The sequence below is a fragment of the Enterobacter sp. 50588862 genome (assembly GCF_001462935.1).
In the GTDB taxonomy this organism is placed as follows: domain Bacteria; phylum Pseudomonadota; class Gammaproteobacteria; order Enterobacterales; family Enterobacteriaceae; genus Enterobacter; species Enterobacter bugandensis.
The window spans coordinates 115,344-230,686 of sequence record NZ_LNHM01000049.1 but is presented as its reverse complement, the minus strand read 5'-3'; the positions used below and the strand labels follow the sequence as shown (position 1 = coordinate 230,686).

At 57.7% G+C, this 115,343-nt stretch carries 108 protein-coding genes and 1 pseudogene (2 of these 109 cut by a window edge); 55 read left to right on the top strand and 54 right to left on the bottom strand.

From position 1 onward, the window contains the following. Both APT89_RS22875 and APT89_RS22870 read left to right on the top strand, forming a co-directional pair. Window positions 1–762: the 3' portion of a RomA family MBL fold metallo-hydrolase gene (locus APT89_RS22875; protein ID WP_060573741.1), read on the top strand. The gene continues 342 nt to the left of window position 1, outside the view; only the last 762 of its 1,104 coding nucleotides appear in the window; its start codon lies beyond the left edge, outside the window; it ends in the stop codon at window positions 760–762. Window positions 763–794: 32 nt separating this feature from the next. Further along, window positions 795–1,136: a RamA family antibiotic efflux transcriptional regulator gene (locus APT89_RS22870; protein WP_028012253.1), complete on the top strand. Its 342-nt coding sequence runs from the start codon at window positions 795–797 to the stop codon at window positions 1,134–1,136. A 56-nt stretch (window positions 1,137–1,192) separates the two neighbouring features. Here APT89_RS22870 and APT89_RS22865 read toward each other — a convergent pair whose 3' ends face one another. Continuing rightward, on the bottom strand, window positions 1,193–1,441 hold the full coding sequence (locus APT89_RS22865; RefSeq protein ID WP_041910998.1) for a DUF1158 domain-containing protein: 249 nt from the start codon (window positions 1,439–1,441) through the stop codon (window positions 1,193–1,195). Between the two features lie 488 nt (window positions 1,442–1,929). Between APT89_RS22865 and APT89_RS22860 the strand changes: the two genes are divergently transcribed. From APT89_RS22860 to APT89_RS22850, 3 genes are all read left to right on the top strand, one after another. Then, window positions 1,930–4,638 carry a cation-transporting P-type ATPase gene (locus APT89_RS22860; RefSeq protein ID WP_060573739.1) on the top strand — a complete coding sequence of 903 codons (2,709 nt, stop codon included), beginning with the start codon at window positions 1,930–1,932 and terminating at the stop codon, window positions 4,636–4,638. 83 nt (window positions 4,639–4,721) lie between these two features. Next, window positions 4,722–5,786, top strand: a complete 1,065-nt coding sequence (locus APT89_RS22855) for an efflux RND transporter periplasmic adaptor subunit (protein ID WP_060573736.1) — start codon at window positions 4,722–4,724, stop codon at window positions 5,784–5,786. A 9-nt stretch (window positions 5,787–5,795) separates the two neighbouring features. Continuing rightward, window positions 5,796–8,930, top strand: a complete 3,135-nt coding sequence (locus APT89_RS22850; protein WP_060573734.1) for an efflux RND transporter permease subunit — start codon at window positions 5,796–5,798, stop codon at window positions 8,928–8,930. On the opposite strand, the gene APT89_RS22845 is transcribed toward APT89_RS22850, so the two are convergent. Further along, window positions 8,881–10,002, bottom strand: coding sequence for a YbdK family carboxylate-amine ligase (locus APT89_RS22845; RefSeq protein ID WP_060573732.1), 1,122 nt, complete (start codon window positions 10,000–10,002; stop codon window positions 8,881–8,883). The genes APT89_RS22850 and APT89_RS22845 overlap by 50 nt on opposite strands. Window positions 10,003–10,106: 104 nt before the next feature. Here APT89_RS22845 and APT89_RS22840 point away from each other — a divergent pair, with 104 nt between their 5' ends. From APT89_RS22840 to APT89_RS22820, 5 genes are all read left to right on the top strand, one after another. Continuing rightward, window positions 10,107–10,997 carry an oxidoreductase gene (locus APT89_RS22840; protein ID WP_060573730.1) on the top strand — a complete coding sequence of 297 codons (891 nt, stop codon included), beginning with the start codon at window positions 10,107–10,109 and terminating at the stop codon, window positions 10,995–10,997. Window positions 10,998–11,114: 117 nt separating this feature from the next. Then, window positions 11,115–11,552, top strand: coding sequence for a DcrB-related protein (locus tag APT89_RS22835; RefSeq protein WP_060573728.1), 438 nt, complete (start codon window positions 11,115–11,117; stop codon window positions 11,550–11,552). Window positions 11,553–11,569: 17 nt separating this feature from the next. Further along, window positions 11,570–15,781, top strand: coding sequence for an RHS repeat-associated core domain-containing protein (locus APT89_RS22830; RefSeq protein WP_060573726.1), 4,212 nt, complete (start codon window positions 11,570–11,572; stop codon window positions 15,779–15,781). Next, complete coding sequence (locus APT89_RS22825; protein ID WP_041910990.1) at window positions 15,774–16,106, top strand: hypothetical protein; 333 nt, start codon at window positions 15,774–15,776, stop codon at window positions 16,104–16,106. Before APT89_RS22830 ends, APT89_RS22825 begins: the two co-directional genes overlap by 8 nt. Window positions 16,107–16,329: 223 nt before the next feature. Further along, on the top strand, window positions 16,330–16,716 hold the full coding sequence (locus APT89_RS22820; RefSeq protein WP_041910989.1) for a hypothetical protein: 387 nt from the start codon (window positions 16,330–16,332) through the stop codon (window positions 16,714–16,716). A 653-nt stretch (window positions 16,717–17,369) separates the two neighbouring features. Here the strand turns inward: APT89_RS22820 and APT89_RS22815 are convergent. After that, the gene (locus APT89_RS22815) at window positions 17,370–17,639 is read right to left on the bottom strand and encodes a hypothetical protein (protein WP_041910988.1); all 270 of its coding nucleotides are present in this window, start codon (window positions 17,637–17,639) and stop codon (window positions 17,370–17,372) included. Window positions 17,640–17,872: 233 nt separating this feature from the next. On the opposite strand from APT89_RS22815, the gene APT89_RS23735 reads away from it, so the two are divergent. Continuing rightward, complete coding sequence (locus APT89_RS23735; protein ID WP_072201822.1) at window positions 17,873–18,931, top strand: HNH endonuclease; 1,059 nt, start codon at window positions 17,873–17,875, stop codon at window positions 18,929–18,931. Between the two features lie 126 nt (window positions 18,932–19,057). On the opposite strand, the gene APT89_RS22810 is transcribed toward APT89_RS23735, so the two are convergent. The 4 genes from APT89_RS22810 to APT89_RS22800 all read right to left on the bottom strand — a co-directional run bounded on the left by APT89_RS22810 (window position 19,058) and on the right by APT89_RS22800 (window position 21,974). Next, on the bottom strand, window positions 19,058–20,035 hold the full coding sequence (locus APT89_RS22810) for an HNH endonuclease (protein ID WP_041910987.1): 978 nt from the start codon (window positions 20,033–20,035) through the stop codon (window positions 19,058–19,060). Window positions 20,036–20,259: 224 nt separating this feature from the next. Next, the gene (locus APT89_RS22805; protein ID WP_041910986.1) at window positions 20,260–20,715 is read right to left on the bottom strand and encodes a hypothetical protein; all 456 of its coding nucleotides are present in this window, start codon (window positions 20,713–20,715) and stop codon (window positions 20,260–20,262) included. Window positions 20,716–20,741: 26 nt separating this feature from the next. Next, window positions 20,742–20,849 carry an ash family protein gene (locus APT89_RS24845; protein WP_157843337.1) on the bottom strand — a complete coding sequence of 36 codons (108 nt, stop codon included), beginning with the start codon at window positions 20,847–20,849 and terminating at the stop codon, window positions 20,742–20,744. A gap of 243 nt (window positions 20,850–21,092) precedes the next feature. Next, window positions 21,093–21,974: a LysR family transcriptional regulator gene (locus APT89_RS22800; protein WP_060573724.1), complete on the bottom strand. Its 882-nt coding sequence runs from the start codon at window positions 21,972–21,974 to the stop codon at window positions 21,093–21,095. Between the two features lie 105 nt (window positions 21,975–22,079). Here APT89_RS22800 and budA point away from each other — a divergent pair, with 105 nt between their 5' ends. From budA to APT89_RS22780, 4 genes are all read left to right on the top strand, one after another. Then, window positions 22,080–22,859, top strand: a complete 780-nt coding sequence (gene budA, locus APT89_RS22795) for an acetolactate decarboxylase (RefSeq protein ID WP_120787311.1) — start codon at window positions 22,080–22,082, stop codon at window positions 22,857–22,859. Window positions 22,860–22,872: 13 nt separating this feature from the next. Further along, the gene (alsS, locus tag APT89_RS22790) at window positions 22,873–24,552 is read left to right on the top strand and encodes an acetolactate synthase AlsS (protein WP_045631531.1); all 1,680 of its coding nucleotides are present in this window, start codon (window positions 22,873–22,875) and stop codon (window positions 24,550–24,552) included. 20 nt (window positions 24,553–24,572) lie between these two features. Further along, a complete protein-coding gene (locus APT89_RS22785) occupies window positions 24,573–25,343 on the top strand; it encodes a (S)-acetoin forming diacetyl reductase (RefSeq protein WP_060573720.1) in 771 nt (256 codons plus the stop codon). Window positions 25,344–25,474: 131 nt separating this feature from the next. Next, window positions 25,475–25,948, top strand: coding sequence for a cold-shock protein (locus tag APT89_RS22780; protein ID WP_045909648.1), 474 nt, complete (start codon window positions 25,475–25,477; stop codon window positions 25,946–25,948). A gap of 43 nt (window positions 25,949–25,991) precedes the next feature. Here the strand turns inward: APT89_RS22780 and APT89_RS22775 are convergent, their stop codons facing one another. The 5 genes from APT89_RS22775 to APT89_RS22755 form a co-directional block, all read right to left on the bottom strand. Further along, entirely contained in the window at window positions 25,992–26,696 is a 705-nt protein-coding gene (locus APT89_RS22775; RefSeq protein WP_041910980.1) for an ABC transporter ATP-binding protein, read from the bottom strand. 13 nt (window positions 26,697–26,709) lie between these two features. Then, on the bottom strand, window positions 26,710–27,519 hold the full coding sequence (locus APT89_RS22770) for an ABC transporter ATP-binding protein (RefSeq protein WP_041910979.1): 810 nt from the start codon (window positions 27,517–27,519) through the stop codon (window positions 26,710–26,712). After that, the gene (locus APT89_RS22765) at window positions 27,512–28,345 is read right to left on the bottom strand and encodes an ABC transporter permease (protein ID WP_041910978.1); all 834 of its coding nucleotides are present in this window, start codon (window positions 28,343–28,345) and stop codon (window positions 27,512–27,514) included. The genes APT89_RS22770 and APT89_RS22765 overlap by 8 nt, the downstream gene beginning before the upstream one ends. Then, complete coding sequence (locus APT89_RS22760) at window positions 28,345–29,358, bottom strand: ABC transporter permease (RefSeq protein ID WP_060573718.1); 1,014 nt, start codon at window positions 29,356–29,358, stop codon at window positions 28,345–28,347. The genes APT89_RS22765 and APT89_RS22760 overlap by 1 nt, the downstream gene beginning before the upstream one ends. Before the next feature lie 98 nt (window positions 29,359–29,456). Beyond that, window positions 29,457–31,025: an ABC transporter substrate-binding protein gene (locus APT89_RS22755; RefSeq protein WP_060573716.1), complete on the bottom strand. Its 1,569-nt coding sequence runs from the start codon at window positions 31,023–31,025 to the stop codon at window positions 29,457–29,459. Window positions 31,026–31,183: 158 nt separating this feature from the next. On the opposite strand from APT89_RS22755, the gene APT89_RS22750 reads away from it, so the two are divergent. Continuing rightward, complete coding sequence (locus tag APT89_RS22750; protein ID WP_041910975.1) at window positions 31,184–31,882, top strand: GNAT family N-acetyltransferase; 699 nt, start codon at window positions 31,184–31,186, stop codon at window positions 31,880–31,882. 33 nt (window positions 31,883–31,915) lie between these two features. On the opposite strand, the gene APT89_RS22745 is transcribed toward APT89_RS22750, so the two are convergent. The 5 genes from APT89_RS22745 to APT89_RS22725 all read right to left on the bottom strand — a co-directional run bounded on the left by APT89_RS22745 (window position 31,916) and on the right by APT89_RS22725 (window position 36,464). Continuing rightward, window positions 31,916–33,610 (bottom strand): thiamine pyrophosphate-binding protein, encoded by a 1,695-nt coding sequence (locus APT89_RS22745; RefSeq protein WP_041910974.1) that lies wholly within the window; start codon window positions 33,608–33,610, stop codon window positions 31,916–31,918. 33 nt (window positions 33,611–33,643) lie between these two features. Then, entirely contained in the window at window positions 33,644–34,384 is a 741-nt protein-coding gene (locus APT89_RS22740) for an SDR family oxidoreductase (protein WP_045335447.1), read from the bottom strand. A gap of 274 nt (window positions 34,385–34,658) precedes the next feature. Then, window positions 34,659–35,306, bottom strand: a complete 648-nt coding sequence (locus APT89_RS22735) for an anti-sigma factor (protein WP_041910972.1) — start codon at window positions 35,304–35,306, stop codon at window positions 34,659–34,661. Continuing rightward, complete coding sequence (locus APT89_RS22730) at window positions 35,303–35,857, bottom strand: RNA polymerase sigma factor (RefSeq protein ID WP_060573714.1); 555 nt, start codon at window positions 35,855–35,857, stop codon at window positions 35,303–35,305. The genes APT89_RS22735 and APT89_RS22730 overlap by 4 nt, the downstream gene beginning before the upstream one ends. A gap of 43 nt (window positions 35,858–35,900) precedes the next feature. Then, entirely contained in the window at window positions 35,901–36,464 is a 564-nt protein-coding gene (locus tag APT89_RS22725) for a fasciclin domain-containing protein (protein WP_024906966.1), read from the bottom strand. Between the two features lie 198 nt (window positions 36,465–36,662). Between APT89_RS22725 and APT89_RS22720 the strand changes: the two genes are divergently transcribed. Beyond that, window positions 36,663–38,192: an esterase/lipase family protein gene (locus tag APT89_RS22720; protein WP_072201819.1), complete on the top strand. Its 1,530-nt coding sequence runs from the start codon at window positions 36,663–36,665 to the stop codon at window positions 38,190–38,192. Beyond that, complete coding sequence (locus APT89_RS22715; protein WP_060573710.1) at window positions 38,189–39,316, top strand: T6SS immunity protein Tli4 family protein; 1,128 nt, start codon at window positions 38,189–38,191, stop codon at window positions 39,314–39,316. The genes APT89_RS22720 and APT89_RS22715 overlap by 4 nt, the downstream gene beginning before the upstream one ends. 86 nt (window positions 39,317–39,402) lie before the next feature. Here APT89_RS22715 and betA read toward each other — a convergent pair whose 3' ends face one another. Genes betA through betI form a run of 3 tightly spaced genes read right to left on the bottom strand, consistent with a single transcriptional unit; the run spans window position 39,403 to window position 43,154 of the window. After that, entirely contained in the window at window positions 39,403–41,067 is a 1,665-nt protein-coding gene (gene betA, locus APT89_RS22710) for a choline dehydrogenase (RefSeq protein WP_060573708.1), read from the bottom strand. A gap of 13 nt (window positions 41,068–41,080) precedes the next feature. Then, a complete protein-coding gene (betB, locus tag APT89_RS22705; protein WP_045631292.1) occupies window positions 41,081–42,553 on the bottom strand; it encodes a betaine-aldehyde dehydrogenase in 1,473 nt (490 codons plus the stop codon). Between the two features lie 13 nt (window positions 42,554–42,566). Then, window positions 42,567–43,154, bottom strand: coding sequence for a transcriptional regulator BetI (betI, locus tag APT89_RS22700; RefSeq protein ID WP_041910966.1), 588 nt, complete (start codon window positions 43,152–43,154; stop codon window positions 42,567–42,569). A gap of 128 nt (window positions 43,155–43,282) precedes the next feature. Here betI and betT point away from each other — a divergent pair, with 128 nt between their 5' ends. From betT to APT89_RS22665, 7 genes are all read left to right on the top strand, one after another. Further along, window positions 43,283–45,316 (top strand): choline BCCT transporter BetT, encoded by a 2,034-nt coding sequence (gene betT / locus APT89_RS22695; RefSeq protein WP_060573706.1) that lies wholly within the window; start codon window positions 43,283–43,285, stop codon window positions 45,314–45,316. Window positions 45,317–45,502: 186 nt separating this feature from the next. Beyond that, a complete protein-coding gene (locus APT89_RS24685) occupies window positions 45,503–45,841 on the top strand; it encodes a type II toxin-antitoxin system RelE/ParE family toxin (RefSeq protein WP_319874959.1) in 339 nt (112 codons plus the stop codon). Between the two features lie 2 nt (window positions 45,842–45,843). After that, a complete protein-coding gene (nadS, locus tag APT89_RS22685) occupies window positions 45,844–46,128 on the top strand; it encodes a NadS family protein (RefSeq protein WP_041910964.1) in 285 nt (94 codons plus the stop codon). A gap of 203 nt (window positions 46,129–46,331) precedes the next feature. Continuing rightward, window positions 46,332–47,243 (top strand): metal ABC transporter substrate-binding protein, encoded by a 912-nt coding sequence (locus APT89_RS22680; RefSeq protein WP_045631294.1) that lies wholly within the window; start codon window positions 46,332–46,334, stop codon window positions 47,241–47,243. 2 nt (window positions 47,244–47,245) lie between these two features. Then, a complete protein-coding gene (locus APT89_RS22675; RefSeq protein WP_060573704.1) occupies window positions 47,246–48,052 on the top strand; it encodes a manganese/iron ABC transporter ATP-binding protein in 807 nt (268 codons plus the stop codon). Next, on the top strand, window positions 48,049–48,897 hold the full coding sequence (sitC, locus tag APT89_RS22670; RefSeq protein WP_060573702.1) for an iron/manganese ABC transporter permease subunit SitC: 849 nt from the start codon (window positions 48,049–48,051) through the stop codon (window positions 48,895–48,897). Before APT89_RS22675 ends, sitC begins: the two co-directional genes overlap by 4 nt. After that, entirely contained in the window at window positions 48,894–49,733 is an 840-nt protein-coding gene (locus APT89_RS22665) for a metal ABC transporter permease (RefSeq protein WP_060573701.1), read from the top strand. Before sitC ends, APT89_RS22665 begins: the two co-directional genes overlap by 4 nt. Here the strand turns inward: APT89_RS22665 and entD are convergent. Together entD and APT89_RS22655 are read right to left on the bottom strand one after the other, a co-directional pair. Further along, window positions 49,669–50,358, bottom strand: a complete 690-nt coding sequence (gene entD, locus APT89_RS22660; protein WP_060573698.1) for an enterobactin synthase subunit EntD — start codon at window positions 50,356–50,358, stop codon at window positions 49,669–49,671. The two genes, APT89_RS22665 and entD, sit on opposite strands and share 65 nt — an antisense overlap. Window positions 50,359–50,439: 81 nt before the next feature. After that, on the bottom strand, window positions 50,440–52,680 hold the full coding sequence (locus APT89_RS22655) for a TonB-dependent siderophore receptor (protein ID WP_060573696.1): 2,241 nt from the start codon (window positions 52,678–52,680) through the stop codon (window positions 50,440–50,442). Window positions 52,681–52,825: 145 nt separating this feature from the next. On the opposite strand from APT89_RS22655, the gene fes reads away from it, so the two are divergent. The 3 genes from fes to entF are packed head-to-tail and all read left to right on the top strand — an operon-like array spanning window position 52,826 to window position 58,102. Beyond that, window positions 52,826–54,025, top strand: a complete 1,200-nt coding sequence (gene fes, locus APT89_RS22650) for an enterochelin esterase (RefSeq protein WP_060573688.1) — start codon at window positions 52,826–52,828, stop codon at window positions 54,023–54,025. A 10-nt stretch (window positions 54,026–54,035) separates the two neighbouring features. After that, window positions 54,036–54,248: an MbtH family protein gene (locus APT89_RS22645; RefSeq protein WP_060573686.1), complete on the top strand. Its 213-nt coding sequence runs from the start codon at window positions 54,036–54,038 to the stop codon at window positions 54,246–54,248. Further along, the gene (gene entF / locus APT89_RS22640; RefSeq protein WP_060573684.1) at window positions 54,245–58,102 is read left to right on the top strand and encodes an enterobactin non-ribosomal peptide synthetase EntF; all 3,858 of its coding nucleotides are present in this window, start codon (window positions 54,245–54,247) and stop codon (window positions 58,100–58,102) included. Before APT89_RS22645 ends, entF begins: the two co-directional genes overlap by 4 nt. A gap of 80 nt (window positions 58,103–58,182) precedes the next feature. On the opposite strand, the gene fepC is transcribed toward entF, so the two are convergent. From fepC to fepD, 3 genes are read right to left on the bottom strand one after another with little or no spacing between them, the layout of a single operon-like run. Then, entirely contained in the window at window positions 58,183–58,977 is a 795-nt protein-coding gene (fepC, locus tag APT89_RS22635; RefSeq protein ID WP_060573682.1) for an iron-enterobactin ABC transporter ATP-binding protein, read from the bottom strand. Then, window positions 58,974–59,963, bottom strand: a complete 990-nt coding sequence (gene fepG, locus APT89_RS22630; protein ID WP_072201818.1) for an iron-enterobactin ABC transporter permease — start codon at window positions 59,961–59,963, stop codon at window positions 58,974–58,976. Before fepG ends, fepC begins: the two co-directional genes overlap by 4 nt. Continuing rightward, on the bottom strand, window positions 59,963–60,967 hold the full coding sequence (fepD, locus tag APT89_RS22625) for a Fe(3+)-siderophore ABC transporter permease (protein ID WP_060573678.1): 1,005 nt from the start codon (window positions 60,965–60,967) through the stop codon (window positions 59,963–59,965). The genes fepG and fepD overlap by 1 nt, the downstream gene beginning before the upstream one ends. Before the next feature lie 108 nt (window positions 60,968–61,075). On the opposite strand from fepD, the gene entS reads away from it, so the two are divergent. Beyond that, entirely contained in the window at window positions 61,076–62,323 is a 1,248-nt protein-coding gene (entS, locus tag APT89_RS22620) for an enterobactin transporter EntS (protein ID WP_047363687.1), read from the top strand. Between the two features lie 46 nt (window positions 62,324–62,369). Here entS and fepB read toward each other — a convergent pair whose 3' ends face one another. Then, complete coding sequence (fepB, locus tag APT89_RS22615) at window positions 62,370–63,329, bottom strand: Fe2+-enterobactin ABC transporter substrate-binding protein (protein ID WP_060573676.1); 960 nt, start codon at window positions 63,327–63,329, stop codon at window positions 62,370–62,372. A gap of 188 nt (window positions 63,330–63,517) precedes the next feature. On the opposite strand from fepB, the gene entC reads away from it, so the two are divergent. From entC to APT89_RS22580, 7 genes are all read left to right on the top strand, one after another. After that, window positions 63,518–64,693: an isochorismate synthase EntC gene (entC, locus tag APT89_RS22610; RefSeq protein ID WP_060573673.1), complete on the top strand. Its 1,176-nt coding sequence runs from the start codon at window positions 63,518–63,520 to the stop codon at window positions 64,691–64,693. Between the two features lie 9 nt (window positions 64,694–64,702). Next, complete coding sequence (gene entE, locus APT89_RS22605) at window positions 64,703–66,313, top strand: (2,3-dihydroxybenzoyl)adenylate synthase EntE (protein WP_060573671.1); 1,611 nt, start codon at window positions 64,703–64,705, stop codon at window positions 66,311–66,313. A 10-nt stretch (window positions 66,314–66,323) separates the two neighbouring features. Continuing rightward, complete coding sequence (locus APT89_RS22600; protein WP_041910945.1) at window positions 66,324–67,178, top strand: isochorismatase family protein; 855 nt, start codon at window positions 66,324–66,326, stop codon at window positions 67,176–67,178. Further along, a complete protein-coding gene (gene entA / locus APT89_RS22595; RefSeq protein WP_041910944.1) occupies window positions 67,178–67,933 on the top strand; it encodes a 2,3-dihydro-2,3-dihydroxybenzoate dehydrogenase EntA in 756 nt (251 codons plus the stop codon). The genes APT89_RS22600 and entA overlap by 1 nt, the downstream gene beginning before the upstream one ends. Continuing rightward, window positions 67,933–68,346, top strand: a complete 414-nt coding sequence (entH, locus tag APT89_RS22590) for a proofreading thioesterase EntH (protein ID WP_028012300.1) — start codon at window positions 67,933–67,935, stop codon at window positions 68,344–68,346. Before entA ends, entH begins: the two co-directional genes overlap by 1 nt. A gap of 149 nt (window positions 68,347–68,495) precedes the next feature. Continuing rightward, a complete protein-coding gene (gene cstA, locus APT89_RS22585) occupies window positions 68,496–70,601 on the top strand; it encodes a pyruvate/proton symporter CstA (protein ID WP_017694336.1) in 2,106 nt (701 codons plus the stop codon). A gap of 59 nt (window positions 70,602–70,660) precedes the next feature. Continuing rightward, window positions 70,661–70,858: a YbdD/YjiX family protein gene (locus APT89_RS22580; RefSeq protein WP_006809671.1), complete on the top strand. Its 198-nt coding sequence runs from the start codon at window positions 70,661–70,663 to the stop codon at window positions 70,856–70,858. Here APT89_RS22580 and APT89_RS22575 read toward each other — a convergent pair. The 4 genes from APT89_RS22575 to APT89_RS22560 form a co-directional block, all read right to left on the bottom strand. Next, window positions 70,855–71,259: a helix-turn-helix domain-containing protein gene (locus APT89_RS22575; RefSeq protein WP_041910943.1), complete on the bottom strand. Its 405-nt coding sequence runs from the start codon at window positions 71,257–71,259 to the stop codon at window positions 70,855–70,857. The genes APT89_RS22580 and APT89_RS22575 overlap by 4 nt on opposite strands. Further along, on the bottom strand, window positions 71,240–71,536 hold the full coding sequence (locus APT89_RS22570; protein ID WP_023303272.1) for a type II toxin-antitoxin system RelE family toxin: 297 nt from the start codon (window positions 71,534–71,536) through the stop codon (window positions 71,240–71,242). The genes APT89_RS22575 and APT89_RS22570 overlap by 20 nt, the downstream gene beginning before the upstream one ends. A 183-nt stretch (window positions 71,537–71,719) precedes the next feature. Beyond that, the gene (locus APT89_RS22565) at window positions 71,720–72,463 is read right to left on the bottom strand and encodes an SDR family NAD(P)-dependent oxidoreductase (protein WP_060573669.1); all 744 of its coding nucleotides are present in this window, start codon (window positions 72,461–72,463) and stop codon (window positions 71,720–71,722) included. A gap of 57 nt (window positions 72,464–72,520) precedes the next feature. Beyond that, on the bottom strand, window positions 72,521–73,609 hold the full coding sequence (locus APT89_RS22560) for an oxidoreductase (RefSeq protein WP_060573667.1): 1,089 nt from the start codon (window positions 73,607–73,609) through the stop codon (window positions 72,521–72,523). 159 nt (window positions 73,610–73,768) lie between these two features. On the opposite strand from APT89_RS22560, the gene APT89_RS22555 reads away from it, so the two are divergent. Genes APT89_RS22555 through APT89_RS22540 form a run of 4 tightly spaced genes read left to right on the top strand, consistent with a single transcriptional unit; the run spans window position 73,769 to window position 78,585 of the window. Then, window positions 73,769–75,271 carry a sugar ABC transporter ATP-binding protein gene (locus APT89_RS22555; RefSeq protein ID WP_060573665.1) on the top strand — a complete coding sequence of 501 codons (1,503 nt, stop codon included), beginning with the start codon at window positions 73,769–73,771 and terminating at the stop codon, window positions 75,269–75,271. Beyond that, entirely contained in the window at window positions 75,268–76,263 is a 996-nt protein-coding gene (locus APT89_RS22550) for an ABC transporter permease (RefSeq protein WP_060573663.1), read from the top strand. The genes APT89_RS22555 and APT89_RS22550 overlap by 4 nt, the downstream gene beginning before the upstream one ends. A gap of 19 nt (window positions 76,264–76,282) precedes the next feature. After that, entirely contained in the window at window positions 76,283–77,347 is a 1,065-nt protein-coding gene (locus tag APT89_RS22545) for a sugar ABC transporter substrate-binding protein (protein WP_060573661.1), read from the top strand. Continuing rightward, a complete protein-coding gene (locus APT89_RS22540) occupies window positions 77,344–78,585 on the top strand; it encodes an LVIVD repeat-containing protein (RefSeq protein WP_060573659.1) in 1,242 nt (413 codons plus the stop codon). Before APT89_RS22545 ends, APT89_RS22540 begins: the two co-directional genes overlap by 4 nt. Before the next feature lie 40 nt (window positions 78,586–78,625). Here the strand turns inward: APT89_RS22540 and mtnK are convergent, their stop codons facing one another. Beyond that, on the bottom strand, window positions 78,626–79,825 hold the full coding sequence (gene mtnK, locus APT89_RS22535) for an S-methyl-5-thioribose kinase (RefSeq protein ID WP_060573657.1): 1,200 nt from the start codon (window positions 79,823–79,825) through the stop codon (window positions 78,626–78,628). A 104-nt stretch (window positions 79,826–79,929) separates the two neighbouring features. Here mtnK and mtnA point away from each other — a divergent pair, with 104 nt between their 5' ends. Then, entirely contained in the window at window positions 79,930–80,946 is a 1,017-nt protein-coding gene (gene mtnA, locus APT89_RS22530) for an S-methyl-5-thioribose-1-phosphate isomerase (RefSeq protein ID WP_060573655.1), read from the top strand. Between the two features lie 42 nt (window positions 80,947–80,988). Continuing rightward, window positions 80,989–81,458 (top strand): annotated as a pseudogene (locus APT89_RS22525) (SRPBCC family protein). Between the two features lie 53 nt (window positions 81,459–81,511). Here the strand turns inward: APT89_RS22525 and APT89_RS22520 are convergent. The 3 genes from APT89_RS22520 to APT89_RS22510 are packed head-to-tail and all read right to left on the bottom strand — an operon-like array spanning window position 81,512 to window position 83,351. Next, window positions 81,512–82,054, bottom strand: coding sequence for a 1,2-dihydroxy-3-keto-5-methylthiopentene dioxygenase (locus tag APT89_RS22520; RefSeq protein ID WP_060573652.1), 543 nt, complete (start codon window positions 82,052–82,054; stop codon window positions 81,512–81,514). Continuing rightward, window positions 82,051–82,740: an acireductone synthase gene (mtnC, locus tag APT89_RS22515; protein ID WP_060573649.1), complete on the bottom strand. Its 690-nt coding sequence runs from the start codon at window positions 82,738–82,740 to the stop codon at window positions 82,051–82,053. The genes APT89_RS22520 and mtnC overlap by 4 nt, the downstream gene beginning before the upstream one ends. Continuing rightward, the gene (locus APT89_RS22510; RefSeq protein ID WP_060573647.1) at window positions 82,737–83,351 is read right to left on the bottom strand and encodes a methylthioribulose 1-phosphate dehydratase; all 615 of its coding nucleotides are present in this window, start codon (window positions 83,349–83,351) and stop codon (window positions 82,737–82,739) included. The genes mtnC and APT89_RS22510 overlap by 4 nt, the downstream gene beginning before the upstream one ends. Before the next feature lie 121 nt (window positions 83,352–83,472). Between APT89_RS22510 and APT89_RS22505 the strand changes: the two genes are divergently transcribed. Then, window positions 83,473–84,633 carry a pyridoxal phosphate-dependent aminotransferase gene (locus APT89_RS22505; RefSeq protein WP_060573645.1) on the top strand — a complete coding sequence of 387 codons (1,161 nt, stop codon included), beginning with the start codon at window positions 83,473–83,475 and terminating at the stop codon, window positions 84,631–84,633. Here APT89_RS22505 and APT89_RS22500 read toward each other — a convergent pair whose 3' ends face one another. The 3 genes from APT89_RS22500 to citR all read right to left on the bottom strand — a co-directional run bounded on the left by APT89_RS22500 (window position 84,634) and on the right by citR (window position 87,540). Continuing rightward, complete coding sequence (locus APT89_RS22500; protein ID WP_060573643.1) at window positions 84,634–85,260, bottom strand: IbrB-like domain-containing protein; 627 nt, start codon at window positions 85,258–85,260, stop codon at window positions 84,634–84,636. After that, a complete protein-coding gene (locus APT89_RS22495) occupies window positions 85,245–86,468 on the bottom strand; it encodes a phosphoadenosine phosphosulfate reductase (protein WP_060573641.1) in 1,224 nt (407 codons plus the stop codon). Before APT89_RS22495 ends, APT89_RS22500 begins: the two co-directional genes overlap by 16 nt. A gap of 172 nt (window positions 86,469–86,640) precedes the next feature. Continuing rightward, a complete protein-coding gene (gene citR / locus APT89_RS22490) occupies window positions 86,641–87,540 on the bottom strand; it encodes a DNA-binding transcriptional repressor CitR (protein WP_047363743.1) in 900 nt (299 codons plus the stop codon). Window positions 87,541–88,176: 636 nt separating this feature from the next. On the opposite strand from citR, the gene ahpC reads away from it, so the two are divergent. The 6 genes from ahpC to APT89_RS22460 all read left to right on the top strand — a co-directional run bounded on the left by ahpC (window position 88,177) and on the right by APT89_RS22460 (window position 94,791). After that, window positions 88,177–88,740 (top strand): alkyl hydroperoxide reductase subunit C, encoded by a 564-nt coding sequence (gene ahpC / locus APT89_RS22485; RefSeq protein ID WP_008501015.1) that lies wholly within the window; start codon window positions 88,177–88,179, stop codon window positions 88,738–88,740. Window positions 88,741–88,866: 126 nt separating this feature from the next. Then, window positions 88,867–90,432 carry an alkyl hydroperoxide reductase subunit F gene (ahpF, locus tag APT89_RS22480; RefSeq protein WP_047363741.1) on the top strand — a complete coding sequence of 522 codons (1,566 nt, stop codon included), beginning with the start codon at window positions 88,867–88,869 and terminating at the stop codon, window positions 90,430–90,432. Between the two features lie 258 nt (window positions 90,433–90,690). Then, entirely contained in the window at window positions 90,691–91,197 is a 507-nt protein-coding gene (locus APT89_RS22475) for a TorD/DmsD family molecular chaperone (RefSeq protein WP_048956871.1), read from the top strand. After that, window positions 91,194–93,470, top strand: a complete 2,277-nt coding sequence (locus tag APT89_RS22470) for a molybdopterin-dependent oxidoreductase (protein WP_047363737.1) — start codon at window positions 91,194–91,196, stop codon at window positions 93,468–93,470. Before APT89_RS22475 ends, APT89_RS22470 begins: the two co-directional genes overlap by 4 nt. After that, the gene (locus APT89_RS22465; protein ID WP_060573637.1) at window positions 93,467–94,024 is read left to right on the top strand and encodes a 4Fe-4S dicluster domain-containing protein; all 558 of its coding nucleotides are present in this window, start codon (window positions 93,467–93,469) and stop codon (window positions 94,022–94,024) included. The genes APT89_RS22470 and APT89_RS22465 overlap by 4 nt, the downstream gene beginning before the upstream one ends. Then, the gene (locus tag APT89_RS22460; protein WP_041910926.1) at window positions 94,024–94,791 is read left to right on the top strand and encodes a dimethyl sulfoxide reductase anchor subunit family protein; all 768 of its coding nucleotides are present in this window, start codon (window positions 94,024–94,026) and stop codon (window positions 94,789–94,791) included. Before APT89_RS22465 ends, APT89_RS22460 begins: the two co-directional genes overlap by 1 nt. Window positions 94,792–94,830: 39 nt before the next feature. Here the strand turns inward: APT89_RS22460 and uspG are convergent, their stop codons facing one another. After that, entirely contained in the window at window positions 94,831–95,259 is a 429-nt protein-coding gene (gene uspG, locus APT89_RS22455; protein WP_048956867.1) for a universal stress protein UspG, read from the bottom strand. 181 nt (window positions 95,260–95,440) lie between these two features. Here uspG and APT89_RS22450 point away from each other — a divergent pair, with 181 nt between their 5' ends. Continuing rightward, window positions 95,441–96,679, top strand: coding sequence for a zinc-dependent alcohol dehydrogenase (locus tag APT89_RS22450; protein ID WP_041910925.1), 1,239 nt, complete (start codon window positions 95,441–95,443; stop codon window positions 96,677–96,679). 123 nt (window positions 96,680–96,802) lie between these two features. Here APT89_RS22450 and rnk read toward each other — a convergent pair whose 3' ends face one another. Further along, entirely contained in the window at window positions 96,803–97,213 is a 411-nt protein-coding gene (gene rnk, locus APT89_RS22445; protein WP_028012325.1) for a nucleoside diphosphate kinase regulator, read from the bottom strand. Between the two features lie 270 nt (window positions 97,214–97,483). On the opposite strand from rnk, the gene APT89_RS22440 reads away from it, so the two are divergent. Next, window positions 97,484–98,104 carry a flavin reductase family protein gene (locus APT89_RS22440; protein ID WP_041910924.1) on the top strand — a complete coding sequence of 207 codons (621 nt, stop codon included), beginning with the start codon at window positions 97,484–97,486 and terminating at the stop codon, window positions 98,102–98,104. Here APT89_RS22440 and rna read toward each other — a convergent pair. Further along, the gene (gene rna, locus APT89_RS22435) at window positions 98,098–98,907 is read right to left on the bottom strand and encodes a ribonuclease I (RefSeq protein WP_060573635.1); all 810 of its coding nucleotides are present in this window, start codon (window positions 98,905–98,907) and stop codon (window positions 98,098–98,100) included. The genes APT89_RS22440 and rna overlap by 7 nt on opposite strands. Before the next feature lie 94 nt (window positions 98,908–99,001). Further along, entirely contained in the window at window positions 99,002–100,369 is a 1,368-nt protein-coding gene (dcuC, locus tag APT89_RS22430) for an anaerobic C4-dicarboxylate transporter DcuC (RefSeq protein ID WP_028012328.1), read from the bottom strand. Window positions 100,370–100,762: 393 nt separating this feature from the next. On the opposite strand from dcuC, the gene pagP reads away from it, so the two are divergent. Both pagP and cspE read left to right on the top strand, forming a co-directional pair. Next, window positions 100,763–101,380: a lipid IV(A) palmitoyltransferase PagP gene (gene pagP / locus APT89_RS22425; protein WP_080339189.1), complete on the top strand. Its 618-nt coding sequence runs from the start codon at window positions 100,763–100,765 to the stop codon at window positions 101,378–101,380. A gap of 190 nt (window positions 101,381–101,570) precedes the next feature. Then, the gene (gene cspE / locus APT89_RS22420) at window positions 101,571–101,780 is read left to right on the top strand and encodes a transcription antiterminator/RNA stability regulator CspE (protein ID WP_002439184.1); all 210 of its coding nucleotides are present in this window, start codon (window positions 101,571–101,573) and stop codon (window positions 101,778–101,780) included. 218 nt (window positions 101,781–101,998) lie between these two features. Here cspE and crcB read toward each other — a convergent pair whose 3' ends face one another. Further along, window positions 101,999–102,382 carry a fluoride efflux transporter CrcB gene (gene crcB / locus APT89_RS22415; RefSeq protein ID WP_041910922.1) on the bottom strand — a complete coding sequence of 128 codons (384 nt, stop codon included), beginning with the start codon at window positions 102,380–102,382 and terminating at the stop codon, window positions 101,999–102,001. 67 nt (window positions 102,383–102,449) lie between these two features. Between crcB and APT89_RS22410 the strand changes: the two genes are divergently transcribed. Beyond that, window positions 102,450–103,238 carry a deaminated glutathione amidase gene (locus APT89_RS22410; protein ID WP_041910921.1) on the top strand — a complete coding sequence of 263 codons (789 nt, stop codon included), beginning with the start codon at window positions 102,450–102,452 and terminating at the stop codon, window positions 103,236–103,238. 125 nt (window positions 103,239–103,363) lie between these two features. After that, a complete protein-coding gene (gene tatE, locus APT89_RS22405; RefSeq protein ID WP_028012332.1) occupies window positions 103,364–103,564 on the top strand; it encodes a twin-arginine translocase subunit TatE in 201 nt (66 codons plus the stop codon). 81 nt (window positions 103,565–103,645) lie between these two features. Here the strand turns inward: tatE and lipA are convergent, their stop codons facing one another. The 12 genes from lipA to holA all read right to left on the bottom strand — a co-directional run. Continuing rightward, window positions 103,646–104,611, bottom strand: a complete 966-nt coding sequence (lipA, locus tag APT89_RS22400; RefSeq protein ID WP_028012333.1) for a lipoyl synthase — start codon at window positions 104,609–104,611, stop codon at window positions 103,646–103,648. Between the two features lie 207 nt (window positions 104,612–104,818). Next, window positions 104,819–105,772, bottom strand: coding sequence for a YbeF family transcriptional regulator (locus APT89_RS22395; RefSeq protein ID WP_041910920.1), 954 nt, complete (start codon window positions 105,770–105,772; stop codon window positions 104,819–104,821). A gap of 291 nt (window positions 105,773–106,063) precedes the next feature. Next, window positions 106,064–106,705, bottom strand: a complete 642-nt coding sequence (lipB, locus tag APT89_RS22390) for a lipoyl(octanoyl) transferase LipB (RefSeq protein ID WP_028012335.1) — start codon at window positions 106,703–106,705, stop codon at window positions 106,064–106,066. A 94-nt stretch (window positions 106,706–106,799) separates the two neighbouring features. Next, complete coding sequence (gene ybeD / locus APT89_RS22385; RefSeq protein ID WP_003858718.1) at window positions 106,800–107,063, bottom strand: DUF493 family protein YbeD; 264 nt, start codon at window positions 107,061–107,063, stop codon at window positions 106,800–106,802. A gap of 105 nt (window positions 107,064–107,168) precedes the next feature. After that, complete coding sequence (gene dacA / locus APT89_RS22380) at window positions 107,169–108,380, bottom strand: D-alanyl-D-alanine carboxypeptidase DacA (RefSeq protein ID WP_028012336.1); 1,212 nt, start codon at window positions 108,378–108,380, stop codon at window positions 107,169–107,171. A gap of 139 nt (window positions 108,381–108,519) precedes the next feature. Beyond that, window positions 108,520–109,629: an endolytic peptidoglycan transglycosylase RlpA gene (gene rlpA / locus APT89_RS22375; RefSeq protein WP_041910800.1), complete on the bottom strand. Its 1,110-nt coding sequence runs from the start codon at window positions 109,627–109,629 to the stop codon at window positions 108,520–108,522. A gap of 16 nt (window positions 109,630–109,645) precedes the next feature. Further along, window positions 109,646–110,758, bottom strand: coding sequence for a peptidoglycan glycosyltransferase MrdB (gene mrdB / locus APT89_RS22370; protein WP_013097590.1), 1,113 nt, complete (start codon window positions 110,756–110,758; stop codon window positions 109,646–109,648). 2 nt (window positions 110,759–110,760) lie between these two features. After that, window positions 110,761–112,662 (bottom strand): peptidoglycan DD-transpeptidase MrdA, encoded by a 1,902-nt coding sequence (gene mrdA / locus APT89_RS22365; protein WP_060573633.1) that lies wholly within the window; start codon window positions 112,660–112,662, stop codon window positions 110,761–110,763. Window positions 112,663–112,690: 28 nt separating this feature from the next. Beyond that, complete coding sequence (gene rlmH, locus APT89_RS22360) at window positions 112,691–113,158, bottom strand: 23S rRNA (pseudouridine(1915)-N(3))-methyltransferase RlmH (RefSeq protein WP_003858701.1); 468 nt, start codon at window positions 113,156–113,158, stop codon at window positions 112,691–112,693. A 3-nt stretch (window positions 113,159–113,161) separates the two neighbouring features. Further along, the gene (rsfS, locus tag APT89_RS22355) at window positions 113,162–113,479 is read right to left on the bottom strand and encodes a ribosome silencing factor (RefSeq protein ID WP_003858696.1); all 318 of its coding nucleotides are present in this window, start codon (window positions 113,477–113,479) and stop codon (window positions 113,162–113,164) included. Between the two features lie 268 nt (window positions 113,480–113,747). Further along, window positions 113,748–114,413, bottom strand: a complete 666-nt coding sequence (nadD, locus tag APT89_RS22350; RefSeq protein ID WP_060573631.1) for a nicotinate-nucleotide adenylyltransferase — start codon at window positions 114,411–114,413, stop codon at window positions 113,748–113,750. Next, window positions 114,406–115,343: the 3' portion of a DNA polymerase III subunit delta gene (holA, locus tag APT89_RS22345; RefSeq protein ID WP_060573629.1), read on the bottom strand. Its footprint extends 94 nt past the window's final position; the window shows 938 of its 1,032 coding nt (coding positions 95–1,032); its start codon lies off the right edge, out of view; it ends in the stop codon at window positions 114,406–114,408. Before holA ends, nadD begins: the two co-directional genes overlap by 8 nt.

The following is a 115,343-nucleotide window of genomic DNA, read 5'->3' as shown; positions in this document are numbered from 1 at the left end:
ATGCAGCTGGCGGGAAAACGCATTCTGATCGACCCGGTCCTCGGCAACTACGCCGCGCCGTTCTCGTTCCTCAATAAAGCGTTTGCGGGAGAGTATCCGTGGCGCGCGGAGAGCATGCCGGAAATCGACCTGCTGATTATCTCGCACGATCACTACGACCATCTGGACTACGCCACCATCCGGGCGCTACTGCCGAAGGTGAAGCGCGTCGTCACGCCGCTCGGCGTGGGATCCCACCTGCGCTACTGGGGAATGAAGCCTGAGATTATCGACGAACGGGACTGGAACCAGTCGGTGCACATCAGCGATGCGCTGACGGTTCACGTCCTGCCCGCGCGCCACTTCTCGGGGCGCGGCATTAAGCGTGACCAGACCCTGTGGGGCAGCTTCATGTTTGTCACGCGAGAGCAGAAGGTCTACTACAGCGGCGATTCCGGTTATGGCCCGCACTTTAAGGCCATCGGCGAGCAGTTTGGCGAAGTGGATTTAGCCATCATGGAAAACGGCCAGTACGACCAGGACTGGAAGTACATCCACATGCTGCCGGTTGAAACGGCGCAGGCCTCGGCGGACCTCAATGCGAAAGCGGTGGTGCCGGGGCATAACGGACGCTTCGTGCTGGCGAAACACACCTGGAACGATCCGCTGATCCAGCTGGCGCGGGCCAGCAAGGACAAAAATTATCGGCTGCTGACGCCGGAGCTGGGTGAGCCGGTCCGGGTGAGCGATAGCACGCAACAATTTCGTGAGTGGTGGGAATAATGTTGAACCAAGAAACAGAGGGGGAGAGCAGCATGACGATTTCCGCTCAGGTCATTGATACGATTGTCGAATGGATCGATGACAACCTACACCAGCCGCTACGCATCGAAGAGATCGCCCGCCACGCGGGTTACTCCAAGTGGCATTTACAGCGGCTGTTTATGCAGTACAAAGGCGAAAGCCTGGGGCGCTACATCCGCGAGCGCAAGCTGCTGCTGGCGGCGCGGGATCTGCGTGAATCTGACGAGCGCGTGTACGAAATCTGCCTGCGCTACGGCTTTGAATCGCAGCAGACGTTTACGCGCATCTTTACCCGCACCTTCCATCAGCCGCCCGGGGCTTACCGCAAAGAGAACCATAGTCGGGCGCATTGAAATTGACGAAACATAGGCCGGGTAAGGCATCGCTGCTACCCGGCTTTTTTATTGGCCTACGACGCCAGTGAAAACCAGCGGCGCCAGACGAAACGCAGGATGAAGAATTCGATAGCGCCGAGCAGTAAAAACCACACGCAGAACAAAATGGTGTAGAGCTGGTTCAGGTCGACCATATGAAAGGTTTGAACCAGCTTCTGCGCCAGCACCAGACCCAGCGACGGCGCGGGTAGCAGTAAGCAAGAGATCAGGGCCATCAATAAAATGCCCCCCGCAGTCAGCAGCGATTCCAACGGGTGTTTCATCGTAATGTTAATCGTCAGTTAAAAATGTCATTGTCCGGCATCCTTTAACGTAAAGCAATATCAACCCGTCGGCCCTTTTTTAATTAAATAATTCCTTCCCCCGAAGAATAATGCGCGGAAGGAGAATAATTTAATCCTGATGATTAAATTAATATCGCGCTATGTAAATAAATGTCTGCATCACGAAAATAATTTTACAAACATATAGGTGCTATATCCAATTAACGTCGCAATAACAATGGCTGCGACAATGTATAACGCCAGGCGCCGTCCGCGATAAATACCAAACATGGTTCCCCCTCGTTTAGGATTGGTTTAGAAATATTTTGTAAAAATCAGCTCGTCGAAATAATTTTAATCAATTTTGAATAACCCAGTGGTAAATATATTGCGGTAGATCAATTTTACCCGCAAGACTTTAAAATCAATTTATTTAAGCCAGAAAGGAATTCAGGCTTCTGTTCACCGGATATTGAAGGAAAAATATGATGACCGAAAAAAAATACTCCCCAAACGTGCCGCCTTCCGGCGGGCTGGCATACCAGCAGACCGCAGAGCAGGTGCTTACCCACGTGCAGAGCCAGGCCAGCGGTCTGGATCGTGCAGAGGCGCAGGCGCGTCTGCAAAAAACAGGGCCGAACGCGCTGCCGGAGAAAAAAGGTAAACCCGCCTGGCTGCGTTTTTTGGCCCATTTTAACGATGTGCTGATTTACGTTCTGCTGGCCGCCGCGGTATTAACGGCGGTAATGGGTCACTGGGTCGATACGCTGGTAATTTTGGGCGTGGCGGTCATCAATGCGCTAATTGGCCATATTCAGGAAAGCAACGCAGAAAAATCGCTGAAGAGTATTCGCAATATGCTTTCCAGTGAGGCGCGCGTTATTCGCAACGGCAACCATGAAACCATACCAACGACGGAAATAGTTCCGGGCGATATTATTGTATTGCGCGCGGGGGATCGTATTCCGGCGGATATGCGTTTAATCGAAGCGCATAATTTACGCGTGGAGGAGGCGATTCTGACCGGTGAGTCCACCGTGGTGGATAAACACACGAATTCGCTGAGCGGCGAATTACCGCTGGGCGACCGCACCAATATGGTTTTTTCCGGGACGACCGTGAGCGCAGGCGGCGGCGTCGGCGTGGTCACCGCGACCGGTAAGGATACGGAACTCGGCCACATCAACCAGATGATGGCGGGCATTGAAAAGCACCGTACCCCGCTGCTGGTGCAGATGGACAAGCTCGGTAAAGCCATCTTCGTCATTATTCTGGCGATGATGGCCGCGCTGTTCGTCTTCAGCCTGATGTTCCGCGAGATCCCGATGGGCGAGCTGCTGCTCTCCCTGATCAGCCTGGCGGTCGCCTCCGTACCGGAAGGCCTGCCGGCGATTATCTCCATCATCCTCTCCCTGGGCGTACAGGCGATGGCACGCAAGCGGGCGATTATCCGCAAGCTGCCGACGGTTGAAACGCTGGGCGCGATGACCGTGGTCTGCTCGGATAAAACCGGGACCCTGACCATGAACGAGATGACGGTAAAAGCCATCATCACCGCCGACGTCTGCTACCGCGTGGACGGCAACAGCTACGAGCCGGTAGGCAATATCTACCTGGAAGGCAGCGACGAGCCGGTGCAGATCCAGCCGGGCACCGTCCTGGAGCAGTATCTGCGCACCGTTGACCTGTGCAACGACAGCCAGCTGATTCAGGACGAGCGCGGCCTGTGGGGCATTACCGGTGGGCCGACCGAGGGCGCGCTGAAGGTGCTGGCGGCCAAGGCCCACCTCGAGCCGGTCGTGACCACGCTGGTTAACAAGATCCCGTTCGACTCGCAGTACAAGTACATGAGCACCCACTACCAGATTGGCGGTGAGGAGCAGATTTTGATTACCGGCGCGCCGGACGTCATTTTCGCCCTGTGCAACCAGCAGCAGACGCGCAACGGTGCGGAAGCCTTCAACCGCGCGTACTGGGAAACGGAGATGGAGCGCTATGCGCGTCAGGGGCTGCGCATGGTTGCCGCGGCGTTCAAGCCGGCGAACGGCGAGCAGGCGTTAACGCACGACGACCTGAGCCACGGCCTGATTTTCCTCGGCATTGCCGGAATGATGGATCCGCCGCGCCCGGAAGCGATTGATGCGATTAACGCCTGCCAGCAGGCGGGGATCCGGGTCAAGATGATCACCGGCGATCACCCGCAGACGGCGATGAGCATCGGCCAGATGCTGGGGATCAGCAACAGCGAGCAGGCGGTCACCGGCTATCAGCTGGAGAAAATGGACGATGCCGAGCTGGCGGAAGCGGCGGTGAAATATGACATCTTTGCCCGTACCAGCCCGGAGCATAAGCTGCGCCTGGTGAAAGCGCTGCAGGACAAAGGTGAAATCGTCGGCATGACCGGTGACGGCGTAAACGATGCCCCGGCGCTGCGCCAGGCGGACGTCGGCATCGCGATGGGCATTAAGGGCACGGAAGTCACCAAAGAGGCGGCGGACATGGTCCTGACGGACGATAACTTCGCCACCATCGCCAGCGCGGTGAAAGAGGGGCGTCGCGTTTACGACAACCTGAAGAAAACCATCCTGTTCATCATGCCGACCAACCTGGCGCAGGGGCTGCTGATTGTGATTGCGCTGCTGGCGGGGAACATCATTCCGCTGACGCCGGTGCTGATTTTGTGGATGAACATGGCCACCTCCGCCACGCTCTCCTTCGGCCTGGCCTTTGAAGCCGCCGAGCGCAACATCATGCGCCGCCCGCCGCGCCAGACCGGCCAGCACGTAATGGACGCCTACGCCGTGTGGCGCGTGGCCTTCGTCGGCACCATGATTGCCATCGCCGCCTTTGCGCTGGAAGCCTGGCTGGCCCCGCGCGGCCACAGCGCGGAGTTCATCCGCACCGTGCTGCTGCAGATGCTGGTCTGCGCCCAGTGGGTGTACATGATTAACTGCCGCAACACCGAAGGGTTCTCCCTCAACCGCGGCCTGCTGGCGAACAAAGGGATCTGGCTGGTAACGGGCGTCCTGTTCCTGCTCCAGGCGGCGATTATCTACCTGCCGTTTATGCAGATGCTGTTCGGCACCGAAGCGCTGCCGCTGCGCTACTGGTTCGTGACGCTGGCGGTGGCTGGGGTGATGTTCTTCGTCGTCGAAATCGAGAAGCGACTGACCCGCAGGTTCCGTAAGGCTGCATAACGAAAATCTTACCCCTCACCCTAACCCTCGCCCCTTTGGGGAGAGGGCCGGGGTGAGGGGAGAAACAACGCTGAGGTACTCCCATGAAACTTCCACTCCTGTTCGCCCTTCTTGTCAGTACCCTGCAACCCGTCTTCGCCGCCGCGATCCCCGTTCGCGTCGCCACCGTGGAGCAGACCGCCCATGCCGCCGAGCGCCAGATCCCGGGCCGCATCGAAGCCATTCACACCGTCGAGCTGCGCGCGCGTACGGAAGGCGTGATAACGAAAATCAACTTCCGCGACGGGCAGTACGTGAAAAAAGGCGACGTGCTGTTCGAGCTGGACGACGCCGAGCCGCGCGCTGCCCTGCGTCTGGCGCAGGCTGAAGTGAGAAGCGCTGAAGCCACGTTGCGTCAGGCGCAGCAGCAGCTTTCCCGCTTCGAAAGCCTGGGCAGCAGCAACGCCATCAGCCGTCACGACGTGGATAATGCCCGCATGCAGCGCGATGTGGCGAGCGCCGCGCTGGAGCAGGCGAAAGCCCGGCTCGACACCCGCAGCGTCACCCTGAACTACACCCGCATCACCTCGCCGATTGACGGTCGCGTGGGCCACAGCCAGTTCCACGTGGGCAGCCTGGTGAATCCTGCCAGCGGCGTGCTGGTGGAGGTGGTGCAGCTCGATCCCATCCGCATCGCCTTTGCGCTGGAAGAGGGGGCGTTTGCCACCAAAGTCGGACAGCACGCGGATATCAGCGCCATGAAGCAGGCCTGGCAGGCGCTGATCGACAGCAACGGCCAGCGCGTCGGCGGGGAACTTACCTCCGTGGACAACCGGATCGACCCGCGCACCGCCAGCGTGATGCTGCGCGCCGAGTTTGCTAACCCGCGCCACCAGCTGCTGCCCGGCGGCAACGTGAACGTCTATTTGCGTCCGGCGAGCGAGCAGCCGGTGCTGACGCTGCCTGCCGCCGCGGTCCAGCAGAACGGCGACGGGTTCTTCGCCTGGGTGGTTAACGCCGACGGCAACGCCGAAAGGCGCCCGCTGAACGTGGCCGGACAGACCGGCCAGCAGTTTCAGATTGCCTCCGGCGTGAAGCCCGGTGAGCGAGCGATTACCGACGGCGCGCAGCGCGTGCAGCCCGGCGCTGCCGTCCAGATACTCAATTAAGGAGCCATCATGCTGACGTTTTTCATCAAACGCCCGCGCTTCGCGATGGTGATTGCGCTGGTCATCACCCTGCTGGGGGCCATCGCGCTGAGGATCATTCCGGTGGAGCAGTACCCGCAGATCACCCCGCCGGTGGTGAATGTTTCTGCCAGCTGGCCGGGCGCCAGCTCGGCTGATGTGGCGGAGGCCATCGCCACGCCGCTGGAGACGCAGCTTAACGGGGTGGATCACATGCTCTATATGGAGTCCACCAGTTCGGATGAAGGTAGCTACAGCCTGAACATCACCTTTGCGGCAGGGACCGATCCGGACCTCGCCGCCATCGACGTGCAAAACCGCGTGGCGCAGGCCGTGGCGCAGCTGCCGACCGAGGCACAGCAAAACGGCGTGCAGGTGCGCAAGCGCGCCACCAACCTGATGATGGGTGTAAGCCTTTACTCACCGAACAACACCCACACGCCGCTGTTCGTCAGCAACTACGCCAGCACGCAGGTGCGCGAGGCGCTGTCGCGTCTGCCGGGCGTGGGACAGGTGCAGATGTTTGGCGCGCGGGACTACAGCATGCGCATCTGGCTGCGGCCGGACCGCATGAACGCCCTGAACGTGACCACCGATGACGTGGCGCAGGCGCTGCGCGAGCAGAACGTGCAGGGAGCGGCGGGCCAGATCGGTACGCCACCGGTATTCAACGGCCAGCAGCAGACGCTGACCATCAACGGGCTGGGGCGCTTAAGCCAGGCCGAAGACTTTGCCGACATCATTATTCGCGCCGGGGAGATGGGCCAGCTGGTGCGCCTGAAGGACGTCGCCACCATCGAGCTCGGTTCGCGCAGCTACAGCTCGGGCGCCCAGCTGAACGGGCATGACTCTGCTTACCTTGGCATCTACCCAACGCCGTCCGCTAACGCCCTGCGCGTGGCCGACGCGGTGCGCGCGGAGCTGGAGCGTCTCTCGACGCGCTTCCCGGACGACCTGGTCTACGAGGTAAAATTCGACACCACCACCTTCGTTGCCGCCACCATTAAAGAGATTGGCGTCTCGCTGGCGCTGACCATGCTGGCGGTTGTGGTGGTCGTTTCCCTGTTTCTGCAAAGCTGGCGCGCGACGCTGATTGTCGCCCTCGCCATTCCGGTGTCGCTGGTGGGCACCTTTGCGGTGCTCTACGCGCTCGGCTACTCCGCCAACACGCTGAGCCTGTTCGCCATTATTCTGGCGCTGACCATGGTGGTGGATGATGCCATCGTGGTGGTTGAGAGCGTCGAAACCCTGATGGCGGAAGGGCAGAGCCGCACGGCAGCGACCGCGCTGGCGCTGCGCCAGATTGCCGGGCCGGTGATTGCTACCACGCTGGTGCTGCTGGCGGTGTTTGTGCCGGTGGCGCTCCTGCCGGGAATTGTGGGCGAGCTGTACCGCCAGTTCGCGGTGACGCTTTCGACCGCCGTCACGCTCTCAAGCCTGGTGGCGCTGACCCTGACGCCCGCGCTCTGTGCCATGCTGCTGCGCCCGCGTCCGGCGAAGCCTGCCGCCATTTTCCGTGGGTTCAACCGTGGGCTGGACGCCACGCGCACGCTTTACACCCGGATAGTGAGCGTGTTCAACCGACGTCCGTGGCTGGCGCTGCTGGCCACCGCAGGCGCGGCGGCGGTGGTGGCGTTCAGCTTTATGTCGATGCCAAAGGGCTTCCTGCCCCAGGAAGATCAGGGCTACTTCTTCGCCAGCGTCCAGCTGCCGGAGGCGGCCTCGCTGGAGCGCACCGAAGCGGTGATGACCACCGCGCGCGCGCTGATCGCTAAAAACCCGGCGGTGGAAGACGTCATTCAGGTCTCCGGGTTTAACATCCTCAACGGCACCAGCGCCTCCAACGGCGGGTTTATCTCCATCATGCTGAAGGACTGGAGCGAGCGCCCGCCGCTGGACGAGGTGATGGGCACCCTTCAGCGCCAGCTGCTGGCCCTGCCGGAAGCGACCATTATGACCTTCGCGCCGCCGACGCTGCCGGGGCTGGGCAACGCCTCTGGCTTCGACCTGCGCATTCAGGCGCAGGCGGGGCAGAGCCCGGCGGAGCTGGAGCGCGTCACCCGCGAGGTGCTGATGAAAGCCAACCAGCATCCGCAGCTGAGCCGCGTGTTCACCACCTGGAGCAGCAACGTGCCGCAGCTGACGCTGACCGTTGACCGCGAGCGTGCGGCCCGGCTCGACGTGCCGGTGTCGCGCATCTTCAGCAGCCTGCAAACCGCCTTTGGCGGCACGCGCGCCGGGGATTTCAGCGTCAACAACCGCGTCTACCACGTGGTGATGCAGAACGAGATGCAGTGGCGCGAGCGCGCAGAGCAGATCAGCGAGCTGTTCGTGCGCAGCAACGGCGGCGAGCGGGTGCGTCTGAGCAACCTCGTCACCATCACGCCGACCGTCGGCGCGCCATTTATTCAGCAGTACAACCAGTTCCCGTCGGTATCGGTGAGCGGCTCGGCAGCGGCTGGGGTGAGCAGCAGCACAGCCATGGCGGCGATGGGCGAGATTCTGGCGGAAAACCTGCCAGCCGGGTACGACTACGCCTGGAGCGGCATGTCGTATCAGGAGCAGCAGACCGGCAACCAGGCGATCTGGATTGTGCTGGCGGCGGTGGTGATGGCGTGGCTGTTCCTCGTCGCCCAGTATGAGAGCTGGACGCTCCCGGCGAGCGTGATGCTCTCGGTGCTGTTCGCCATCGGCGGGGCGCTGGTGTGGCTATGGCTGGCGGGCTACGCCAACGACGTCTACGTGCAGATCGGTCTGGTCTTGCTGATCGCGTTAGCGGCGAAAAACGCGATTCTTATCGTGGAGTTCGCCCGCGCGCGGCGGATGGACGGGATGGCGATTGTCGATGCCGCGCGGGAAGGGGCATCGCGCCGCTTCCGCGCGGTGATGATGACCGCCGTGTCGTTCATCATCGGCGTCCTGCCGATGATGCTGGCGACCGGGGCGGGTGCCCAGAGCCGCCGCATCATTGGCACCACGGTGTTCAGCGGCATGCTGGTGGCAACCGTGGTAGGGATTGTGTTTATCCCCGCGCTGTTCGTGCTGTTCCAGCGCCTGCGCGAGTGGGGCCACGGCCTTACGGACTCGTCGCCCACAGCTCGCAGTGCTTCTGAACCAGAGAAATAAGCGAGCCGCCGTCGGCGATGAAGTCCCGCATGCGCTGCGCCTCGCTCTTGCCCTGCTTTAACAGCAGGGTAATTTCCTTGATGGCGCTCGTTGCGCCGAGCTTCTCGGCCGACGGCGCCACCTGCTCCAGCAGCCAGGCGATATCCTCCGCCACGGTTTTGTGCTCGCCGGTATGCACGTCCGTCAGAACCCCCTCCAGCCCGTAGCGACACGCCTGAAAACGGTTAAAGCGGTACAGCAGAAAATCCCGCTCCTGATGCTTATACGGCCGCGTGGTCAGCAGCCAGTGGGACGTCGCCTGGATCAGCCCGGCGATATTAATCGCGTGGCCGAGCGTCAGCGGGGTATCCATCACCCGTACCTCGACGGTACCGAAGTGCGGGCTGGGGCGGATGTCCCAGTGCAGATCTTTAATGCTGTCGATCATGCTGGTAGCGCTCAGGCGGCGAAACAGCCCTTCGAACTCCTGCCAGCTGTTAACCCACGGCATCTGGCCGTTATCCGGGAACCCGGAGAAGATGTTGAGCCGCGACGAGGAGAACTTCGTATCGGTGCCCTGCATGTACGGCGAGGCGGCCGCCAGGGCGATAAAGTGCGGCACGAAGCGCGACAGGCCGTGCAGGAGATAAATGGCGTCATCCCCGGTCCGGCAGCCGACGTGCACGTGCTGTCCGAACACCGTTGCCTGCAAAATCAGGTAGCCAAAGCGCTCCAGCGTGACGTTATAGCGCTCGTCGTCGCACACCTCCTGACGCTGCCATTTCTGGAACGGATGCGTCCCGCCGCCGCAGATCTGGATGTGCTGCTCCGCCGCCGCGCGCAGGATGCTCTGCTGCATCACCGAGAACTGCGCCGCCGCCTGGTCAATGTTCTGGCACACGCCGGTGGCGATTTCGAGCATGCTTTCGGTGATGTCGTGTTTGACTTCGCCGCCTTTGATGTCGTCTTTGACGGCGGCGATGAGGGCAGAGGAGTCCTGGCTCAGATCGTAGCCCGGCGGGTTAACCACCTGCAGTTCGAGTTCGATGCCGAGGGTGAACGGTTCAGAGGATTTGAAATCGGGTAAGGGCATGGCGCACTCCGTTGTCTGTGAATGTTGAGTATAGACAACGGGTGTGGCGCGCTCGTCTCAGGGTGGTATAACTGATAGCAGGCTTAGCAAAAGGGGAGTGACTCATGTCTGACCATCCAACCATTGCGCTGATTGGTCCCGGTGCGATTGGCACCACCATTGCCGCGGTGTTGCATGACGCGGGCCGCACGCCGCTGCTGTGCGGACGCACCGCGCATCCTGAGCTGCGTTTGCGCTACGACGAGGGTGAAACGGTGGTGCCTGGGCCGGTATTCACCGATCCGTCCGTCATTACTCGCCCCGCAGATCTTGTTTTTGTGGCGGTAAAAACGACACAAAACGCCGACAGCGCCGGGTGGCTGCGCGCGCTGTGCGATGAAAATACCGTGGTCTGCGCCCTGCAAAACGGCGTAGAGCAGAAGGCGCAGCTTGAGCCTTTGGTCAGTGGCGCAATGGTGCTGCCGTCGGTGGTCTGGTTCCCGGCGCAGCGCGAGCCGGATGCCTCCGTCTGGCTCCGGGCGAAGCCGCGCCTGACGCTGCCGGACGTGCCGCAGGCGCAGCGGGTGGTCGAAGCGCTTCGTGATACGCGCTGCGCGGTTGAGCTCTCGGAAGATTTCCCCACCGTCGCCTGGCGCAAGCTGCTGCAAAACGCGGTCGCCGGGCTGATGGTGCTGGCCAACCGCCGCGCCGGGATGTTCAGGCGCGAGGATATCAGCGAGCTGGCCCTGGCCTACCTGCGCGAAGGGCTGACCGTCGCCCGCGCTGAGGGGGCGAAGCTGAACGATGACGTGGCGCAGGAGATCCTGGCGAACTTCCAGCAAGCGCCTGAGGACCTGGGTACGTCGATTCTCGCCGACCGCCAGGCGGATCGCCCGATGGAGTGGGATATCCGTAACGGCGTCATCCAGCGCTACGGCCGCAAACATGGCATTGCGGTGCCCATCAGCGACGTGGTGGTGCCGCTGCTGGCGACGGGGAGCGAGGGGCCGGGCTAACGGCCGCTGTTTTTCCGTTCGGCGAGGGTGTCCGCGGAGCAATAATCTGGGGATAGTCAGCCTTAAACACATATGCGAAACTTACCGCTTCTGAAAAAATGTGGTGGGACCCGCTCAATGTCAGAACCAACTTCGCAGTGCCTTTTCAGTGAAGGACTGATCGCTTTTCCTGAAGGTTATCAGGATCGTACCGTCAACGTATTCGCGCCGCCCGCTGCGGATGCGCCAGCGTTCAACATCTCCCGCGATGCCCTCAACCCCGGCGAAGCGCTTGCCGCGTATATCGATCGCCAGCTCGCCCTGATGGCAAAACACATCAAGGGCTGGAAGCAGGATGAGCGCAGCGCCGCGACGCTGGGCGACGGCCTTTTGCAGGGTGAAACCGTCCATGCAAGCTACCTGCGCGACGGGAAACGCATCTGGCAGCAGCAGGCCGTATTTAACGTCGAGAACGATAAAATTCTGGTGTTCACCATGACCTGCACTCGCGCGCCGGGCGATGCCGACGGCGCGCTGTTTGGCGATCTTCTCAGGAGCTTCCGCTTCCACCATTAACACCAGGGACCGTTGTTATGTTTGAGGCTGCACGCGTAGGTGATGATATCGGCCACTCCGGTGTGCTGGCCGGGATGATTGCCGGAACGATTGTCGGGGGCCTGATTGCCGCCGCCGGGGGCATTCTGGCGGGGGCGATGTTTATTGCGGGACTCGGCGCATCCTGCCTTGGCGTGGGCGTCCTGCTCGTCGGCGCCAGCCTGGCCGTGGGATACTACACCGGGGAGCTGGCAACCGCCGCCCGGGACAGCATCGCGGACGCCGGGGCATCCAGCATGACGAAGAAAGGCGTCATCACCTCCGGCTCGCCCAATGTGTTTATCAACGGTAAACCCGCCGCCATGGCCACGGACAGCGCGGTGAAGTGCTCTGACGACGGCTCGCAGCAGATGGCCGAAGGCTCCTCGCGTGTTTCCATTAACGGCCTGCCTGCGGCCCGCATCGGGGATCGCACCACCTGCGATGCGAAGGTGATGACCGGTTCGGACAACGTCATTATCGGCGGCGATCCGCAGCAAACCCTGCCCATTCAGTCTGAAGTGCCCGAGTGGCTCTATAAAGTCTCCGATCTTACCCTGCTGTTCGCCGGGTTGATTGGCGGCTGGGGCGGTGCCGCCGGCAAAGTCGGGGCGTTGTCTAAGCTGCTGGGGAAAATTCCCGGGATCAACAAGCTGGCCCGTATCGCCTGCCGCGCCGGCACGCTGATGACCGGCGTGGCGGCCGCGGGGATCATCGCCCGCCCGGTGGATATCGTCAGCGGACAGAAGTTTCTCAGCGGGGATGATGAGCTGGACTTCATCCTGCCTTCCCGTCTTCCTGTGCGCTGGCAGCGCTACTGGCGCAGCGGCAACCCCGGCGACAGCGTGCTGGGCCGCGGCTGGAGCCTGTTCTGGGAAAGCCGCCTGGAGCCTTATCAGGACGGCCTGGTGTGGCGCGCGCCGTCCGGCGATTACGTCGCCTTCCCGAAGGTCCCGAAAGGGATGCGCACCTACTGTGAAAGCGAAAAGAACTGGCTTGAACACCACCAGGACGACAGCTGGTCGGTGTATGACGTCAGCGGCGAGCGCTGGCACTATGCGCCGCTGCGGGATGATGCTCCGTCGCTGCTTCAGCGCATCTCTGAACCCTGCGGCAACGCTATCCTCTTCGAGTGGAATGCGGATAATACCCTGCATGCCCTGACCGACAGCGCGGGCCAGCGCGTGGTCTGCCGCTACGACCGCGACAGGCTCGTCGGCGCCTGGCTGGATGACGAGATCTGCCTGGTCAGTTACGCTTATGATGAACAGCGCCAGCTGGTCAGTGTGACCGGCCGGGGCGGTAGCGTGCGCCGACGCTTCCGCTGGCAGGACGGGCTGATGAGTGCCCATGAGGATGCCAACGGCCTGCTGAGCGAATACCGCTGGCGGGAGATTGACGGCCTGCCGCGCGTGGTCGGCTTCCGCCACAGCGGCGGCGAACAGCTGACGTTCGAATACGATTTTGATAACGGCACCCGCCGTGCGACCCGCGAAGACGGCGCGCAGGCGCACTGGCTGGTGGATGACGATGACAACGTCGCGCGCTTCACGGATTACGACGGTCGCCAGACGACCTTTGTCTACCGCGACGGCGAGCTCTGCGACGTCATCCTGCCCGGCGGGGCGATGCGCCGCAGCACGTGGGACAAATACGGCCGCATGACCAGCGAGACGGACCCGGCGGGCCGTCGCACGGAGTATCACTGGTATCGTCTGACCGACCGCATCACCCGCACGGTGTACCCGGACGGCACCTCATCGCAGGCCAGGTACGACCTTCGCGGTCGCCTGCTCTCGGAGACGGATCCGGCCGGTAGCGCCACCGCGTATCGCTATCCCGATGATGAAGAAAACCTGCCGGAGAGCATCACCGACGCCACGGGCGGCGTGGTGCGCCTGGTCTGGAACCACCAGGGGCTGCTGACGCAGCGCACCGACTGCTCCGGCAGCGTGACCCGCTTCACCTACGACCGCTTCGGGCAGCTGATTACCAGCGAGGATGCGGAAGGGAACATCACGCGCCGGGAGTGGAACAACGCCGGGCTGCTGAGCGCCGTGATCCACCCGGACGGCAGCCGCGAGTCGCTGGTGTGGAACGAACGCGGCCAGCTCACGGGCTGGCGCGACCCGCTGGAAAGCGAGGTGAGCTGGACCTATAACGCGCTCGGCCTCCCGGTCAGCCTTACCGACCGTATTGGCCGCGTGCGCCAGTGGCGCTACGACCCGCGCGGTAACCTTCTGCGACTCGATAACGGCAACGGGGCGGAATACCGCTTCACCTACGACGCCGTGGGCCGCCCGCTCAGCGAAACGCGCCCGGACGAGACCGTGCGCCATATGGAATGGGACGCGCGAGGGTTCCTCTGCGCGCTCGAAGAAAACGGCCGGCCTGCCGCCGACGGCGGCATCGCCCGTCGCGTCCAGCAGTTCAGCTATGACGACAGCGGCCTGCTGATCGGTCGCACTCAGCGCCACGCGGAGTACCGCTACTTCCGCGACCTGAGCGGCCAGATCGCCCGCATCCGCCGCACACCAACCGCTGAAGGCGTTGCCCTGGGTATCGAAAGCGATGAGATCGCTTACCGGCACGACGCCGCCGGGCGAGTGCTGAGCGAGTCCGGCATTAACGGCGCGGTGGGCTACGAATGGGATGCCCTGAGCAACCTGACCGGCCTGACGCTGCCCGGCGAGCAAAAGCTGGCCTGGCTGCACTACGGCTCCGGCCACGTCAGCGCCATCCGCTTCGGGCAGCAGCTGGTGACCGAGTTCACCCGCGACCGCCTGCACCGCGAGGTGCGCCGCACCCAGGGCGCGCGCGAACAGCTCCGCCAGTATGACAGCCTCGGCAGACGCACCCTGCAGCGCAGCGAATTGAGCACGGACGTGACCCTGCCGGAGCAGGCGATACTGGAACGCCTGTATCGCTATACCGCGCGCGGTGAGCTTTCCGGCGTCAGCGACACCCTGCGCGGTGAGGTGGACTACGGCTACGACGCCGAAGGGCGCCTGCTGAAGCACTACGAGGCCCGACAGGGGCACAGCCGCGCGCAGTTCAGCTATGACGCCGCGGATAACCTCGCCGCCAATGACGATCCGGTACCGGTCACGGATAACCGCCTGCAGCACTGGCAGGCGCTGTTTATGAAATACGACCACTGGGGCAACCTGGTCAGCCGCCGCAACGGGCTGTATGAACAGCATTATGCGTATGACGCCGAGAACCGTCTGGTGTCCGCCCGGGGAACCGGGCCGGAAGGGCGGTTTGAGGCGCGCTATCACTACGACGCGCTGGGCCGCCGCACGCGCAAAATCGTCACCACGACGCACGGCACCACCGACACCCGCTTCCTGTGGCAGGGCTACCGCCTGCTGCAGGAGCAGCAGGAGAGCGGGCTGTGCAGCACCTATGTATACGATCCGAATGAGGCCTGGAGCCCACTGGCGCGGGTGGATCATCTTCGTGACCAGAGCAGCGGTGAGATTTACTGGTTCAACACCGACCTGAACGGCGCGCCGCTGGAAGTGACCGACGAACGCGGCGCGGTGCGCTGGAGCGGCCAGTACGGCAGCTTTGGCGAGGTGCGCCATCAGAGCGAAGGGTTCTCTCGGGTTGTGAATCGCACGTCGATGGCGCACCAGCCGCTTCGCTATGCCGGGCAGTACGCTGACGGTGAAACGGGGCTGCACTATAACCTGTTCCGCTACTACGACCCGCAGGTCGGGCGGTTTATTGTGCAGGATCCGATTGGGCTGAATGGTGGGTGGAACCTTTATCAGTATGCGCCGAATCCGCTATCTTGGATCGATCCTTGGGGCTTAAGCGGGGAAGATGTATTTATCCATTATACGGATAAGGCTGGCTTAGATCGCATCATGAATACCGGAGTTATTGAACCTAACTCAAAAGGTAAGGTTTATGTTACTGATATATTAATGTCACCTCAGGATGCAATGAGAGATATTTTCATTAACGATCCATTACATGCAGGACGTGGCGACTATTCAATTATATTCAAAGCTGATAATTCCCAAATGGGTAACATTATCCAGAGTTCCGAATTAGAATACATTCATTCAGGCCGGTTGAAATTAGGTGAGGTACTTCATGCAGGTAAAAATCCTTATGATATTGTATCCCATTTACCTTATGAGCAACGACTGAAGATGAATCAGGAACAAATAAAGTCTAGAGGAGGTAGATGTGGCTGATAACCGAGAAAAAAAATTGACTTTAAGTCAAAGTGAAGTAGTCGCCTTAAAAAAAGCGATAATGTATTTAAAATTTTCATGTGAGGAAACCGAGTCTGTAATGTATGCAGGTAGTCCTCTGATTAACTCTATTTTTTCTAAACTAATAGAGATTGATGATTTAGGGCAGCAATCTATTGATTTTTATAATAAAGGTCATGCTGAGAACGAAAGGTTTGTTTTGGCTAAATTAGATAAATTAGAACTTGAAAATGGTCGAGAATTTCAAAGTGAAGTGAAGGAAGCTTCTTTTAGGGAATGTCTTTTCCCGTTCTCAAGAAAGTAACTTATGTATTGTAAATGGTCGGTTGGGAAATAATCCTTACCGGCTCTTTTTTTATCCCCTGATGGTTAATGTTTCATTAGAGAAAAAATTACTGTACTTCGTTGTGTCTTTCTCGCATTGAGGTTCTATAGGTCAATTTGAAAATATCACGGGGTTAAGTACGAGTCTTTTGAAACTAAGAAAACAGCCAACTCATTGAGTTGCAAATAAAATAGGGGGCGCAATGTCACTTGAACTGGATTTTTATGAAGACGATGAAGGTATTTCAGTAGATTTAGTATTATCGGTATTTGGTCCTTCTCTCGTCCAGTGCATAAACCTTGAATCTGATTCGGTCGATGAAAAAATGAAAAAAGACATCGATTTTCTTATTAAGAAACAGAAAGATTTTTTCGAGAAAATCGCAACTGAAACCCAAGCATATAGCAAGCGTATTTATGGTGCGGATGCAAAAGACTTGATTTTGCTGAAAGTTTATCTATCCCCAGATGAGGACAATGAATTTGGGTTCATGTTCTCGACCAACTTAGATGAGGAACATGGGATTGGCATCAAATTTAAAGGGCTTGAAGTGAAGAAAATTGGTAGTGGCGAAACAGCATTTTTATAAAATTTAATTATGTCTATCCGATCGGTTAGACCCATTCCTGTGGCAGGATTACCGCCTGCTGCAGGATGCTGGCCTATGTCGTACTTACATTTACGACCTGAATGAAACCTGGATCCCGCTGGCGCAGGGGAACATCTTGGTGACCAGAACAGCTGTAACATTTACTGGTTCAACACCGACCTGAACTGTGCGCCGCGGTAGGTGACCGACAAGCACGTTGCATTACCGTAAGGTTATAGCCGCTATATATTTATCCTCGTTACTACTCTGATAATGTAGGCGAGCCATTTCGAGCAGATGGCGCAAATGTTGAGCCAACGTTTAACGTCAAATAGGATGGCTGCGTCACTTTTTTCTTAATACCTAGTAGAATTCCATCCAAATCAATTCCCCATAAATGCACCCACCGGCACGCCAAAACGCTTCGCCAGCGCGCGCATATGATCCAGCGTTAGCGTGCGCTTTCCGTTAAGGACCCGACTTACCAGAGACTTCTTGCCTTGACCTGCTCCGCGTTGATTCACACAGAACGCTGTTAGTAGTGTCCGCAGATCGCTCAGAGCGGACCTCCAACCCAGTTACCCTGTCCGCTCCGTGCCAGGAGCGGACAGGGCCAATACCACTGGATATTAATCAATGGGGGCAGGCCTGCATTACAAACCAAGAATCTGGGATAGCGCTGTTGCAGCCGCAGACAATGCCGCAAATGAATTGTACTTAGATTGAAGCCGCGCAGTGGCGAAGAAATCATGGAGGTTTACATTAAGTTCGGGCTCTTCATATGTGACCATGACAATTTTTTTGCCTAGCTCTACTTTTGCTGTGGCAGATTTAATCCATAAAATTGCAGATAAGACTCCAAAAGTTAATGACACCACATGATGATCCTTAATCCAGCTCATCACAAAAAGTATATCTTCCACTCATCACCTCCCTGATAAAGAACAATAGCATTACTGACAAACAAGAAATCTCTTGTCGCGAGTACCTCGTCGATTTAAACCACTACACTAGTGATTGGCTATTCGAACAGGATACAGCGGCAAGACTGCGAACTTCCGCTTATCGCTCATAAAAGCCTGATGAATTATGGCGCATTTTATGCCAGAGTTGCATATCACTCATCTCAGGATAAGCTCGTTGACGGAGAATACTTATGAATCTGCGCAAAGATGGATATCCACAAGGGCCGTTGGTACGGGCTGTATGGGAGTGTTGTGATGAACTTTATGATAAACTAGGCCGAGCCCCCTCCCGACAGGAATTTAATGACGAAATTGGTAAACGCGAACCACATCGTATAGGTATTAGTACACATTCTCGCCAATGGGGAGAGTGGATGCGTCATCATAATTTCTCAACATATGTTGCTAGTGAGCCAGGTATCATCCCTGAAGAAATGCATTATCCACTATACCTACGTGTATGGTATGCCGTTACACAACTCGGTTCCGCCTCTGCTGCAAATATTGTTAAGTGGATCCGTAACAGCAACGCCACCCTGAAAGAAAGCGAGATTCGCATACAACTGGATGCATTAACTGTTAATAGCAATTCACGGTATCGATATCTTGGTAGCCGTAAAAGCGCTCGTACTGACCAGGGCAACCCATACGACGTGTTGTTTCGTACAGGAAACCTACGAAATACACGGTATGAACTGTATGTTCAAGAACTGCACGGTATATGGGATATTGGCGACGATGGGAGAACGCCAGTTCAAATTGCTATCCCAAGGCCATATGATCGGTTAGTACTTGAAGCAAGGGATGAATTATTCACGGAATCCCCGGAGGATGGAGGTGACATCCGTCTAAAAGCTCTACGTGAAGTTATTGTTCGGGAAGGGCAACCCGTATTTAGACGAAAACTCATCGAAGCTTATGACGGCAGATGTGCGGTAACAGGTTGTTCTATCCAGGTGTTACTAGAGGCTGCTCATATAATACCTTATGCCGGTTCCTGGCATACCCGCGCCCAGCATGGTTTACTATTGAAAACAGATATTCATACTTTATTTGATCGTGGTTTGCTCTGGATTGATGTCGAACTGAAAATAAGGATATCTGAACAGCTAGCTGGGACAGAATATGCAGAGTTAGATGGTAGAAACCTAAGGTTACCAAAAAATAAGAAAGATTGGCCGTTAATCACTCATTTGCTAAATCATCGGCAATATTGGAGTGATAAACATGATGACGGTTCATGCACTTAATTCACCTACCTCCCTTCCTCGCTCCTAGCGGAATTGATAAAATTAAATCACGTCCACTCTTGGTTAAGAGTGGACTATAAACATGTTAATCGCTAAATTAATTCTAAGCTTTATTGAGAGTATTGATTAACTATGCATGATAAGATTTAGCGAGTTAACTTCATCCAAATTATATTTTTTAGTAAACCTTTTCCATCTTTCGACAAGTGCACCGTGGTTAACTTTATACGTTACATGCAGCTTTTTACCATGATATCTTACGTACTCTTTGTCTTTGATCTGTGGAGAGAAGTAAATTATCAATGAATCCGGTTCGATTGCAAATAGGTCTAGATCGTAAAGGGTATGCATATCACAACGCAATAAAACTCCATTGCTTATATGATTATGTGTATCGTTTTTGTATGCAGTGATATGTGCCGCTTCGAGGATATCAATGATTTCACAGCCACTAACTGCACATTTAGCTTCTTGAGATAACAAAGTGTCACGGAAAGTTTTTTGCCCACGCCTTTGCTTAATTTGCCGTAAAACCGCCTTACGCTGATCATCTGCATCGAGAGGAGTATGATCAATGTCAGCTTCAGAAGGCTTCAGCTGATGGTGGCTAATAAATAGGCTACTTGCCCATTCAAAATCAATTTCTTGAATTGAACTTTGAACGTTGTAACGCGGGGTATGAGATATTAGATCCATCATGGAGATAGAGTTAATGGGTATATAGTTTTGCTTATACTCAGCTTTAAATTTGAGTGCCGGCACGTTTTCTACTTTGGGCTGCTCAAATTCATGATTATTGCTACATCGCCACTTTGGGTTTCTTGATTTTCGAAGGGTCAATTTTGCTGGTGTGCAATTCTCATATGGGCATCGGTTACGAGCTTTTAAATATGGGGAAGATGATAAATTATCTATAACTGATATACCCAGAACGTTATTCCTATCAGTTATTATGACAATATCTCCTTTTTTGACTTGCTTATGGTTTGGTACAAAATTGTCATATTGGTAAAAACTAGTTGAGTCATCGTGATAACCATTATTCCCAAAGTAACGGAGATCATCATTACCTACTGCTTTAAAAGACCATGCTTTCTGATTCATCCGTTTGATTCCATCATAAAAAATTACAATTGATCATAAAGCAATAATGGGATGTTGAGAACAAAGTGTACAATTTATGATCTTCTGTAGCACTTCGACTATAGATGATAGCTTCTAATGTCTGCTCCTCGCTCCTAATGAACATTCAACAAACACCGTTGCATTTTGCATAAGGCCGAAATCCCGCTTTTTATCCAGCAGAACCCCGGCCCCAATCACCCGCCTCAGTGCGCCGTTATATACGGCTCCTTCACATACTCCGCTAACAGCCAAACCATATCATGCAGTAGCCCGACGAGTTCTTTCGCCACGCTCGCAGGCAGTGTCCCGTCCATCACCGCCAGCGTTAACGCCACGGCATAGTCCACTTGCAGCGTCGTCTCCTGCCAGCAGTCCGGCACGCAGGAGGTAATCTTTTCCCCTGCGATCAATTGTTCAACCAGATACGAAGGCAGTTCGGCATCGCAGCACTCACGCAGCCGCTTCAGCACAGCCAGCAATCGCTTGCAGAGCGTGGCAAACGTCACCGCGTCGTCAGTTTCCACCAGCACGCTAACATACGCGGTGCAGGCATCGGCCAGCTCGAAGAGATCCGCAGAATCGGGAAGTTGCAGGTGGAGAAGGTGATAAACAGCGCTTTCTTCAGTAAGCGCGTAAGTAAATCCAGGGATAGTAGCCATAAGGCATCCTCTTTATGCAAAAAATATTAACCGCCCGATGAGTTCCTACGCTCAGAGGGGGTAGCGCTGACGGAGGTAGGAATACCGTGCATAAAGAAAAACGGCCAGCCTTTCGACTGCTCCGTCAGCGCCACCGTGATTCTAACGGGATATGCGCTGTCGCGACAAAAAATATCGCTTTATGCTAACGGGTTCCTACGCCCGGTTACGGATGTGCCGCAACGCAGGCACTTTACGTCCGCGAAGAAGGGATGAAAAGAGATAACCCTGGATTACATAAGGTTGCTTGCAGGTTTGCGAGGCGGCTTCCAGAACGGCATTGCCGGGTGGCGGCTACGCCTTACCCGGCCTACAAAAACCACCAACCAAACTGGCCGCTACCCCTCGCTCATCATTGCCAGAAACCGCTTCACCGTCCGCGAACGTTCAAAGCGCCGCCAGCAGAGCGCGATATCGGTATAGAGCGCCGGTGAACTCAGCGCGTGGTAGGTCACATTCGGCGGAGAAATGGCCGCCATGGATTTCGGTACCAGCGCGAACCCGCCGCCTGCGGAAACCATGCTCAGGGAGGATGAAAGCTGCGACGACTGCAGCGCGCGCTGCACGTCAATCCCGGCCCGCTCGCAGCAGCCGTAAACCCGGTCATACAGGCCCGGCGCGACCTCCTGCGGGAACAGCACCACCGGCGTATCCCGCAGTTGTTCTAACGCCAGCGAATCGCACGCCGCCAGCGGATGATCGCGGTGCAGTGCCACCACCATCGGCTCCCGGTCGAGGATTTTTAACTCAAACACCTTGCTGCTCTCGCACGGCAGGCGCACGAAGGCGATATCCAGCTCACCCTCCGCCAGCATCGTCGTCAGCGACGACATATTGGCTTCCACCTGGTGAACCTGTACCGCCATGTTCTGCATTTGAAACTGGCGGATCAGCGCGAAAATTTTGGGATGAAAAGCGTCGGAGCTGGTGATGCCAATCGACAGATTGCCGTTCAGCCCGCGCGCAATGCCGCGGGCCTTTTCCAGCGCCGCGTCGCTCAGCGCCAGGATCTTGCAGGCATCCTCATAGAACGCTTCTCCCGCCTCGGTCAGCTCCACGCCCCGCGTCAGGCGTCTGAACAGCGGCGTGCCCACTTCCTCCTCAAGCCTTTTGATCTGCTGGCTCAGAGGAGGTTGTGAAATACCCAGCGCTTCGGCCGCCCTGGTGAAGTGTCGCTCGCGTGCAACCGCGACAAAATAGCGCAGATAACGAAGTTCCATATCTAAAACGTCTCAAACCAGCATGGTTTCTATATTGGAACTCTCTGCTGAATCGGGTCAACATTTATTTAACCTTTCTAAATAAAGTTGAAGAGGACGAGCATGATGATGCATTCATCTGCATGCGACTGTGAGGCGAGTTTATGCGAGACCCTGCGCGGGTTCTCGGCTCAACATCCTGACAGCGTGATCTATCAGACATCGCTAATGAGCGCCCTGCTAAGCGGCGTCTACGAAGGGGAGACCACCATCGCCGACCTGCTGGCACACGGCGATTTTGGCCTCGGCACCTTTAACGAGCTGGACGGCGAAATGATTGCCTTCAGCAGCCAGGTGTACCAGCTGCGCGCCGACGGCAGCGCCCGCGCCGCGAAGCCGGAGCAAAAGACGCCGTTCGCGGTGATGACCTGGTTCCAGCCGCAGTACCGCAAAACCTTCGACGGGCCGGTCAGCCGTCAGCAGATCCACGACGTGATCGACCAGCAGATCCCCTCCGATAACCTGTTCTGCGCGCTGCGCATCGACGGTAAGTTCCGCCACGCCCACACCCGCACCGTACCGCGCCAGACGCCGCCGTACCGGGCGATGACCGACGTGCTGGACGACCAGCCGGTGTTCCGCTTTAACCAGCGCGAGGGCGTACTGGTTGGGTTCCGCACGCCGCAGCACATGCAGGGCATCAACGTGGCGGGCTATCACGAGCATTTCATCACCGATGACCGTCAGGGCGGGGGTCACCTGCTCGACTACCAGCTGGAGAGCGGTGTGCTCACCTTCGGCGAAATCCACAAGCTGATGATTGACCTGCCCGCCGACAGCGCGTTCTTACAGGCCAACCTGCACCCCAGCAACCTTGATGCGGCTATCCGCGCCGTCGAAAACTAACAGGAGAACTACCGTGAACAGTGAGAAACAGTCACGTCAGTGGGCGCACGGCGCCGATTTGGTTGTCGGCCAGCTGGAAGCGCAGGGCGTGAAGCAGGTATTCGGCATACCGGGCGCGAAGATCGACAAGGTCTTTGACTCCCTGCTGGACTCCTCCATCAAGATCATTCCGGTACGCCACGAGGCCAACGCGGCGTTTATGGCGGCGGCAGTGGGGCGTCTGACCGGCAAAGCCGGGGTGGCGCTGGTCACCTCCGGACCGGGCTGTTCGAACCTGATCACCGGTATTGCCACCGCCAACAGCGAAGGCGACCCGGTGGTCGCGCTGGGTGGGGCGGTGAAGCGGGCAGATAAAGCGAAGCTGGTGCATCAGAGCATGGACACCGTCGCGATGTTCAGCCCGGTGACGAAATACGCCGTAGAAGTGAACTCCCCGGACGCGATTGCCGAGGTGGTGTCCAACGCGTTTCGCGCCGCCGAGCACGGCAGGCCGGGCGGGGCGTTTGTCAGCCTGCCGCAGGATATTGTCGACCAGCCCACCACGGGGGCGATTTTGCCCGCCAGCGGTCCCGCGCTGATGGGGCCGGCACCGGAATCCGCCATTAACGACGTGGCGAAGCTTATTGAAAAGGCCAAAAACCCGGTCATCTTACTCGGCCTGATGGCCAGCCAGCCCGCCAACAGCGCCGCGCTGCGCAAGCTGCTGGAAAAAAGCCGCATTCCGGTCACCAGCACCTATCAGGCCGCCGGGGCGGTGAATCAGGAGCACTTCACCCGCTTTGCCGGGCGCGTCGGCCTGTTTAACAACCAGGCGGGCGACCGGCTGCTGCATCTGGCGGATCTGATTATCTGCATCGGCTACAGCCCGGTGGAGTACGAGCCTTCTATGTGGAACAGCGGCGACGCCACGCTGGTGCACATTGACGTGCTGCCCGCCTATGAGGAGCGCAAGTATGTTCCCGATCTGGAGCTGGTGGGGGATATCGCCGCCACGCTGAACCTGCTCGCCAGCCGCATTGAGCACAAGCTTGAACTGAGCCAGCGCGCCTCGGAAATTCTGGTCGATCGCCAGCATCAGCGGGACCTCCTCGACCGCCGCGGCGCATCGCTTAACCAGTTTGCCCTGCATCCGCTGCGCATTGTGCGCGCCATGCAGGACATCGTGAATAACGACGTGACGCTTACCGTCGATATGGGCAGCTTCCACATCTGGATCGCCCGCTACCTCTACAGCTTCCGTGCGCGTCAGGTGATGATCTCCAACGGTCAGCAGACCATGGGCGTGGCGCTGCCGTGGGCGATTGGCGCGTGGTTGGTCAACCCGGGCCGCAAAGTGGTGTCGGTCTCCGGGGACGGGGGCTTTTTGCAGTCGAGCATGGAGCTGGAAACCGCCGTGCGCCTCAACGCCAACGTGCTGCATATCATCTGGGTGGATAACGCCTACAACATGGTTGCCATTCAGGAAGAGAAAAAATACCAGCGTCTTTCCGGCGTCGAGTTCGGCCCCGTCGATTTCAAAGCCTATGCCGATGCGTTCGGCGCAAAAGGTTTTGCCGTCGAGAGTGCCGACGCGCTCGAACCGACGCTGCGTGCCGCAATGGATGTCGATGGCCCGGCCGTGGTGGCCATTCCCGTCGACTACAGCGATAACCCGCTGCTGATGGGCCAGCTCCATCTCAGCCAGATTTTGTGAATCAACATAAGGACAGAGAAATGCAAAAAGTGGCTCTCGTAACAGGCTCAGGCCAGGGGATTGGCAAAGCGATCGCGCTTCGTCTGGTGAAGGATGGTTTTGCCGTCGCTATCGCCGATTACAACGAAGAGACGGCGAAAGCGGTTGCCGATGAAATCACCCGCAGCGGCGGGAAGGCTGTCGCCGTGAAGGTGGACGTCTCTGACCGCGAGCAGGTGTTTGCGGCGGTGGAGAAAGCCCGCACCGAACTGGGCGGCTTCAACGTTATCGTCAACAACGCCGGGGTGGCGCCGTCCACGCCGATCGAATCCATCACGCCGGAGATTGTCGACAAGGTCTACAACATCAACGTGAAAGGGGTGATCTGGGGCATTCAGGCCGCGATTGACGCGTTCCGCAAAGAGGGACACGGCGGCAAAATCATCAACGCCTGCTCCCAGGCGGGGCATACCGGCAACCCGGAGCTGGCCGTCTACAGTTCCAGTAAATTTGCGGTGCGCGGCTTAACCCAGACCGCCGCACGGGATCTTGCTCCGCTGGGGATCACCGTTAACGCCTACTGCCCGGGCATCGTTAAAACGCCGATGTGGGCGGAGATCGACCGTCAGGTCTCCGAGACAGCGGGTAAACCGCTCGGCTACGGGACCGAGACCTTTGCCAAACGCATTACGCTTGGCCGCCTGTCCGAACCGGAAGATGTTGCCGCCTGCGTTTCATATCTTGCCGGGCCAGACTCTGACTATATGACCGGACAGTCTCTCCTCATCGATGGTGGGATGGTGTTCAACTAAATTCTAATAAGCTCTGACATGAGTTTTCCCCTGCCCCCGTGCAGGGGCTTTTTTTTGTCTCCTCCGCCATTGTGCATTACACTGCGCGCTGCAAAACTTTAGTCATTACGATCTGACAGGCGGTAACAGCGATGAACGGTACAATCACAACGTGGTTTAAAGATAAAGGCTTCGGATTTATCAAAGATGAAAACGGCGACAACCGCTATTTTCATGTGATTAAGGTCGCGAACCCCGATCTGATTAAAAAAGACGCTGCGGTGACCTTCGAGCCAACCACCAACAACAAAGGCCTCTCCGCCTACGCGGTGAAGGTGATCCCCGAAAGCAAACATCTCTATATCGCAGGCGAGCGCGTAAAGCTCACCTCGATCAAATCCTTCGTGGTGTTCAACGAAGAAGAGCCCGCGGATACCAAAATCGACAAAGAGAACGCGGTGCTGTCGGTGGGGCTGCTGATGAACAGCATCAAGCCGAAATCTGATAAAAAGCCGGGCGAAATGCGCACGGTGAAGAAGCTGGCGATCACCACCTTCCAGAACACGACGCTGATCTTCACCGAAGATGAGATCGATATTGATGCCACGGTGAAGCTGCTGAAGTGATTGTTTGCCGGGCGGCGGCGATGCCTTGCCCGGCCTGCAAAACTTAACCCATTCTGTGCTCGCCCCGTAACATCGCCTCACGGTCAAACACCCTCTGGATCTCCCCGTGCGCCATAAACGCTGCCCTGTCGGACATATGCGCAATCACGTCCGCATCATGGCTCACCAGCAGATAGGTCATGCCGTGCTCGGCCTTCAGGCGGTTCAAAAGATTGAGAATTTCCGCCTGCACGGACATATCCAGTGCCGAGGTCGGCTCGTCCAGCAGCAGAAGCTGCGGGCGCAGCAGCAGCGCGCGGGCAATGGCCACACGCTGGCGCTGGCCGCCGGAAAGCTGGTGCGGATAACGTTTACCCGCGTCGGCTGAAAGCCCTACCTGCTGTAGCGCATCCGCCACCTTTTCGGCAACCTGGGTTTCGCCGCGAATGTTTAACGGCTCCGACAGGGTGCGCGCAATGGTGTGGTTTGGGTGCAGCGACGCCCACGGATCCTGAAACACCATCTGCACGTTGCGGCGAAGCTCGCCTTCAAAACGCCGTCCTGGCCGTAGCGCGTCTCCCAGGATCGAAATGCGGCCGTTCCACTCGCGCTGCAGCCCCGCCAGCACGCGCAGAATAGTCGATTTCCCGCAGCCGGATTCACCGATCAGGCTGAAGGTTTCGCCTTTTTCGATGGCAAAGCTGGCGGCGGACACCGCCGTTTTCTCCCCGAAGCTCACCTGGAGATCCTTAACTTCAACGAGCGTCATTATCGGTCTCCTTCTAAGGCTGCGAGCGGTCAAGCGTCGGCAGCAACTGGCCATAGGTACTGGCATTCGGACGGCAGGTCCACAGGGTTCGCGTGTACGGATGCGTCGCCTGCGGGAGCCGGTTCGCCGCCATCTCATCGACCTTTTCGCCCTGATACATCACCAGCACGCGGTCGCAGTGTTCCGCGACGAGCGGCAAATCGTGGCTGATTAACAGCATCGCCATCTGGCGTTCTTCGCTCTGCTGCACCAGCAGCTCAAGGATCTGGTTACGCAGGCGGGCGTCCAGCGCGGAGGTCGGTTCGTCGGCAATCAGCACCTGCGGGTTGTTGATCAGCGCAATGGCGATCATCACCCGCTGGCCCATGCCTCCGGAGAGTTCGCCGGGATAGCGTGACAGCACGTTCTCGCCCAGCCCGACGGCGCGGATGATGTCGTGAATGCGCGCCAGGCGTTCAGCGCGGGGCAGGCGCTGATGCAGGGTCAGCGCCTCATCAAGCTGAGCGGCGACGTTTTTCGCCGGATTCAGCGCGTAGCGCGGGTCCTGCAGGACCATCGCAATTCCGTTGCCGCGCAGCGCCTGCCAGCGTCGGCTGTTCAGGGTCAGCAGGTCGTTGCCGAGCACGTTAAGCCGGTTCGCGCTTACGATGCCGGGCTTGCGCACCAGCCCCATAAGCGCGCGGGCGGACATCGACTTGCCCGAGCCGGATTCCCCCACCAGCGCCAGCCGCTCGTTGCCAAGCGAGAAGCTCAGGTTGTTGACCACGCGCGCGGCGGGGTAGTCGATATTCAGCGCATCGACGATAACGCGTTGTTCAGTCATGCTGTGGCTCCAGTACGTCGCGCAGGCCGTCGCCCAGCAGGTTAAAGGCCAGGCTGGCAAACAGAATCGCTCCGCCCGGAATGGCGGCAATCCACCACTGGTCGAAAATGACCTGCATACCGTCGGCGATCATTGCGCCCCATTCGGCCATCGGCGGACGCGCGCCAAGACCGAGGAAGCCCAGCCCGGCGGCCGCCAGAATAATCCCCGCCAGATCCAGCGCCAGCCGCACAATCGCGGACGGCAGGCACAGGGGCAGAATATGGCCGACCAGCAGGCGCAGCCCGCGAATGCCCATCATCTCGGCGGCGGCGAGATAGTCGCTGTGGCGCAGACGCTGAATTTCACTCCGCGCCTGACGCGCGTAGGCAGGCCAGGTGGTTAAGGCCAGCGCCAGCGCGCCGTTGACCAGCCCGGGGCCGAGCATCGCCACAAACGCGAAGGCGAGGATCAGGCGCGGCATCGACATCACCACGTCGGTAAAACGCATCAGGATGCGCTCCATCCAGCCGCCGTAGTAGCCGGACAAAATCCCCACCAGCAGCCCGGCGGGCAGGGTGATAACGGTGACTAACGCCACCAGCCCGAGCGCCGGACGCGTGCCGTAAATCAGGCGCGAAAGCAGGTCGCGCCCGTAGCTGTCGGTACCCAGCCAGTGCTGGATATTGGGTGCCTGTAAGCGCGCGGCGGCGTCCTGCCAGTTCGGGTCAAGCGGCGCAAGCCACGGCGCGAACAGGGCGATAACGACCAGCAGCGCGATGGCAACCAGCCCGCAAAATGCGGCAGGAGAGCGGCGCAGTCGGTGTAAGAAAAGATAAAACGGCATCAGCGCACCCTGGGATCGGTCGCCCGCACAAGCAGGTCGGTAAGGTTATTGATCAGTACAAAGCTCACGCCAATCAGCAGCGTGCCGCCCATGATGGCGGTAGTGTCTCCGGCGAACAGGGCGGTGGTGAGGTAGCGCCCGATCCCCGGCCAGGAGAAGACGGTTTCGGTCAGTACCGCGCCTTCCAGCATGCTGGTGTAGGCGAGGGCAATCACCGTCAGCAGGGTGCCGCGAATGTTCGGCAGCACGTGGCGCAGCAGAATAGTCATCTCCCCGGCACCCTTGGCGCGGGCAAGCAGGATGTACTCTTTGTTCATCTCGCTCAGGCAGGCGGAGCGCGTCAGGCGGGTAATGCTTGCCAGCGAATAATAGGCCAGCAGCAGCACCGGCAGCACCAGGTGGCTGATGGCGTTGCGGAACGCCTCGCGGTCGCCGGAAAGCCAGGTATCAACCAGCGCAAAGCCGGTGCGCGGCTCCACGGTGAACTGCCAGATGTCGTCCAGCCTGCCGGGGCCAGCGCTCCACTGCAGCTTCGCATAGAACAGGGCCAGCATCAGCAGGCCGAGCCAGAAGATCGGCACCGAGTTGCCGAGCAGGGTGAGGGTTCTGATGGCGAGATCGAGCGGCGAACCGGCGTAGCGGGCGCACAGCACCCCGGCAAACACGCCGAGCACGGACCCGATGATTAACGCCAACGTCGCCAGCTCCAGCGTGGCGGGGAAGGCGTGCAGCAGGTCCTGCAACACCGGCTGCCCGGTGGCGCTGGCCATGCCTAAATCCCCGTGGGCAAGGTTTTGCAGGTAGTGCCAGAACTGCACGGGCAGGGGCCGATCCAGCCCAAGCTGGTGGCGAACCTGATCGTAGGTTGACTGGCTGGCGTGATCGCCGACGATCTGCAGCACGCGATCGACCGGTGAAAACGCCGAGAGCGCAAACGTGACGAGCAGCAGCCCGAAGAGCGTGAGCAGCAGGGTCAGCAGACCCTGAAGCACGCGGGTGGAAAGATGTGGCATGGGAAATCTCTTCACGCCGGGTGGCGGCTTCGCCTTACCCGGCCTACAAAAACCGAGAACGTAGGCCGGGTAAGCGCAGCGCCACCCGGCAACAAGGGCTACTTCGTGACGCGATCGTACCAGACCATATCCGCGTTCAGCCCCTGCTGATACCCCTTCACGTTATCGCGCACCACGATCTGGGTTTTACCCTGATCGACGAACACGTACGGCGAGCTATGCTGCAGCTGTTCCTGCATCTTCTTATACAGATCCAGTCGCTTCGCCGGATCCGGCTCGGCTACCGCCGCCAGCGTGGCCTTGTTCAGCTCCGGAATTTTCCAGCCGTTAAGCCCGGCCACGGTGCTGGACTTCCCGTCGTTCCACGCGAAGGCGCTGGCGTTAGAGTGCGCGTCGAAGTAGTCCGGGATCCACAGACGAATCGCCGCCTGATGCTGCTTCGCGCGCACGCGGGCATACACCTGGCTCCCGGCGGCAGGCAGCAGATCGACCTTCACGCCGCCCTGGGCAAAGCTCGCCTGCATGGACTGGGCGATGGTGATAAACGGCGGCTTGTTCTCCACGTCCAGCGTGAAATGCGCGTCTTTAATGCCCGCTTTGTCGAGAATGGCCTTCGCTTTTGCCGGGTCAAATTGGAACGGATTGTCCTCCAGCGCGCCCGGCAGGCCGACCGGCAGGAAGCTCTGGTGAACAAAATACTGGCCTTTCAGCAGGTTCTTCGTGATGCCGTCATAGTCGACCAGCCAGCGCGACGCTTCCCAGAACGCCGGGTTATTCAGCAGCGGATTGGCGCTGTTGCCGGTGTTAAACACCAGGTAATTCTGCTCGGCGGACGGAATGCTCAGCACCTTCACGCCCGGCTTGCCGTCCAGCGCGCTAATCTGGTCTGCACCCAGATCGCGCGCCACGTCCGCATCACCCTGCTGGATCAGCAGGCGGCGGGAGGCCGGGTCGGGGACGTTCTTAATGATGATGCTTTTCAACTTCGGCGCGCCGCCGGGCGCGGCGTCGTTGGCTTCCAGCACGATGGCCTGATGCGGCTGGTAGACGCGCATTTTGAACGCGCCGCTGCCCGCCGAGTGCATTTTCAGCCACGCGTTGCCGAAGTCATTATCTTTGACGTTTGCCGCGACCTGCTTTTCATCGACGATGGAGGCTATCGGCGTGGAGAGGATATTCAGCGCCACAGACGGGCTGACGTCCGCCGTCCAGTGAAGCGTAAGGGTGTGATCGTCCACCTTTTTCAACTGGCTGGCGATGTTGCTCGCGTCCCAGCCCAGCACGTTGAGGATAAAGGCTGGGGATTTGTTCAGCGTCACGGCGCGGGTATAAGAGAAAATCACGTCTTCCGGGCGCAGCGGGTTGCCGGAGGCGAATTTCGCATCCGGCTTAAGTTTAATCGTCAGGGTTTTTGCTGCCGCGTCGGCCTCCCAGCTTTCCGCCAGAATCGGGGTGATTTTTTCCGGGTTATCGCGGTCCGGCTGTACCAGACGCTGGTACAGGCTCGGCACGGTCTGGATGCTGGAAAGCTCGTTGGCTTCGGCCGGGTCAAGGCTCACGATATCATCAAGACCCTGGGCGACAACCAGCGTGTTGGGCGGAGTAGCAGCGTGGGCAACGCTTGAGAGCGCAGCCAGCACCAGTAACGGCAGCAGTTTTTTAGTCATAGCGATCCCTGAAAAAATATATTGTGATTGTTATATGCTTCGTTACGTTAGGCTGACTGAGGATTTCCTCAAAGTCGAAATTCTGCTTTGCTTATACCATCCGGATATAACGCATACAGGCTGGTTATTAGGCGCTTATCTTCCTGGGAGTCACCGTCGTGCCCGAAATCAATCAACATGGTCAAACCGTTAACGATATCGTCCCGGACTGGAAATGCGCCCGGGTCTTAACCCGCACGCCGCTGTTCGGCCAGTACTGCCGTCTGGAGCCGCTGGATGCTGACCGCCATTCGGCTGATTTGTTTGAAGCCTATGCGCTGGGTGACGACAGCGACTGGACGTGGCTTGCCAGTACTCAGCCCATGAGCGTTGAGGCCACGGCGCACTGGGTGCTCGGAAAGGTGCTGGATGACGACCTGGTGCCCTTTGCCGTCATCGATCTGCGTACCGAAAAGGCGGTCGGGCTGGTGAGTTATATGGCGATTGAACGTTTTCAGGGCTCGGTGGAAATTGGTCACGTCACCTGGTCGCGTAAAATGAAAGGCACTCGTTTGGGTACCGAAGCGGTGTGGCTGTTGCTGAAAAATGCCTTTGAGCATAAGTACCGTCGACTGGAATGGAAATGCGATTCGATGAACACCGCCTCACGAAATGCGGCGGAGCGGCTGGGGTTTATCTGGGAGGGACGCCTACGCCAGAAGCTGGTGCGCAAAGGGCGTAACCGCGACAGCGATATGCTTTCTATTATTGACGGCGAGTGGCCGCAAAGAGACGCGGAGCTGCGCGCCTGGCTGGCGGCAGAGAATTTTGACGAGGAAGGGCGGCAGATAAAGCGGCTTGAGGCGTTTCGGTTATAAGTTTTTTATGTAGGGTACAGCGTAAACGCGCGGTTAATCCGCGGAAATCGCGATTTCAATCAGGTTGGTTTTTCCTGACTGCAGGCCGCGCGTTACCGCTTCGGCGATATCCGCAGCCTCGGTCACCCGGCAGCAGTGGACGCCCATGGCGGTGGCCAGCGACTGAAAATCGATATGCGGGTTCACCAGGTCCATCCCGATAAAACGCCCCAGCCGCGTTGAGCTGTAGTCAGCCTGGCTCTTCATAAAGTTTTTCAGGATGTTGTACTCCCTGTTATTCATGACGATAAAGGTGACCGGCAGATTTTCGTGTGCCGCCGTCCAGAGCGCCTGCGGCGAGTAGAAGGAGGCTCCGTCTCCAACTAAACACACTACCGGCTCGCGGCCCAGCCCCAGCGAGTGACCTACTGCTGCGGGCATCCCCCAGCCCAGTCCGCCGCCGCGCATAAAGTAGTAGCGCTGGTGCTGCTGGTCAGAGATGAACCGGCGGACATGCCTGGCGGTCGCTATCGCCTCATCAACGATGGTGGTACCCGCCGGAATGGATCGGATGACTTCCCAGGCTGCGACCATCGGCGAAAGGGCCGGGCGTAGCCGCTCGGCGGCGAGACGTTCTTCCTGCTGCTGCCACTCCTTCTCTCGTTCGTCGCGGGCCGTAACCAGCAGCCGCTTGTGGACCAGCCTGCTGGCGATCAGGCGCTGATCAAGCTTCGGCAACAGTTCGTGCAGGGAGAGCTTGATATCCCCCATCACCGAAAGGCGAGTGGCATAGGTGCGGCCAAGCTCGTGCATATCCGCCGAGAGCTGATACACCGCGCAGGTCGCCGGAATAGCCTCCCCCTCGCTGTACAAAATGGTGATCAGGCTTCTGCCGCCGATGATAAATACGGCATCGTAGGCATTGATGACGCTGGCGATTTCGCTGGCGGTGGTGGGCATATTGCCCCGCCAGAGCGCGTGCTGAGTGGGAAAAGGCAAATTCAGCGGCCAGGAGGAGCCGTAGACGTGGGCGCTGAGCGCTTCCGCCAGCTCGACAATCTCCTGCGTCGAGCCGCTGGAGTGCACCTCATCGCCCGCCACAATCATGATCCTGCCCGGCGCGATCTCGCTGAGCGCCTCCGCCAGCTCGTCCAGCGAGCCCGCCACGGTGTGGTAGTTCACTCTCGACGCCGTCTGTATCCCGGCATCGCTCAGCTCTTCCATCACGTTCATCGGCAGGGAGAGCAGCACCGGACCGGCCGGAGGATAGCTGGCAGCGTGAAACGCGCGGCGCACCAGCACCGGGAGCTGGTCGGCGCTGGTAACCTCCTGCGCCCACTTCATGACCGGAGAGCCGATGGACACAATATCGTCATACAGTAGCGGGTCGCGGACGTAGTGTCGCGTATCCTGCTGTCCAACGGTCACCACCAGCGGGGTTTTCATGATCCGCGAATTAATCAGATTCCCCATGCCGTGCCCCAGGCCGCTCGCGGTATGCAAATTGATAAAGCCCGTTTTGCCGGAGGCTTTCGCGTAGCCGTCGGCAATCGCCACCACGGTGCTCTCCTGAAGCGCCAGAATATAGTGAATATTTTCATGGCGAAGCAGGGCATCAATCAGAGGAAGCTCGGTGGTACCGGGGTTGCCAAAAATATATTCCACGCCTTCACTCTCTAGCACTTCAAGAAGAATATCGGCACCCGTTCGCATATTGAGATCTGATAAGGACGTTAATGATTTAATCATACTGACACCTCATTCAGTATTATTTAACCCAGGCTAAAATTCTTCCTGCGTTGGACGCACAACAATTTCATTAATATCAACGTCGCCAGGCTGTTCAATAGCAAATAAAACCGCGCGGGCAATTGCGTCAGCCGGAATAGCCTGCTTATAAAACTCATGGAGAAATTTTTTGCTCTCTTCGTCAGAGCTACCGAATTGCAGCTCGCTTTCGACGGCACCGGGCGAAATAAGCGTCGTGCGGAGGGTTTTACCCGCCTCCTGACGTAAGCCTTCACTCAGCGCGCGGACGGCGAATTTTGTGGCGCTGTACACCACGCCGCCAGGTGCCAGCACCTTGATGCCCGCGACGGAGGCAACGTTAATAAAATGCCCGCTGCCCTGACGCTGGAACACCGGCCACGCGGCCGCGATGCCGTACAGCACCCCTTTCAGATTGGTGTCAATCATCTTGTCCCATTCGTCGGTTTTCAGCTCGCTCAAGGGAGCGATAGCCATAAAGCCCGCGTTGTTGATTAGCACATCCACGCGCTGGTAGGCGGCAACGGCAGCGTCAATGGCGCGCTGAACCTCTTCCTGACGAGTCACGTCGGCCTTCACGGCTATCGCCTTGCCGCCTTGCTGAATAATCTGATCCACCAGGGCATTAATTCTGTCCAGACGGCGCGCCACCAGCACCAGCGAAAACGCGTTATTCGCTAAATGGAGGGCAATCGCCTGACCAATACCGCTGCTGGCACCGGTAATGACAACAACCTTGTTTGCACTATTATTCATGATCTTATCTCGCTATTGAGTGATGCAAAAAATAAAAGGCAGAGAAGCATTAATGAATAATGACAAATTCATTAATGCGGTTTTTTGATATATTGTGTATCGGAAATAAAATGATGTTCGTTTAAAACTTAATGGAGTACGCAAGAGTCTGTCAATGTCGTTTTTTAATAATTAAATTATTTACAGGCTTAATATTTAATTCTTATAGGTAACCGAGAATAGTATATAAATGAAATGGGGTCACGATAGCGGCCCTGCGAACAGGGCCTGAGAATTACAATTTGCCACTGTAAAGCACCGGGCCTGTGGGGAGTCCAGTGGGCGATCCGCCCTCTGGTTCAAGGCTTATGGCTATCGTGGCGTCAGGAGGGAGCGTTGTGTTCCTGAGGGTGACGCGTGTCGGTATGTCGTTATGCAGCAGCCCCATGGAGACTGGCGCCTGCCCGCCAGGGATCAGCCAAAGCTGGAGGCTGTGTTGCGCCGCGACGGCCGTCGGCCGAAGAGGGGCAATGCTCAGGTGCTGGCGGCTGGCATCCGCGCTGACGACCCATTCCCCGTGCTGTTGGGCATCGTTGAGGACCATCAGCGGAACGAGTTCCGGTGTACGGGTGGCATACCAGGCAACGACCGACAGGGCGGCGAGGGAGGCCGCAACCATCCAGCCGACATAAGGCCGACTTTTGCGTAAAGGCTTTTTGGGCGGCAGGTCGAGGGCGATTCTTTTCCACACCGTCTCGGGTGGAGGGACGGGCACAAGATGACTATCCAGCGTGCTGAACATGTCCTGCCAGTACGCCACGCGGGCGGCCAGAGCCGGTTCACGGAGGACCCTTTTCTGGAACTGAAGCCGTGCTCCTCCCCGCAGCGTGCCGAGGGCATACTCTGCTGCCAGCATGTCGTCGCGTTTTTCTGCGTCATTCATAGCCCCACGCACTCCCGAAGATGATCCATTGCCCGACGTATCCAGCTTTTCACCGAGCCTACAGGCTGCTGGAGCCAGTCGGCAATGTCGCTGTGAGACATTCCCTGATAGTAGGCGAGCGTAATGCTCTGGCGCTGCTCGCTGCTCAAATGTTCGAGACAATGCCTGAGCCGTTCTGCCTGCACATCGTCGTGCCAGTTATTCTGCTCATCGTTCTCGCAAGGCAGAATCGCGTCGTTATACGCCGTCTCGCGGTCGGCAGCGCGGGTTTGCCCGCTGCGCAGCCAGTCAATACAGCGGTTGCGCACAATGTGCGTAAGCCAGGTCATCGGGGAGCTCAGTGTAGCGTTGTAGGTTTCGGCTTTACTCCAGACGGTGATAAAACAGTCGTGAAGGATCTCTTCTGCCCACGCGCGGTCACGCAGCATGCGCAGCGCGACGGCAAACAGGTGTGGCGACGTGAGTCGATAAAGTTGTTCAAATGCACGGCGATCGCCGTTTGCGACCGCCTGCATTAATTTCATTTGCTGTTCAGCCAGCGCGTTATCCATGTTTTTCCCGGAAGGCAACGTCACACTTCCGAAGTATAGACAACTACTTAGGCATCAGGACGGTATCAATCACATCGATCACACCGTTTTTTTGATGAACATCATAGGTGCTAATGTTCGCCACATTGCCTTTACCGTCCTTAAGCTGAATATTGTGCGGGCCGTTGCTCATGATCCACAGCGGCTGACCGTTAACGGTCTTCAGCTCCGCGTGGCCGCCGCCCTGTTTAATTTTCTGCTCCAGCGCTTTCATATCGTAATTACCGGCGACCACGTGATAGGTCAGGATGCTGGTGAGCGTGGCTTTGTTTTCGGGTTTGACCAGGTTCTCGACCGTGCCGGCAGGCAATTTCGCAAACGCTGCATTGGTCGGCGCAAACACGGTGAACGGCCCTTTGCTCTGAAGCGTGTCCACCAGTCCTGCCGCTTTGACGGCGGCTACCAGCGTGGTGTGATCTTTCGAGTTTATGGCGTTTTCAACAATATTTTTGCTCGGGAACATTTCCGCTCCGCCCACCATCACGGAGCCTGACGTCATGGCGGCTGATGCGCCTGCACAGAAGAGTAAAGCGCTGGTTACGAATGCAACACGGGTTAGCTTTTTCATCATCTTTCCTCGGATTGGGGAGCAAAGGGGTTGCTCTCAGACTGATATACGAGGGGCGGGTGGAAACTGGATGCAGGAGGATGAAAATATTTTTGGAAGGGGGGGAAGTGAATTTGAAAGTTGATTTTGGTTAAGTTCTGTTCGCGGGTTTTATGCGCTAATGCCCTTCTGGATCTCCAATATCAGGAACTTAAACTCATGGATGACTCTGAAAATCGTGCTTATCATCGGCCCATCTGGGACGACAATGGACGGTTTCATTATGAATTGATCTCCCAGCCAAAAGAAAATAATTACGTGGCGGTTTGCCTTATGCCGCCGCATAAAATCATTCCGGTTATTTTTATTCCTGGAGTCATGGGGTCAAATTTAAAAAATAAAGACAACAAAGTCTGGCAGTTCAGCGTCGAATCGCTTAAAAAATGGCCGTTAGCAGGCCCGGAGAAAAGAAAACAGCTTCTGGACCCAAAAACCACATCCGTTGATGACAGCGGGAATATCTTCAATGAAGGGGCAGATGGCAAAAAATTCCCGTCCCGCCGTGCACGGGGGTGGGGAAGTGCGTTTTATATGAGCTACGGCGAGGCGCTTGACCGGTTGCAGTACCTACTCAGTGACGACGATATCCTGTTAGATAATTATTTCCGTGAAGCGCAATTACAAACGGCGCGGCAGCGTTTTACCGGTGTAAGGATCGGTGACGAACCTGCAGAGCAAGTGCTGACGGAAGAAGAAACTGCGCACGGCCACCACTTTTTATACCCGCTTCACGTTTTTGGCTATAACTGGCTACAGTCGAATGCTGATTCGGCGGCGTTGCTTGGCCAATATATCAGCAAGGTTCTGGGGTTATATCACGGTCGTCTCGCGGTGGATAAAGTCATTCTGGTTACCCATTCGATGGGAGGCCTGGTTGCCCGGCATTATTCAGAAAACATGAACGGTCAGGGCAATATTCTGGGGATTGTCCACGGGGTGATGCCGGACCTTGGCTCGCCAGCGGCTTATCGACGTATGAAAACCGGCGAACGGGGAATTACCGGGATAATTATCGGGGACAGTGCCGAGAAATTGGTGCCTGTCCTGGCCCAGTCTCCCGGTCCGTTACAGTTGCTGCCGGGCAAGGCTTACGGTCCTGGCTGGCTGAAAATCGAGAGCGGTGGTACGCAACAATCTCTGCCAAAAAGCGATCCATACACGGAAATATACCTGAACAAAACTGACTGGTGGCGGCTGTGTGAGAAGGATTTGCTGCTGGGGGATACGAATAGTGAGTGGCAAGATTTTGTTTACCGGATAAAGAATCCAGTTAAAGAATTCATTGAAAAACTGAATGGAAAATACCACCCGCAGACCTGGCTGTTTTATGGCGCGAGTGCAGACAATAAGTCTGATGCTTTTCTGACGTGGAAAGAACGGCCTGTTCTGCGGCCTGTACCGGTGATGGGCTATCCAGAGCCATCGTCACCGACATATCGGTATGATGCAGGAACAACCTTTGAGTTGATTTCCGCAGGAACGCCCGGCGATGGCACGGTGCCAGTAAAGGCGATCCGGACCAGGTCCCCCAGAATTCTTGGGGTGCTGGCGACCAATGTTGACCATGAAGGGGCCTATGCCGTTGATCCTGTAGATCGCTCCCGTTCAGTTTACAGCGATCTGTCCGACGCCCTGATGTTCACAGTCCGCTCGGTGGTAAAAATCGTGCAGCAGGTGCCGGCACCATGAAAAAATTCCCGTTTCCCCTGCTTATTCCGCTGGCGATGCTGTTGCTGGCGGCAGGATTCTATATTCACAACTTTGTGACGTTTGTTCATACGCCACCAGAATTGACTGCTAAGGAAAAACGTATGGTTGATACCCTGTTTGCCTCCACAAAAGCCCAGTGCGTGGGGCGCTATGTGTTTGAGGTTCCGACCTCTTTTGAAAACACCCGGACCGAAGATGCCAAAATCAATGAGATCAGCATCAGCAGCAAGCGACTTTATCGCCCGGCATTTGAACAACGTATCCGGCTACGAGAGCAGGAGTTGCTGAACGGGCATACAGTGAGGACAGTGGATCAGCCTTTCTTAAAGCAGGTGTACCGGATCAATGAGAATGCGGTGATATTTGACCGGAATAGAAATGGGAGTGAAGGAGGATATGGCCGCACTCTGGAAGGGCACCTGTATATAGATGGGGTAGCGTTTATCCTCAGTCAGGATATTATCGATTTATCAGATCCTAAATATCAACAAGATAAGGAGGATTTTATCAATGCTGGTGTTAGTCCTGGCCATATTAATAACAAACCTCAGAAACTAGCAGAGCTACAGGACTTAATGTCCCGTCTGAGCGTGCGAAAAGATGATGAAATCCCGACACACCCGGGCACCTGTATTTCAGAAGGGTTTATCCGTGACGGGAACGGAAAACCAAAGGAAGACATCACTTTTATTTATCCGCACAGTTCGGCATTTTCTTTTATCGTCTGGAGCAATAATGCTCTGAAAGAAAGCACCACCATGCTGGAGCGAACCGGGGAAATTCAGTCTTATATCAACAGCATTAATGGACGCACATTACGTAAGGGTGAAACGCAGATTGCCGGTTTCGCGGCCAGTGAATGGCTGATTAAGGCCCCACCAAAAAGTTCATCCGATAATTCCTCAGCGCAGCTCATGTTTACCGCCGTAGCGAATGAGACAAATGCAGACTTCATGCATCCCAGTCTTGATCTGACGTTAAGCAACGAAATCCCACCCGAAGGCAGCGACACTGCTCCCCCATCAGCCTATAGCGACGCTGAGCTTGTGGCGATTTGGGATCGCATTACCCGTTCTTTTCGTCTCAGGGACAATGCGTTCTGACTGGTACAAATCCCCGGTGGCGACGTCCGGGGAATTTAATCTATGAAACTGAGTTCCTAACCATTGTTGAAACGTAGTCAGGCAACTCAGCGCCTGACCGGTGCCCCGTTCGCCACATAATACGCGGCCGTGCTCTTCGCCAGCGGCTCGCGTCCACGAATGGCGTCGGCAATCTTCTCGCCGATCATAATGGTGGTGGCGTTCAGGTTGCCGGTGATGATCTGCGGCATAATCGACGCATCCACCACGCGCAGCCCTTCCAGCCCGTGAACGCGGCCTTCGCCGTCGACCACCGCCATCTCGTCGTAACCCATCTTGCAGGTGCCGCACGGGTGGAACGCCGTTTCCGCGTGGTTGCGCACGAACTCATCCAGCTGTTCGTCGGTCTGGCATTCGACGCCCGGGCTGATTTCACGACCGCGGTATTTGTCCAGCGCCGGCTGGTGCATGATCTCGCGGGTAATGCGGATCGCGTCGCGGAACTCCTGCCAGTCCTGCTCGTGAGACATATAGTTGAACAGGATCGCCGGATGCTGGTGCGGATCGCGCGACTGAATGCGCACGTGTCCACGGCTCGGGGAGCGCATGGAGCCGACGTGGCACTGGAAGCCGTGTTCCTTCACCGCGTTTGAGCCGTTGTAGTTAATCGCTACCGGCAGGAAGTGGTACTGAATGTTCGGCCACTCGAACTCCTCGCGGCTGCGGATAAATCCGCCCGCTTCGAAGTGGTTGCTCGCGCCCACGCCGGTGCCGCCAAACAGCCACTCCGCGCCAATCTTCGGCTGGTTCCACCACTGCAGGGCAGGGTAGAGGGAAACCGGCTCTTTGCATTCGTACTGGAGGTACATCTCCAGGTGATCCTGCAGGTTTTCGCCCACGCCGGGTAAATCATGCACCAGCGGGATATCGAACTGCTTCAGCAGCTCAGCGTTGCCTACGCCGGAACGCTGGAGGATCTGCGGTGACGCAATGGCGCCTGCGCACAGGAGGACTTCTTTATTCGCCGTCGCTTTTGACGGAATAGTGCTTTCGCCCTCCAGCCACTCGACGCCCACCGCGCGCTTGCCCTCAAAGAGGATGCGATCGGTCATGGCGTGGGTGCGGATGGTCAGGTTCGGACGCGGTTTTGCCTGGTCCAGATAGCCGCGCGCGGTGCTGGCGCGTCGGCCCTGCGGCGTAACCGTGCGGTCCATCGGGCCGAAGCCTTCCTGCTGGTAGCCGTTGAGATCGTCGGTGCGCGGATAGCCCGCCTGCACGCCTGCTTCCACCATTGCTTCAAACAGCGGGTTTACGCCCGGCTTAGAGGTGGTGACGCTCACCGGACCGTCGCCGCCGTGGTAGTCGTTCGGCCCCACGTCGCGGGTCTCTGCCTTGCGGTAGTAGGGCAGGCAGTTGAGGTAGCTCCAGTGCTCCAGGCCAGGCTCTTTCGCCCAGTGGTCGAGGTCCATCGCGTTACCGCGGATGTAGCACATGCCGTTGATCAATGACGAGCCGCCCAGCCCTTTGCCGCGTCCGCACTCCATGCGGCGGTTGTTCATGAAGGGTTCTGGCTCGGTTTCGTACGCCCAGTTGTAGCGCTTGCCCTGCAGCGGGAAGGCCAGCGCGGCAGGCATCTGGGTGCGGAAATCAAAACGGTAGTCCGGCCCGCCCGCCTCAAGCAGCAGGACGGTGGTGTTCGGATCTTCAGTCAGTCGTGTAGCCAGTACGTTGCCGGCAGAGCCGGCCCCGATAATGATGTAGTCAAATTGCAAATAAACCTCCCGGTTAAAATATGGACTGGAATTTACCCATCTCAACCTGGATGGACTTCACCTGGGTGTAACTCTGCAGCGTCATCACGCCGTTCTCGCGGCCAATGCCGGAGTGCTTGTAGCCGCCAACCGGCATCTCCGCAGCGGATTCACCCCAGGTGTTGATCCAGCAGATGCCCGCTTCAAGCTGATGAATGGCGCCGTGGGCGCGGTTCAGGTCGGTCGTGACGATGCCTGCCGCCAGCCCGTAGTCGGTGTCGTTGGCGCGGCGAATGGCTTCTTCATCGCTTTCATAGGTGAGGATGGACATCACCGGGCCGAAGATCTCTTCGCGCACGATGGTCATCTCGTCGGTGCAGTCGGTGAACACGGTCGGGGCCACCCACGCGCCGTTATCAAATCCGTCGCCCTTCAGCACGTCGCCGCCGCACAGCACCCGCGCGCCTTCTTCTTTGCCTTTGGCGATGTAGCGCATCACGCTGTCGCGGTGCGGGAAGCTGACCATCGGGCCAAAGTTGGTGCGTTCATCGAACAGATCGCCCGCGCGGATGCGGCCCACGCGCTCGACGATTTTCTGCTCAAACGCGGTTTTAAATTTCGCGGGTACGAACACGCGGGTGCCGTTGGTGCACACCTGGCCGGAGCTGAAGAAGTTCGCCATCATCGCGATGTCCGCCGCGAGATCGAGATCCGCATCGTCAAACACAATCAGCGGCGATTTGCCGCCCAGCTCCATCGTCACCTCTTTCAGGGACGAGGCCGCCGAGTTGGCCATCACTTTTTTGCCGCTGGCGACGCCGCCGGTAAAGGAGACTTTCGCGATGCCCGGGTGCTCGGTCAGGTACTGGCCGGTCTCCGCGCCTACGCCCGGCAGGACGTTAAACACGCCGTCCGGAACGCCCGCTTCGGTGTAGATCTCCGCAAGCTTCAGGGCGGTAAGCGGCGTGACTTCGCTCGGCTTGAAGATCATCGCGTTGCCCGCCGCCAGCGCCGGGGCCGATTTCCACAGGGCGATCTGGATCGGGTAGTTCCACGCGCCGATACCCGCCACAACCCCCAGCGGCTCGCGGCGGGTGTAGACGAACGAGGTATCGCGCAGCGGGATCTGGCTGCCTTCCAGCGCCGGGATCAGCCCCGCGTAGTACTCCAGCACGTCCGCACCGGTGACGATGTCGACGGTTGAGGTTTCGGAATACGCTTTACCGGTGTCGAGGGTTTCAAGCTTCGCGAGCTCGTCGTTGCGCTCGCGCAGGATGTCGACGGCACGACGCAGGATGCGCGAGCGCTCCATGGCGGTCATCGCCGCCCAGATTTTTTGCCCGCGCGTTGCGCTTTCCACGGCGCGATTGACGTCTTCGCGCCCGGCGGCCTGCACGCTCGCCAGGACTTCACCGTTGGCCGGGTTGATGGTCTCGAAGGTGCGACCGCTGGTGGCCGATGTATAACCACCATTGATATAAAGCTGCTGTTCTGCCATTCGGGACATAAATTCTCCTCGGTTAGTCGGTCGGTAAATGCTGGCTGATAAAGTGGCTGGTGAGCGACTGGGCCAGGGTTTTATCCAGCGGTTTGCCGCTCAGCGCAGCGCGTAGCCACAGCCCGTCAATCAGCGCGGCGAGCCCGTAGCCCGCTTCCTGCGCCTGTTCGCGCGGCAACACACGGCGGAACTCGTACACCAGGTTCGACAGCAGGCGGCGGCTGCTCACCTGCTGTAAACGGTAGAGCATCGGCTGGTGCATGCTGCTCGCCCAGAAGGCCAGCCAGGCCTTCATCGCCGCGCTGCTGATTTGCGTTTCATCAAAGTTGCCGCCGACAATCGCCTGCAAACGCTGCTCTGCGCTGCCGTCCGGCAGGGCGTGCAGGCGGCTTAATACCGCATCGCGCAGCTGGCCGGTGATGTCGCGCATGGTCGCTTCCAGCAGACCGTTTTTGTCTTTGAAATAGTGGCTGATGATCCCCGTGGACACACCCGCCCGACGGGCGATCTGCGCGATGGTCGCGTCATGCATTCCCACTTCATTTATTGCTTCCAGCGTGGCGTCGATTAGCTGCCTGCGCCGGATCGGCTGCATCCCCACTTTGGGCATTGTTGCCACTCCATTCATCAGCGTTGGTTATACATTAAAGCGGTTTTTGATTGGACGTTCAATATAAAATGTGTCTTAATTGTTGCGGATTTGGATTTTAATAGTTACAAAAACAGTGGGGATACTGGATGACAGACCTTTCACAGGACAGAGAAAAAGACAAAATCAACCCGGTCGTTTTTTATACGTCCGCCGGGCTGATTTTGTTGTTTTCCCTGACGACCATCTTCTTTCGTGATTTTTCTGCCGAGTGGATTGGCCGCACCCTGAACTGGGTATCGAAGACCTTCGGCTGGTACTACCTGCTGGCGGCGACGCTCTATATCGTCTTCGTCGTCTGCATTGCCTGCTCGCGCTTCGGCTCGGTGAAGCTCGGGCCCGAGCAGTCGAAGCCCGAGTTCAGCCTGCTGAGCTGGGCCGCGATGTTGTTTGCCGCGGGCATCGGCATCGACCTGATGTTCTTCTCCGTGGCGGAACCGGTCTCGCAGTATATGCAGCCGCCGGAAGGGACAGGGCAGACGATGGAGGCCGCGCGCCAGGCGATGGTCTGGACGCTGTTCCACTACGGGCTGACGGGCTGGTCAATGTACGCCCTGATGGGCATGGCGCTCGGATACTTTAGCTATCGTTATAATTTGCCCCTCACCATTCGCTCCGCGCTGTATCCGATTTTCGGTAAAAAAATTAACGGACCGATTGGCCACAGCGTCGACATTGCGGCGGTAATCGGCACCATCTTTGGTATCGCGACAACGCTCGGGATTGGCGTGGTGCAGCTCAACTACGGGCTGAGCGTGCTGTTTGATATTCCGGATTCAATGGCGGCGAAAGCGGCGCTGATTGCGCTCTCCGTCATTATCGCCACCATTTCGGTGACGTCGGGCGTCGATAAAGGCATCCGCGTGCTCTCTGAACTGAACGTGGCGCTGGCGCTGGGCCTGATCCTGTTCGTGCTGTTTATGGGCGACACGTCGTTCCTGCTCAACGCCCTGGTGCTGAACGTGGGTGACTACGTGAACCGCTTCATGGGCATGACGCTGAACAGCTTCGCCTTTGACCGTCCGACAGAGTGGATGAACAACTGGACGCTGTTCTTCTGGGCGTGGTGGGTGGCGTGGTCGCCGTTTGTCGGCCTGTTCCTGGCGCGTATTTCACGTGGCCGCACCATTCGTCAGTTTGTGATGGGCACCCTGATCATCCCGTTCACCTTTACCCTGCTGTGGCTGTCGATTTTCGGCAACAGCGCGCTGCATGAGATCATCCACGGCAATGCGACCTTCGCGCAGGAAGCGATGGCGCATCCGGAGCGCGGCTTCTACAGCCTGCTGGCGCAGTACCCGGCGTTTACCTTTAGCGCCTCGGTAGCGACTATTACCGGCCTGCTGTTCTACGTCACCTCGGCGGATTCCGGCGCGCTGGTGCTGGGGAACTTCACCTCGAAGCTAAAAGACATCAACAGCGACGCGCCGAACTGGCTGCGCATCTTCTGGTCCGTCGCCATCGGACTGCTGACGCTCGGCATGCTGATGACCAACGGCATTTCGGCGCTGCAGAACACCACGGTGATCATGGGCCTGCCGTTCAGCTTTGTGATCTTCTTCGTGATGGCCGGGCTGTATAAATCGCTCAAAGTGGAAGACTATCGCCGCGTCAGCGCCAGCCGCGACACCGCGCCGCGGCCAATGGGCGCTCAGGACAGGCTGAGCTGGAAGAAACGCCTGTCGCGCCTGATGAACTACCCGGGCACGCGCTACACTAAACAGATGATGGAGACGATCTGCTACCCGGCGATGGAAGAGGTGGCGCAGGAGCTGAGGCTGCGCGGCGCCTACGTGGAGCTGAAAAACCTGCCGCCGGAAGAGGGCGAAAATCTGGGACATCTGGATCTGCTGGTGCACATGGGCGACGAGCAGAACTTTGTCTATCAGATCTGGCCGCAGCAGTACTCGGTACCTGGCTTTACCTATCGGGCGCGCAGCGGGAAATCAACCTACTACCGGCTGGAGACGTTCCTGCTGGAAGGTAGCCAGGGGAATGATTTGATGGATTACAGCAAGGAGCAGGTGATTACGGATATTCTGGACCAGTATGAGCGGCACCTGAACTTTATCCATCTGCACAGGGAAGCGCCGGGGAATAGCGTGATGTTCCCGGATGTCTAAACGGATTCTTAAAATACCTTTAAGCTGTATATAAATACAGTTATTTGGCGCAGCATTACTCAAGGAAGAGTAACCATGCAGCATGAGCCTGGTGTTGAAGCATTCGGGCTTTTGCTGCGTTTAGGGAAGGAACTATGGATGAGTCATGCGATAGAGTTTATCTAAACATCACTCTTTACCCGACAGATTAAAAGCATTGCTACGGATGATGAATTAAATGATCTGCAAAAGGAACTTATTGCGTGGCCTGATAAAGGTGACCTGATCCAGCAGACGGGTGGTTTACGTAAAATAAGGATGGCGGCAGCCTCAAAGGGAAAGAGAGGGGGTATCAGAGTGATTTACTTTCTGGCCACGGAGGAGGTGATCTATTTCATTATGGCCTATCCAAAATGCATAAAGGACAGCCTGACAGAGGCAGAGAAAGCAGAACTTAAAAAGCTGACTTCCATTCTGAAAAATACTGCTTCCAGTGCCGTAAATGAGAGGTGTACTATGTACCCTAATCAGGCAGGTGGAGGCTAATAATGAGTATTTTTAATGAATTAAAATCTTCGCTTGAAGAGGCCGTTGAGATCCATAACGGAAGAAAAGCCGCTTCCCGAGTAACCCGCTATGAAGTTGCTGATGTGCGTGCCATCAGAGAGCAGCTCAATATCACGCAAAGCGAAATGGCGAAGGCGCTTGGCACGAGCGTCGATACGATAAAGAGCTGGGAGTCCAAACGCCGCAATCCAACCGGGCTGGCGGCGAAGGTACTTAATGTGATTCGGGAGAATCCTGCATTTTACAAGGCACTTGCCGGGCTGTGAGTCGCCCTTATGCCGGGTGGCGCTGCGCTTACCCGGCCTTCAAAACTGCTTTTCCGTAGGCCTGATAAGCGAAGCGCCGTCAGGCCCACCCTTCATTGACATAACTTTAATGATAACCATTTTCATTTAAATATAGCCTGTGCTATACCTTATAGCACGGGCTAATTTTGCTTTGAATTTCACCACCTCAGGAGACTTCTGCGATGCACCCACTGCAAGGATTGAAGCGTCTGTTGCTCGGCGCGCTGCTCATGACTGCGACCACGACCGGCGCGCTGGCAGCTGAAAAGTTCCAGGTTATCACTACCTTTACCGTTATCGCCGATATGGCGAAAAACGTGGCAGGTGACGCCGCAGACGTGACGTCCATCACTAAGCCGGGCGCTGAAATCCACGAGTACCAGCCCACCCCGGGCGATATCAAACGCGCGCAGAAGGCGCAGCTAATTCTGGCGAACGGTATGAATCTGGAACTCTGGTTCCAGCGCTTTTATCAGCACCTGAACGGCGTGCCGGAAGTCATTGTCACCAAAGGCATCACCCCGATGGGCATCAGCGAAGGGCCGTATAACGGCAAGCCCAACCCGCACGCGTGGATGTCGCCGGACAACGCCCTGATTTACGTCGATAACATCCGCGACGCGCTGGTGAAGTACGATCCGGCCAACGCGCAGACGTATCAGCGCAATGCGGAAGCCTACAAGCAGAAGATCGTCGCGACCCTCGAACCGCTGCGCAAGCAGGTTGCGGCGATCCCGGAAGACAAACGCTGGATGGTGACCAGCGAGGGCGCCTTCTCCTATCTTGCGCGGGATCTGGGCATGAAGGAACTTTACCTGTGGCCGATCAACGCCGATCGGCAGGGGACGCCGCAGCAGGTGCGCAAGGTGATCGATCTGGTGAAGAAACATCGCATCCCGGCGGTATTCAGCGAAAGCACGGTCTCCGATAAGCCGGCGCGTCAGGTGGCGCGGGAAACCGGCGCCCACTACGGCGGCGTGCTGTACGTTGACTCCCTGAGTGCGGAAAACGGCCCGGTGCCGACCTATATCGATCTGCTGAACGTGACCACCCGCACGCTGGTGCAGGGCATTCGCGACGGCATGAAGGAGTGACCATGCAAAAGGGGATTGTCGTCACGGACGTGACCGTGACCTACCGCAACGGCCACACGGCGCTGCGCAATGCGTCGTTCAGCGTGCCCGGCGGATCGATTGCCGCGCTGGTGGGGGTGAACGGCTCCGGCAAGTCCACGCTGTTTAAGGCGGTGATGGGCTTTGTGCGGGCGGCGAGCGGCACTATCACCCTCCATGGGCTGCCGCCTCACCGGGCGCTGCGCCAGAACCTGGTCGCCTACGTGCCGCAGTCGGAAGAGGTCGACTGGTCGTTTCCGGTGCTGGTTGAGGACGTGGTGATGATGGGGCGCTACGGGCATATGGGGTTTCTGCGGCGGCCTAAAGCGCAGGATCGGCAGATCGTGACCGACGCCCTGAAGCGCGTGGATATGCTCGAGCTGCGCCATCGGCAGATTGGCGAACTGTCCGGCGGGCAAAAGAAGCGCGTCTTCCTGGCGCGGGCGATTGCCCAGCAGGGCGAGGTGATCCTGCTCGACGAGCCGTTTACCGGTGTGGACGTTAAAACCGAAGCCAGAATCATCAGCCTGCTGCGCGAGTTGCGAGACGAGGGCAAAGCCATGCTGGTCTCGACCCACAATTTGGGCTCGGTCACGGAGTTTTGCGATTACACGGTGATGGTCAAAGGCACCGTGCTGGCGAGCGGTCCGACGGAAACCACCTTCACCGCCGAAAACCTTGAGCGCGCCTTCAGCGGCGTGCTGCGCCACGTGGTACTCAGCGGCTCGGAAGATCGCATCATTACCGACGATGAGCGACCCTTCGTGACGCACCGGCAGGAGGCAAAATGAACGCGCTTCTCGAACCCTTCAGCTATGAGTACATGCTTAACGCGATGTGGGTCTCGGCGATGGTGGGTGGGCTGTGCGCGTTTCTCTCCTGCTACCTGATGCTCAAAGGCTGGTCGCTGATCGGCGATGCGCTCTCTCACTCCATCGTGCCGGGCGTGGCGGGGGCTTACATGCTCGGGCTGCCGTTCTCGCTGGGGGCTTTCCTGTCGGGCGGGCTGGCGGCGGGCAGCATGCTGTTTCTCAACCAGCGCAGCCGCCTGAAGGAGGACGCCATCATCGGGCTGATCTTCTCCTCCTTTTTCGGGCTGGGGCTGTTTATGGTCTCGCTCAACCCAACCTCGGTGAATATTCAGACCATCGTGCTCGGCAATATTCTGGCTATCGCCCCGGAGGATATCGTCCAGCTGGCGATTATCGGCGTGGTGTCGATGGTTATCCTGCTGTTCAAATGGAAAGATCTGATGGTGACCTTTTTTGATGAGAACCACGCCCGCGCCATCGGCCTGCGCCCGGAGCGCCTGAAGGTACTGTTCTTCACGCTGCTGGCGGTCTCCACCGTGGCGGCGCTGCAAACCGTCGGCGCGTTTCTGGTGATTTGCCTGGTGGTTACGCCCGGCGCAACCGCGTGGCTGCTCACCGACCGCTTCCCGCGTCTGCTGATGATTGCCGTCGCCATTGGCAGCCTCACCAGCTTCCTCGGCGCGTGGGCTAGCTATTACCTGGACGGCGCCACCGGCGGCATTATTGTGGTCGCCCAGACGCTGCTGTTCCTGCTGGCGTTCGTTTTTGCGCCGAAGCACGGGCTGCTCGCCAGCCGTGGTCGCGCGAAGGAGGCACACCCATGATGGCGCTGCTCCTTGAACCCTTCCAGTTTGCGTTCATGAACAACGCGCTGCTGATTTCACTTCTGGTAGCCGTGCCCTGCGCGCTGCTGTCGGTTTTTCTGGTGCTCAAAGGCTGGGCACTGATGGGCGACGCCATGAGCCACGCGGTGTTTCCCGGCGTGGTGCTGGCGTGGGTGATGGGCCTGCCGCTGGCGGTGGGCGCGTTCGTTGCCGGTCTGTTTTGCGCGGTCGCCACCGGCTACCTCAAGGACAATAGCCGGATCAAGCAGGATACGGTTATGGGGATTGTCTTTTCCGGGATGTTCGGCGCGGGGCTGGTCCTTTATATCGCCGTCAAACCTGAGGTGCATCTCGACCACATTCTGTTCGGCGATATGCTGGGCATTAACGGGATGGACATTCTGCAAAGCGGTCTCGTCGCGGGGCTGATTGCGCTGGTGATTGGCCTGAAATGGCGCGATTTCCTGCTGTTCTGCTTTGACTATCAGCAGGCGCAGGCGAGCGGCCTGCGCGCCCGCTGGCTGCACTATGGCTTACTGTGCATGGTTTCGCTGACCATCGTGGCGACGCTGAAGGCGGTGGGGATTATTCTGTCGATTTCGCTGCTGATTGCCCCCGGCGCGGTGGCGGTGCTGATCGCCCGACGCTTCCACATGGCGCTGCTGGTGGCTGTGGCGGTATCAGTACTGGTGTCGGTCAGCGGCGTGTATGCCTCGTTTTATCTCGACAGCGCGCCCGCGCCGACCATTGTGGTCCTGTTCGCGGTGGTGTTTATCTTGACGTTTGTGGTGACCAGCGTGAAGGCGCGTCGGCAGGAACGTGTGACAGCAGGGTGATGACCTGTTCGCCGTCGAGTAGCCAGTGAAGTGTGAAGGCTAAACCTTCGTCAAATCCCGTCAGCGGACGAGTCAGCGCCAGCATCAGCGCCTCTTTATCGAGCATTGTGACGCGCGCGCTGTCAAACCCCATGTAAGCCTGCACCTGCGGAAAGAGGGCCTTAAACAGGCTCTCTTTGGCGCTGAAAACCAGCGTCAGGGCGAGGGCGAACGGGTAACCCGAGCGGGAAAGCACATGCTCTTCTTGGGCATCTATAATGCCATCTTTGATTTCCCTTGCTTCATTTTCGGCGAGGATCGCTTCACTATCGATACCGATAAGCGCAGGGTATGGCGCGACGACAGCCATCGCCTCCGTGCCGCTGTGGGTGATGCTGCCGGAAATTCCGTCCGGCCAGAGCGGTTCCCCGCTGGGGCCGATGGCGGGAACGGTGTGGTCAGGTAAGGCGTGCGCGGCGGCGATGCGTCCCGCCAGATGGTCAGCCTTGCGTTTACGTCCGGCGTCAGCGAGCTGGGCGTGATGGGGGAGCCAGAGGAGATCGGCGTCGGTGAAGGTGGCGGGGTCGAAGGTGATGCGGTGGAGGGTGAGGCCGGCGAGAGAAAATGTGCTGTGGTTGGTGTGCATGGTTTTTCCCTCTGAATTGTGCGGACTGATGCCCTCACCCCAACCCTCTCCCACAGGGAGAGGGGGAAGTCACTGCCTGTATCAGAATCTTGTGTTTACGCTCATGTACCAGGTGCGACCCGGTTCATTATACGTGTAGGCACCCGCGCCGTACATATATGCGCCGGTGGTGGCGTTCCCGGTGGTCTGGGCATTACCCGCTCGCCACTGACGCTTGTCGAAGACGTTGTCCACACCGCCGGTCAGGCTGACGTTTTTGGTCACGTCCCAGGTCGCGCTCAGACCAACGATGCTGTACGGGCTGACTTCGTCTTTCTCAGACCCGGTCACCGGCTGACCTTTGTAGTTGTACTTCTTCGGCTGCTGCTTGCCGTACCAGGTAAAGGTCGACTGGAGCGACACGTCCTGATGCACCTGCCAGCTCAGGGTTGAGTTCAGCGTGTACTCAGGAATGATCGACAGACGGTCGCCGGTCTCCTTGTTCTTGCTTTGCAGCATGTAGGTGATGTTGTTGGTCCAGTTGATGGTGTCGCTGACCGGCACGTTCAGGGAGCCTTCCAGACCTTCTACTACCGCCTTCGGCACGTTTTCCCACTGGTAGATATCGGTGGTGACTTTGCCGGTGGAGGTCTGGCCAATCGGCGCGTAGCCCGCCTCAATCTTGTTGCGGTAGTCGTTGCGGAACCAGGTCACGCCCGCCAGCCAGCCGTCGCGTTTCCACTCGAGGCCAATCTCTTTGTTGATGCTGGTTTCCGCTTTCAGATCGTCGTTACCCATCATGTAGCAGCCCACGCCGTCGGAACTGGCGTAGCAGCCCTGGCCTTTACTGTACAACAGGTAGTTCGGGTTAGTCTGGTACAGGCTTGGCGCTTTGTAGGCACGCGCGATGCCCATCTTCAGGGTGAAGTCATCCCCCAGACCCTGCGACAGGTTCAGGGACGGGCTCCAGTTATTGCCCACGATGGTGTGGTGATCGAAGCGCAGGGCAGGGGTCAGCATGGTGCTGTCGGTCAGCTCCATGTTGTTCTCAGCGAACAGGGAGAAGATCTCCGCTGACGTGTACGGGCTACGGTCTTCGCTCATGCCCGGGATGGTGCCACCCTGTTGGGTTTGCGAGAAGGAGGTCGAATCCTTCATCCGCTGCTGGTTCCACTCGGTGCCGAGCGTCAGGTTCTGGTTCACAATGAAATCAATCGGCAGGTTGATTTCGCTGTGCAGCATCACGTCGGCCAGGTCGGTATCGGTGAATTTATTGCTGTTGAACAGGCCTTCCAGACCGCCCGCCAGGCCTTCGCCCAGACGCGAGTTGCGGGTGTGCTCGTACTGCGCCCAGTTGCTGGTGGTAATGCCGTTATCCCAGCCGCCGTTCCAGGTCACGGCGAAGTTCTGACGATAGATACGGTTCGTCTCTTTGCCGTAGTTCTTCTTCACCAGCGCGTTGTCGTTGTTGGTGTTTTGCGTGTCACCCGCATAGAGGTTGTTCTGGCGGCTGTAGCCCGCTTCAAACTCCAGCGACTGCATCGGCGCGAAGTCCCAGCGCACCACGCCGTTGATGTCTTTGTTCTCTACACCCTCGCGGCCCGCGGGCAGGGTGTTGGCGTAGGCTCCGGTACGCTCAGACTGATGGCCCTGGTTGATGTCCCATGCGTCGGCCTGAGTCTTATCCAGGTTACCGAACATGCGGAAGCTGAAGTCGCCGCCCAGCGGGCCGCTCAGGCTGAAGTTGGTGCGCTTGGTAGAACCTTCGTCTTTATGCTCTGGCGCGTTCAGGTAGGTGTTCCAGGAGCCGTGCCACTGGTCGTCAAATTTTTTGGTGATGATGTTCACCACGCCGCCCGCCGCGCCGTTACCGTAGCGTGCGGCGGCCGGGCCGCGGATCACTTCGATGCGCTCGATCATCTCCGGCGGTACCCAGCCGGTATCGCCGCGGGTATCACGCTCGCCGCGCCAGCCCAGGCGGATGGAGTTGCGGCTGGTGACGGGCTTGCCGTCGATCAGGATCAGGGTGTTTTCCGGGCCCATGCCGCGAATGTCGATCTGACGGTTGTTCCCGCGCTGGCCGCTGGTGGAGTTCCCGGTCAGGTTAACGCCCGGCATGGTGCGGATGATTTCCGCCACGTCGCGCGCGGGCGGGTTTTTGCGGATCTCATCGGCGGTGATGGTCGACACGCCAGGCGCCTGCAAATTCTGCTCGGCGGCGGTGATCACCATCGTGTCTTCGTGCTGCGCAGAGGCGGCGTTGTCGTCTGCCATGGCGGGCAGCGCGACGCCATAAATCCCTAAATTGACCAGCAAGGCCAGAGAGTGAATCTTCTTATTCATTGTACGTCCCGCTTTTATGGTTATTTATGAACGCGCTTCCCACAGCGCGGGCAATACGCTATTGCAAATGCAAATAGTTATCAATAATATTATCAATAAAATTTGCTCTGAAACAAAAAATATTGTCAAACATGGGGTTATAAGGGTGACGGCGTTAACAACCGGAAGTGAAGCGTGGTGGCAGTCGAAAAACGGGCCGGAATGGCAACGTCATGAGGAAAACTATCGCGTCACATTCTGGTGGCGGGACCCGGCAGGAACCCAGCAGACCTCAACGGTTAAACGCGTCTGGCTCTACGTTACCGGCGTGACCGACCACCATCAGAATGCCCGCCCGCAATCGCTTGAACGTATCCCCGATACCGACGTCTGGCAGTGGCAGGGGGAGTTCACCCCCGAATGGCGCGGCAGCTACTGTTTTATCCCCTCCGATAACGAAAACGATTTTGCCGATGCAGTATTTGAAGGCGAGCAGCCGGACCGCATGGCGCTGCGCGAAGGCTGGCGCAAGTTGCTGCCGCACGCAATTTCAGACCCGCTGAATCCGCAGAGCTGGCGCGGCGGGCGCGGGCACGCCGTCTCGGCGCTGGAGATGCCGGAGGCGCCCGTACAGCCGGGCTGGAACCATCCTGATACGCCTTACAAAAAGCCCGTCTGCATTACGTGGGACAGCGCGCGCATGAAGAACCGTCGCCGCGTGTGGATTTTTACTACCGGGGATGAAAGCCCCGAGCGCCCGCTGGCGGTGCTGCTTGACGGGCAGTTCTGGGCCGAAAGCATGCCCGTCTGGCCTGCGCTGGCGTCGCTCACCGCCGAGCGCAACCTGCCACCTGCGGTCTACGTCTTAATCGATGTTATTAATATGGAGCACCGTAACCGCGAGTTGCCGTGCAATCCCGACTTCTGGCTGGCGGTGCAGGAAGAACTTCTCCCCCTTGTCCAACAACGCGCGCCGTTTAGCGACCGCGCCGACCGTACGGTGGTCGCAGGGCAAAGCTTTGGCGGTCTCTCCTCCCTTTATGCCGCACTGCACTGGCCGCAGCGTTTTGGCTGCGTGCTCAGCCAGTCCGGCTCCTACTGGTGGCCGCACCGCGGCGGGCAGCAGGACGGGCTGTTAATCGAACAACTTAAAACCGGCGAAATATCCCCTCGCGGGCTACGCATCCTTCTTGAAGCCGGGCGCAACGAGCCGCTTATCTTGCGCGCAAACCAGGCGATCCTCGCCGAACTACACACTCAGCAACCGGTTATCTGGCGTCAGGTTGACGGCGGACACGATGCGCTTTGCTGGCGCGGTGGGCTGACGCAGGGGCTGATGACCCTCTGGCAGCCGCTCATTCAATAACGGAGTCTGTATGGAATTCAGCAATCCTTTCGATAATCCGCAGGGACAGTTCGCCATTTTGCAAAATGACCAGGGGCAGTACAGCCTGTGGCCGCAGCAGTGCGAATTGCCTGCGGGCTGGCGCGTGGTCTGCGAACCGCAATCTCAGGAGGCGTGCCAGCAGTGGCTTGCCGGGCATTGGCAGACGCTTGAGCCGTCCTCTTTTACGGGGGAGCGCGCATGAACCGTCTTCCTCTCGTCGCCGCCCAACCGGGTATCTGGATGGCAGAGCAGCTTTCCTCGCTGCCAAACGCCTGGAGCGTGGCCCACTACACCGAGCTGAAAGGGAATATCGACGCGCCGTTGTTGGCTAAAGCCATCGCTGAGGGCATGATGCAGGCCGATACTCTGCGCACGCGTTTCGCTGAAGATAACGGCGAGGTCTGGCAGTGGGTCGATGAGACTCTGATCCTGCCGGAGCCGTCCATCGTTCGCGTTGATTCTCACGACGCCGCCGTGGCGCTGATGGAGGCCGATCTCAGCCAGGATCTGCGCGTGGACAGCGGTCAGCCGCTCGCTTTCCATCAGCTGATTCAGGTCGGTGACAACCGCTGGTACTGGTATCAGCGCTATCATCATCTGGTGGTAGATGGCTTCAGTTTCCCGGCGATTACCCGCCAGATCGCCGCGATTTACGCCGCCTGGAAGAAAGGTGAACCCACGCCAGCCTCACCGTTTACCCCGTTCGCTGATGTCGTTGACGAGTATCAGCGCTATCGCGACAGTGAGGCCTGGCAGCGCGACGGTGCTTTCTGGGCCGGGCAGCGCAAACAGCTTCCTCCTCCGGTCTCGCTCTCCTCCGCGCCGCTGCCGGGACGCGCCGCCACTACCGACATTCTGCGCCTGAAAATTGCAATGGACGCTCGCGCCTTTAGCCAGTTGGCGCAGGCAGCCGGGCAGGCACAGCGCACCGATCTAGCGCTTGCGCTGGTGGCGCTGTGGCTGGGCCGCCTCACCGGACGGCTGGACTACGCCGCCGGGTTTATCTTTATGCGCCGCATGGGGTCCGCCGCGCTGACCGCAACCGGCCCGGTGCTTAACATCCTGCCGCTGGCGGTGAATATTAATCCGCTTGAGAGCCTGCCGGAGCTGGCGCTGCGCCTGGCGAACCAGCTGAAAAAGATGCGCCGACATCAGCGCTACGACGCCGAGCAGATCGTGCGCGACAGCGGGCGGGCTGCAGGGGACGAACCTTTGTTTGGGCCGGTGCTGAACGTGAAGGTATTTGATTATCAGCTGGATATTGACGGCGTGGAGGCCATCACCCACACGCTGGCGACCGGCCCGGTGAACGATCTGGAGCTGGCGCTGTTCCCGGACGAGCAGGGCGGATTAAGCATTGAGATCCTCGCCAACAGGCAGCGTTACGACGACGCGACGCTGAAGCGCCACGTTTCGCGCCTGAACGCGATGCTGGCGCAGTTTGCCGCGAACCCGGACCTGCGCTGTGGCGACGTGGAAACCGTATCAGAGCAGGAATACGCCCGGCTGGCGCGCATCAACGATACCGGCCTGGCGCTGCCCTCCACCACGCTGGCGGATCTGGTGGCGGAGCAGGCGAGCAAAACGCCGGACGCCCCCGCGCTGGCGGATGCCCATATTGAGCTGAACTACCGCCAGATGCGCGAGCAGGTGGTCGCGCTGGCAACCCTGCTGCGCGCGCGCGGCGTGAAGCCGGGCGACAGCGTGGCGGTGGCGCTTCCGCGCTCGGTGTTCCTGACCCTGGCGCTGCACGGCATTGTTGAAGCCGGCGCCGCCTGGCTGCCGCTGGATACCGGCTACCCGGACGATCGTCTGCGGATGATGCTGGAGGACGCGAAACCGTCGCTTCTCATTACCACCGACGCGCAGCTTCCGCGCTTTAACGATCTGCCGATACCTTCAATTAGTTACAACATGCTATTGCCAACCACTGGCGCTGAACCTCTGCGTCTGGCGAAGCCGGAGCAGACCGCGTACATCATCTTTACCTCGGGTTCAACGGGACGCCCGAAAGGGGTGATGGTAGGCCATACCGCCATCGTTAACCGCCTGAAGTGGATGCAGGATCATTATCCACTGGCGGCGCATGACGTCGTGGCGCAGAAAACGCCGTGCAGCTTTGACGTGTCGGTGTGGGAGTTCTGGTGGCCGTTTATCGCCGGGGCAAAGCTGGTGATGGCCGAGCCGGACGCGCACCGCGATCCGCAGGCGATGCAGAGCTTCTTCGCAGAATATGGCGTAACCACCACCCACTTCGTGCCCTCGATGCTGGCGGCATTTGTTGCCTCGCTGACGCCGGAAAACGTCGACTGTTGCAGGACGCTGAAGCAGGTGTTCTGTAGCGGCGAGGCGCTGCCAACGGCGCTGTGCCGCGAGTGGGAGCTGCTCACTCATGTACCGCTGCACAACCTCTACGGCCCAACCGAAGCGGCGGTGGACGTGAGCTGGTATCCGGCGTACGGCCCGGAGCTGGCGGCGGTGGAGGGCAACAGCGTGCCGATCGGCTTCCCGGTGTGGAATACGGGGCTGCGCATTCTGGACGCGATGATGCGCCCGGTGCCGTTCGGCGTGGCGGGGGATCTGTATCTCACCGGCATTCAGCTGGCGCAGGGGTATCTGGGACGACCGGATCTCACCGCCAGCCGCTTTATTGCCGACCCGTTCGCCCCAGGCGAGCGGATGTATCGCACCGGGGATGTGGCCCGCTGGCTGGACAACGGCGCGGTGGAATATCTGGGCCGCAGCGACGATCAGCTAAAAATTCGCGGTCAGCGCATTGAGCTGGGCGAAATCGACCGGGCGATGCTGTCATTGCCTGACGTGGCCCAGGCCGTAGCGCATGCGTGCGTGTTTAATCAGGCTGCGGCAACGGGCGGCGATGCCCGCCAGCTGGTGGGGTACGTGGTTTCCGAATCCGGTTTACCGCTGGATCGCGACGCGCTGCTGGAATCGCTCAAAGCGCAGCTGCCGCCGCATATGGTGCCGGTAGTGCTGCTGCAAATCAGCGCGCTGCCGCTGAGCGCTAACGGCAAGCTTGACCGCAAGGCGCTGCCGCTGCCGGAGCTGACCAGTAAAACCTCCGGTCGCGCACCCGAGACGCAAACCGAAGCCGCCGTGGCGCAGGCGTTTTCTGCGCTGCTGGGCTGCGAAGTGAACGATATCGAAGCCGATTTCTTTGCCCTCGGCGGCCATTCACTGCTGGCGATGCGCCTCGCGGCTCAACTCGGCCGTGCGTTCAGCCGCAAGGTCACGCCGGGGCAGATTATGGTCGCCTCGACGGTCGGCAAGCTCAGCGCGCTGCTGGACTCGCAGATGAGCGACGAACAGGCGCAGCGTCTGGGGTATGAAACCCTTTTGCCGCTGCGTGAAAGCAACGGCCCGACGCTGTTCTGCTTCCATCCGGCGTCCGGCTTTGCCTGGCAGTTCAGCGTCCTGGCGCGCTACCTCAGCCCGCGCTGGTCCATCATCGGCATTCAGTCGCCGCGGCCAAACGGCCCGATGCAGCAGTGCGCGGATCTCGATGGGGTGATCGAACATCACCTTAAAACGCTGCGTAAGCAGCAGCCGCACGGGCCGTATTACCTGTTCGGCTATTCGCTCGGCGGCACGCTGGCGCAGGGCATTGCGGCGCGCCTGCGCGAGCAGGGCGAAGCGGTGGCGTTCCTTGGCCTGCTGGATACCTGGCCGCCGGAAACCCAGAACTGGGCGGAGAAAGAGGCAAACGGCCTTGACCCGGAAGTGCTGGCGGAGATCGAGCGCGAGCGTCAGGCGTTTATCGCCGCCCAGCAGGGGCAGGGCTCCAGCGAGTTATTTAACGCCATTGAAGGCAACTATGCGGACGCGGTGCGGCTGCTCACCACCGCGCACAGTTCACGCTTTGACGGTAAGGCGACGCTGTTTGTTGCCGAACGCACGCGAACGATGGATCCGCATACGGCCTGGGCGCCGTGGGTGGGCGAGCTGGAGGTCTACAGCCAGGACTGCGCCCACGTGGATATCATTTCACCGCAGGCGTTTGAAAAGATTGGGCCGGTACTGAAGGAAATTTTAGGATAGTGCAAATGCCCGGTGGCGCTGTGCTTACCGGGCCTACGGGAGCTGAATGTAGGCCGGGTAAGCACAGCGCCACCGGGCAATTACCGCCGACCTAACGGCACCACCAGCGGCGTACCCGCCACCGGATCGTCAATAATCATGCAGCGCATGCCGTAGATCCGCGCGATCAGATCCGGCGTCACAATCTCTTTCGGCGCGCCCTGCGCCACAATCTCACCGTCTCGTAAGGCAATCAGGTGCGTGGCGTAGCGGCAGGCCTGATTTAAATCATGCAGCACCGCCGCCAGGGTGTACCCTTGCGTGCGGTTTAGCTCGCTCAGCAGCTCCAGCAGGTCAATCTGATGGCTGATATCCAGCCAGGTCGTCGGCTCGTCCAGCAGCATAATGGACGTTTCCTGCGCCAGCACCATCGCAATCCACGCCCGCTGGCGCTGTCCGCCGGAAAGGGTATCGACGCTTTGTTGGGCGAGATCGGTAATCCCCGTCGCCTGCATTGCGCGACTGACCGCCTCGTCGTCCTCTTTACGCCAGCGGGTAAACAGCGGCTGGTGCGGGTAGCGCCCGCGCGAGACCAGCTCCTGCACGGTTATATCCCCCGGCGTGGTGGCGTTTTGCGCCAGCAGCCCGATGCGCCTGGCCACCTCTTTGCTGGCGAAACGCTGGATCTGCTCTCCATCGAGGAATACGCTGCCCTCTGTCGGCGACATCAGGCGGCTCAGGGTGCGCAGCAGGGTTGATTTGCCGCAGCCGTTCGGACCGATAATCGCGGTGAAGTGGCCGTCCGGAATGGCGACGGTTAAATCACGGGCAATGATTTTTTTGCCATAGCCGAGGGTCAAGTTTTCGCCGCGCAAGCGGGTTGTTGAATCTGTCATTTCTTGCGTGACTCCTGAACGAGCAAGACGATGAGGTAAATCCCGCCGAGGCTGACGGTCACCACGCCCACCGGAAGTTGATAAGGCATAAACAGCCGCTGGGCGCAGAGATCGGCGGCCAGCAGCAGCATCGCACCGCACAGGGCAGCCTGGGTCAAGCCCCAGCGCGCGGTGCCGCTAAGACGCCGCGCGATGTGCGGCGCGACAAGGGCAATAAACGAGATCGGCCCGGCAATCGCGGTGGACGCAGCGGTCAGCAATACCGCCACCAGCATCAGCATCAGGCGCGAGCGCTCAACGCTCACGCCCAGCGCGCAGGCGCTGTCGTCGCCCATCTCCAGCAGGCGCATCCGGCGTACCAGCAGCAGGGCGCCGATAAACATCAGCAAAATCAGCGGCGCGGCGGGCCAGGTTTTGCCCCACGTCAGGCCGTTAAGTGAGCCGGCGTACCACAGCCCGGCGGAGAGCGCGGTTTCCAGAGACGCCTGCAACAAAAGCCAGGTGTTAAACGCCATCAGCATCGCGCGGATGCCGATCCCGATAATGATCAGCCGGAAGGTGTCAATGCCGTTGCGCCAGGCCAGGGCCCAGATAAGCAGCGAGGTCAGAATGCCGCCCGCCATCGCCGTAAAGGTAATGGCCGTCAGATGCTGCCCGAACAGCACCATCGCCACCAGCACGCCGCTCCACGCGCCGGTATTCAGGCCCATCACGTCCGGGCTGCCGAGGGGGTTACGCATCAGCGACTGGAAAATCGCGCCGCTGACGCCGAGCGCCGCGCCCACCAGGATCGCCATCGCCACGCGCGGCAGTCGCCATTCGGTGACCACCATGATGATGTTACGCGGCGCGCTGCCGGTGAGGGCGTGAAAGACCTGCGCGAAATTAAGCGTTACGGCACCGCTTTGCAGGCTCCAGACCGCCAGCAGAGTAATGGTGATAGCCAGCAGGAAGACGCTGGTGAGTAAACGACGGGAAGGAGCCATCATGCGCCACCTCCCCGTCTGCGACGTACCAGGAAGATCAGCACCGGCGCGCCGATAAACGCGCTCACCACCGAGACGCGCAGCTCGCCGGGCACCAGCAGGCGGCCCAGCACGTCGGCAAACAGCAGCAGGGCAGGGGTGGCCAGCAGCGTGACCGGCAGCGACCAGCGGTGGTCCGACCCCACCAGCCAGCGCGCCATATGCGGCATCATCAGGCCGATAAAGGCGATCGGACCGACCACGGCGGTTGCGCTGCCGCTTAGCACGGTGATAGCGAGCAGGCCAGTCAGCTGCGTGCGCGCCACGCGGTTGCCGAGGGCGGTCGCGGTGTCGCTGCCGAGACTCAGGCTGTTCAGCGACCGGCTTAAACACAGCGCCACGACGGCGGCGATAATGACCGGGATTGCCACCACGTTTAAGGTTTCAAGGGTGCGGATATCCAGCGAGCCGGCCTGCCAGAAGCGCAGCTGGTCATACACGTCCGGGTTGAGCAGGGCGATGCCGCTGGACATGCCTTCCAGCACCGCCGCGAGCGCTACGCCCGCAAGCGTCAGGCGAACCGGGCTCAGTTGCCCGCCGCCCTGGCTGCCGGTAAACGCGACCACCAGCGAGGCGGCCAGCGCGCCGCAGAAAGCCATCGCCAACTGTTCAGAGGGTGACGTCAACCCGAACAGCGCTGCGCCGAGCACGATGGCAAAGCTGGCGCCGGAGTTCACGCCGAGAATACCGGGGTCTGCCAGCGGGTTACGGGTAAGGGTTTGCATCAGGGCACCCGCAAGGCCGAGCGCGCCACCGGCCAGCAGTCCGGCAAGAGTGCGGGGCAGGCGGGCGTCGAGCACGATGGTGCAGTCGGCGCTCTGACAGGTGCCGGAGAGCGCATCAACGATAACGTAGGCGGGTAGCGGCTTCGCGCCGACCAGCAGGCTGAGTGCAATCGCAAGGATTAGCAGTAGCAATAATACGGGCACGGCAATGGCGCGCGCCGCAGAAGAGGAAAACGACATAGCAACATCCATGATTTGATAATGATAGTGATTATCGTTATCTATCTTATTTGGCTATGTTAGCATGTGCGCCCATGGAATGGGTAGAAATAGACTCAAGGCTTTGTCATGAATCAAAAATCCTGGCTGCTTAACCTCAGCCTGTTGAAAACGCACCCGGCGTATCGCGCCGTTTTTATCGCTCGCTTTATCTCCATTTTGTCCCTCGGCCTGCTCGGCGTCGCCGTGCCGGTACAGATCCAGTCTATGACGCACTCCAGCTGGCTGGTGGGGCTATCCGTCACCTTAACCGGCGGGGCGATGTTTATCGGCCTGATGGTCGGCGGCGTGCTGGCGGATCGCTACGAGCGTAAGAAGCTGATCCTGCTGGCGCGCGGCACCTGCGGGGTGGGCTTTATCGGGCTGTGTCTGAACGCCATGCTGCCGGAGCCGTCGCTGATGGCGATTTATGCCCTGGGCCTGTGGGACGGTTTTTTCGCCTCGCTCGGCGTGACGGCGCTGCTGGCGGCGACGCCCGCGCTGGTGGGGCGCGAGAACCTGATGCAGGCGGGGGCGATCACCATGCTCACCGTTCGCCTCGGCTCGGTGATTTCGCCGATGGTCGGCGGCCTGCTGCTGGCCACCGGCAACGTGGCGTGGAACTACGGCCTTGCCGCGGCGGGCACCTTTATCACCACCCTGACGTTACTGCGTCTGCCGCTCCTGCCACCGCCGCCGCAGCCGCGCGAGCATCCGCTGAAGTCCCTGATGGCCGCGATTCGTTTTCTGTTCAGCAACCCGCTGATTGGCGGCATTGCGCTGCTCGGCGGCCTGCTGACGATGGCGAGCGCCGTGCGCGTGCTTTACCCGGCGCTGGCGGGCGAGTGGCAGATGAGCGCCTCAGAGATTGGCGTGCTGTACGCCGCCATTCCGCTCGGTGCGGCCTGCGGGGCGCTGACCAGCGGTAACCTGGCCCAAAGCGCGCGTCCGGGCTTGATTATGCTGGTGGCGACGCTGGCCTCGTTTATCGCCATCGGCTTCTTCAGCCTGATGCCGGTCTGGGCGTTGGGGGTGATGTGTCTGGTGATTTTCGGCTGGCTGAGCGCGGTCAGCTCACTTTTACAGTACACCCTGATCCAGACCCAGACGCCGGAAGGGATGCTGGGGCGTATTAACGGCCTGTGGACCGCGCAGAACGTGACGGGCGATGCGATTGGCGCGGCGATCCTCGGCGGGCTGGGGGCGATAATGACCCCGGTAGCGTCGGCGAGCAGCAGCGGGTTTGTGTTAGCGATGGTTGGCGCGATCTTACTGGTGGCGCTGGTGGAATTGCGGCGGTTCAGGCAGGAGGTCGTGTTGAACGACGGTGCGGCCTGATGCCCTCACCCCGGCCCTCTCCCACGGGGAGAGGGAGGGAAAATGCCTACTTAAACAACGCATTCAATCTGTCTAACACCAGCATTGCGCTGTAATAATCCAGGCGGAACGTCTCCGTTCCCAGCGCCCAGACGCGCTTGTTTTTCACCGACGGTAAATGCGCCAGCAGCGGGTTGGCGTAAATCGCCGCCACGTCTTTCTCGTCACCGGCAAACACGAACAGCCCTTCGCCGTTCAGCCCCGTCGCCAGATTTTCTCCACCCAGCTGAATAATATCGTGACGCTTGCCCTGGCTTTTTGAGGTGTGCAGCTCATCGGGTAACGCCGCCAGCGTAAAGCCCAACTGGTGTAACAGCTTGCCCTGCGCCGATTCTGTCGTCCACAGGTTCGCCGTGTGCGCGGCGGCGGTGTAGACGATGGCATTCACCGGCTGCGGCGGCAGTTTCATCTGCTGTTTCACCTGCGCGAGCTGTTTATCGAACGCGGCGATGCGTTCAGCGGCCTGTTTCTCGTGCCCGGTCATCGTGCCCAGCTGGGTCAGCAGTTCCTGCCAGCTTTTGTCGTCGTAATTGATGATAAGCGTCGGGGCGATGGCGGAGAGCTGATCGTACAGCGCCAGCGCGGAATCCCCGCCGGTGGCGCTGATCAAAATCAGATCCGGCATCTGGGCGGCCACCGCTTCGGCGCTTGGCTCGCCGATGTACAGCCGTGCAACCTTACGCTGTTTTGCAATATCCCCCCACTGACGCAGGAAACCCTGCGCGTCCGCCACGCGGTTGTTCGGCGTGGTTGCGCCGCTGGCAATGACCGGCGCGTCAATCGCCAGCAGAGATCCGGTTAAGGTCACGCTGGTGGAGACAATGCGCGTCGGTTTGCTCTCAAGCGTATGCACGCCGCGGCTGTCGTTGACCTGGCGCGGCCAGTCGGCGGCGGTGGCTGAGGTTAGTCCTAAAACAAAAAGTCCTGTCAGAAGAAGGGCATTGCGGCAAACGGCAGCGATTTTCACAGAGCGGCATCCTGTTTTTATTGAAGATAATGCTTCTCATTTTCATGGTTGCCGGGAAGGGATGCAAGCGTTTGTCGCAGAAGTTAATGGCCCGACGGTTGACAGCGGGGCGCTGTGGGATTAGGTTAGCCGACGAAAATATAAATGATAATCATTATTGCTTCTTTTATCATTTTAAGGAGGATGATATGGACACGTCCCTGGCTGAGGAAGTTCAGCACACCGCGACCACGCTGCAATCAGACAGCTTTTTCTTTATGTCGCCTTACCGCAGTTTTACCACCTCAGGCTGTTTTGCCCGATTCTCTGAACCTGCCGTCGGCGGCGACGATCCGGCGGGGCAGTTCCAGCAGAAATTAGCCCAGGCTTTCCGGGATGCGAAAGCCAGCGGCATCGCCCATCCCGTCATGGTAGGGGCCATCCCGTTCGATACCCGCAAGCCGTCTTCGCTGTTTATTCCGCAACGCTGGGAGACGTTTTCCCGTCCCGCGCGTCAGCAGTCCGCACGCTATTTCTCCGGCGCGCAGGCGCTGAAGGTGGAACAGCGCACCGAGATCCCCGCTCAGCCCGTTTTTGAAGAGATGGTCGCGCGCGCCGCGTCGCTCACCGCCACGCCGCAGGTGAATAAGGTAGTGCTGTCGCGCCTGATTGATATCGCCACCGACAAAAAAATGGACAGCGGCGCGCTGCTGGAGCGTCTGATCGCTCAGAACCCGGCGAGCTTTAACTTCCACGTGCCGCTGGAAGACGGCGGCGTGCTGCTCGGTGCCAGCCCGGAACTGCTGCTGCGCAAAGAGGGCAGGCACTTTAGCTCGCTGCCGCTGGCAGGCTCCGCGCGCCGCCAGCCGGACGACGTGCTGGATCGCGAGGCGGGCAATAAGCTGCTGGCCTCCGAAAAGGACCGCCACGAACACGACCTGGTGACCCAGGCGATGAAGGCCATTCTGGCGCCGCGCAGCCATCATCTGAGCATGCCGTCTTCCCCGCAGCTCATCACCACGCCGACGCTGTGGCATCTGGCGACGCCGGTTGAAGGTGACGCGCGCGAGAACGAAAACGCCCTGACGCTGGCCTGCCTGCTGCATCCGACCCCGGCCCTGAGCGGCTTCCCGCATCAGGCGGCTAAAGAACTGATTGCAGAGCTGGAGCCGTTCGACCGCGAGCTGTTCGGCGGCATCGTCGGCTGGTGCGACAGCGAAGGCAACGGCGAGTGGGTGGTGACCATCCGCTGCGCGCGTCTTCACGAAAATACCGTTCGCCTGTTTGCCGGCGCGGGCATTGTGCCTGCTTCCTCCCCGGTGGGCGAGTGGCGCGAGACGGGTGTGAAGCTCTCCACCATGCTCAACGTGTTTGGTTTGCACTAAGGAATACACATGACCATCCCTTTTACCCGCTGGCCGGAGGAATTTGCCCGCCGCTACCGTGAAAAAGGCTACTGGCAGGATCTGCCGCTGACCCACATCCTGACGGACCATGCGCAAAGCGATGCGGTCGCGATTATTGACGGCGATCGCCACATCACCTACCGCGCGTTTCATCAGGCGGTGACGAATCTGGCGTCTGCCCTCCAGGCGCAGGGGCTGCACCGCGGCGAGACCGCGCTGGTGCAGCTCGGCAACGTGGCCGAGTTTTACATCACCTTTTTCGCGCTGCTGCAGATCGGCGTCGCGCCGGTTAACGCGCTCTTTAGCCATCAGCGCAGCGAGCTGAACGCCTACGCCACCCAGATCAAACCCGCCGTGCTGATCGCCGATCGCCAACATGCCCTGTTCGCGGTGGATGATTTTCTCAATACCTTTGTGGATGAACACCGCTCGGTTCGCGCCGTGCTGCTGCGCGGCGATAAGGGTGAACATGCGCTGGAAGCGGCGATTGCGCGCCCGGCGGACAACTTCATCCCGAACCCGACGCCCGCAGACGAGGTGGCGTTCTTCCAGCTCTCCGGCGGCAGCACCGGCACGCCGAAGCTGATCCCGCGTACGCACAACGACTACGACTACAGCATCCGCCGCAGCAACGAAATCTGCGGTATCACTGCGCACACCCGCTATCTGAACGCGCTTCCCGCGGCGCATAACTACGCCATGAGCTCGCCGGGATCGTTAGGCGTGTTCACGGCGGGCGGCTGCGTGGTGCTGGCGAACGATCCGAGCGCCACGCTCTGCTTCCCGCTGATTGAGCAGCATCAGATCAACGTGACGTCGCTGGTCCCTCCGGCGGTGAGCCTCTGGCTGCAGGCGATTGCCGACGGCGCGGGGAACGCGCAGCTGAAATCCCTCAAGCTGCTCCAGGTGGGCGGCGCACGCCTCTCCGCCACGCTCGCGGCGCGTATCCCGGCGGAAATCGGCTGCCAGCTGCAACAGGTGTTTGGCATGGCGGAAGGGCTGGTGAACTACACCGCCCTCGACGACGCACCGGAACGCATCATCAACACTCAGGGCCGTCCAATGTGCCCTGATGACGAGGTGTGGGTGGCGGACGAGGACGGCAATCCGCTCCCGCGCGGGGAAGTCGGACGTCTGATGACGCGCGGCCCGTACACCTTCCGCGGCTATTTCAACAGCCCGGAGCACAACGCCAGCGCCTTTGATGCCAACGGTTTCTACTGCTCCGGCGATCTGATCGCCATCGATGAGCAGGGCTACATCACCGTGCAGGGGCGCGAGAAAGATCAGATCAACCGCGGTGGCGAAAAGATTGCCGCCGAAGAGATCGAAAACCTGCTGCTGCGCCACGAAGCGGTGATCCACGCCGCGCTGGTGAGCATGGAGGACAGCCTGCTGGGCGAAAAAAGCTGTGCGTATCTGGTGGTGAAACAGCCCCTGCGCGCGGTTGAGGTGCGTCGCTTCCTGCGCGAGCAGGGCGTTGCCGAATTTAAGCTGCCGGACCGCGTGGAGAGCGTAGATGCGCTTCCGCTCACGCCGGTCGGCAAAGTTGATAAGAAACAGTTGCGCCTGTGGCTTGCTGAACGCGCCCGGGGCTGAGGAACAGAGTATGGCCATTCCAAAATTAACCGCTTACGCGCTGCCAACCGCCGCAGAGCTGCCGACCAACAAGGTCAACTGGGCGTTTGAGCCAGAGCGCGCCGCGCTGCTGATCCACGATATGCAGGAGTATTTCCTGAACTTCTGGGGCGAAAATAGCGACATGATGCAGCAGGTGGTGGCGAACATCGCTAAACTGCGCGCGTACTGCAAAGAACACAATATCCCGGTGTACTACACCGCGCAGCCGAAAGAGCAGAGCGATGAAGACCGCGCCCTGCTGAACGACATGTGGGGGCCGGGCCTGACCCGCTCGCCGGAGCAGCAGCGTATCGTGGCTGAACTGGCACCGGACGAAGCGGACACCGTGTTGGTGAAGTGGCGCTACAGCGCGTTTCACCGCTCGCCGCTGGAGCAGATGCTGAAAGAGACGGGCCGAAACCAGCTGCTGATTACCGGCGTTTATGCCCATATCGGCTGCATGACCACCGCCACAGATGCCTTTATGCGCGACATCAAGCCGTTCTTTATCGCAGATGCGCTGGCGGACTTCACCCGCGACGAGCACCTGATGTCGCTGAAATACGTGGCAGGACGTTCTGGCCGCGTGGTGATGACCGATGAGCTGCTGCCGTCCGTTCCGGCAACGAAAGCCGCGCTGCGCGCGCTGATCCTGCCGCTGCTGGACGAGTCCGACGAGCCGATGGATGACGAAAACCTGATCGACTACGGTCTGGACTCGGTGCGCATGATGGCGCTGGCCGCCCGCTGGCGGAAGGTGCACGGCGACATCGACTTCGTGATGCTGGCGAAAAATCCGACCCTTGACGCCTGGTGGGCGCTGCTCTCCCGTGAGGTGAAGTGATGGCGGAGCTCGATTTTACCGGTAAAACGGTTTGGGTAACGGGCGCGGGTAAAGGTATTGGCTATGCGACCGCGCTGGCCTTTGTGGAGGCGGGCGCGCGGGTGACCGGGTTCGATCTGGCCTTCCCGCAGGACGATTATCCGTTTGCCACCGAAACGCTGGACGTGGCGGACGCGGCGCAGGTGGGCGACGTCTGCGGGCGTTTACTCGGCACCCTTGAGCGCCTCGACGTGCTGGTTAACGCGGCGGGCATTCTGCGCATGGGCGCGACGGACGAGCTTTCGCAGGAGGACTGGCAGCAAACCTTTACGGTTAACGTCGGCGGCGCGTTCAACCTGTTCCAGCAGACGATGGGCCAGTTCCGCCGTCAGCAGGGCGGGGCGATAGTGACCGTAGCTTCCGACGCGGCGCATACCCCGCGCATCGGGATGAGCGCCTACGGCGCGTCGAAGGCGGCGCTGAAAAGCCTGGCGCTGACCGTCGGGCTGGAGCTGGCGGGCAGCGGCGTGCGCTGTAACCTGGTGTCGCCGGGCTCAACGGACACCGACATGCAGCGCACCCTGTGGAAAAGCGACGATGCGGAGCAGCAGCGCATTCGCGGCTTTGGCGAGCAGTTCAAGCTCGGCATTCCGCTCGGCAAAATTGCCCGTCCGCGGGAAATTGCCGCCACCGTGCTGTTCCTTGCGTCCGATGCCGCCAGCCATATTACCCTGCAGGATATCGTGGTGGACGGCGGCTCCACGCTGGGGGCGTAATGATCTGGAAACGTCATTTATCGCTTGAAGAATTGAACGCCACCAGCGTGAACACCCTGGTGGCGCATCTGGGCATCGTCTATACCCGCCTCGGGGACGACACGCTGGAAGCGGAGATGCCGGTGGATGCCCGTACCCATCAGCCGTTTGGCCTGCTGCACGGCGGCGCCTCGGCGGCGCTGGCGGAAACGCTGGGCTCAATGGCCGGTTTTCTGATGACCCGCGACGGGCAGAGCGTGGTCGGCACTGAGCTGAACGCCACGCACCACCGCGCGGTCTCTCACGGTAAGGTGCGCGGCGTGTGTCAGCCGCTGCATCTGGGGCGTTCGAGCCAGAGCTGGGAGATCGTGGTATTCGACGAGCAGGGGCGGCGGTGCTGTACCTGTCGGTTGAGCACGATGGTGCTGGGGTAGGCCATTCAGCTGAAAGTGATCGGCTTAACACTGTGGTGTAAATCTCTGGTTTGACCACGCATTATTGCGTTTCAAAGTTGTTAAATTTTATCCGTTGTTCTAGAAACAAAATGTAACATCTCACTGTTTCACAACAACGGACAACAACTATGAACAACTCAGGGAAATACCTTACGTGGGCGGTGCTCTCCGTTGTGGGAGCCTTTGCCCTGGGCTATATCGCCCTCAACCGGGGGGAGCAGATCAATGCGCTCTGGATCGTCGTCGCCTCCGTCTGCATTTATCTCATTGCGTACCGTTTTTATGGCCGCTATATCGCAAAGACGGTACTGGGCGTAGACGGCACACGCATGACGCCTGCCGTGCGCCACAACGACGGGCTGGACTACGTGCCGACCGACAAAAAAGTGCTGTTCGGTCACCATTTCGCGGCGATTGCCGGTGCAGGCCCGCTGGTGGGGCCGGTGCTGGCGGCGCAGATGGGCTACCTGCCGGGGATGATCTGGATCCTCGCGGGGGTGGTGCTGGCAGGCGCGGTGCAGGACTTTATGGTGCTGTTCGTCTCCACCCGTCGCGACGGCCGTTCTCTGGGTGAGCTGGTGAAAGAGGAGATGGGGGCAACCGCCGGGGTGATTGCGCTGGTGGCGACCTTTATGATCATGGTGATCATCCTCGCGGTGCTTGCGATGATCGTGGTGAAAGCGCTGACCCACAGCCCGTGGGGGACGTATACCGTTGCCTTTACCATTCCGCTGGCGCTGTTTATGGGGATTTACATTCGCTACCTGCGCCCGGGGCGCATCGGTGAAGTGTCGGTGATTGGCCTGGTGTTTCTGGTGTTCGCGATTATCTCCGGCGGCTGGGTGGCGGAAAGCCCGACCTGGGCACCATTCTTCGACTTTACCGGCGTGCAGCTGACCTGGATGCTGGTGGGCTACGGCTTTGTGGCGGCGGTGCTGCCGGTGTGGCTCCTGCTGGCCCCGCGCGATTATCTCTCAACCTTCCTGAAAATCGGCACCATCGTCGGGCTGGCCATCGGCATTCTGATTATGCGCCCAACGCTGACCATGCCTGCGCTGACCAAATTCATCGACGGTACCGGCCCGGTCTGGACTGGTAACCTGTTCCCGTTCCTGTTTATTACCATCGCCTGCGGTGCGGTGTCGGGCTTCCACGCGCTGATTGCCTCCGGGACCACGCCGAAGATGCTGGCCAACGAGAATCAGGCCTGCCTGATTGGCTACGGCGGCATGCTGATGGAGTCCTTCGTGGCGATTATGGCGCTGGTCTCCGCCTGCATTATCGACCCGGGCGTTTACTTTGCGATGAACAGCCCGATGGCGGTACTGGCCCCGGCTGGCACCGTTGACGTGGTAGCGTCCGCCGCGCAGGTGGTGAGCGGCTGGGGTTTTGCCATTACCCCGGAAACGCTGACGCATATCGCTAATGAGGTGGGCGAGCAGTCAATTATCTCCCGCGCGGGCGGGGCGCCGACGCTGGCGGTGGGCATGGCCTACATTCTCCACGGCGCGCTGGGCGGGCTGATGGACGTGTCGTTCTGGTATCACTTCGCCATCCTGTTCGAGGCGCTGTTTATTTTGACGGCGGTGGATGCGGGAACCCGTGCGGCGCGCTTTATGCTGCAGGATCTGCTGGGGGTGATCTCCCCGAACCTGAAGCGGACCGATTCGCTCCCGGCTAACCTGCTGGCGACGGCGCTATGCGTGCTGGCGTGGGGCTACTTCCTGCATCAGGGCGTGGTCGATCCGCTGGGCGGGATCAACACCTTGTGGCCGCTGTTCGGTATCGCCAACCAGATGCTGGCGGGCATGGCGCTGATGCTCTGCGCGGTGGTGCTCTTCAAGATGAAGCGCCAGCGTTACGCGTGGGTGGCGCTGGTGCCAACCGCCTGGCTGCTAATCTGTACCCTGACGGCGGGCTGGCAAAAAGCCTTCAGCCCGGACAATAAGGTGGGCTTCCTGGCGATCGCCAACAAGTTCCAGGCGATGATCGACAGCGGCAAGATCCCGGCGCAGTACACCGAATCGCAGTTGTCTCAGTTGGTGTTCAACAACCGTCTGGATGCCGGACTGACCATCTTCTTTATGGTGGTGGTTGTGGTGCTGGCGTTGTATTCTCTGAAAACCGCGCTGGCGGCGCTGAAGGTCGACACGCCGACGGCGAAAGAGACGCCGTACGAGCCGATGCCTGAAAACCTGGACGAGATTGTGACCCAGGCGAAAGGGGCGCATTAACCTGTGTGCCGGGTGGCGCTAGCGCTTACCCGGCCTACATTTCCAGTGAGACCAGAATGATGTTCGACACCCTCTCCAAAGCAGGTAAGTACCTGGGCCAGGCCGCCAAAATGATGATTGGCGTGCCGGATTACGATAACTACGTCGAGCATATGCGCGTCAACCACCCGGACCAGACGCCGATGACCTACGAAGAGTTTTTCCGCGACCGCCAGGACGCCCGTTACGGCGGCAAGGGCGGGGCGAAGTGCTGTTAACCCTCTTTCGGTAAATAGAGGCTGATTTGCTCCTGCTTGCAGCCATAAATTGCCGCCAGCTTTTCGCGGGTGCGCTTTTGCGGACGGGAGTCCAGCGCTTCCAGCTGTGATACGGCGGACTGGCTGATGCCGAGTTTTTCCGCCACCTCCTGCTGGGATAGCCCGCGCAGGATACGCCACGCGGCCTGCAGGCTGACATTCTCGCTATGCATGATGTCGCACACTTCACCAGGTAATCCTACGTCATCATAACAATCGTGTTCGACTTCAATATCCTCTAGATCATCATCGTTTTCGTCGTCAATTTCTGCCATCTGTAAGCACATACGAAAGTATTCATCATAGGGAATAACGACGTACTGCGCTTTTCCCTCATCGTCCTTAATTAGCTGAACAGCCATAGGGGGCTTTCTCCTCGTGAAGGTAGGTCGTTGATGTTCTGCGCTTGACGGCCAAAACATAACAATGGTTATCGGGATCGTCCCGAAGTGTAATCAGAATGCGGTAATCGCCAACGCGTAGCCGAAAATGATTTTCTGTTGCCGATATTTTTTTGATATCGGGCCGGGGAGCTGAGCGATCGTCCAGCTCAGCAAGTTTTGCTTTGATTCTTCGCTGATATCGGCCATCGATTTTGGAAAACTCTTTCTTTGCATTCTTTGACCAGACAATCTTCATCCGTACCTCCACTGTACGCCCACACAAATTATAAGGAAATAATAAGACTATTAGATAAATTCCGAATTTCTTATGGGGTACTGTAGAGCGGACATAAAACGGAAGTAAGCGGTAAAAAGTGAAACATCGAGGCGGCTCGACAAGGCCTCTGCCGGGCGACAGAGGCTTTCAGGAAATTTGCGATCAGGCGTTCAACCCGCCGTCGACATCCAGCCCTGTGCCGGAGATCTGCCCGGCTGCCGGGCTGGCAAGGAAGGTGACCGCCGCCGCAACGTCTTCCGGCTGGCCGTAATGGCCCAGGGCAATAAGCTGACGCTGTGAGTCAGCCTGCTCACCGTCCTCCGGGTTCATATCGCTGTTGGTCGGGCCGGGGTGCACCAGGTTAACGGTAATGCCGCGCGGGCCAAGATCGCGGGCCAGACCGCGGGTGAGGGAGTTCAGTGCAGATTTAGTCATTGAGTAGACGGCAATCCCCGGCTGTGCCACGCGGTTCGCCAGACAGCTGCCGATGTTGATGATGCGCCCGCCGTCGGACATATGCACCAGCGCTTCCTGAATGGCGATCACCACGCCGCGGATGTTGACGTTGATCAGTGCGTCGATGTCCGCCAGCGTCATGGACTCCAGCGGGCCGCCACGCGCGATACCGGCGTTATTGACCAGGATGTCCAGCCCCCCGAGAGAGCGTGCCGCATGGGTGACGGCATCCTGAATCGCCTGCGCGCTGGCGCTGTCGGCCTGAATGGCCTCGCCGTGCCGCCCCAGCGCCTTAATTTCATCGGCGACCGCCAGGGCTTTATCGGCGGATTTTTCATAGGTGATGACCACATCGGCACCGGCGCGCGCCAGCGACAGGGCAATCGCACGACCCAGCCCGCGGCTGGCGCCGGTAACCAGCGCCTTTTTATCTGTTAAATCGATCTGCATGATGACCTCGTTACGAGAGTGGTGAGAACCATCATTAGGTATAGCCCGTCGGCGCAATTAACGGCGGAAGGATTCCACTTTCTCAAACGCGGCGCGCAGAGCCTCAGGCGTTAACGTCACCGGCAGATAGTGAATCGACTCCACCGGGCGCAGCGTGTGGGCGATGACCTTGTCGAGATCGTCGCGGTTATTGATGTCGACGTCCAGCTCGCGAAGCGTGGTCGGCAGGTTAAAGCGCCGGTATGCCGCCACCAGCTGCGCCAGCACGTCGTCCTGGCCGAGCAGGGCGCTCTGCACCAGAATGCCGTAGGCCACCTTGGTGCCGTGCAGGTATTTTTCCGTCTGCGGCAGCACGGTCAAGCCGTTGTGCACCGCGTGCGCCGCCGCCACGCGGGTGTAGCGTTCGCCCAGGCCGCCAACCATCCCGCCACCGGCGATAATCGCATCCACCACGTCCCGGAACGCCTGGGTCTGTTCGCCGCGCTGCTGGTCGGCCAGCGCTTCCTCACTGTGTTCCAGCAGCACGTCGCGGATCGCCAGCGCGCCGTTAATGCCCAGCCGCACGGTCAGCGGCAGGGTTTCCGGCTCAGGTGCCAGCACCACCGCTTCGTACCACTTCGCCAGAGTATCGCCGATGCCCGCCAGCAGATACTCCGCCGGGGCGTTAAGAATGATTTGTGGCTCCACCAGCACCAGGAAGTTGGCGTCATCGAAGATCTCAAAATGCAGCGCCTGACCGGCGTCGTTGTACCAGACGGAGAGCGGGGTCCACGCCGCGCAGGTGGCGGCGATGGTGGGAATGCCCACGAACGGAACGCCTAAGCGGCGCGCCACGGCCTTGACGGTATCCATCACCGCGCCGCCGCCGACGCCAATCACCACGCTGGCATCGCTGCCGGATTCGTTCACCAGACGGGTGACGTCGCGCTCGCTGCAGTGGCCCTTAAACAGCAGATGTTTTGCCCCCGTCGCATTAAAACTCTCCGGCAGGAACGGGCGTGCGCCCTCTATTGCGCGCTCGCCGTAAATCCATACCGCATGGGAAAGCTGTTCCGGGGTAAAGAAATCATCCAGGCGCGCAAGGCTTCCGGAATGGGAGAAGTAGTTCGCCGGGCCGGGCACGACGCGGATGTCGGTGTTGCTCATGGTGTTGTCCTTTTTTCGCAAGCGCTAACCCGATGTTATGTCTGGACATCCGGATGGCTAATAATATTTCGCTTTATCTTATGCCTTTTCCGTCGTTGTCAGTCAACCGGAGCTGTGAAAAATTCGCTAAATCAGAAGAGTAATGAAGGATTTACGCGGATGGTTTCCAGTCGTCTTGAAATGCGTGGTATCAGCCTGGCCTTTTCCGGCTTTCAGGCGCTGACGCGCGTGGACTTCACGCTGAACGGCGGGTCGGTGCATGCGCTGACCGGGGCCAACGGCGCGGGGAAATCGACGCTGATGGCGGTGCTGTGCGGGACGCACGACCACTATGAAGGCGAAATCTCCATTAACAACCAGCCGGTAAACATTCGCGAGCCGCTGGACGCCAAACGGCTGGGCATCCACCTCGTGCAGCAGGAGGTAGACGTGGCGCTGATCCCGGGGTTAAGCATTGCCGAAAACATCATGCTCGACCAGCTGGCGCAGCCGGGGCATCGCTTCAGCTGGCGCGCCGTCCGCCAGCAGGCGAAGCAGGCGCTGGCGCAGTTGGATGTTTCTCTGGACGTTCGCCGCTCCATCGACGGCTGCACGCTGGCCGAAAAGCAGCAGATTTTGCTGGCGCGCGCCTTGTCCCACCACTGCCGGTTTTTGATTCTTGATGAACCCACCGCGCCGCTGGACGCGCACGAGAGCGAGCGTCTGTTTGCCGTGGTGAGACGGTTAAAGCAGCAGGGCATCGGCGTGGTGTTTATCTCCCACCGCATTCACGAGCTGAAGGCCATCTGCGACACCCTGACGGTGCTGCGCGACGGCAAGCTGATCGAGTCCGGCCCGATGGCCGATCTCAGCGGCGAAGCGATCGTCGAGAAGATGCTCGGCCACGTGCTGAGCGATATCTATCCGCCCGCGCGGCCGCCGCACGGCGAAGAGACGCTGCTGCGGGTGGAAGGGCTGCACGACGACGCGCTGCTGAAGGATATCTCCCTGCACCTGCGCAAAGGCGAAATCCTCGGGATTGCCGGGCTGGCGGGGGCGGGCAAAACCGAACTCTGCAAGGCGCTGTTTGGCGCGACAAAAAGCCGTGTCGAACGCGGCGAGCTGAACCATCAGGACTGGAAACCGCGCGACCCGGCGGACTCGGTGCTGCGTGGGCTGGCGCTGGTGCCGGAGGAGCGGCGCAAAGAGGGTATTTTTATCGACGAGCCGGTGAGCATGAACCTTGCCGTGTGCGCCGATAACAGCTTTTCGCGCTGGAGCCTGTTTGGCCATCGTCAGGCGTGGCGCTGGGCGGAAGAGGTGATTGCTCGCGTCGGCGTGCGCGCCCGAGGGCCGGGGCAGGTGCTGCGCCGCTTATCCGGCGGCAACCAGCAGAAGATCGCCATCGGTAAATGGCTGCGCAATGACGCCAGCGTGCTGATCTTCGACGAGCCGACCAAAGGCGTGGACGTGAAGGCCAAAACCGATCTGTTCCAGCTGATTGACGGCCTGGCGCGCGAGGGCAAAGGGGTCATTTACGCCTCCGGCGAGTTTGCCGAGCTGGTGGGACTGTGCGACCGCATCTGCGTCCTGTGGGACGGGCGCATCGTGGCGGAAATCGCCGGGGCCGAGGCCCGTGAAGAGACACTACTTTATTATTCAACCGGAGGAACGGCGTCGTGAGCAAGGCCCTTTCAGTGACCGCGGCGGCGTCTGGCCGTCAGCAACTTTTTGATTTTCTCTATAAATGGGGCATGCTGCTCACCGTCGTCGCGCTGGTGGCCGTCTTTGGCCTGGCGTCGGACAGCTTCCTCGATCCAAACAACATCATCAATATTCTGCGTTCGATTGCCATCGTGACGGTGATTGCCATCGGCGTGTCGATCTCGCTGACCATTGGCGGGTTCGATCTCTCCGTAGGATCGACCGCGTCGCTGGCGAACGCGCTGGTGATTTCCCTTTTCGTCTGGCACGGCTTCGGCACCACCGAGTCGATTCTGATCACCCTCGCGCTCTGCACGCTGGTCGGCCTGTTTAACGCCTTTCTGATCGTCATCCTGCGCATTCCGGACATGCTCGCGACGCTGGCAAGCCTGTTTGTGATCCAGGGCGTGGCGATGACCTACAGCTACGGCGGGTCGATTACCGAGAACATGGTGCTGCCGAGCGGCGACATGGCGGAAGGGACCATTCCGGCGGCGTTCAGCCTGCTGGGGCAGGTGCCGACCATCGTCATCATCATGCTGTCGGTGACCCTTCTGGCGCAGCTGGGGCTGTCGCTGACCACTCACGGACGCCGGATGTATGCCATTGGCGGCAACCCGGAGGCGGCGCGCCTCTCCGGCATTCGCACCACCCGCTACAAGGTGGCGGCCTACGTGATTGCCTCCCTGCTGGCGGGCCTGGGCGGGATTTTGCTGGCCTCCCGCATCGGTTCGTCGCAGGTGAATGCGGGCGGCGGATACCTGATGGATGCGGTGGCGGCGGCGTGGATCGGCTTCTCGCTGGCCGGGTCCGGCAAGCCGAACGCGCTGGGCACGCTGGTGGGGGCTGTGATCCTCGGCGTGCTGTCGAACGGGCTGGTGATGCTCTCCGTGCCGTATTACGCCATGGACATTATAAAAGGGCTGGTGCTCGCGGTAGCGCTGGCGATTACCTACATACAAAAACGCTGACAACACAACGGGATAAAAAATGAAAAAGATTGCACTCTCTTTGGTGGCATTAGGGTTATTCACCGCTCTGCCTGGCTTCGCGGCCACGCCCGCGCCGCTTCCGGCTGCCATTGCCAACCATTACGGCCCGATCCGCATCGCGGTGATCCGTAACCTCGGCTCAGACGACAACACCACGCAGTTTATTGCCGGGGCCATTCAGGAAGGGAAGAAGCTCGGCTTTAAGGTCAGCACCTTTTTAAGCAACGGGGATGACGCTAAATTCCAGGACTTCGTTAACCAGGCCATCAGCCAGAAATATGACGGGATCATCCTGTCGCAGGGCCGCGATCCGTACTCCACCGCGCTGGTGAAGAAGGCGGTGGATGCCGGGATCAAGGTCTCCGTATTTGATACCGCCGTAAACGGCGAGATCCCGGGCGTGACCGTCACCCAGCAGGACGACGCCTCCCTGACGAATCTCTCCTTCGGCCAACTGGCGAAAGATTTCAACGGCAAGGCCAACATCGTCAAGCTGTGGGTGGCGGGCTTCCCGCCGATGGAGCGCCGTCAGGCAGCCTATAAAGAATTGCAAAAGCAGTACCCGGAGATTAAAGAGCTGGAGTCCATCGGCGCGGTCTCTTCTGACGTGCAGGGCGACACCGCCAACAAGGTGGGCGCGATCCTGGCGAAATACCCGAAAGGCAAAATCGACGCCATCTGGGGGACCTGGGACGCCTTCAGCCAGGGGGCGTATAAAGCGCTGAAGGAGAATGGACGCACCGAGATCAAGCTCTACAGCATTGACATCTCCAACCAGGATTTACAGCTGATGCGCGAGCCGGGCAGCCCGTGGAAGGTGAGCGTGGCGGTGGATCCGAAGCTGATTGGTGCGACTAACGTGCGCCTGATCGCCAACAAGATTGCCGGGGAAGCCACGCCTGCCACCTACGACTTCAAAGCCGCCGCGATCCCGCAGGCGCTGCTGACCGCGCAGCCGGGGGCGGTGAACGTGGCGTCGCTGGGCAAAATCATTCCGGGCTGGGGCCAGACGGAAGATTTTATCGCCCCGTGGTTTGCGACGCTGGAAGCGAAAAATAAATGAGCATCCTCCCCACGCCAGAATACAGCCGCAATATGCGGCTGATCGGCCATAGCGACCAGGGCGGTCGCCCGGACGGCGTGCAGCTGATGGTGCACCGCGGTTTTGCCTATATTGGCCATATGGTGTCGCAGGGCTTTTCGATAGTAGACGTGCGCGACCCGAAAAAACCGAAACCCGCGGGCTATGTACCTGCGCCGCCGGGCACCTGGAACGTGCACCTCCAGGCGCATGACGACCTGCTGCTGGTGATCAACGCCCGGGATCTGTTTGCCGATGCCCGCTTTGCCGACGAGAAGGTCTACTACACCCGTCAGGTAGGAGAGACCGTCAGCGACGTGCAGGACAGGGGCTGGAGCGCCGGGCTTCGCGTTTTTGATATCTCCACGCCGGACGCGCCGCGCGAAATCAGCTTTCTCTCGCTGAGCGGCATCGGCATTCACCGCATCTGGTACGTCGGTGGCCGCTGGGCGTACGTGTCAGCGCTGATCGACGGTTTTACCGACTACATCTTTCTGACGATCGACCTGGCGGACCCGCGCAAGCCCGAGGTGGCGGGGCGCTGGTGGCTGCCGGGCATGAACCAGGCCGAAGGCGAACAGCCGAACTGGCCGGAGGGAAAGCGCTACGCGCTGCATCACGCGATTATTGCCGGCGATACGGCGTACGGCAGTTGGCGCGACGGCGGCTTAACGCTGCTTGACGTGAAGGACCGCAGTCAGCCGACGCTGATTAGCCACCGTAACTGGAGCCCGCCGTTTGGCGGCGGGACGCACACCGCGCTGCCGCTGCCGGACCGGGATCTGCTGGTGGTGCTGGACGAAGCGGTGCTCGATAACCAGCAGGACGGCGAGAAGCTGATCTGGCTGTTTGATATTCGTGAGCCGTCGAACCCGGTGAGCATCTCGACCTTCCCGCAGCCGAATGAAACCGACTACGTGGCAAAAGGGGCGCATTTCGGCCCGCACAATCTGCACGAGAACCGTCCCGAAAGCTTCGTCAGCTCGACGCTGATTTTCGCGACGTATCAGAACGCGGGCGTGCGCGCGTATGACATTTCTAATCCGTATCGCCCAGTGGAAACCGGCGCGCTGGTGCCCGCGGCACCGGAGAGGATGATGGACACGCGGCCGAATCGCCCGCAGGTGATCCAGTCCTGTGACGTGTTTGTGGATGCGCAGGGGATTATCTACAGCACGGACTATAACGCCGGGCTGTCGGTGATTGAGTATCTGGGGTAAGTGCGGTTTGATGCCCTCTCCGACAGGGAGAGGGAGAAAATCAACTGTATTGCCGCACCCGCGCCACCAGATCTTCCGCGCTGTCGATGCGGTCGGCAATCAGAATCAGCGCTTTGCCGAGCGCGATCGCGTGGCGCAGGCATTCGTGGCGCATGGCCTCGTCCTGGATGCTGTCGATATCCGCGACGTGGGAAAGCCCGACGCTGCGGCGAATGAGTTCGGTGCCGCAGAACCCGATGGCATCATGCCAGACCTTTTTCAGGAACGCGGAGGCATAGCCTGGCGCGCTGAGCGCGGCGTCGCGTGCTTTCTCGTTTGCTAGCGCCTGGAAGCGTTCCGCAAAGGTGTTCCACAGCTCCTGAATATCGGTCAGGCGCTGCTCGCGCGCGGCGGCGGCATCACGAATGCCCAGATGCCCCGGCAGGCCGCAGAAGTTGAGCAGCAGGTTGCCGATGGCGGTGCCGATATCAAATCCAATCGGGCCAAAATAGCCGAACTCAGCGTCGATGGCCTTCAGGCTGCCGTCGTCCACAAAAATCGAGCCGCTGTGGATATCCCCGTGCAGCAGGGCTTCAGCCTGAGAAAAGAAGCGGTGCTTGAGGGCGGCCACGGCAATTTTCAGCTGGGCGTCGTCGCGCAGGGCGGCGACGTCATTTTCCAGCTCGGCAGGGTAGTTATTGCGCTCATGAACCTGGTACGGATCGTTGAAGAACAGATCTTCGGTGATCTCGCACATCTCCGGGTTGATGAATTTCGCCACCTGCGCTTTTTTCTCGTGCGGGTGCAGGTAGAAATCGCTGGTGTGGAACAGCGCCTGCGCGAGGTATTCACCCAGCTGGCGCGCCGCCTGCGGGTAGTAAATGTTTTTGATCAGCTCGCCGCGCCAGATGCGATGGCTGGAGAGATCTTCCATTACCATCACCGCCAGTTCGGGGTCATAGTGGTGGATTTTTACGGTGTGCTGCGGGCTGTGCTGGTAATGCTCGACCAGGGTTTGCGCCTCGAGGCGAGCGCGATCCAGCGTCAGCGGCCAGGACTCGCCGACGCAGCGCACGTAGGGCAGTGCCTGTTTGACGATGATGCGGCTGACGCCCGCGCTGTCGTAAATTTTAAAAACCAGATTGAGGTTGCCGTCGCCCACTTCCTGCGCCTCTACCAGCGATGACGGATCGTCAAGCCCACCAAACTGCCTGGCATACTCCACGGCGTCCTGAGCGGTAAAGGTACGGTATTGCGACATGGCCTGTTCCTCACGAGTTAACTAATTAAGACATGTAGACGTCTATACATCTGGACTTCATCCTGACACAATGTGCTACAACAACGCAACAGGGAATTAACGACATGCAGACATTACAGACGACCAGCCTGCGGGTGGCGGATAATCAGCTCTTTATTCTCGACCAGCAGGCGCTTCCGCAGGAGAAACGCTGGCTGGATGCCTCAACGGTGGAGGCGCTGGTTGGGCATATCCACGCTCTGCGCGTGCGTGGCGCGCCGTTGATTGGTCTCTCTGCAAGCCTGCTGCTGGCGCTGCTGGCGGAAAACGGCAAAAGCCGCGATGAGCTGGCGGTGGCGCTGGAAACGCTTCGCGCATCCCGCCCGACGGCGGTAAACCTGATGAACAACCTCGACCGCATGAAGCTTGCGCTGTGGGAAGAGGATTTCGTTCCGGCGCTGGTGGCTGAGGCGCTGCGCCTGATTGACGAAGACAAACGGCTTTGCGACGCGATTGCAAAAGCGGGCAGCGCGCTGGTGAAGCCCGGCAGCCGTCTGCTGACCCACTGCAACACCGGCGGGCTGGCAACCGCGGGCGTCGGTACGGCGCTGGGCGTGATTGCACGGGCGCATCAGGAAGGCAACGTCAGCAGCGTCTGGGTGGATGAAACCCGTCCGCTGTTGCAGGGCGGCAGGCTGACCGCATGGGAGTTGGGCGAGCTGGGGGTGCCGTATCAGTTGATTACCGACTCCATGGCCGCCAGCCTGATGGCGAAAGGGCAGGTGGACGCCGTGTGGGTGGGGGCCGATCGCATTGCCGCTAACGGTGACGTGGCGAACAAGATCGGCACTTATTCGCTGGCGGTGCTGGCGAAATTCCACGGTATTCCATTTTACGTCGCCGCCCCACAAACGACGCTCGACCCGGCCTGCCCGAACGGGGATGCGATCCCCATCGAGCAGCGCGACGCCAGCGAGGTGACGGGCGTTGCCGGAAGCTTTGGCGCGGTGCAGTGGGCACCGGAAGACGCGCAGGTCTATAACCCGGCATTCGACGTCACGCCTGCCTCGCTGATTAGCGGCTGGGTGCTGGATACGGGTGTGGTTACGCCGGATGAGGTGGCGGAAGGGAAATTTGCCTGAGTCCGGCTATCCTTTAAGGGGGTTCCCTGAGAGGACAACATCGTGACGCTCGATCCTGAAACAGACTTAAAACTGGAGCGCGTGGTGGACGCACCGCGCGACCTGCTCTGGCTCTGCTGGACCACGCCCGAGCACATCAAAAACTTCTTCATTCCTGCTCCGCACAAGGTGACCGAATGCGACCTCGACCTGCGCGTGGGGGGCGGTTCAACACCGTGTTTGAGGTGGACGGGCAGCGGATGGATAACCGGGGTGTCTTCCTGGAAATCGACCCGGGGAAAAAGCTGGTGTTTACCGACGGCTATACCGAAGGCTGGAAACCGGCCGAGAAGCCGTTTATGACGGCAATTTTGTTGCTGGAAGACGTCGGGGAGGGGAAAACCCGCTATACGGCGATAGCGCGCCATCCGACGAAGGAAATCCGCGAGCAGCATGAACAGATGGGCTTCCACGAAGGGTGGGGGATAGTGCTGGATCAGCTGGTGGAGTATGTGAAAGGGCTTAACGCTTAGTGCGCGCTGGTGCCCTCACCCCGACCCTCTCCCACAGGGAGAGGGAGAAAAGATCAGGCCAGGCGCGGATACGCATCCGCAATCCCATCACCCGTAAACTGGGCCACCCATCCCTCAGGGTTATCGAAAATACGAATGGCCGTAAAGTTCGGTTCTGAGCCCATATCAAACCAGTGCGGTGTGCCGGCGGGTACGGAAATCAGGTCGTTTTTCTCACACAGCACCTGATACACCTCATCGCCGATGTGCAGGCAGAACAGCCCCGTACCTTCCACGAAAAAGCGTACTTCATCCTCGCCGTGGGTGTGTTCGTTCAGGAACTTCGCGCGCAGCGCCTCTTTCTGCGGGTTGTCGGCGCGCAGGCTGATCACATCCCAGCTCTGATAGCCTTTCTCTGCCACCAGCTTGTCGATCGCGTGTTGATACGCTTCGATCACGGCTTCGGGCGCAGGATCCTGCCCTAAATCACGGTCTGCCGCCCAGCGCTCAAAGCGCACGCCTTTAGCGTTGAGCTGTTGAGCGATCTCGGCGGCGTCGGTGCTGTGCCACAGAGGCTTACTGGCGTCTTTATCGGAATAAATGGTCAATGCGCTCATGAAGGGATCTGCTCCGGATTAATCTCGTCAAACTGGTGGACCTGATGGTGGTGGCTTGCACCGTCATCATCACCGCGAATCAGCTGCAGGGTGCGAAAACCTGCCTGTTCAGCCGCGTCCAGCTCCTGATGAATATCGGAGAGGAACAGGATCTGCGACGGGGCGATGCCCGTGTGTGCCGCAATGTTCTTGTAAGACTGCACCTCGCGCTTGGCGCCGATGTGGGTGTCAAAATAGCCGCTGAACAGATGAGTAATATCACCTTCGTCGCTGTAGCCAAATAACAGTTTCTGCGCAGCAACGGAGCCAGAGGAATAAACATAGAGATCAATCCCTTGCGCCTTCCATTTTTCCAGCGCGGGCAGAACGTCAGGGTAGAGATGGCCGGTAAAGTCACCGTTGATGTAGCCCTCCTGCCAGATGATGCCTTGCAGGGCTTTGAGCGCCGTCGATTTGCGGTCTTCATCCATAAAGCTAAACAGCACGTCGATGAGATCGCCGACGCCGGCATGCGGATCGCTGATTTCATCGCGCAGGTTCTCCAGAATCGATTTGACCGGCTCGGCGTACTGCTGGGCGGTCACGAAGGCCGCCAGCCGCTCACGCGCGTAGGGGAACAAAACGTCATGGACAAAACGAATATCGCTGGTGGTTCCTTCAATATCCGTCACAATCGCGCGAATCATACTCTCTCCAGTTGTCGTAAACGCATTTCGCATTCAAATAAGAACTCTAATCCTTCCAGATGACGGCGGGCTTCGGCCACGTCGCGTCCCCAGCAGGTTAAGCCATGGCCGCGCAGAAGAAAACCACAATTAAGCGGACGCTCCTGGGCGTAATGGGCGATGCGCGAGGCGAGGGCGTCGATGTCCTGGTCGTTATCAAATACCGGGATGGCGACGGTATCCAGATGGGTAGTCTGCCCGGTAAGCGATTTCTGCATCTCGAAACCGCTGATATTCAGTTCGGCTTCTTTGACCAGACGCGACAGTACCGTGGCGTTAACGGTATGAACGTGCAGGACGGCGTTAGCCTCCGGGAACAGGCGATAAATAAGGGTGTGTAGCCCAGTCTCCGCCGACGGTTTTCGACCGGACGGCGCCCGGTTGGTGGCGATCTCCACCTGTAGAAAATCGTCGGTGGTCAGGCTGCCTTTGTCCTTGCCGGATTCGCTGAGCCAGCAGAGGTGCTCGTCCTGACGCACCGACATATTACCGCCGGTGGCGGGTGCCCAGCCTTTGGCGCCTATCCAGCGGCAGGCGTCGACCAGGTGTGTGAGCAGCAGGTTGTCTGTCATTTCCTTTTACCCCTCGGCCAGGAATATTGATATGGTTTAGACGTCTAAGCGTCTTGATTGCCAAAGACTAACATCGTGTTATAGTGGCAGCAACATAAGTATTACAAGCAGGCACGACAACATGAGCAATAACGTATTGATCCCGCAGAGTAAACTTCCTGATCTCGGTACCACCATCTTTACGCAGATGAGCGCCCTGGCGCAGCAGCACAATGCCATTAACCTCTCGCAGGGGTTCCCCGATTTCGATGGTCCGAAATATTTGCAGGAACGTCTGGCTTACCACGTGGCGCAGGGGGCGAACCAGTATGCGCCGATGACGGGCGTGCAGGCGCTGCGGGAAGCCATTGCCGACAAAACGGCGGAGTTGTACGGACACAGGCCCGATGCGAACAGCGACATTACGGTGACGGCGGGAGCGACCGAAGCGCTGTATGCGGCCATTACCGCGCTGGTGCGCACCGGTGATGAGGTGATCTGCTTTGACCCGAGCTACGACAGCTATGCGCCTGCGGTTGAACTTTCCGGCGGCGTGGTTAAACGCGTGGCGCTGCAGCCGCCGCATTTCCGTCCTGACTGGCAGGCATTCGCGGCACTGTTGAGTGATAAAACCCGCCTGGTGATCCTGAATACGCCGCACAATCCATCCGCAACGGTGTGGCAGAAAGCCGATTTCGCGGCGCTGTGGCAGGCGATTGCGGAACGTGAGATCTACGTGCTGAGCGATGAAGTGTACGAGCATATCTGTTTTGCAGAAGAAGGACACGCCAGCGTGCTGGCCCATCCACAGCTGCGCGAGCGCGCCGTCGCCGTCTCGTCGTTCGGCAAAACCTATCATATGACCGGCTGGAAAGTGGGCTACTGCGTGGCACCGGCCGCCATCAGCGCCGAGCTGCGTAAAGTGCACCAGTATCTGACCTTTGCGGTGAACACGCCCGCCCAGCTGGCGCTGGCGGATATGCTGCGCGCCGAGCCGGAGCACTACCGCGAGCTGCCGGACTTTTACCGCGCGCGCCGGGATCTGTTTGTGAATGCGCTCAGCGAAAGCCGTCTGGAGATTTTACCGTGCGAAGGAACGTATTTTCTGCTGGCCGACTACAGCGCAATCTCCGATCTGGATGACGTCAATTTCTGCCAGTGGCTAACCAAAGAGGCAGGCGTGGCCGCCATACCGCTGTCGGTCTTCTGTGCCGATCCCTTCCCGCATAAACTGATCCGTCTCTGTTTTGCGAAGCAAGAATCGACACTGCTGTTGGCGGCCGAACGCCTGAATGCGCTCTGATTATTTCACCGTCCAGGCTTCTGAATAACGACGGTCTGCGAACAGTTCCAGCAGGCCGTTGATTTGCTTGAGGCGCAACACCTCATCGCTGTCCATACCGAGCTCTTTGCCAATTTTTTGCTCGTTCCAGCCAAGCTGCGCCAGTTCACGGACGATTTCTGCCATCGCGTTGATCTGGTGTCGTCCACGCGCCCGGTTGTGGCGAATGGTTGCGGCCATTCGATCGTGTTTATCCTGGCGCTCGCGGCGCAGGCAGGTGACGGGGAGATACCCTTTCAGCTGTCGCTTTAGCGCTGCCCGCGTGCTGCCGATTTTATGACGATGAAAGCCGTCCACGATTTCGTAGTGCTGAGGGGTATTTTCAGTCACAACGATAGGTTGAGTGAATCCATCCAGTTCCAGCGACTTCGTGAGTAGCCGCTTTTCCGGTGGGGCAACGTTATTGGGATTGTAATCATTGGCCGTAAGACGATCCTGTTTAACCCAGAGCACGCAGTCGACAGGCTGCTCTCGAAAAGGGCTGTGCTGATGTATGACCTGGCGAAACGCATTGATGGCGTTAATGCGATCCTCTTCAGGAAGGGACTGAAGGTACGTTTCGATCTCTGAGATTATTCTTTGTCGCATAAAATTCCCCACTCCTTGCGTTTTGCCTTCACTCTTTCACTGTAGCGTTGATAGTGTTTGGGTTTGTTAGGGCTGAAAGAGAGCGCCCGGCACCAGTAATCGTTATTGAGTAAAACCTTACAAATTCGGCGCCAGGAGGGGATATCTTTTGAGCCAATGTCCCCTTCCTGCGTATCGGGAATATCGTCCATGCCCCGCTTTTGATACCAGTGCAAATACACCGCGATTTTGTTGCGGTAATGCTCTGCCGTCGTTTGCGGCATGCTGTCGAGCAGCAGCATGGCATACGCGTACCAGCTCAGGTGGTCGGGTTTCAGGATCTTCCTGTGGCCGTAGAAATGGTTATCGTGCCCGGCGTAAATTCCGCCGCTGCTCGCACCGCTGACGCGTTCACACATAACGGCCCAGCGTTCAGGCTCGACAACGTGATACAACCACAAACCCTGGCGTTGTTCTGGGCCAAAGGGCTCGCAGATGCGCATATAGCGTGGCGGGACCCCAGCCTGAAACATGAGATTGTACAGCGGGTTATAGCATTCTCCCGTTTTGGCGAACCACGTCCAGATATCCGCGGTTTTCCAGTCGTAAAGCGGGTAGATGTACCAAGCGTGCCCGCCCGGGGCGATGGTTGTCCAGGGTTTATCATCGGCGAAACGCTGCTTGCGGGCGTTGGCGATGGTTAAAAAGCGGTTGTAGGATTCATCGGCGCGTATGCCCACCAGCATTGCGGCAGGGCGATGCTGTGCAAACCAGTCAGAAAACGCACGGACAAAGGCTTCAAACGTCATGCCCGGCTGGTAGAAATCGAAGTAATCAGGGGCGGTTATCGCCTCTTCGGGCGGCTGGCGAACCCACGGTTTGCCCGGCTCCCAGCATTGCCATTCGGGCTGGTATTGCGACAGGGCATTTTGCGTCGTGAGTGGCAGAGCGACCCACCAGTATTTTGCAATCACATCGCCATACTGCTGGAGCATTCTATTTACATGCTCAATGGTGTAAGTGAACTGCGCTTCCCAGTCGATAAAGAGCAGATGAATTTTTTTGCCCATTTTTCGGGCTTGTTGAGCCGTCAAATGCAGCATGATGGTCGAATCTTTCCCGCCTGAAAATGAAACACAAACCATCGGGAGATTCTCAAGCGTCCATGCGATGCGGTCTACCGCGGCCTCAAGGACATTTTGGTCTAGTGGATACTTATACATTGTCAAGGTAAATGCCTCCCTGCAAATAAATACCGGATGGGTGTCAATAATCAAGAGAGAGTAATATTAGGTAAAAAGAGTGGCAGGTAAATGAAAAAGAAAAATGTTTTTCTAAATTATAAATGAGGTTTATGTATTACAAGGTGTAAAGGGCTGTGATAAGCGCAGCCCTTTACCGTTAATTCTCGATGATTTGTTCAACAAACGTTGAGAACACCGCGCTGTTCAACGCCGAGCGGTTATAAAGCATGAAAATATCGAGAGGGGGAAGCGTGAACGGCGCATCTAATTTTTTGAGCCGTAGCACATCTTTATATTTATCAAATAAAGGTTCTGGTACATATCCCAGGAGATGGGATGCGCTGATCATAGTAATGATGGTGAACACGGAGTCACAGCGAAACGCGATGGTTTTATCCGCATGAACTTTCTGCACCAGGGATTGATAGTTTTTGACGCCTATATCATCGCTGAGAAAGAAGGTGAATTTCTCTTCCTGAAGCGCCTCCAGGGTGACGGCCTCTTTCATTCGCGGATGGTCCTGGCTGCACACCAGTATCATGGGGTAACTTGCGTAGGATACGCAGACGATTGAGCGGTTATTGACGGGCGCCATGGAAAAAATGAGGTCCGCTTTACGGTACGCCAACAGGTCTTCTGCGGAATCAGCTGCCAGCAGCATATCGTGAAGCTCTATTTCATAATTGTGATTTCTCATCAAGAACTTAAGCGGGTTGAGCAAATTTTCAGTCGTCAGGATCTGGGGGCAGTAAACAATAAAATTCTTTTTCAGCACGGAGCCATGCATGATGTTTATCGTCTGCTCAAGCTGATTAAGATTTTGCTCAAGATGATGGTGGAGATTGATGCCCACCGTGGTTGGCGTGATCCCCTTACCGGAACGAATGAACAGCGGGTCGTTGAGTTGGTTACGCAGGCGCTGGAGTGACTGACTGACCGCCGAGGGGGTAATGTAGAGTGTTTCTGCTGCCTTGCTGATGCTCAAGTGTTGAAAGATACATTCAAAAATGACCAGCAGGTTAAGGTCGAATTTTTTTAGATCGTAGAGGTTTGCCATGTTTCATCCTGATTACGTTGTGTTTGCGTTATCACATAACTGATAACTATAGGAGTAAGTTAACCATTTATCATCCATGAGAATAACTTACTTAATTAACGATTTATTTTCGCTTAATATATCACGAAGGTAGATTAATGAAATAGATCTTCAATGAGTATTAAGATACTTTTATCTTTAAAAGTGCGATTCCTTTCGTTGAAATAGTTTTCATTTATATATAGAAAACAATCATCATTCTTATCTATTTCTCCCTGCTTGGGTACCAAAGGAAATAAACGACAGCATTTATTCGTTAAAACCTATCACAGCCATAGATAGGATTGCCGCTCAGGTGCATTGCTCTTACGCTGGACGGGTGTTGTAATCATTCGGCTGTTATTGCCTTGATATAAGGTTGTAGAGCGCAACGCAACGCCAGCTTCGGCTGGCACTGAATGTACCTGCGGGGAGTTCAGGTATCAGGGCCGCCCGTTGAGGCGGCCTTTATACTTTCTGGGGTACCGCAGCAGGTTCACCTTGCTGTCTTGTTGACGTTGTAAGGTTTGGCTGATTGATTTGATAAAGCATACGCATTAGCCCCGATGAGCAAAGTTGGTTACTTTACATCTCAACGAAAACACGGAGGAAGTACAGATGTCTTTGATTAACACTAAAATTAAACCTTTCAAAAACCAGGCGTTCAAAAACGGTGAGTTCATTGAAGTAACCGAGAAAGATACCGAAGGTCGCTGGAGCGTCTTCTTCTTCTATCCGGCTGACTTCACCTTCGTTTGCCCGACCGAACTGGGCGACGTGGCTGACCATTACGACGAACTGCAGAAGCTGGGCGTAGACGTTTACTCTGTGTCTACCGATACCCACTTCACCCACAAAGCGTGGCACAGCAGCTCTGAAACCATCGCGAAAATCAAATATGCGATGATCGGCGACCCGACTGGCGCCCTGACCCGTAACTTCGACAACATGCGTGAAGATGAAGGCCTGGCCGACCGTGCAACCTTTGTGGTTGACCCGCAGGGCATTATCCAGGCTATCGAAGTTACCGCTGAAGGTATCGGCCGTGATGCTTCTGACCTGCTGCGTAAAGTGAAAGCGGCTCAGTACGTGGCTTCTCACCCAGGTGAAGTGTGCCCGGCTAAATGGAAAGAAGGCGAAGCGACCCTGGCTCCATCCCTGGACCTGGTCGGTAAAATCTAAGTTTTCACCATCCGGCAATCAATGGGCGCCCCCGCGCCCATTTCATTCCAGCACCATGATGCAAGTTGCATTCAGGCCGCCCGCAAAGGCAGCTTGCATGATGACGTCTTAAGAGAGGGAAGAACTATGCTCGACACCAATATGAAAACCCAGCTCAAGGCCTACCTTGAGAAACTGACTAAACCCGTTGAGCTGATTGCCACGCTGGACGACAGCGCGAAATCGGCAGAAATCAAAGAGCTGCTGGCAGAGATCGCTGAACTGTCGCCGAAAGTGACCTTCAAAGAAGACAATTCGCTTGCGGTTCGTAAACCCTCTTTCCTGATTACTAACCCGGGCTCGGACAAGGGACCGCGTTTTGCTGGCTCTCCGCTGGGGCATGAATTTACCTCACTGGTGCTGGCGCTTCTGTGGACCGGCGGTCATCCGTCAAAAGAAGCGCAGGCGCTGCTGGAGCAGATCCGCGATATCGACGGTGATTTTGAGTTTGAAACCTATTATTCGCTCTCCTGCCACAACTGCCCGGACGTGGTGCAGGCGCTGAACCTGATGTCGGTTCTGAACCCGCGCATCAAGCATACGGCGATTGACGGCGGTACGTTCCAGAATGAGATCACCGATCGCAACGTGATGGGTGTTCCGGCGGTGTATCTGAACGGTCAGGAGTTCGGCCAGGGCCGCATGACGCTGACGGAAATCGTTGCCAAAGTGGATACCGGCGCGGAAAAACGCGCGGCGGAAGAACTGAACAAACGCGATGCGTACGATGTGCTGATTGTCGGTTCCGGCCCTGCGGGCGCGGCGGCAGCGGTTTACTCTGCACGTAAAGGTATTCGTACCGGTCTTATGGGCGAACGCTTTGGCGGACAGGTGCTGGATACCGTGGACATTGAAAACTACATTTCCGTACCAAAAACCGAAGGTCAGAAGCTGGCCGGTGCGCTGAAGGCTCATGTCAGCGATTACGAGGTAGATGTAATCGACAGCCAGAGCGCCAGCAAGCTGATTCCGGCGGCGGTGGAAGGGGGCTTACACCAGATTGAAACCGCCTCTGGCGCGGTGCTGAAAGCTCGCAGCGTGATCCTTGCCACCGGGGCAAAATGGCGCAACATGAATGTGCCGGGCGAAGATCAATACCGTACCAAAGGCGTGACCTATTGCCCGCACTGTGACGGCCCGCTGTTTAAAGGCAAACGGGTGGCGGTGATCGGCGGCGGTAACTCCGGCGTGGAAGCGGCTATCGACCTGGCGGGGATTGTTGAACACGTGACGCTGCTGGAGTTCGCGCCAGAAATGAAGGCCGACCAGGTGCTGCAGGATAAAGTTCGCAGCCTGAAAAACGTCGACATCGTGCTGAACGCGCAGACCACGGAAGTGAAGGGCGACGGCAGCAAAGTGACCGGTCTGGAGTACCGTGACCGCGTAAGCGGCGACGTTCATAGCGTTCAGCTTTCGGGGATCTTCGTACAAATTGGCCTGCTGCCGAACACCACCTGGCTGGAAGGCGCGATTGAGCGCAACCGCATGGGCGAGATTATCATCGATGCGAAATGTGAAACCAGCGTGAAGGGCGTGTTTGCCGCGGGCGACTGCACCACCGTGCCGTACAAGCAGATCATCATCGCGACTGGCGAAGGTGCAAAAGCGTCCCTGAGCGCGTTTGACTACCTGATCCGCACCAAAACCGCATAATAAAAGAAAGTAAGACATACCTGCAGTAGCCACCTCTTTATGAGGTGGCTTTTTTTTAGATTTTTTTACCCTCAATTATCCTCGTTATTAACCCCTTCATGCGTTAATTACCTGCTTCGATCAAAGAAAATAATAAGCCTGCTGATAATATCTTGTCGTTTTTTATAGCGGTAAATATTTATATTTAATATGAATGACAAAGATACATCCACTTCTTCAATATATGAGACGTTAACCCCCTTTGAAATAAAGGGATTGATGTTTCGTGATTTCTTTAACGCGGCGGACATGACATCGCGATGCGCTTCGTTACATCCTTTATTCCCGGAAAGTGAAACCTGGCAGCAGGATGAGGCGTTAGAGGTTGAGTATGATTTCAACGCCCTGTTTGTCGGCCCTGCAACGCTATTGGCGCCGCCTTATGCCTCGGTGTATCTGGACGAAGAGCCTCTGCTGATGGGCGCTACAACGCTGAGCGTACGCGAATTCCTGCGCAGCATCGGGCTTTTTGTGACCGGGGAAAATAGCGTTCCCGACGATCACGTCAGCTATGAAATGGAGCTGGTGGTGATGCTCTCCGCGCATGCCAGACATTCGCCGCAATATCATGACGCACTCGCCCGCTTTGTGCAGGGGCATCTTGAATTATGGCTCCCCGCATTTATCGCAAAAATAAAGGATTGCGCGAAAACATCCGCAATTAAATGTCTCGCGTTGCAGATGACTAATTGGTTTGATGAATTAAAGACGAGAGTAATATTATGAGTATTGATAAAGGGCAGCTAAACCGGCGCTCCTTTTTAAAAGGACTGATTGCGCTGGGTACCGTTGCCGCATTACCCGGCGGACTATTATCATCCCGATGTGCTATGGCACAGCCCCCCATTCCGTTTAACCCAAAAACCTACAAAATTTTCCGTAACGCTTGCCCGCGTAACTGCTACGACACCTGCAGCTTAAAAACCTGGGTCAAAGATGACGTCATCACCTTCGTTGACGGGGCAAGCGAGTCCACGTTTACACACGGTGCCCCGTGTGTGAAAGGACTGACCTACCCGCGCCGGGTCTACTCCCCGGACCGTATTAAATACCCGATGATCCAGGATGGGCGCGGCAGCGGTAAATGGCGTCGCATCTCCTGGGATGAGGCCATGCAGCGCATTGCCAGCAAGATGCTGGAGATTAAAAAGAAAGACGGGTCTATGCTCGGCCTGGCGCTGTCGAAATACTCCGGCAACCTGGGCGTGATGAGTTATGCCGTGGAGGGGATGATGTCTTCTCTCGGTTACACCACGCGGTTCGCCGGTACGCCATGCTGGCCAGCAGGGATCGATGCCCAGCACTATGACATGGGCGACATGTGGTGTAACGACCCGGAAGATCTGGTGAAAGCCAAATACATCATTATCTGGGGCGCAAACCCGGCCTGGTGCTCCATGCATACCATGAAGTACATCTATCAGGCGCGTGAGAAAGGGGCGAAAGTGGTGGTCATTGATCCGCTGTTCTCGCAAACCGCCGCGAAAGCCGATTTGTATCTGCGCGTGCGCCCGGGATCGGACGGCGCATTGGCGCTGGGAATGGCGCGGCACCTGCTGGATACTGGCCGCGTCGACCAGGAGTTTGTGAACAACTTCGCGCACGGCTTCCCGGAATTTGAACAGTATCTGCGCAGCAATATCACCGTGGAGTGGGCATCTGAAATCTGTGGCCTGTCGGCAGAGGTGATTCGCCAGCTGGCGGAAGAGTTCACCGCGGTAAAACCTGCCACCGTCTGGATCGGCTATGGGATGCAGCGCCACGTCAACGGTGGGGCGAACGTGCGCGCCATTGACGCTTTTGTTGCCATGACAGGCAACATCGGTGTGGAAGGCGGCGGTGCCCGCTACGGCCATCTGCAGACCTGGGGCTACAACTATCATGCGATGACGCAGAAGCCACCGGTCGGATCTGTTGGCATGGTGGGGAAAAGCGGCCCGGTAGGGGAGTTCGTCAGCGACAGCGGCGAAAAGAGCCACTATTCCGACCGCGCGCTGAACCTGAACCAGACCGCGCAGAGCATTCTTGATGCCAACGATCCGCCCATTCGTATGCTGTGGGTGGCGTGCAAGAACCCGTTCGCGCAGGACTTTGACCGCAACAAAATGGAAAAAGCCTTCAGCAAGCTGGAGATGGTGGTCTGCGTCGATCAGTTCTTCAACGAGACGGTGCAGCATGCCGATATTGTGCTGCCGGTGACCACCACCTTTGAGCACTGGAACCTGTCGTCGTCTTACTGGCATTACTGGCTTTCGGTGAATGAACCAGCCATTAAACCGATGTACGAGTGCAAGAGCGATTTGGATATTGCCGTGCTGCTCTCGCGTACCATCAACAAAATGGAGCCGGGCTCCTGTACCTTCCCGCAGGACATTGACCAGAAAAAATGGCTCGACCTTGAGTTCAATGAGGACATGGCGAAGCAGTTCGGTATCCGCTCCTGGGACGATCTGCTGGATGGGCCGGTGAAAGCCAAAATGGTCAGCTCGGCGGCCTGGCACGACCGCAAGTTTAAAACGCCATCGGGCAAGTATGAGTTCCTCTCCGAGCTGTGTGAAAAGAACGGCCATAAAGCGCTGCCGGAGTATCTGCCTGCCGCGGAGGGCAAGCTGCCGTTCCATCTGTTTACTCCGCATTTGCAGTACGGCCTTCACTCTCAGTTCGTCAACCTCGACTGGATGCAGGTCTTCTGGCCGGAGCCGTTTGTCTATATCCACCCAGCCGCCGCGCACAAGAAGGGGATTCGCGAGCTGGCGAAAGTCCGCGTGTTTAACGACGTTGGCGAAGTGGAGCTGCGGGCGAAGATCACCACCAACGTGCCGGAAGATTTCCTGGTGATGTATGAGTCCTGGTTTAACAAGCTTAAGTACAACGTGCAGAACGTCGTGAAAGATACGCCAGCCGATATGGGCAAGATGGCAACCGGCGCGCCTGGCGCGGCGATCCACAGCCAGTTTGTCGACATTGCCCTTATCGCGAATGAAGGAGCAGACGCATGAGACGCGCATTTTTAGTGAACAGTGATAAATGTATTGGCTGCCGCGGATGCGCCATGGCCTGCAAGAGCTTTAACCAGCTTGAGCCGGATCGCTTCTGGCGCTATGTCTATCCGCTGGATAAAGAAATTTATCCGCATGAGGAGCGTGCGTTTTTATCGCTGGCCTGTAACCACTGTGAAAACCCGGCCTGTCTGGCGGCGTGCCCGGTGGAAGCCTACACCAAACGTGATGACGGCGTGGTGGTCCATAACCCTGAACGCTGTATCGGCTGTAAAAACTGCATCCGTAACTGCCCGTACGGCGCGCCGCGCTTCAATGAAGAGACGCAAAAGGCGGAGAAGTGCAGCATGTGCTATGAACGTCTGGATATCGGTATGGCCCCGGCCTGCGTGAACGCGTGTCCGGTCGGTGCCCTGTCGATTATCGATCTGGATGCCGATCCGCTGCCGAACAATGCCGTGCAGTATCCGCCGGGCTTCCCGAAGATGCCTCAGCTTAATCCGGGTACGCGCTTCATTCTGGCCCGTCAGCCAAAACAGCCGGGGGATAAATAATGGAAAAGTACGAACTGCCGTTGGTGATTTTTACCGTGCTGAGCCAGATGTCCGTCGGGATGACGCTGCTCCTGACCTGGCGCACGCTCCGTGGTGAAGTGCATGGCACCCGCCTTCACTGGCTGATTACCGGGCTGATTCTGGGCGTAGCCTCCATTGCCGCGGTGCTGCATCTGGCGCACCCGGAACACGCATACAACGCGTTGATTAACCTGAAACATGCCTGGCTGAGCCGCGAAATTCTGGGCGCGACCCTGTACGGCGCCATGATTGGGCTGGCCTTCCTGAGTAAGGGAAACAAAGGCGCAGCGCTGCTGGCGTCCCTGTTCGGGATCCTGCTGGTGGTGGTGCAGGGAATGACCTACGCGGCACCGGCGATGCAGGCCATTGCCAACGGCATCACCATGATGCTGTTCTTTGCGACGGTCTGGGTGATGGGCTGTGCCGCAACGCCGCTGCTCGGGCTGAAAGGATCAAACGCCGCGCTGCGCCAGGGGATTATCGCCCTGATGGCGCTGCTGATTGCCGCGCCGGTGATGTGGCTCAGCGGCGGTACCATCATGAAAATGACCGCTCACGCCTGGTTAAGCTCGCCGCTCTATCTGGGCAGCCTGCTGTGCTGCGTTGTGGGTGGCGCGTTATCGCTGAAGCGCCAGCCGATGCAGAAAGCGGTGTTTGCGCTCCTGCTGGTGGGCGTGGTGCTCAGCCGCCTGACCTTCTTCGGCGATACCGTCAGCACCATCGTCAATATTGGTCACCTGTACTGATAAACAAAACCCCGCGAAAGCGGGGTTTTTTGTTGGTATTTACCGGACCACCATCACCGGAATATGGGTGTGGCGGATCACGCTGGAGGCGTTCGACCCCAGCAGGTGAGTGGTAATGGAAGGATTACGTGAACCGATCACCACCACGTCAGCATTCAGCTCCGCGGCCAGTTCATTGACGGCATCGCGCACGCTACCGAACCGGACGTGGGTTTTGATGCGGGAAGGGGCGATGCTGAAATGCCCGACCATGGTCTGCAGCCGCGTTTCGGCTTCGTGCTGTAAGTGCTCCTCAAAGCGACGCACGTCGGCGGCAAAGCGGTGCAGGCTCAGGCTGGCAGAGCCCGGTAAAACGTGTAAAAGATGAATAATTCCGTCCTGCTGCGCGAGGAATTCCGCGTGGCGAACAGCTTTGTCGCTCAGTTCCATTTCGAAAACATCAACCGGCATAATGATTGTCTTATACATAACCGTTTCTCCTTGTTTATAAACGCTAGATACATTCAACCACAAAACATGAATGGTTTCTGTAAGCGCTTCGGCACTTTTCCTCTCTCGCCAGGATAAATCTCAAAAGGCGCGTATTTCCCGGCAGACTTTCAGGGGTAGCTACCCTTTATAAACTTACCTGAAACCTTTCGGAGGTCGCATGAAAGCACTCACGTACCACGGTCCGCACCATGTTCGCGTTGAGAATGTCCCCGATCCCATCATTGAACAGCCCGACGATATCATCCTGCGCGTCACGGCCACGGCGATTTGCGGCTCCGACCTGCATCTCTATCGTGGAAAGATCCCAAAGGTGCAGCACGGCGACATTTTTGGACATGAATTTATGGGCGAGATCGTCGAGTGCGGTCGAGAGGTGAAGGACCTGCAAAAAGGCGATCGCGTGGTGATCCCCTTTGTCATCGCCTGCGGTGACTGCTTCTTTTGCCGTCTGCAGCAGTACGCTGCCTGTGAGAAGTCCAATGCCGGGCAGGGCGCTGCGTTGAACAAAAAGCAAATTCCCGCGCCGGCAGCGCTGTTTGGCTATAGCCATCTCTACGGCGGCGTGCCGGGAGGACAGGCGGAATATGTACGCGTGCCGAAAGGCAACGTCGGACCGTTTAAGGTGCCGCAGATGCTCTCCGATGATAAGGCCCTGTTTCTGTCTGATATTTTACCCACCGCCTGGCAGGCGGCAAAAAATGCGCAGATTGAAAAAGGCTCCAGCGTCGCCGTTTTCGGTGCCGGTCCGGTGGGGTTGTTGACGATTGCCTGCGCACGGCTGTTAGGGGCTGAGCAGATTTTTGTTATCGACCATCACCCCTATCGGCTGCGGTTTGCCGAGGCGCGCTACGGTGCTATCCCCATCAATTTTGATGATGATAACGACGCGGCGGAAAAGATAATCGAGCAAACCGCCGGGCAGCGGGGAGTCGATGCCGTCATTGATGCCGTCGGGTTCGAAGCCAAGGGCAGCACCACAGAGACGATCCTCAGCAACCTTAAAATTGAGGGCAGCAGCGGCAAAGCGCTGCGTCAGTGTATCGCTGCCGTCCGGCGCGGCGGGGTGGTCAGCGTACCCGGTGTGTATGCCGGGTTTATTCATGGCTTCCTGTTTGGGGATGCCTTCGATAAAGGGCTGACGTTTAAGATGGGCCAGACGCACGTCCACGCCTGGCTGGGCGAACTGTTACCGCTGATCGAAAAAGGGCTGCTGACGCCGGAAGAGATTGTGACGCATTATCTCCCCCTGACGGATGCGGAACGTGCCTATAAGATTTTCGAAAAACGGGAGGAGGAGTGCCGGAAGGTGATTCTGGTGCCCGGCGCGGAAACGCCTGAGGCCGCTGAGCAAAAAGTGAAGGGCCTGGTAAATGCGTTCCCGGGCGGCGTGGTGTGAGATCACTCGCCGGTGGCGCTCAAGGTACTGTCCTGCGATGTAACGCAATCGGGTGAAGATGTTCGGAAAGAGGATGCAGGCGCATCCTCTGTGCAACGCGGGTCGCGTTTGTTCAGAATGACATTAACGCAGGTAATCGCCCGCGGCTTCTGGCTGGTAGAGCAGCTCCAGCACTTCCAGATGGGTGGAGGCACCGCCCGGCAAGTCCCAGTGGATGGTATCTCCCGTGCGCAGCCCCAGCAGTGCGGCCCCCACCGGCGCAAGAACCGAAAGTTGCGCACTGCTGTCGGTCATCTGAGCCGGGTAAACCAGCGTGCGTGTCAGCTCTTCACCGGTGGTCAGGTTGCGGAATTTCACCTGGCTGTTCATGGTGACCACGTTATGCGGCATCGTCTCAGGCGTGCACATCTGCGCCCGGTCGAGTTCCTCATTCAGGGCATCGGCCACCGGAAGTGAGGCGAATTCTGCTTTTTCCAGCAGCCTGTCGATACGTTCTGCGTCGAGCTCGTTGATGATGATTGTAGGTCTGGACATTTTTTACTCCATGTCGTTAATGCTGCGTCTAACGCAGAAACCATTCCAAAAGAAAACCCTCGCCGTCTGGCAGCGAGGGTTTAACTCTCCCGATGATACTGGCTGAACGCGCAAGTTTGAAGTGATGAAGGTCACATTCATGTGCCATATGAATTTTCACTGAAATTTATTCAATCTTCATTCCTGGCGGATTGCGTTACGCTGTATGTTCTGAACCCGGGCGTTGCGCGAAACATCATTCGCAGCAGCCCTTACCAACGAGAGAGCGCTATGTACTTCTACCAACCGTCTCAGGGGCATGGCCTGCCGCATGACCCGCTGAACGCCATTGTCGGCCCCCGTCCGATTGGCTGGATCTCCTCTTGCGACCAGGCCGGTCAGCTCAACCTTGCGCCGTATAGCTTCTTCAACTGCTTTAACTATCGCCCGCCGATCATTGGCTTTTCCAGCAACGGCTGGAAGGACAGCGTGCGTAATATTGTTGAAACAAAGGAGTTTGTCTGGAATCTGGCAACGCGCGATCTTGCGGAAGCGATGAATCAGACCTCTGCCACGCTGCCTCACGACCAGGACGAATTTACCTTTTCCGGATTAACGCCTGCGGCAAGCAAGCTGGTGAGCGCCCCTCGCGTGGCGGAAAGCCCGGTCAACTTTGAGTGCCGCCTGTCTCAGTGTATTCAGCTTACCGGCGCCGACGGTACGCCGGTGGATACCTGGCTGGTGCTGGGAGAAGTGGTCGGGATCCATATTGCCGAAACGCTGCTGGAAGAGGGGATATACCAGACGGCGAAAGCGCAGCCCATCCTGCGTGCGGGTGGGCCGACGGCTTACTATGGCATCAGTGACGAACACCGGTTTGACATGGTGCGACCGGTGGTGGGCGATCAGTAACCGGCCTTATCAATGACAAATTGTTTTCCGCAGTTGCCTGGATGCGGCTGCGGAGCAAAGGATGTCGCAGAAAGCGGGGCGTTAATGGTGTCTGCTTTGAGTGAAATTTGCATTTCGGTCAGATACGCCGGATTACCGTTGCAGGTCAGCTTGAAGGCTTTGATATTTTCCTTGCCCCAGCTTTTGGCAACGGCGTTGTCAAAATCACTCCGGCTGACGGTTTTACCGTAATTTTCCGCAAGGAAATGACCGACGGCGCTGTTTTTCATTTCCTGATTCATTCTCACCATGGTGCCGAAATAGGCATCGGGATCAAAACCAAAGCAGACGCCATGTTTGGCATATTCGTAACGTTCCAGACAGGAGTTTCCACCCGCGCCCGGCATGACCTCGTTCAGCTTAGCCGCGCCGGAAAGCGACAGCCCGGTTTCGGCTGCTGCGCATTTGCGGCTGGCCTTCACTTCCGGCATGTTCGGGATAGGGCGCGTGGCGCAGCCAAACCGCATCCATCGACGTTCATCCACGCCGCGTGCGGCAATGGATTTCGGCAGGCCGGGCCATAGCCCGTGAACGGTCAGAAAATCGGTTTTATTGTCGCGCTCTTTTTGCAGACGACATTCATCCGGTTCATTGCGGTTACGCTCGACCATGCTTTGACAAAATCCCGTTTGCCAGGATAAAGCCAGCACATAGCGATCGAAATCGCCGTACTGCGTGGCCTTGAGGGGTTCGGCCTGTGCTGAGAAGAGACTGAGTGCAAGCGCTACTGCGCCAGACGGGATAACGATATCCTTCCTGAACATGTGATTTCCTGATTGGTTGTGCGCAATTCATTTTTGTGGGTTATTAAAGCACAAAAAGCGCCCGCAGGCGCTTTTAGGTAATCAGGAATTTCACTTAGGCGGCGCCGGGAACCAGCACTTCGGTAGCAATAATGACGATGATCAGCCCAACCAGCACCGGCACTGACGTGCGTTTCACCACTTCAAACGGCGAGATTTTGGCCATCCCTGCAACCGCCACCACCACACCTGAGACAGGCGAGATGGTACGACCCAGGTTTGAGGCCTGGAGCATGGGAATGGAAAGATAAGCCGGGTTGATACCGGACGAGTGAGCCAGCTTAGGGATCATCTCAACGAAGGCGTAAAATGGCGCATTCCCGGAACCGGTGGTCATTGCCGCCAGCATGGTCAGTACCACCAGGACCAGCATCAGGATAATACTGGCCGAGCCAAACGAGGTGGCGATGGAGATCAGGCTCTGGATAAAGCCGATCGTGCTCAGACCCTGGGCAAAGACACCTGCTGCAACCAACAGCATCACCACGCCAGCAAACGCATCTGCCATACCGCGATACGCGACCTCAAGGCCGGAGAAGACTTTTTGGGTGTTGAAACCGCGCACGAACTCCAGCACAGCGGCTAACAGCATACAGATAACCAGAATAGTAATAATGTGCAGCTGCGGGCCCCATTTCCCGTCAAAAATGAGCACGCCGATAATCGGCGTGAACGGCAAAATGGCATAGAACGCCGGCGCGGTGGTGGTGATTTCGCTTACATCCATCATTTCATGGCTGATGTTCTCTTTCTTATCGAGATAGCGCTGCCAGAAGAAATGCGCGATACCCATTCCCACAATGGCGACAATCGAGATCGGCAGCGTGGTTTTAAAGGCGAAGTCGATAAGCGACATTTCGGCTGCTTTCGCCGCCAGCACAACGTCACCTGACGTCGGGGAGAGAATAATGGCCGCCGGGGAGGCGCAAATTGCCGCCGCTGCCCCACGGCTGATGCCCACGTTCACCATCACCGGGAACAGCGTGGCCATTAACAGTACGCCAAGCCCGGTTGCCGATGAAACGGCCAGCGACATCAGGCAGGCGAGGAAATAGGCGGCAACCATCAACAGATACGGCGAGTTAATGTACTGCAGGGGTTTCGAGGCAAGCTTCACAACCATGTCGTTCGCGCCGATATGGGTCATATAGGCTGCAAAACCGCACAGCATCATGATCATCATACCCAGATCGCCACCGCGGCTCATGAGCAGGATTTTAATATATTCAACAATATCCGTAGCGGTGTAGCCCGTGCTGGCTGCGCTGGCAGGTAAAACCTGATGACCCATTACTGCACTGATTATCAGCAGCGTTAGACCACCGACAAATAAAACGCCCGTGGCTGAGTATCCTTTAATGATGTAGCGAGCTACACCCACAATGACGACGACCCCAATTAGGAGTTCGATAAACGTAAGCATGATTTCCCCTGTGTCTTTCTGCCCTGAGATATAAAAATTAATATAAAAAAAGAAGGATGAAAATGTGCCGAATTAATGGCCCGCCCTTGCTGATTAAAATCAATAAACAGACGACTAACGAACAGCATAACAGCGTTTTTGCCATGGCTAAGGCATTTATGTCATAAGGATCTTGACCGGCAAAGACAGCGTAACATGTCTATGTAATGATAACAAAATGTTAAACTTTTGTGTGGTCTGGCCTGTTAGTACTGGAGACCGTTAACAGACATTAGGCGTACATGATGTGGGTTTATTCGGGATAAGCAGAACGCCGCTTTAAGAATATTCCCGAAAAGCGGCCTGATATTTAAGAGTAGGGGTGATGCCGTTAAGGCTTGGTTCAATTATTCTATGTTAAACTTTGCCTCGAATATCAAGAATGGTAATTGCATTGTGATTGTACGTAATACTTTTTTCTCCATTTTATTGTTTATTATTGGCCAGTTAACGTTTTCTTCTGTTGCACAGGCAGAGAACAACGCGACGGATAAAGGTTGGTTCTCTACTTTTACGGATAATGTTTCGCAGACCTGGTCAGCGCCTGAACATTATGATCTCTATGTCCCGGCAATAACGTGGCATGCGCGCTTTGCTTACGACAAAGAGAAAACGGATAAATACAACGAGCGTCCCTGGGGAGCGGGTTTTGGTCAGTCGCGCTGGGATGATAAAGGAAACTGGCATGGCATCTATCTGATGGCCTTCAAAGACTCCTTTAACAAGTGGGAACCGATTGGCGGGTACGGCTGGGAAAAGACCTGGCGCCCGCTGGCGGATGAGAACTTCCACGTTGGTCTGGGCTATACCGCCGGGGTGACCGCGCGCGACAACTGGAAGTACATTCCGATCCCCGTATTGCTGCCTCTGGCCTCTGTTGGATACGGCCCTGCAACGTTCCAGATGACCTACATTCCGGGAACGTATAACAACGGTAACGTTTACTTCGCCTGGATGCGTTTTCAGTTTTAACTGACAAAACATTACCTGGTGGTGAAAAAACGTGCAGCCGTTGATTCGTAAGCGATAAAAATCTGTCAGTGAAAATTAACGCGACTTTAGTCACTTTTTGTCAAAGATCCGCTGGACAAAAGGTCCCACAATTGTTGTACTGGTAACCGACACAGCATTTGTGTCGTTTTTTAATGTAAAGGTAATTTTGATGTCTAAGATTAAAGGTAACGTTAAGTGGTTTAATGAGTCCAAAGGATTCGGTTTCATTACTCCTGAAGATGGCAGCAAAGACGTGTTCGTACACTTCTCTGCAATCCAGTCTAATGGTTTCAAAACTCTGGCTGAAGGTCAGCGTGTAGAGTTCGAAATCACTAACGGTGCCAAAGGCCCTTCTGCTGCTAACGTAATCGCTCTGTAATTCAGACGCGTCAGCAAGAATTTCAAAACCCGCTCATTGAGCGGGTTTTTTTCGTTATGAATCAGCCAAGCAGGTAAATTTTCAGGAAGCTGGCCACGATCAGTACGCTCAACAACACCATGCCTGCGCTCATCAGACTCTGTTTCATTTGTCACCCTCGTTCAGTATTGCCTTCAGAGTGACAGAGAAAAATTAAGCCAACATTAACGCTCCGGCAGTTAATGCGTGCTTACAGAGGAAAAAAGCCAAAATGCGATCCCCGTCATCGCGAAAGATCCGATCATGTTGATCGCGATATTCACCAGCGCCCAGCCGATACGTCCTTCCTGAAAGAGAAAAACCGTTTCCGCGGAAAAGGTTGAAAAGGTGGTCAAACCGCCGCAGAAGCCGGTGGTAATCAAGACTTTCCACATGGGATCGATGTGCGTCATCCGGTTAAACCAGGCCAGCCCCATACCAATAATAAAAGCACCAATCAGGTTGGCGGCCAGCGTTCCTAATGGAATCGCCTGGTGCAGGGGATTAAACCGCATACTCAGTAACCACCTCGCAACGCTCCCCGTGCCTCCACCAATAAAAACAGCTAAAAGGAGTTGTAACACGCTAAATACCTGCTATTTGATGTGTAAGAGTAGCGAGTTTAACGCTGTTTATAATGAGGGGACAAATATGTATGTTGCGGTAGGGCAGTTTGCGGTCACGCCTGACTGGCGGGTTAACGCAGTGCAGTGCGTTAACCTGATGATACAGGCCCGACAGAAAGGCGCGTCGCTGCTGGTGCTTCCTGAGGCGTTGCTGGCAAGGGATGATAACGACCCGGATTTGTCCGTGAAGTCTGCACAGGCCCTTGACGGCGAATTTTTACAACAGCTGCTCGCCCAGAGCGTAGGCAGTACGATGACCACCGTCTTAACCGTGCACGTTCCCTCAACGCCGGGTCGCGCAATGAATACGCTGGTGGCTATCCGTGACGGTGCCATTGTTGCGCGCTACGCCAAGCTTCATCTCTATGATGCGTTCAGCATCCAGGAGTCGCGACGCGTTGATCCGGGAGATGTCGTCCCACCGCTCATTGATATCGACGGGTTTAAGGTGGGGTTGATGACCTGCTATGACCTGCGTTTCCCGGAGCTGGCGGTGCATCTGGCGCTGCAGGGGGCGGAGGTGCTGGTATTGCCTGCCGCATGGGTTAAGGGGCCGCTAAAAGAGCAACACTGGGCTACGCTGCTTGCTGCACGCGCGCTGGACACGACCTGTTATGTTGTTGCCGCCGGGGAGTGCGGCAATAAAAACATCGGGCAGAGCAGGGTGGTTGATCCCCTGGGAGTGACGATTGCCGCCGCAGCGGAAGCGCCGGTTCTGCTGATGGCGGAGATAATTTTAGAAAGAGTTGCGCTTGCGCGTCAGCAATTACCTGTTCTTCGCAACCGTCGCTTTGCGCCACCGCAATTATTGTGATGTTTTTTTCAACAATGCTTGATTCACCTTGTTACAGATTGCTATTGTGTGCACGCGCCAAATGACCGTTAATACGATCGGGTTTTGGCGCTGAATGCAGCCTGTTTTAAGTAAAGAAGGTATCTATGGGTGAGATTAGTATTACCAAACTGCTGGTGGTTGCCGCACTGGTCGTCCTGCTGTTTGGTACCAAGAAGTTACGCACGCTGGGTGGTGACCTGGGGGCTGCCATCAAAGGCTTCAAGAAAGCGATGAACGACGATGACGCAGCCGCGAAGAAAAGCGCTGACGACATCCCGGCAGAGAAGCTTTCCCACAAAGAGTAACGGCAATGCCTGAGGGCTTGCGAAAAAAAACCGGCTCATGAGGCCGGTTTTTTTGCATTACTGTAAATGAATATTACGGTGTTATTTGACTTCTTCGCCTTTCGCCTGCATATCCGCATGGTAAGAAGAACGAACAAACGGACCACAAGCCGCGTGGGTAAAGCCCATCGCCAGCGCTTCGGCTTTCATCTCGTCAAATTCATCCGGGCTCACGTAGCGCTGTACCGGCAGGTGGTGACGGCTTGGCTGCAGATACTGGCCGAGCGTCAACATGGTCACACCGTGGCGGCGCAGATCGCGCATGACGTCGATGATTTCGTCATTGGTTTCACCCAGACCAACCATCAGACCTGACTTGGTCGGGATATGCGGATGTGCTTCTTTAAAGCGCTCCAGCAGCTTCAGAGACCAGTTATAGTCGGCTCCCGGACGCACCTGACGGTAAAGACGCGGAACGTTCTCCAGGTTGTGGTTAAACACATCTGGCGGCGTCGCGGTCAGGATATCCAGCGCGCGGTCCATACGGCCGCGGAAGTCAGGAACCAGCGTTTCGATTTTGATGTTCGGGCTTTTTTCGCGAATGGCAGTAATGCAGTCAGCGAAGTGCTGAGCCCCGCCATCACGCAGATCGTCGCGGTCAACGGAGGTGATAACCACATAACGCAGCGCCATGTCGGCGATGGTTTGCGCCAGTTTTTGCGGCTCGTTGGCATCGGGGGCCACCGGGCGGCCATGCGCCACGTCGCAGAATGGGCAGCGGCGGGTACAGATGGCACCCAGAATCATAAACGTCGCGGTGCCGTGATTGAAACATTCAGCAAGGTTCGGGCAAGAGGCTTCTTCACAAACAGAGTGAAGGCCATTCTTACGCATCGCCGCTTTGATCCCCTGGATACGCGAAGAGTCTGCCGGAAGTTTGATTTTCATCCATTCCGGTTTTCTTAACAGCGCCTCGCGCTCTGTAGCCACGTTTTTAACCGGGATAAGGGCCATTTTATCGGCATCGCGGTATTTAACACCGCGTTCCATCACAATGGGTTTACTCATAGCGTGCGTGTTCCAGTTGCGAATATCGAAGGAAAGCGTTTCAATTCAAGGGAATGTTGTATTTATCAACTATTTTTGAACGAACGACAGGCAGTATATCATTTATAGGGGCGTTAAAGCAGCCTGCCAGGTCGCCAATTTGTAAAATAGTTGTTGTTTTGTGCCTTTTGCCCTGCGAGCGGCAGGGACGTGCACGGGTACGCTCTGTCAGAAGGCCTGACGGATAATGCGGATGACGTTTTCCAGTACCGGATCGCGCAAGCTGAGCTTGTTGTAATGCAGTGAAATCTCGATAGATTCTGCATTGAGCTGGCTTAGCGGAATACTCTCCAGCGGCCAGCATTTCCGCAGCAGGTTATACAGGCGTGAAGGCATGATGCACAGCATATCGCTGCTGCCAATCAGGGATGCGGTGGTGAACATATTGTAACTGCTGAAACTGATCTGACGTTCCGGGAAAATTTCGTCAATACGCTGACGCAGAGCGTGATTAGATTGCCCTTCGGTCATGAAAGACGAGTGGTCGTAGTTGCGCAGGTTTTCAATGGATAACGGCTCGCTGAGGACGGGGTGCTGCTTGCGGCAAACCAGCACCAGGTTATCGGCGTAAAGCACATTTTGCCCCAGCGCTCGGGCGCTAAAGCTGCCGCTTTCGATGACCAGGTCCGTCTGGAACTGAGCAAGCTGAACGTCAGGTTCGTTAAGAGGCACATTGCGAAGCAGAAGCTGAGGCGCATGCTCTTTCACTGCCTGAAAGATCGCGGGCATCACCAGCACGCCGACAGAAGGGGAGCAGCCGATGGTGATGGTTCTCTGTTTGTCATAGCTTCCGGTTAAATCCAGCGCACCCAGAATCGACTCCAGCCCCTGGCTGATGTATTCGTGGAGATGTGTCGCATAGGCCGTTGGCGTGACGCCCTGGCCCTTACGGATAAATAAGGGGTCGGGAAATATAGCCCGTAGCTTTTGAATTGACTGACTTATTGCCGATGGCGTGAGATTAAGAATTTTCGCAGCATTAACGATACCCTTATGGACATATACTGCCTCAAAAATAGTCAGTAAATTGAGATCAATATTACGTAAAGTCCGAAAAATTTGCGGCTTATCTTCGCCACCAGGGTCATTCAGGCGTTTGGCTGGTAAATTATTATACTCCACGCTTTCACTCCGTATACATTCACAACATGAATGATAGTTCAATTTATTTATTATGCTTGTAGAGATTCGTAAAGTGTTGCTTTTGTTCCACTTGTTTATCAAAAACAAACAGTTGTGTGATTATCACTCAAGTTACTTAGCCTGTGTATGCCGTGCTGTCCGGAGGCTAAATAATATGTAAGGGCAATATTCGGGCGCTTCGAAAATATAGAATCTGCGGATTATTGTAAAGCGTAAAAGCGGTAAATAAACAGTGGCCCGTCAAATTATCGAGCCATTCTGGATGATATATTAAGCAGGGATATATTCGTGCGGGGGATTGTTAAGTAGTGCTAACACATTCTTCAGAAGCACGGGACGTATATTTTCTGGCGTAGCGGTATCGACCCACTGGCGCATTTGCGTCATTTCCATGCCGGCGTAGCCGCAGGGGTTTATGCGCTGGAAAGGCGTAAGATCCATATTAATATTCAATGCCAGACCGTGGAAGGAACAACCTTTACGAATACGTAGCCCCAGAGAGCAGATCTTCATTTCGCCAACGTAGACGCCCGGCGCATCGGCACGCGGATGCGCGTCAATCCCATACTCCGCCAGCGTGTTGACGACGGTCTGTTCCAGTAACGTCACCAGTTCACGTACGCCAAGCTTTCTGCGCTTCAGATTAAGCAGGACGTACATGACCTGCTGACCCGGACCGTGGTAAGTCACCTGTCCGCCACGATCGCTCTGGATCACCGGGATATCGCCCGTCATTAATAAGTGTTCCGCTTTTCCCGCCTGGCCCTGCGTAAATACCGGCAGATGTTCGACCAGCCAAATCTCATCAGGGGTTGTGTCATCGCGTGAATCGGTGAACTCGTGCATAGCCTGAGAGACAGGCTCATAAGGTTGCAGCCCGAGATGACGGACCAGAATTTTATCCTGATACAAAACGCGTCTCCGAAGACGAGAAACAAAAGATGAGGGGGAGTATATCACAGCGGGGAAGAGGGGTTACCCGGTAAACCGGGTAACCGCAAAGGGACTACAGCACCATACGAACGATTTCGATATTGCCGAGCTCTTCGTACAGCGTCTCAACCTGCTCGATATGTGTGGCAGTGATGGTAATAGAAACCGAGTGGTAGTTGCCCTTGCTGCTTGGTTTTACTGACGGAGAGTAGTCACCCGGCGCATGGCGCTGTACCACTTCAACCACCTGATCAACCAGCTCAGGTTTCGCCAGACCCATTACTTTGTAGGTAAACGGGGTAGGGAATTCAAGCAGTTCGTTAAGTTTGGTTTTCATGTCAGCTCCGGCGTAACGTCAAAATGAATAACTCCCACGTCAGGTGGGAGTTATCAGGATACTTAGTATATGGGGATCAAAATCACACTTTCAAGTGTTCGATTTTTAGCCAAACCAGTGATGGAACATCAGTTTAATGTAATCAATGATTTTGCCGAAGAAATTGCCTTCAGGAATTTCTTCCAATACCACGAGTGGACGCTGGTCGATCGTTTTACCGTCCAGCTGGAAGTTGATGGTACCCACCACCTGGTTTTTATGCAGCGGGGCATGCAGTTCGGTGGTGTTGAGCACATAGCTTGCTTTCAGATCCTTCATACGACCGCGTGGAATGGTCAGGTAGAGGTCTTTATCCACGCCCAGAGAAGCACGATCGTTATCGCCGAACCAGACGGGTTCAGAAGCAAATTCTTTGCCTGCTTTCAGCGGGTTCACGGTTTCGAAGAAACGGAAGCCCCAGGTCAGCAGCTTCTTACTCTCGGTTTCGCGACCTTTAAAGGTGCGACCACCCATCACGGCAGAGATCAGGCGCATCTGTCCTTCAGTGGCAGAGGCCACCAGGTTGTAACCGGCTTTGTCGGTGTGGCCGGTTTTGATGCCGTCAACGTTCAGGCTGTTATCCCACAGCAGGCCGTTACGGTTGGTCTGACGAATGCCGTTGAAGGTGAACTCTTTCTCTTTGTAGATAGAGTACTCGTTAGGTACGTCGCGGATCAGCGCCTGACCAATCAGCGCCATATCACGTGCGGAGCTGTACTGACCGTCTGCATCGAGACCGTGTACGGTCTGGAAATGGCTGTTCTTCAGACCCAGGGCATTTACGTAGCTGTTCATCAGGCCCACGAACGCATCCTGACTACCGGCGGCGAAATCGGCCATGGCCACGCAGGCATCGTTACCGGACTGCAGGTTAATGCCACGAATTAACTGAGAAACCGGAACCTGCATTCCCGGTTTCAGGAACATCAGCGAGGAACCTTTGAAAACAGGGTTCCCGGTAGCCCACGCATCGTTGCCGATGGTGACCAGATCCGTCTCTTTGAACTTACCGGCTTTCATTGCCTGGCCGATGACGTAGCTGGTCATCATTTTGGTCAGGCTGGCCGGGTCACGGCGGGCATCGGCATTCTGTTCTGCCAGCACTTTGCCAGAGTTGTAATCGATCAGGATGTAGGATTCCGCGTCGATTTGCGGAACGCCAGGGATCATGGTCTTGATATTCAGGTCATCAGCATGAGCTGCAGAGAGTGCAGCCGCGCAAAGGGCCGTGGTCAGCGCCATGCGCTGCACAAAACGAGCAGAAAAAGTGGTCTTCATGGTCAGAACTACGACATCCGTGATGGAATTAAAAAAAGTGCCTTACTATAGCAAATGCTATTCAGGCAGGCATCCGACTTTAAGCATGAGTTTGTGAATGTGTTTTACACAAACTGACATTTCGGATACCGCCGATTAATTACTTCGTAACAGCGATAAAGGACTGCAGCTGTGCCTCGCTCTGCAAACGCTGCTGCAGGGATGCCGCCTGCGACTTGCTGGCAAACGGCCCCATCTGAATACGCCAGACCGCGCCGTTTTGCTCAACGCGTCCTGGCACGCCAAACTGCTGGCTCAGACGCTGCTGATACTGCTGGGCACGGGCCCGATCGCTCACTGCGCCCACCTGGACGACAAAGCCGCCGCTGGCTGCTGCGGGAGCGGCAACGGCTGCGCTCTGGGTCGTGACCGGAGCCGTTACCGGGGCAGGCTGCTGCACGACGGGGGCGGCAACAGGGGCTGGCGTCGGCTCACTGCCCTCCAGCACGCCCGAGGCTAAGTTCGTTGGTGCGCCAAGGAAGCCGCTGCTTTTTACCGGTGCGCCAGTGGCATCATCGCTTTGCAGCGTGTCATTGCTGATTGGGCGTATTTCTCCCGCCGGCTGAGAAGGCTCTGCCGGCGAGGAGACGCTTCCCATGCCGCCGTCCAGATTTGGGCGGTCGGGGAGGGCATAGGTCTGTTTCGCCACCGTGGTACACGCGGTTCCCGGTCCGGAGAGCGAACCATCCTGCGCCACGATAATTGGGTCAATGCGAACTTTGGTGTTGTTCGAGGTATTCAGGCGATCGGCAGACGCGCGGGACAGGGAAATCACCCGGTCATTACCGTACGGGCCGCGGTCGTTAATACGCACGACGATCATACGGCCGTTCGCCAGGTTGGTGATACGGGCGTAGCTAGGGATAGGTAGCGTGGGGTGCGCCGCAGTCAGCTGCATTGGGTCAAATGTTTCACCCGATGCCGTCAGGTTACTGCCCGGCTCAGCATCATAAATGGCGGCAAAGCCAGCCTGGCTAAAGCGGGACGGATCCTGCACAATTTTGTAGCTTTTGCCGTCGCGCTCGTAATCCTGATTCGCGCTGGCATTCAGCGGTTCATAAACGGGATCGGCACCGCTAATTTCAACGATTGGGCCATTACACACCGCAGGCTGCGGCGGCGCGACGGTTGCCTGTTGCTGACCATCATCACTTGTACAGGCCGCAAGTAAACTTGCCGCAATGCAGATACCCAGCCACTGCTTACGCATTCCGATCCCCTTATTTTTATACGCTTTTTGACAACATTTTTCTGTGGGTGTGGATCGACATCACGATACCAAACCCGGCCATCAACACGATCAGTGCCGAGCCTCCGTAACTCACCAGCGGCAGCGGTACACCTACCACCGGCAGAATACCACTCACCATACCAATATTTACGAAGACATAAACGAATAAAATCAACATCAGTCCGCCTGCCATGACGCGGCCGAAGGTGGTCTGCGCGCGGGCCGCAATCCACAAACCTCGCATGATGAGCAGCACGTAGAGCGCCAGCAGGATCAGGATGCCAACCAGTCCCAGCTCTTCCGCCAGTACCGCAAAGATAAAGTCGGTGTGGCGCTCCGGTAAAAACTCCAGCTGCGACTGGGTACCGTGCAGCCAGCCTTTACCGCGCAGGCCGCCGGAGCCAATCGCAATCTTGGACTGAATAATATGATAGCCCGCACCGAGCGGATCGGTTTCCGGATCGAGAAGCATCATGACGCGCTGGCGCTGGTAGTCATGCATCAGGAAGAACCACAGGATAGGGATAAACGCTGCAACCAGCACCACCGCGATACCAATCAGACGCCAGCTTAAGCCCGACAGGAACAGGACAAACAGGCCGGAGAGGGCGATAAGGATCGAGGTGCCGAGGTCAGGCTGCGCCGCAACCAGCAGTGTCGGCAGGAATATCAGCACCAGGGCGATAGCGGTATTTTTCAGCGACGGCGGACAGACGTCGCGGTTGATAAAGCGCGCCACCATCAGCGGGACTGCGATTTTGGCAATCTCCGAGGGCTGGAAACGAACAACGCCCAGATCCAGCCAGCGCTGTGCCCCTTTTGAGATGGCACCGAACGCATCTACCGCCACCAGCAAAATAATACAGAAGATGTAGAGATAGGGCGCCCAGCCTTCATAGACGCGCGGCGGGATCTGCGCCATTACCACCATAATGACCAGACCCATCGCGATCTGGCCGATCTTGCGTTCCATCATGCCGATGTCCTGGCCGCTGGCGCTCCAGATAACCAGGGCGCTGTAAACCAGCAGGGCCAGCAGGATCAGCAGCATGGCTGGGTCGATGTGAATTTTATCCCACAGCGATTTTTTATTTGGATTATCCGTCATGATTATTGGTCCTCCGCCGCAGCGGCGGCCGGATTTTCAGCCGGCAGTTCGGTGTTGTTATCACCCAGCATAATGTGGTCCAGGATTTGGCGCATGATGGTCCCTACCGCCGGGCCAGCGCCGCCGTTCTCCAGAATCATTGCCACCGCCACCTGCGGGTTATCATAAGGGGCAAACGCCGTCATCAGCTTATGGTCACGCAGACGTTCGGCAATGCGGTGTGCGTTATAGGTTTCATTGGCTTTCAGGCCAAAGACCTGCGCCGTACCGGATTTCGCGGCCACTTTATATGGCGTACCGGCGAAATACTTGTGCGCGGTTCCGTTTGGACGGTTTGCCACACCGTACATACCGTCTTTCGCTATTTCCCAGAAGCCGGAATGGATGTCGCCTACCGGCGCTTCATGGGGCTGCACCCACGGCACTTTTTTGCCATCTTCAACGGTGCTTTGCAGCAGATGCGGAACTTTCACCACGCCGTCGTTAATGAGGATCATCATCGCTTTGTTCATCTGAAGCGGGGTGGCCGTCCAGTAACCCTGGCCGATACCCACCGGTATGGTATCACCCTGATACCACGGCTTCTTAAAGCGCTTCAGCTTCCACTCACGGGTTGGCATGTTGCCGGAGCGCTCTTCAGCCAGATCCACGCCGGTGTAGTGCCCGTAGCCGAATTTGCTCATCCACTCAGACAGGCGGTCAATGCCCATGTCATACGCCACCTGGTAGAAGAAGGTATCCGCAGATTCTTCCAGAGATTTCGTAACGTTCAGATGGCCGTGGCCCCATTTCTTCCAGTCGCGATAGCGTTTTTCAGAGCCCGGTAGCTGCCACCAGCCCGGGTCAAACAGGCTGGTATTGCGGTTGATGACGCCCGCGCTCAGCGCCGAGACCGCCACGTACGGTTTAACCGTTGATGCCGGCGGGTAAACGCCTTGCGTGGCGCGGTTCACCAGCGGGGTGTTAGGGTCATTCAGCAGGCCGGAGTAGTCTTTGCTGGAGATGCCGTCAACAAAGAGGTTCGGGTCATAGCTTGGCATAGAAACCATCGCCAGAATGCCGCCGGTGCGCGGGTCGGTGACCACCACGGCGGCGCGGCTACCCGCCAGCAGGGTTTCAATATACTGCTGCAGTTTGAGATCGAGCGTCAGATAGACGTCGTGCCCCGCCTGAGGCGGCACTTCCTTAAGCTGGCGGATGACGCGGCCACGGTTGTTAACCTCAACTTCTTCATAGCCGGTCTGCCCGTGCAGGACATCTTCGTAGTAGCGTTCAATCCCCAGCTTGCCGATATCGTGCGTCGCGGCGTAGTTCGCCAGCTTGCCGTCTTTATCGAGGCGCTCGACGTCTTTATCGTTAATCTTGGAAACGTAGCCAATCACATGCGTCAGCGCGGATCCGTAAGGATAGTAGCGACGCTTGTAACCCTTCACTTCCACACCGGGGAAGCGGTACTGGTTCACCGCAAAACGGGCGACCTGGACTTCCGTCAGATTGGTTTTAACCGGAATGGAGGTGAAACGGTGAGAGCGGGCGCGCTCTTTTTTGAAGGCCGCGATATCATCATCGTTGAGATCGACAACGCTCCTTAGGGCTTCCAGCGTACTCTGCACGTTATCGACCTTCTCCGGCATCATCTCGACTTGATAGATGGTGCGGTTTAACGCCAGAGGGGTGCCGTTACGGTCGTAGATAATGCCGCGGCTGGGTGCGATAGGCACCAGCTTAATGCGGTTTTCGTTAGAACGCGTCTGGTAATCGGTAAAGCGGACAATTTGCAGATTATAAAGGTTGGCGATCAGCACGCCGGTAAGCAGCAAAATCCCCGTAAAGGCGACCAGCGCCCGGCGCACAAACAGCGCGGACTCAGCCGTATAGTCGCGAAAAGAATTCTGTAGTTTCATCCGCTGCTTAATCTACCCTGGTCAGTCATTACTCGCGGTGATAGGGGTGGTTGGTAGTAATGCTCCACGCGCGATACAAGCTTTCCGCCACCAGGACCCGCACGAGCGGGTGGGGCAGCGTCAGCGCAGAGAGAGACCAACTTTGTTCTGCTGCCGCTTTGCAGGCGGGGGATAACCCTTCAGGTCCGCCAATCAACAGACTGACGTCGCGGCCATCCTGCTTCCAGCGCTCCAGTTCATGCGCCAGCTGCGGCGTATCCCAGGGTTTACCTGGAATATCAAGGGTGACGATGCGGTTCTTGCCTGCGGCAGCAAGCATCAGTTCACCCTCTTTGTCGAGAATACGTTTGATATCCGCGTTCTTACCGCGCTTCCCGGCGGGGATCTCCACCAGTTCGAACGGCATGTCTTTGGGAAAACGACGCAGATATTCAGTAAAACCGGTTTGTACCCAGTCCGGCATTTTGGTGCCGACGGCGACCAGCTGCAACTTCACGCATTAACCCCAGAGTTTTTCCAGCTCATACAGGCGACGGCTCTCTTCCTGCATGACGTGGACAATCACATCGCCGAGGTCAACAACCACCCAGTCAGCGGTCGCTTCACCTTCAACGCCAAGCGGTAAGAGTCCTGCTGCGCGCGATTCCTGAACCACATGGTCGGCAATCGAAACAACATGACGCGTAGAGGTACCGGTGCAGATAATCATGCAGTCGGTAATACTGGATTTACCCTTAACGTCGATAGCGATGATGTCCTGACCTTTCAGGTCATCAATTTTGTCGATAACAAAATCCTGGAGTGCTTTACCCTGCAAGTTTTCCCCCTGGGTGAATGAGATTGTACAACTATGAATTCGTGGCCAGACAGTATACCTGAACTGACGCCCCTGTCGGGACAAATGTCACCGTCCGGGCTTTTGAAGGCGGGTATCATCCCACCCTCCGCCTGAGATTGCATCGCCATTTTTGTAAAACAATTTCTGTAAAGCAACGATCGGCGGGAAAGTCTGGCAGCGGAGGATAACAGTATGGCTTAACCTGTCAAGGCAGGATAATCAATATGCTGCTTTTTATGCCCTCCGGCTATTTATCTGCGGTTTTCTGATACAACCCGTGCTTATGAATATACGCCAGCACCGGGGCAGGCAGCAGATCGTCACAGGCTAAACCCTGCTGTAAACGTTCGCGAATAACGGTCGCAGAGATGTCGAACCACGGCGTCTCCGCAAGATAAATCTTCCCGGCGGGCTGGTTGTGAAGATCTTCAACGTTATCGGTGAGATGGTCTTCAAGCCACTGCTGATATTGCGCTTCGCGCATGGTCAGCGGGTAGCCCGGACGGCGGCAGACGAGCAGGTGGCTGTTCCCCAGAATGGTTTCATACTTGTGCCACGTGGGGAAGTTGAGCAGGGAGTCCTGACCGATGATAAAGGCGAGCGGCTGGTCAGGCCCTTGCTCGGCCCGCCACTCCTGCAGCGTTTGCGACGTCCACGAGGGGGTGTCGCGACGCAATTCCCGTTCATCCAGCCTGAAGAGCGGCTTATCCGCGATAGCCAGAGCGAGCATCTCTTTGCGCTGCTCGCTGGTTGCTTCAGGCTGGGGGCGGTGCGGCGGAACATTATTGGGCATGATGGTAACGCGCTGCAGGCCGATCAGATTTGCCAGAATTTCTACCGGCTTCAGATGCCCGTAGTGTACCGGGTCAAAGGTGCCGCCATACAGGGCCTGTAAAGAGTGCATACTATCCATCAATAAATACGTCAGCCAGTGCCTTGTGGCAGAGCAGCAGGGAAAGGCTTTCCAGCTCCGCCCACACTGACTGGCCGTAATCTTGTTTTAGGGTAAGCTCGGCGCGCATCAGAAGCTGCACCGCCTGGCGCAGCTGTTCATGGCTCAGGCGGTTGATGGCCTCGGTGGTCATTGCCCGCCGGTTTTGCCACACCCGGTGTTTATCAAACAGGGAGCGTAACGGCGTATGGGCCGACTGGCGCTTGAGCGTTATCAGCAGCAACAGTTCGCGCTGCAGCGTGCGCAGCAGGATGACGGGTTCACTGCCCTCCAGGCGCAGCTGCTGGAGAATATGCAGGGCGCGTTTGCTTTTCGCCGACAACAGAGCATCCACCCAGTGGAAAGGCGTGAAGTGTGCGGCATCGTTAACGGCCTCCTCAACGCGCGGTAAGGTCAGCTTGCCGTCCGGCCAGAGCAGGGAGAGCCTGTCCAGCGCCTGTGCCAGGGCCAGCAGGTTGCCTTCATAGCAGTAGCAGAGCAGTTGGTTCGCCGCATCGTCCAGTTGAAGGTTGTGCTGCTTCGCTCTCGCGGCGACCCATTTAGGCAGGTGCGCCTGCTCAGGCGTCTGGCACGTGACCAGCACCGCGTGGGTCGCGAGCTGGGTGAACCATGCCGCGTTTTCCTGCGCTTTGGTGAGCTTGCTGCCGCGCACAATTAACAGCAGATCGCTGTGTAACAGGCTGACCAGCGTGGCGAGTTGCTCATTGATGGCCGCGTTAGGGCCGTTCTCCGGCAGCAGGATCTGGATTGTCTGGCGCGACGCAAAAAGGCTCATCGCCTGACAGAGTGAGAAGAGGGCGTTCCAGTCGGTGGCGTTATCCACCTGAACGGTATGGTGTTCATCAAAGCCCTGAGCCGCGGCCGCATGCCGCACGGCATCCAGGCTTTCCT

Bases quoted from the DNA above. Each gene is read 5' to 3' on its own strand.
- APT89_RS22450 (WP_041910925.1), top strand. From the start codon at position 95,441: ATGAAAGCACTCACGTACCACGGTCCGCACCATGTTCGCGTTGAGAAT.
- APT89_RS22580 (WP_006809671.1), top strand. From the start codon at position 70,661: ATGTTCGACACCCTCTCCAAAGCAGGTAAGTACCTGGGCCAGGCCGCC.
- APT89_RS22730 (WP_060573714.1), bottom strand. From the start codon at position 35,857: ATGGATAACGCGCTGGCTGAACAGCAAATGAAATTAATGCAGGCGGTC.
- APT89_RS22735 (WP_041910972.1), bottom strand. From the start codon at position 35,306: ATGAATGACGCAGAAAAACGCGACGACATGCTGGCAGCAGAGTATGCC.
- APT89_RS22860 (WP_060573739.1), top strand. From the start codon at position 1,930: ATGACCGAAAAAAAATACTCCCCAAACGTGCCGCCTTCCGGCGGGCTG.
- APT89_RS22830 (WP_060573726.1), top strand. From the start codon at position 11,570: ATGTTTGAGGCTGCACGCGTAGGTGATGATATCGGCCACTCCGGTGTG.
- APT89_RS22575 (WP_041910943.1), bottom strand. From the start codon at position 71,259: ATGGCTGTTCAGCTAATTAAGGACGATGAGGGAAAAGCGCAGTACGTC.
- APT89_RS22855 (WP_060573736.1), top strand. From the start codon at position 4,722: ATGAAACTTCCACTCCTGTTCGCCCTTCTTGTCAGTACCCTGCAACCC.
- APT89_RS22745 (WP_041910974.1), bottom strand. From the start codon at position 33,610: ATGATTAAATCATTAACGTCCTTATCAGATCTCAATATGCGAACGGGT.
- lipA (WP_028012333.1), bottom strand. From the start codon at position 104,611: ATGAGTAAACCCATTGTGATGGAACGCGGTGTTAAATACCGCGATGCC.
- APT89_RS22800 (WP_060573724.1), bottom strand. From the start codon at position 21,974: ATGGAACTTCGTTATCTGCGCTATTTTGTCGCGGTTGCACGCGAGCGA.
- APT89_RS22740 (WP_045335447.1), bottom strand. From the start codon at position 34,384: ATGAATAATAGTGCAAACAAGGTTGTTGTCATTACCGGTGCCAGCAGC.
- APT89_RS23735 (WP_072201822.1), top strand. From the start codon at position 17,873: ATGAATCTGCGCAAAGATGGATATCCACAAGGGCCGTTGGTACGGGCT.
- APT89_RS22765 (WP_041910978.1), bottom strand. From the start codon at position 28,345: ATGCCGTTTTATCTTTTCTTACACCGACTGCGCCGCTCTCCTGCCGCA.
- APT89_RS22760 (WP_060573718.1), bottom strand. From the start codon at position 29,358: ATGCCACATCTTTCCACCCGCGTGCTTCAGGGTCTGCTGACCCTGCTG.
- APT89_RS22780 (WP_045909648.1), top strand. From the start codon at position 25,475: ATGAACGGTACAATCACAACGTGGTTTAAAGATAAAGGCTTCGGATTT.
- APT89_RS22785 (WP_060573720.1), top strand. From the start codon at position 24,573: ATGCAAAAAGTGGCTCTCGTAACAGGCTCAGGCCAGGGGATTGGCAAA.
- sitC (WP_060573702.1), top strand. From the start codon at position 48,049: ATGAACGCGCTTCTCGAACCCTTCAGCTATGAGTACATGCTTAACGCG.
- pagP (WP_080339189.1), top strand. From the start codon at position 100,763: ATGTTAAACTTTGCCTCGAATATCAAGAATGGTAATTGCATTGTGATT.
- APT89_RS22510 (WP_060573647.1), bottom strand. From the start codon at position 83,351: ATGACAGACAACCTGCTGCTCACACACCTGGTCGACGCCTGCCGCTGG.
- APT89_RS22845 (WP_060573732.1), bottom strand. From the start codon at position 10,002: ATGCCCTTACCCGATTTCAAATCCTCTGAACCGTTCACCCTCGGCATC.
- entH (WP_028012300.1), top strand. From the start codon at position 67,933: ATGATCTGGAAACGTCATTTATCGCTTGAAGAATTGAACGCCACCAGC.
- APT89_RS22720 (WP_072201819.1), top strand. From the start codon at position 36,663: ATGGATGACTCTGAAAATCGTGCTTATCATCGGCCCATCTGGGACGAC.
- rna (WP_060573635.1), bottom strand. From the start codon at position 98,907: ATGTTCAGGAAGGATATCGTTATCCCGTCTGGCGCAGTAGCGCTTGCA.
- fepC (WP_060573682.1), bottom strand. From the start codon at position 58,977: ATGACAGATTCAACAACCCGCTTGCGCGGCGAAAACTTGACCCTCGGC.
- tatE (WP_028012332.1), top strand. From the start codon at position 103,364: ATGGGTGAGATTAGTATTACCAAACTGCTGGTGGTTGCCGCACTGGTC.
- dcuC (WP_028012328.1), bottom strand. From the start codon at position 100,369: ATGCTTACGTTTATCGAACTCCTAATTGGGGTCGTCGTCATTGTGGGT.
- ybeD (WP_003858718.1), bottom strand. From the start codon at position 107,063: ATGAAAACCAAACTTAACGAACTGCTTGAATTCCCTACCCCGTTTACC.
- APT89_RS22775 (WP_041910980.1), bottom strand. From the start codon at position 26,696: ATGACGCTCGTTGAAGTTAAGGATCTCCAGGTGAGCTTCGGGGAGAAA.
- fepD (WP_060573678.1), bottom strand. From the start codon at position 60,967: ATGTCGTTTTCCTCTTCTGCGGCGCGCGCCATTGCCGTGCCCGTATTA.
- APT89_RS22755 (WP_060573716.1), bottom strand. From the start codon at position 31,025: ATGACTAAAAAACTGCTGCCGTTACTGGTGCTGGCTGCGCTCTCAAGC.
- APT89_RS22560 (WP_060573667.1), bottom strand. From the start codon at position 73,609: ATGAGCAACACCGACATCCGCGTCGTGCCCGGCCCGGCGAACTACTTC.
- ahpC (WP_008501015.1), top strand. From the start codon at position 88,177: ATGTCTTTGATTAACACTAAAATTAAACCTTTCAAAAACCAGGCGTTC.
- APT89_RS22460 (WP_041910926.1), top strand. From the start codon at position 94,024: ATGGAAAAGTACGAACTGCCGTTGGTGATTTTTACCGTGCTGAGCCAG.
- budA (WP_120787311.1), top strand. From the start codon at position 22,080: ATGATGCATTCATCTGCATGCGACTGTGAGGCGAGTTTATGCGAGACC.
- betB (WP_045631292.1), bottom strand. From the start codon at position 42,553: ATGTCCCGAATGGCAGAACAGCAGCTTTATATCAATGGTGGTTATACA.
- entA (WP_041910944.1), top strand. From the start codon at position 67,178: ATGGCGGAGCTCGATTTTACCGGTAAAACGGTTTGGGTAACGGGCGCG.
- APT89_RS22440 (WP_041910924.1), top strand. From the start codon at position 97,484: ATGTACTTCTACCAACCGTCTCAGGGGCATGGCCTGCCGCATGACCCG.
- rlpA (WP_041910800.1), bottom strand. From the start codon at position 109,629: ATGCGTAAGCAGTGGCTGGGTATCTGCATTGCGGCAAGTTTACTTGCG.
- APT89_RS22675 (WP_060573704.1), top strand. From the start codon at position 47,246: ATGCAAAAGGGGATTGTCGTCACGGACGTGACCGTGACCTACCGCAAC.
- APT89_RS22500 (WP_060573643.1), bottom strand. From the start codon at position 85,260: ATGCGACAAAGAATAATCTCAGAGATCGAAACGTACCTTCAGTCCCTT.
- fepG (WP_072201818.1), bottom strand. From the start codon at position 59,963: ATGGCTCCTTCCCGTCGTTTACTCACCAGCGTCTTCCTGCTGGCTATC.
- APT89_RS22565 (WP_060573669.1), bottom strand. From the start codon at position 72,463: ATGCAGATCGATTTAACAGATAAAAAGGCGCTGGTTACCGGCGCCAGC.
- APT89_RS22770 (WP_041910979.1), bottom strand. From the start codon at position 27,519: ATGACTGAACAACGCGTTATCGTCGATGCGCTGAATATCGACTACCCC.
- APT89_RS22715 (WP_060573710.1), top strand. From the start codon at position 38,189: ATGAAAAAATTCCCGTTTCCCCTGCTTATTCCGCTGGCGATGCTGTTG.
- APT89_RS22600 (WP_041910945.1), top strand. From the start codon at position 66,324: ATGGCCATTCCAAAATTAACCGCTTACGCGCTGCCAACCGCCGCAGAG.
- APT89_RS22465 (WP_060573637.1), top strand. From the start codon at position 93,467: ATGAGACGCGCATTTTTAGTGAACAGTGATAAATGTATTGGCTGCCGC.
- APT89_RS22835 (WP_060573728.1), top strand. From the start codon at position 11,115: ATGTCAGAACCAACTTCGCAGTGCCTTTTCAGTGAAGGACTGATCGCT.
- uspG (WP_048956867.1), bottom strand. From the start codon at position 95,259: ATGTATAAGACAATCATTATGCCGGTTGATGTTTTCGAAATGGAACTG.
- APT89_RS22840 (WP_060573730.1), top strand. From the start codon at position 10,107: ATGTCTGACCATCCAACCATTGCGCTGATTGGTCCCGGTGCGATTGGC.
- entC (WP_060573673.1), top strand. From the start codon at position 63,518: ATGGACACGTCCCTGGCTGAGGAAGTTCAGCACACCGCGACCACGCTG.
- dacA (WP_028012336.1), bottom strand. From the start codon at position 108,380: ATGAAGACCACTTTTTCTGCTCGTTTTGTGCAGCGCATGGCGCTGACC.
- mrdA (WP_060573633.1), bottom strand. From the start codon at position 112,662: ATGAAACTACAGAATTCTTTTCGCGACTATACGGCTGAGTCCGCGCTG.
- entE (WP_060573671.1), top strand. From the start codon at position 64,703: ATGACCATCCCTTTTACCCGCTGGCCGGAGGAATTTGCCCGCCGCTAC.
- betI (WP_041910966.1), bottom strand. From the start codon at position 43,154: ATGCCCAAAGTGGGGATGCAGCCGATCCGGCGCAGGCAGCTAATCGAC.
- APT89_RS22655 (WP_060573696.1), bottom strand. From the start codon at position 52,680: ATGAATAAGAAGATTCACTCTCTGGCCTTGCTGGTCAATTTAGGGATT.
- APT89_RS22870 (WP_028012253.1), top strand. From the start codon at position 795: ATGACGATTTCCGCTCAGGTCATTGATACGATTGTCGAATGGATCGAT.
- APT89_RS22820 (WP_041910989.1), top strand. From the start codon at position 16,330: ATGTCACTTGAACTGGATTTTTATGAAGACGATGAAGGTATTTCAGTA.
- mtnK (WP_060573657.1), bottom strand. From the start codon at position 79,825: ATGTCGCAATACCGTACCTTTACCGCTCAGGACGCCGTGGAGTATGCC.
- nadD (WP_060573631.1), bottom strand. From the start codon at position 114,413: ATGGATAGTATGCACTCTTTACAGGCCCTGTATGGCGGCACCTTTGAC.
- APT89_RS22805 (WP_041910986.1), bottom strand. From the start codon at position 20,715: ATGGCTACTATCCCTGGATTTACTTACGCGCTTACTGAAGAAAGCGCT.
- APT89_RS22570 (WP_023303272.1), bottom strand. From the start codon at position 71,536: ATGAAGATTGTCTGGTCAAAGAATGCAAAGAAAGAGTTTTCCAAAATC.
- APT89_RS22850 (WP_060573734.1), top strand. From the start codon at position 5,796: ATGCTGACGTTTTTCATCAAACGCCCGCGCTTCGCGATGGTGATTGCG.
- APT89_RS22725 (WP_024906966.1), bottom strand. From the start codon at position 36,464: ATGAAAAAGCTAACCCGTGTTGCATTCGTAACCAGCGCTTTACTCTTC.
- ahpF (WP_047363741.1), top strand. From the start codon at position 88,867: ATGCTCGACACCAATATGAAAACCCAGCTCAAGGCCTACCTTGAGAAA.
- cspE (WP_002439184.1), top strand. From the start codon at position 101,571: ATGTCTAAGATTAAAGGTAACGTTAAGTGGTTTAATGAGTCCAAAGGA.
- APT89_RS22410 (WP_041910921.1), top strand. From the start codon at position 102,450: ATGTATGTTGCGGTAGGGCAGTTTGCGGTCACGCCTGACTGGCGGGTT.
- entS (WP_047363687.1), top strand. From the start codon at position 61,076: ATGAATCAAAAATCCTGGCTGCTTAACCTCAGCCTGTTGAAAACGCAC.
- APT89_RS22520 (WP_060573652.1), bottom strand. From the start codon at position 82,054: ATGAGCGCATTGACCATTTATTCCGATAAAGACGCCAGTAAGCCTCTG.
- rnk (WP_028012325.1), bottom strand. From the start codon at position 97,213: ATGTCCAGACCTACAATCATCATCAACGAGCTCGACGCAGAACGTATC.
- APT89_RS22505 (WP_060573645.1), top strand. From the start codon at position 83,473: ATGAGCAATAACGTATTGATCCCGCAGAGTAAACTTCCTGATCTCGGT.
- APT89_RS22545 (WP_060573661.1), top strand. From the start codon at position 76,283: ATGAAAAAGATTGCACTCTCTTTGGTGGCATTAGGGTTATTCACCGCT.
- cstA (WP_017694336.1), top strand. From the start codon at position 68,496: ATGAACAACTCAGGGAAATACCTTACGTGGGCGGTGCTCTCCGTTGTG.
- APT89_RS22865 (WP_041910998.1), bottom strand. From the start codon at position 1,441: ATGAAACACCCGTTGGAATCGCTGCTGACTGCGGGGGGCATTTTATTG.
- APT89_RS22665 (WP_060573701.1), top strand. From the start codon at position 48,894: ATGATGGCGCTGCTCCTTGAACCCTTCCAGTTTGCGTTCATGAACAAC.
- APT89_RS22680 (WP_045631294.1), top strand. From the start codon at position 46,332: ATGCACCCACTGCAAGGATTGAAGCGTCTGTTGCTCGGCGCGCTGCTC.
- entD (WP_060573698.1), bottom strand. From the start codon at position 50,358: ATGCACACCAACCACAGCACATTTTCTCTCGCCGGCCTCACCCTCCAC.
- citR (WP_047363743.1), bottom strand. From the start codon at position 87,540: ATGGCAAACCTCTACGATCTAAAAAAATTCGACCTTAACCTGCTGGTC.
- nadS (WP_041910964.1), top strand. From the start codon at position 45,844: ATGAGTATTTTTAATGAATTAAAATCTTCGCTTGAAGAGGCCGTTGAG.
- APT89_RS22645 (WP_060573686.1), top strand. From the start codon at position 54,036: ATGGAATTCAGCAATCCTTTCGATAATCCGCAGGGACAGTTCGCCATT.
- mrdB (WP_013097590.1), bottom strand. From the start codon at position 110,758: ATGACGGATAATCCAAATAAAAAATCGCTGTGGGATAAAATTCACATC.
- APT89_RS22475 (WP_048956871.1), top strand. From the start codon at position 90,691: ATGTTTCGTGATTTCTTTAACGCGGCGGACATGACATCGCGATGCGCT.
- entF (WP_060573684.1), top strand. From the start codon at position 54,245: ATGAACCGTCTTCCTCTCGTCGCCGCCCAACCGGGTATCTGGATGGCA.
- APT89_RS22810 (WP_041910987.1), bottom strand. From the start codon at position 20,035: ATGAATCAGAAAGCATGGTCTTTTAAAGCAGTAGGTAATGATGATCTC.
- APT89_RS22470 (WP_047363737.1), top strand. From the start codon at position 91,194: ATGAGTATTGATAAAGGGCAGCTAAACCGGCGCTCCTTTTTAAAAGGA.
- APT89_RS22540 (WP_060573659.1), top strand. From the start codon at position 77,344: ATGAGCATCCTCCCCACGCCAGAATACAGCCGCAATATGCGGCTGATC.
- APT89_RS22555 (WP_060573665.1), top strand. From the start codon at position 73,769: ATGGTTTCCAGTCGTCTTGAAATGCGTGGTATCAGCCTGGCCTTTTCC.
- mtnC (WP_060573649.1), bottom strand. From the start codon at position 82,740: ATGATTCGCGCGATTGTGACGGATATTGAAGGAACCACCAGCGATATT.
- betT (WP_060573706.1), top strand. From the start codon at position 43,283: ATGACAGACCTTTCACAGGACAGAGAAAAAGACAAAATCAACCCGGTC.
- mtnA (WP_060573655.1), top strand. From the start codon at position 79,930: ATGCAGACATTACAGACGACCAGCCTGCGGGTGGCGGATAATCAGCTC.